The sequence below is a fragment of the Mesorhizobium sp. BHscii genome, from assembly GCF_053848065.1.
This window is the reverse complement of sequence record NZ_JBSPKW010000001.1, coordinates 224,052-339,070: the sequence shown is the minus strand read 5'-3', so window position 1 is coordinate 339,070 and position 115,019 is coordinate 224,052. Positions and strand designations below refer to the sequence as shown.

Sequence of the window (115,019 nt, the reverse complement as noted above, 5' to 3'; positions counted from 1 at the left end):
AGCCGGCGCGAAGATAGCTTTCCCGCAACGCTTCGCCGAAGGCGAGCACGCCGTCATAATGCTCCAGCCGCAGAGCCGAGATCGCTTGCGTCGCCGAGACGGCGCGATGATGGGTGTCATGGAACAGAAGGGTGAAACCGCCTCCGTTCGCCTTTGCCCTGCCGATGCGCGCGACAAGGTCCGGGTCAGTCCATTCGTGGACGATCACCACATCGGCGCCGGCAATCCAGCCTTCATGGACGAAGGAGGCGTCGTAGGTCACCGGCATCAGCTCCGGAAAATCCTTTCTGAAGCGCTCGACCGCGAAGGGCCCTTTCTCTGCCAGGAGGTTCGAACGGCTCCAGCCGTCTGCGGGCTCCAGCGCGATCGCCTGATGTCCGCGTGCAACGAGTTCCCGCATGATGCCGCGCAGGAAATGTGCGTTGCCGTGGTTCCAGTCGGAAACGACCGAATGGGTATAGAACAGGAACCGCATCGTCAGCGTTCCGCAACGGCCAGGGCGGCCCGATCGTAGATCTCGTGCATGGCCGCCGCTTGCCTTACCGGTGAAAACTTGCGCGCTCGGCGTGCGGCGGCTTCGCCGAGCCGGCACCTATATCGGGCGTCGTCAGAGAGACGATCGACACATCTGGCGAGATCGCGTGGATCATGGACGTCGTAGAACATAGCCGCGCCGTTCCACAATTCGCGATAGGTCGGGATATCGGCAAGCACCAAAGGTGTTGCGGATGTGGCTGCCTCCAGCACGGCAAGGCCAAAGGGTTCGTAGACGGATGGCGACACGAAGATGCCGGCCTGCGCCATCAACCGACGTACTTCATCGTGGCAGACAGAACCCAGAGGAGCGACGTTGCTGAAACTGGTGCGTTGCCCATCGGCGCCCTCGAGCGGCCCGGCAGCGAAGACCGGCCATGTCGTCAGCGATGCTGCCTGGTCCAGCGTAGCTGCGTTCTTTCCTTCGTCCCACCAGCGCGCGGCGGCGAGAACCATTGGTTCGCGCGTCTCTGCCTTTGGACCTGGCCGTGTGCCGTTGCTGACAACGCTCAGGCGGGCGATCGGCCCGTAGCAGGCCTCGAGCATGTCGGCATGGCTGCGGCTGGGCGCGATTACGGCATTTGCCCGATCGAAACCGCGTCTGTTACGGTCCTTCTGCCAGGCCCATTCGCCGTCCACAGCCTGTCCCCTGACGGCGTGGAGCCACGTCACAACGCATGAATGCGAGACCGCCACGACCGGGCAAGGCACATCAAGTCCCACGGCCTGCGTCGGCGCATTGAGATGGACGAGGTCGATCGCGCAATCGCAAACAAGCGCGCGCAGTTCCTGCGGCAATCTTTCCAGATCGCTCTCATTCCGCGTCATCCAGTCCGGCGGTGTCTTGAGCCACGCCAAGGCCGCGAAAGCCTGCACCTCCTTCGCCTGCTCCTCGGACGGTTCCGGGCCTAACCCGGCGAGCACGATGCTGTCGCCGCCGTGAGCCAACTCCCGCGCCAGATCAAGCGCGTAGCGCCAGACGCCGCCGACGGCATCGACGGTCATTAGGATTCGCCGCGGGCGGCGGATCAGTGACTGCAACATGTCGCCTCCAACTCGGCCAACGCGCGCGGACGCTTCTCCTGGATGTCGCTGAACGTCCGGAACGAGGCCAGGTAATGCTCGTGGGCGCGCTCCCAGGCGAGATCGTCGGGCTCGCCCCAAAGCTCGCGATAGCTGGGCGAACTGGGGTAGGGATAGAGCGGCACCGGTTCATTGGCCCACACACCGCGGTCGATGAGGTGCTTGCGCCAATGATCGACCAGAGCGGGATCGTCCTCGATCACGCCGATCAGATTGGCCTGGACGAACGGAACGTGACGTCGTGCATTGACCAGCAGCGCGGCCAGTTCCTCGGTGCCCAGCCGGCAACGCTTTGCCAGCATGGCCCGGCCTTCCACGGTCAGGCTTTCGAGGCCGGCCTCGATGGAAACGCAGCCGGCGGCGCCCAGTAATTCGAGGAGCTCCGGCTTCCAAAGGTCGATGCGGGTCTGCACGCCGAACTTGACGTCGCGGTCGACCAGTGCCTCCAGCAGTGCCTTCTGCGGCAGGAAGATTTCGTCGATAAAATAGACGTAGCCGACGCCTTGCCCGATCAGCCGATCAATTTCCGTCACGATCGCATCGTGGTTCCTGCGGCGATAGGCGTCGCGGAAATCGATCTTGGCACAGAAGCTGCAATTGTAGGGGCAGCCGCGAGACGCTTCGACCTCCGCTCCGAAGCCCACTTGATTGTCGTCGAACCTGTGGTGATGGTGCGAATGGGCAGCAATCCAATCGGACGGCCAGTTGAGGGGCGGATGACCGACAAACGAGCTGGCGTGGACGCCGCCATTGCCGACAGTTTTTCCCTCCTGGACATGAGCGGTGTGGGGCACTGCGTTCCAATTGTCACGGCGGGCGAGTTCGGCGACGACCTCTTCGCATTCGCCGCGCACGACGACATCGACGCCAAGCTTGCGCAGCGTTGGCGCCGGCGTCGCCGAGCCGTGCGGTCCGACAGCAACGGTGCGCCCGCCGCGCCCGGCAAGGCTGTTGAGGAAGTCGGCAGGCACGCGCAGCTCGGGCGGCGCGCAGCGCCAGAACAAATAGGTCGGCGCCGTGCTGACAACGGTCATGGCCGGAGCGAAAGCGGCGACGCGATCGGCAAGTGCTGCGTTGTCCAGCTTCTGGATTTGCCCGTCCAGCATCAGCACCTGATGGCCGTCGGCCTCCAGCAAGGCTTTCGAGTAGCCCAGTTCCAGCGGCAGATGTGGCTGGCGGCAGCCGAAATAGATGCTGTCCTCGTAGGTCCAGGACGGATTGACCAGGGCGACTTTCATGCCACGTACCTCGCTGGTTCAGGCTCGAGGCGATGACGCTGGAGCCAATCGGCCAGATCACGGACGCCGTCGCGCCAGGACACTTTCGCTTTCCAGCCGAGCGTCACTTCTATCTTGCGGGTGTCGGCGACAAAGAATGGCTGGTCGCCGGTGCGTTCCCGGTCGTAGCGGATCGAGAGGTTCCGCCCGGTCAGCTCGCCGATCTGCTTGAGCAGCATGCGCAGGCTGACGGCGTTGCCCGGACCGCCACCGAGGTTGAATGCTTGCCCCTTGATATCCTCGATCCGGGCAAGTACCCCGCGATAGGCCGCAACAGCATCGGAGACATGGAGGATATCGCGCACCTGCTTGCCGTTGCCGTAGATCGTGATCGGCCGGCCGGAAAGCGCGCTAAGGAGAAAATGGGCGACCCAGCCCTGGTCCTCCGTGCCGAACTGGCGCGGGCCGTAGATGCAGCTCATGCGCAGGACCGCGGTCGGCAGATCGTACGACTTGGCATAGTCGAGCACGTATTGATCCGCCGCGCCTTTGGAGCAGCCATAGGGCGTGCAGAAATCCAGACCGCAGGTCTCGTCTATGCCGTTGGCGCGGATGCCGGCGTCGCAGGGTACGCACCGATCGTCCTCTTCGCGGACTGTGACATCCGGCAGGCCGCCATAGACCTTGTTCGTGCTGGCGAAGATCACGGGAATGCGTCTGCCGCTCCGGCGAGCCGCTTCCAGGACGTTGAAGGTACCGCGAAGATTGATGTCGAAATCTTCACTTGGCTGGACGAGGCTCGTGGTGACGGCGGTCTGCGCGGCGAGATGGAATATCGCTTTGGAATGCGCCAAAAGCGGCGCCAGCACGTCTCCGTCCCGGACATCCACAGTCTCCACGGCAAGTTTATTGCCGTGCTTCTGCGCCAGCCAAGCCAGGTTCTGATCGACGCCCGGGCGGCTGAGATTGTCGATGACCAGCACCGGCACCCCATCCGACAACAGGCTGTCGGCGAGGTTCGAGCCGATGAAGCCACTGCCGCCGACGATGGCAACCGGCGCTTCACGAAACCCGTCCGGCCTCATGATACCAGTCCCCGCTCTTCGAGTTCCCGTTTCATGTCGGCGCCGCGGTCGATGGCGACCGTGTTGCGAACCCATGCGACGAACTCGTTGAGTGAATCCTCCAGCCGGTGCTGCGGCTCGAAACCGAGCAGTTCGCGCGCCTTCGAAATATCGGCGAAGCAATTGCGGATATCGCCGGCGCGCGCCTTGCCGAGGATTTCAGGCCGATGTTCCGGCACACCCATAGCGTCGGCGAGCAACCGCGCGACCTCGCTGATCGCATAGGCCCGTCCGCTGCCGATGTTGATGACGTGGCCGCGCGCCTGGCGTTGTTCCAGCGCCAGGCGGAAGGCGCGGGCGACGTCGCGCACATGGACGAAGTCGCGCTTCTGCTCGCCATCTTCGAAAATCATCGGCCGCTGGTCGTTGGCGAGGCGTGAAGCGAAATTTGCCAAAACGCCGGTGTACGGGTTTGACAGCGCCTGTCCGGCGCCGAAGACGTTGAACAGGCGCAGCGCCACCGCGTCGACGCCATAGGCATCCCCGAAGATCAGCACGGCGCGCTCCTGGGCATATTTCGTCAGCGCATAGATAGACGCGAGGTCGACCGGCTTTTCCTCGTCTGTCGGCAGGGGCCACAGACTTTCATCCGCCGCCGACAGCGGATTCCATTGGCCGCTCTTGATGTCGTTAGCCTGCCGCCGTGCATTGTCGACGCGCCGACCGCCTGGCGTGGCATAGAGACCCTCGCCGTAGACGCTCATCGACGAAGCGACGACGATCCGCTCGACTGGACGTTTGATCAATGCTTCAAGCAAAGTGGCGGTGCCGAGGTCGTTCGCGCCGACATAGCGGGCGATCTCATACATGGACTGGCCGACGCCGACCTCGGCCGCCAGATGGATAATGGCGTCGACGCCCTGGAGCGCCTCGGCGATGGCGTCGCGGTTGCGAACGTCGCCCTTGATCAGTTCGGCCCCTGCCGGCAGGCTGGTCGCCTCGCTACCGTGCACCTGTTCCAGCAGCGCATCGAGAATGCAGACAGCATAACCATGTTCAACGAGTTCCTGGACGACGTGGCGGCCGATGAAACCGCACCCTCCTGTAACCAGTATGCGTTTCACGACAACTCCTTGCGCAGATGGCCTTGGCGCCCCGAACTGTTTGGCAAAAGGTTTGTTCCCTCTGCTTCAACAAAGATGGTTTTGGGGAGGCTCGCAAACCGACGTGGCGGCGCGCGACCAGTGCTGGCTATGGGCTGGAACATTGCAGCTTCTTTGGCGTTAGGGCGCACATCCGGCGCGTGGTCGGGAAAGCGGGTATGCGTCTAGCGGTCCGGTTCCGCCGCACAGCAAGCAGACCGGATCGTGAGGATCACGCGCCTGCCAAATCTGGGATCGAAAGGAGATTCCGATGTCTGAGTCGAAGACGACTACCGATCATGACGAGATCCGTCAGTGGGCCGAAGATCGAGGCGGGCGGCCTGCCGCTATACGGACCAAGGGCGAAGGCGGCATCCTGCGGATCGATTTTGGCGAGCCCGAGGAGGAGTTCGAAGCCATCGAATGGGATGAGTTCTTTCGGATCTTCGACGAAAACAACCTGGCCTTCCTCTACCAGGACGAAACCGGCGGCGGGAAAACCAGCCGATTCAACAAGTTCGTCGACCGCAACCAGAAAGGCTGAGGAGGCTGCTATGTCAGCGGTGTCGGGTAGCTCTTAAGGTGCGCCTCGCATTCTGACAGAGAACTTTCCTCCAGCTCGCTGTTTTTGCGTGTTTTTCTGACTATTGGAAAACCAGCCGGTCTTTCCAGACATTCCAGACTTGGAAAAGAATCGCAGCCTCAGTGCAACAGGCTCGCCCCGCTCGATCTAGCGACATTTCGCATGATGCCGTTCAGCCAGTCTTCGGTCGACACGCCGGCCCGCCGCCTGTCGATCTCGCCGATGGCGCGCTCCAGCGTTCGCTCGACCAGACGGTCGGAAGCCTCCACGTCCCTCAGAAGCAGACGCGCCACGAGCCTGAGCTTCGGCAGAAGTGAAAAGACGTTGTCGGACAAGTTGACGGGAGGGCTCCCCGCCAAGGCCGATCGTTCCGGAGGAAACAAGGCATCGAAGACGGCGTAGCTGTCAGACGATTTTCGAAGGTTGCTGGCATGGCGCAGACGTTCGGGAATGACGATGTCCTCGTCACCGCTGAAAAAGACGAAGGGCACGCCGCGGCGCATCAGCTCGTCTGCGATCGGAAACACCCGCCGCCCGTTGAGATTGACGTCGAGGATCGCGGCCTCAGCCGCCTCGGTATGCATGGACGCATGTTCGACTGTCGCCGCAGGGCCGAGGACGACCGCGCCCATATTGCCGAAATATCTTGCAAGATCGCCGGCCAATAACCAATCGTCTTCGACGATCAGGATGTGCACCCCTCGCAGATCACGCACCTCATCGCCCCTCCTTGGAGTGAGATTTCCAATTAGCCGCGCTGGCTTGTTCAGACCGCTGCTGCAAGGCTTGTCTGCAACCGTTTTGCCAAAACGAGCATGCGGGCCGGAATGGATTCGTTTCCCGGCAAACCCATTAAATTCGAGCACTGCAACAACGCTTGTTTTGTCGGCTTTAGGTCAGGTGTGCGTTTTGACATTGAGGTTCCACAAGGCCGACATTAACGCCATCTGCGCCAACTTGTTCCGCCCCCCTCGCGCGGTATATGGTAATATAGCTGGTCCTGGTTTCTGGATCGATTTGACGGTGTCGTCAAGGCTGTTCAACCGAGGGCTTGCGGTGCAGATGAAGAGATTTCCCATTGTGGGCGTCGGCGCGTCAGCCGGCGGCATTCCCGCGATGGAGGGTCTGTTCAAGGGCATGGGCAGCCAGACCGGCATGGCGTTCGTGGTCGTCACGCATCTCAATCCCGGGCGCGAAAGCCTGCTTCACGAGGTCGTCAGGCGTTACACGCAAATGCCGGTCGTGGTCGTCGAGGACGGCATGACGGTCCTGTCCGATCACGTTTATGTCATGCCGCAAAACGTTATTCTCACGATCAAGAAAGGCGCTCTGCACCTGCGGCAGTCGAACCTGGTTAGCCGCGAACGCAAGCCGATCGATATCTTCTTCAGCGCGCTCGCCGAGGATCAGGGCGAATATGCGGTTGGGATCATTTTGTCAGGCGGTGATTCCGACGGCACGCTGGGCGCAAAGGCGATCAAGGAGCGTGGCGGACTGACGGTCGCTCAGACCCCGGACGGCTACGGTCCGCGCAATCCGGACATGCCGCAAAGTGCGATCTCCAGCGGCCTGATCGACATTGCGGCGCCAGCTGAGGATATCGGCGCAAAACTCGAGGGATTCGCCCGCAGCTTCGATATGCTGAACGGAGTGGCCGAAGAAAGCGGCGAGCACGAGACGGCAGAAATGAGTCGGCTCCGCGACGAAATCTACGGCATTCTGCACGCCCATTCCGGCCACGACTTTTCCGGCTACAAGACCAAGACATTCCTGCGTCGAATAAGGCGGCGCATGCAGGTCGGACAGCTTCAGTCGATCACAGTGTATGTCGAACGGCTGAAGAAAGATCCTCGCGAGGTGATGGACCTCTTCCGTGATCTGCTGATCAACGTCACCGATTTCTTTCGTGACCCCGATGCGTTCAAGCTGCTCGAGGAGAAGGTGATACCGCGCCTTTTCGAAGGCAAGACTCCCAGCGATGCGATCAGGGTCTGGGTGCCCGGCTGCGCTACCGGCGAGGAGGTGTTCTCCATCGGCATGCTTATGCGCGAACACCTGGAGCAGCTTCCAGTCAAACCCCGCGTCCAGATATTTGCAACGGATATCGATGAGCCGGCGCTCGCGGTGGCGCGCGCGGCGCGCTATCCCGAGGCGCTGCTGCAAGGGCTTTCGCCCGAACGCAAGCAGCGGTTCTTCAGCCGCGACGGTGAGAGCTATGTGCTGAGCAACGAGGTACGGGAACTGTGCATCTTTTCTCCCCACAGCCTCGTCCGCGACCCGCCCTTTTCTCGCATGGACCTGGTTTCGTGCCGCAACCTGCTGATCTATTTCAGCTCGAACATTCAGAACCGGGTCATTCCGATCTTCCACTACGCACTGAAGCCGGGCGGTTATCTTTTCCTCGGCACGTCCGAAAGCGTCGGCCAGCATGACAACCTTTTCGCCGCGGTCGACAAGAAGCTGCGCATTTTTCAGGCGCGCGAACATGCCTCGCCGCATATCAGGCTGCCGGTCCTGGTCGGCGATGGGCGGTCGGGTGCCTTCCCGTCCGAAAGTGAGAGGTCGAAGCGAGTAACCGCCGCCTATCCGCTGCGGCAGGCGGTCGAGGCGCAGGTGCTGGAGCGTTTCGCGCCGCCGCATGTGCTGGTCAATGGCGAGGGTGACGTCGTCTACTATTCGGCGCGGACCGGCAGATATCTTGAAGCGGCGCAAGGCATTCCGAGCCGGCAAGTGCTGACCATGGCGCGCCGCGGGCTGAGGCTCGACCTTCGTGCCGCATTGCGGGAAGCGGCCTCGACGCGCCGCACCGTCGTGCGGGAAAATGTCGTCGTCGACGAGGACGACGAACGGGTCCAGTTCATCAAACTCACCGTCGAACCCTTGGCGGAACGCGGCAATGGCGAACCGCTTTACCTAGTGCTGTTCGAGCCGTCAGGACCAGTGCAGGCCCGGTCCGACACGGTGCGCAAAAATGGTGACAGCGAAGGCACTGCCGATCTCGAACGGGAGTTGCGTGACACGCGGGAGAGGCTGCAGTCGACCATCGAGGAATACGAGACCGCGCTGGAGGAGGTGAAGTCGTCGAACGAGGAGCTCGTCTCCGTCAACGAGGAGGCGCAATCGACCAATGAGGAACTCGAGGCCTCGAAGGAGGAGATGCAGTCGCTCAACGAGGAGCTCAACACCATAAATTCGGAACTGACCAGCAAGATAGAAGAGCTCGATCGCGCCAACAGCGATCTGCGGAATCTGTTCGAGAGCACGCAGATCGCAACCATCTTCCTCGACCGCGATCTTGTGGTGCGGACCTTTACTCCGGCCGCCTCGTCTTTCTTCAGCCTGCGTCCGGCAGATGTTGGTCGCCCGCTGACCGAGCTGTCGAGCCAGATCGATTATCCCGAGCTGAAGCAGCATATCGACCGGGTATTCGAAACCGGAGAGACCCTGAACCATCACCTGGCGCGCGATGACCAGCGCCGGTTTCACATGGTTCGTATAAATCCCTATCGCGACAAGGACAACAGGATCCAGGGCGTCGTGGTCACACTGGTCGACGTCACCACCTTGGCCGAGGCGGAAGAGCAAAACCAGGTGCTCATTTCGGAGCTCAACCACCGTGTCAAGAACATGCTGGCGGTGGTCGCCAGCATTGCTAACCGCACCCGAGAAAGGTCGAAATCGAAGGAAGAGTTCGCCGAAGCGCTGATCGGTCGCCTACACGCCATGTCGCGGGCCTACGGTCTGCTGTCGAAGGAACGCTGGAAAGAAGCTTCGATCAACGAACTGCTGCATCAGGAGCTCGAACCTTTCAGCATTGACCGGTTCGAACTTGACGGCGCCGAAGTGAAGCTTAGCCCGCAACAGGGCCTTTCCCTCAGCATGGCCATTCATGAACTGGCGACCAACGCCGCCAAATACGGCGCACTGTCGAAGCGCCGCGGCAGGGTCTTGCTGAAATGGTCAGGCGAGGGCGACGTTTTTACGCTCGCCTGGCACGAGAAAGACGGGCCGCCGGTCCAAAAGCCCGAGGCCAACGGCTTCGGGCTTTCCCTGCTACAGGGTGAGATCGGCTACCGGCTTGGCGGCAATGTCGAGACCACCTTCAATCATAATGGCCTTGAGGTCCAGCTCACGTTCCCATTGATCCGCAGTGAGGCGCCGTGACCGATAGCTTGCGCGTTCTGGTGGTCGAGGATGAATGGCTCATCGCCGAGGACACTGCTGCTTGCCTGCGCGCCTTGGGGTATCAGGTGATCGGCCCGGCTCCGTCGGTGGCGGTGGCTCTTTGGCTGATCGACGAACACAATGTCGATGTCGCGCTGCTGGATATTCAACTTTATGGCGAAACAAGTCTGGCGGTGGCAAGTGCGCTGCAAGCCCGCGATATCCCGTTCGCGTTCCTGAGCGGATTTGGACCGGGCGATGTTCCAGGCGCGTTCGCCGGCTGTAAATTTCTCCGGAAGCCGGCAGATCAGGTTGCCATTCTGAACGCCATGAATGAATTGGTCCGGGCGCCTTAACTCGGTCCCATAGCCTCGTCATGTATCGGAAGGTGGTAAGCGATCCCCGGCATGTTGCTCCGCCCAAGGCAATGCCATGAGCCATTTCTCACGGCGCGGCACCCATAGCTCATACTCCGGAATGAGGTCGCTGGGAGCCATGTCGAGCGAACCGAGCATGATCTCGGCCTCATTGTCCTGCAGCCAGGCGATACGCGACCCGCATTGCGGACAGAAGCTGCGTTTGGCGAACGTCTTCATTTCTCCGCTGCCTTCATAGGCCGAGATCGGCCAGACGCCGAACGGCGTGAAGAAGCTGCCGCTGGCGCGGCGGCAATCCTGACAATGGCAGATTCCGACCCGTAGCGGTGCGCCGCTCACCTTGAAGCGAACAGCGCCGCACAAGCAGCCGCCGTCCCGTACGATCCCGGCCATCGCCTTTCAGTCCAGAGGCTTTTCCGTCGGCCGTGGCGTGGTGCCTGACTGGCGCGGCCGGTCGGCGTTGCGGTTCGCCACCGGATTGTCCAACGGAGCAGTCGATGGCTTCGAGGTCCCAGCGGTCTTTGGCGTCGGCGGTCTCGCTCCCGCATCCGTATCGTTGGCGTCCCGCCTTGGATGTCGCAAGCCGTCGGCATTCGCCTGCCGAATTGCCGGCTTCGATGTGGTATTCTTGTTGGCCATGGTGTCTCCTTCCTGCTGTGACGGAAAGAACGGATGGCGTTCACCGCTCGCAGCGCCTACGTTTCAACCACCGGCACGGCGCGAAGTTCCCATCACCTGCAGCTTTAGGGGTCTCCTGCGCATTCATGGTAGATGGGAACCATTTTCGCTATTGGCTGTTCGGTTGCAGGAAGGAGCCGGACATGGAGCGTCGTAACGCTATACTTTCGCTGCTGATTGCAGCGGTCATTATCGTCGGCTTTCTCATTGGCTTTTTGTATGCCGATATGGGCTGGCGCACCTCGCCATTTAAAAGAGCCGCTGAACAAAACCAAGGTGGAAACGCCCCGGCCGACACCTCGCCTGCCGCGGGCATCAAGAAGAACCCCAAAGAGAATACCGAGATGCCGGATCAGCAATAACAGCGGTCCTTCGGGCAGGAATACAAACCGGGGAGCGCATTGGCGACAAGCTGGATAGCCTCACCCAACGCCGGGGACCGATCGCTGGATCGGTTTTGCTGGTGATGTCGGGCTTACGTAGGCTGCTGGTTCCTGGCTGCCAACGCAGCGGCCTCTTCGTCCGTCACTGAAATCTTCCCTGCGGGTATAAGCCATTTCTGACATTTGCGTATGGAACCACGCCGTGCTCAGGCTCCAGGGATGATACCGGCCGGTCCAATTACTTCTCACCGATGCATCTTGATTGGCTCTCGCTGCGAGCCACTCCGCCCGCTCCCGCGTCAAGCCGATAAGGCAAGCGCCAGCGAAGTCCGCAGGCACATCCACGGTGGTATCGAACACGGCCCATGTGTTGGTCGGTTCCTGAACGGGCAAAAACCTCATAACAGCACCTGCTAATATACAGTACGAACTTACTGACGGAGCATTGTTCCGGCATCAACCAAACGAAGGAGAGTTTTTCGTTTTGAGACGCCGCGGCGCGTTGAGCCTTGAGCGGGCAAATTGATCGATACCTTCTGCATCGCGGCTGCGATCTCGCTGAAAATAGGGTGGCAGATCTCGACGAGCGAACGCATCGGCTGATGTAGTTCACCGGCTTTCTAAAAGCGCAATTCCGAAACCTGCCGGGAGCCCGCCAAGCGGCGGCGCTTTTGTGCGTCAGCTATCCGCCTTCAGTGCTTCATCTTGCGGATAGTCGACCTCAGCGTATCCCCCAAGGAACTGTCAGCTGGCTTGGGAGCGCTGCTCGGAACCAGGAATCCGCCCTTTAGCAACTCCAGGGCGTCGAGTGCCTCGTCATCCCGCAAGTTTGTCAGAGCCACCCCGTCTGCGAAGACAACCCTACCGTCGTCTATGTCGTAGACCTCCCAAAGCCCATCCTTGATTCTTCGAATGGCGTGCCGATGTTCCATAAGAAGACGCTAATTGAGTCTCGGAAACGGTGGCTAGAGAAAATCAGGGGTAGACCGATATTAGTAGTGGAAAACTCGGGCGCCCTCCAGCGCGTGGTGCGTGGACGGAAGGCAAGAGTGCAGGGCGGCATCGGGTCTGGCAGGCGGCAGTGGACGTTCGTCGCTAGGACGAAACATAGGTGCGCCCGCGCGAGCTGTATTTTATCGGGGGCATCGCCGACCACAACCAGCTGCACTTGCCACGATCGGAATGCCAGCAGCGCGTCGTCCGAGAGGGGACCAAATCGACCACGGGTCCAAATAGCCAGGAACCGTTTGACAATCATTGCGGACACTCGGCCTCTGATGTAATTTAGGGCTCGATCAAGTGAGGAATATACCGCTGTCGCGACGGCTTTTCTCTCTTTCCTGTCTCGGCAGATAGCATGCTCTCTAACGGACCTTGGCACTGCAAGCTGTGTTCTTGTGGTCGCCAGGTAACAGCGGTTAAGGGATTTGCCATGCTCCGATGTTGCGGATTCGTTGCGGCATTCATGCTCGCAAGCGTCACGACTTTCGAGGCTTCTGCAGTCGAACGAAGGGTCGCCTTTGTAATCGGCAACTCCGATTACCAAGAAATCTCGGCCCTCAAGAATCCGGCCAAAGATGTGGTGGACGTGTCCAACACGTTTCGATCGGCTGGTTTTGATGTTTTTGTCGCGAGCAATCTTACAAAGCTGCAGTTTGAAGGCCAGTTCCGCAACTATCTTGCCGCCGTGGACGGGGCGGATGTAGCTGTCGTCTACTATTCCGGTCACGGCTTTCAGATCGGCGGCGAAAATTTCCTGATCCCTGTCGATGCCTCGTTGAAAGATGCGGCGGACGTCGAGGTCCAGGCAATCAAGCTGAACGACGTGCTGCAGCAGATGCGTTCGAAATCGAAAATCCAGGTGATCATCCTTGATGCCTGCCGCAACAATCCATTCCCTCGCAAGGACTATTGGCTCAGGGACCAGCTTATTACCGCCAGCGGCACCGGCCTTGCGCAAGTAAGAAGCTCGCTGAACACACTGATCGCTTTCGCCACCGAACCCGGCGCGGTTGCCTATGACGGCGCCGGCGACCTCAGCCCATTTTCATTCGCATTTTCTCGTCGGGCCTTGGCTCCGAACCAGGAGATTCGCACGGTCATGGCGGCCGTGCGCCGGGATGTAGTTGAGGCTACCAAGGGCCTGCAGGTTCCCTGGGAGAACTCTTCGCTGATCGACGAAGTCGTTCTGATGCGTCGCAGCAGCCGCCCCTCTCTACCGCCCGTGTTGGAGAAAGTCGTGTTGTCGGGAGTCGGGCCTGTCGATCTGAACCTCCCGGAACCGGTGGAGGTCGACGGCGGATCAATCACCGTCAGCATCGAAAGACCGCCCGCCTTGGGACGCCTGATGCTGAATGGCAAGGTTGTCGAAGCGGGGGATCTGATCCAGGGCAAGGATCTGCCGCATTTACAGATGGATGTCCCCAAGGGAGTTGGCGAGCCAGAAGAGATGGATATGCTGGCCTACGCCGCACGCGACAATTGGGGTGGCGAAGCCAAGGGCATGCTGGTGTTCCGGGTCAAGAGCGGCGAAGGAGCCCAGGGCGAACAGGTGATGGCCTCGCTCGAAGCCGAGCAGAAGCAGCAGGTGCTACAGCGCGGCATTCATGTCACTGGTGCGGCCGAGGCGATCGACAACCGGGAGATCGACGTTCCGGTCGGCATCGGCGCGGTTGCTCTGAACCTGGACCTCCCGACAGACGATTCGGCGGTCAGCCTGAAGGTTGCCAACTATCCAGCAACGGGAACGCTCTCCCTGCCGGATCGAGCCCTGTCGCCCGAATCGAGCTTGACGGTCGGTGAAGTCGAGGGGCTACGCTATGAACCCCAGATCGGAGCCAGCGCACCGGTCGAGATCGCCTTCGAGATTCGGGCGGACAGCGCAGTATCCAAACCCGCCAAAATGAAAGTGTCGCCAACCGTTGATCCGTGCGACTCGGCTGCCGGCGAACCTCTCGACCTTCAAGGCGTCGTCCCTGGCCTGCTGCCAAATGAAATCGGCGCCGATGCGGTGAAGCTCTGCGAGGCTGCCGTGAAGGCGTATCCCGATGTCGCCCGCTTCCGCTATGAACTGGGTCGCGCGCTGCTTGCAGCCGGCAAGGTGGACCAGGCCAGGAAAGCCATACAACAGGCCGCCGATAGGGGACACGTGCGCGCAGTGTTCGAACTCGGCTACCTCTACGCGACCGGAACAGGCGTGGCTGTCGACCGCAAGCAGGCCAACACCTTCTACGCGGCTGCGGCCGACAAGGGTGATCCCTACGGGATGACGTCGTGGGGCCGTGCCTTGTTCCATGGCTACGGCGTCGAGCGCGACACCGGCAAAGGACTGGACCTGCTGCTCAAGGCGGCGGCGATGGGTCACACCTATGCAATGAACGATCTCGGCGCGATCTTCACCGAAGGCCGCAACGGCGTGCCCGCCGATCAGGCCCGTGCCGTTGCCTTCCTGGAGGCTGGCGTCGAGCGGCAGGATATGTATTCGATGAACCTGCTTGGCCGGAACTATCTGTCCGGCGCGGGCGTCGAAAAAGATCCGAAAACGGCGCTGGCCCTGTTTCAGAAAGCCACCGAACTCGGCCAGCCCTACGCTCCAAGCAACCTGGCGCGCATGTACCGCGACGGCGTGGGCGTGGAGCGCAACCCGGCGGAAGCGCAAAGACTGTTCGAGATGGCGACCATGCGGGGCGATGAGTATGGTGCATTCGATCGCGCGGTCCTCGAAATGGAAAAGGGCGAAAAGGCCGACCAGGCCACCGCGGTCCGCTTTCTTGCATTTGCGGCCGCGCTGGATTTTCGCAACCAACTGCCAGAGGCCCGGACAAACCTCGCAAATTTCGGCACGAAGGTGAAAACGACGGCGTTGAAGCAGCTGCGCCGGGAACTCAAATCGAAGATTCCTGCGTCCGGTTCGCTGGACGACCAACTGGTCGGCGCGGCCAGGCGGGTCTGGGAAGAAGCCAACCCGCGTCGGGACGTGTTTTAATCAGGAGGCAAATGGTGCGCAGGACATTCAAGCACGCAATCGTCGGAACAGCCCTGTCCGGCATCCTGGTGGGGCTCACAGGCTGCACGTCCTTGATGCCACCCGAACCAACGCCGCTGGTGGAGACGTCACCGCCGAAGGTCGTTCGCAGGACACCTGTAGAGCAGAAGGTCGTTCGCAGGACATCTGTGGAGAAAAAGGTCGTCACGGCCGCCCCCAAACGGGTGGTCAAGAAAAAAGTGATCGAGCCGGTTGACGAAGAGCCTGTTGCAGCGCCTGTCGTGATCATTCCTTCTTCGGGCGGCGGGGGCGGCGGGGGCGGCGGGGGCGGCGGGGGCGGTGGGGGCGGCGGGAGCGGCGGGGGCGGCTGGGGCGGTTGACCAGGTGAACATTCAGTAGCAGCCGGGTTCGAACACCGTACCTTGGGCGCATTCAAAGCCAACTCTCGGCTGCAAGTAAGCCAAGCAATTAGGATCCAGACTACGGTCTAATTTGCATCCGCTGATTGGCGCAGCGCCTCGATCTCCGCCATCTGGATGCCCATTTCGACAAACGCGGAAAGAACTGAAAAGCGGTCCTCCAGTGCAACGCGTGCCAGTCCGGCCAGAACCCCCGCACTTACAGCGTGGGCGGCAGGTAGTGGCTGCAAGGCCGTAACCGCTGACGCCTCCATAGCCAAACCGTTGCCATGCCGTTTTGCAGCCAAGGCAATCCAGGCGGCCGGCGTTGTTGGCGGCATTGCCGCAGCCTGGCTCACTTCGGCGCGATGGTAAGCACTATCCGGTTCGCTGACCCAGTTACGAACTAGCGCCAGCAATTCCTGATCTCTATGGTCGAGAAGAACGGTGAGGTGGCTCAGGCACTCATAGGACCACCACACCGCAGCCCGCTCGGGAAGCAGATAGGCACAGAACGTAATCGCCTCCTCGGGCACTCGCCCGGCAAGGAGGGCGCGGCAAAATTCGATTGAAGGCTGTTCGGTCGGGAGTGCCACCATGTCCCTGGAAACAGCGGGGCAGGCCATGAAAAGATCCCGTGCCGTTTTGAATCGAAGCTCATTGGCCATGGCCGCCACGCTTTTACTGGGGAACAATCGACATTGAAGCCTGGACAGGGTGCGGGTCAAGTCTCCAGTCCTCAGCAAGATGCAACTGCCGTCCACTCCTCGTATGCCTGACGTTTATTGACAGACATTCGCCTCGGAATTTGGTATTGTCCGCAGTCGATGAAATCGGATGCTCAGGACAGGAGTAACCGTCATGCAGTTGGGCAGTTTAGCCTTCGTGTTTACGGTCACGCTTTTTTCGACCCACGCTTTTGCTGATCCGCTTCAGAAATCAGAAGACATCGTGAAGTTTTTTGACGCAGCGAGCGAGTTCGGCCCGTCGCGTGGAATTTGCGTCGGCACCGAAGACGAATGCAGCAGCAAGAACAAAGCAGCGCCGGCCGAAAAAACCAGCCTCGACATGCTGATCAACTTCGGCCTGGATTCTGCGGAACTCGATGCGACTGCGCGCGCTGAACTGGACGAGTTCGCCAAGGCACTGAAGGACAGCCGACTGAGCACTCTGAACTTCGTTGTTGAGGGTCATACAGATGCGACCGGCTCGGCTGATTACAATGAGGGACTGTCGGAACGAAGAGCCAGATCGGTAACAACCTTCCTGACCTCTAACGGCATCGATCCTGCCCGCATCAAAGCGACGGGCCTGGGCGAGACGAATCCGCGCGACCCCAACCCATTCGATCCGGTAAACCGCCGGGTGGAAATGCGGATAAGGACTGAGTAGCTGGAGCGGGTGCGCTAGGCTGAGACCAGAGCCGCGCGCCCTTTTCCACGCGCGAACCGGAGGTTAGCGCAGCAAAACCGATTCCGATTTCCCGGTTATGCGCTGGTTCAAAGGGTATTCTGCATCGGGCTTATGAGGGCCGTGATCGCCTGCTTGTATTTTTCGAACTCCGGCGATGTCTGCCGGACTTGCGTTGTTGTCGTTGTCTGTTGAGCCACCTCAGTCGTCGTCGGGCTCAGCTTCCTGCCCATTTTCCTTTCGGCCCAGCTCACGACATAGCTGGCGGACTTGCCGGTGAGAAACGGGTTGGCTTGAATGACGGCCGACCCGAGCACGGCGCTCAATTGCGCCGAACCCGGCGATGACAACACTTGATGGGCGCCTTCCATTCCCAGGAAATGACAGAGATAAAGCCGGCCGGCTGTGATCTGGTGGCCGCGCGCCCGAAGATAGGCTTCGCCTTCGCGCGCCAGATTGCTGACCATCTCGCGCGAGATGGTGGCGTCGTAACGTAAAGCGAGCAGGTCGGCGGTTGACAGTGTCCGCGCAAGTTCGGGGCGGTAGGTGTTCATCATCCTGATCCAGGTCTTCGTTATGAACTGACCGGCGCCGGTCGCCGAAGAAAGTGGGTTCTTGGCGCGGGCGCTGCCGCCACTTTCGACTTGAACGATACGGTCGGTCAGCGTTTCGACAGCGGAATCATCCGTTGCGATGGCGGTAACCGTACCAAGGGGATCGATTGCCTCGCCATTGCGATACAGTTCGAAATGCAGGTGCGGCCCAGTCGAAAGTCCGGTAGTGCCAATGTAACCAATGATATCGCCTGCCTTCACCTTCGCGCCGACACCGCCCTTGACCGCGAATTTCTGCATATGCGCATATCGCGTCTCGCGCCCGTTTCCGTGCGAAATCTTCACCAGGTTGCCGTAACCCCCTCCATCACCTTGAAAAACGACTTCGCCGTCGAAGGCGGCTGCAATCGGCGTACCCAGAGGCGCCGCCCAATCCACGCCCTTGTGGATGCGAACAGTCCCGAGGATCGGGTGCTTGCGTGGGCCGAAGGTGGACGTCATGACCCCGTTGACCGGGGTGACCATGCCGTTTGTGACCGTCAGCGAGCGAACCTGATCGTCGCCGCTAACGCATGCAAACTGGCCGTCGGTCTGCTGGAACACGAAACAGTCGAGGCTTTTTTCGGCACCCTGGACACCCACATATAACACGCGCCCGGCCGTTTCTTCCTTGCCACGCGGCCTTTGCGAATAGATCAGGACCAGACGTTGGTCTTCGCTGGCAAACGCATCCAGATCCTGTCCTCGCGAAAGATACATGATTGCTTCTCCGATCACGCCGGTCGGGACTTTGTTGCGTGCTGCTGTCGAGTAGATTGCATCGAGCAGCCGGTATTGCCTTTTGTGCGTGCCCTGTGCCTGTGCGCCCGAGTAGTTGAACAGATCTTCGCGGACCCAGGGATCCACACCAGACACAAACACACCAGCGGCATTGCGCGTCAGCGTACCGACAAATACATTCTTGGCGTAGATCGAAACCTGCATGAGGGACATGGTTGTCGTCTCGCGCGTCGGCCTGAAACCGCGCATGGCGACGACATAACCTGGCTCAAGGCTTTCCCGATTGAAAAGCGCCTTCAGGGCTTCGCCTGCCAGTTTGGCATCCTCGGCGGAGAAATGCGCATCCAGGGCAACGCTGTCCAAGCTGCGGTCGTTGAGAATCTTTACGAATGTGTCCTCGGTAGCCTTGTATCGTTGATACTCGCTGGTGACATTTGCGACGCTTGTGTTGTTTTCGATCTGGGTTCTCCGGAACGTGGGAAGGGCCGCCTCGCCTGAATCGATTGTTTCGCCCCAACCTGCTTCGGCATCATCGGCGTCCACCTGCGGGTCCGAAGCAACCGGAGCGTCGTTTAGAACGGGCGGTGGCTGAACATCGTCTTGCAGATCGTTGGATGACGCCGGCGCGGTCTGTCGCTGTGCCTGGAAGAATGCGAAGTCTTCTTGCGTGGACGGTATCGTTGTCATGAACTTTTCGCTGGCGCTAAGCATCACGTCAGCCAGAATCTCGATCTGGGGAGAAACTCCAGCCTGATCGAGTTCTGCCGGGCGCGGGATCACTTGGCTTTTTGTTGCGGCGCCGGTGTCGGGCGCAAGGGTGATCCACATCGGGTCTCCTGCGAGATCGATGATGGCAGGCACATAGACCGATGCATCGGCTGGCACATCGTCGGTTCCCTCGACGGGGTGCAACTCCTCATCTTCATCGCCAAACGACCAATAGTCCGCGGTGAGATAAAAGCCGGCAGCGATCGACAACAGGACAACCACAGCAAGACCGGCAAGGAGTCGGCGCCAGAGCCTGCGTCTGCGCAGGGCGGCGCGCGCCTGCTTTTTCAACCTGAAGCTTGTGTCGATACTGTGCGTCACGGATTGCTTCCGGTCAGAAAAAAGGTCCACCGCACCTGTTCAAGCGTATCGACTTCGAGAAATCGTGCGGCGATATGGCCGCGCTGCCAGCATTCATCGATGCCGCGTATCGAAAAACGCCGCCGGTCGATGCACATTTCGGTCGACCCGGTCAGGGTCGCGTGGCCAAAGACGTCCGTCGCATAGATGTAAATGTAGCGGTTCGTGAGTTCCTCGCGGATGACGTTCACGCACTGATTTGCGCCGATGGTCCACCAGCCATCGGTCTGGTCCGTATTGTCGACCTTTTGGCCGACAGCGAGATTGACGACGTCGAGCGTCTGATTGCAGACCGTGAATTCGGCGCGCGCTTCGTGGGACGACAGGAGAGCCAGCAATGCCGCGCCCGACATGACCACAAGTTTAATACGGCCTCTCAACGCAAGCAGGCCGCGAAGCCAGTCACGCTGATTTTTGGGCGGGACAGTGGTCGGGAAGGAAAAACGCGAGCGGCGGCGGTCCATCGGCGTCCATGCTACCCGCCGAGCCGGAAGTACTTTGCGGTGGCTGAGAACTCAGATCTGGTGGTCGCAATCTCTTCGAGAATCCTGGGCAACAGCAGCGCGGCTGGTGTCGGCGTGGAGAACGCCGCAGCCTGAATATCCTGTGGACCCGTGATCACCATTATGATCTGCGGCACGACCTTGCCGGCCGCCTTGTCGGCTGCGCCGAGATCGATCGGAAACTTGAAGGTGGCCTTGTCGGCTTGCGCCAAGATACGACCGTCGAGGTTGAATGCCATACCCCTGTGGTCGATCAGCAGCACGCTGGAAATGAGGCCGCCACGCGTCACCAGCGTGCCGCCGATCGGCGAGCCGCTCGGCACCGTCGTTCGATCGAGAACAAGCTGCGGCTTGTCAGTCGCCATCTGGTCTAGAAAACGCAGAAAATTGGTAACTTCGCATTGAGCCGGTTCAATGAGGCGGACGCTGATGTCCGGTTCGACATGGAATCTTGCCTGGAAATCGGACAACATTCGTTCGAATGGCTGGACCTCTGTGCCTAATCCTTCGATCTCGACAGCGGTCTCGGTTGCCGACGTCAACGTCGCATAGAAACAGTCGCCGCCGTTGAAGTCGCGCACCCAAGAGGCCCGTTGAGCAGGGTAGTCGAGGGCATTTTTCGGCGGTTGTTCTAGTTCCGGTTTCGGCACGTTCAAGGCAACGGCGGCTTCGCCCGGCTGTTTGCCTGCCGCAGGCTCGTCCTGCTGCCCCTTTGCGTTCATATCATCCGTCTGGTCTGCAGCGGGGTCGGGCACCCGCGCGGCCTGCTGGCTGGCCGACTGATCGGGCTTCGGGCTCTCCATCACGTCGGGCTGGACCGCTGGGGGCCGCGGGGCCTTGTCGGCCGGCGGCATTGGCGCGACCTGGACGCGCGGCGGAACCGGCTCCGGGGTTTCCTCGGTTGGCGAGAGGACTTCGGCGGGCCGTGTCGGCTCCAACTTTTGATCCGCCGCGGCATCTGCCCGATCTTCAGCTGGCGATGGCACCTCGGCTATCGACGGCCCCGGGGTTTCCTCGGTTGGCGAAAGGACTTCTGCAGGCCGTGCCGGCTCCAACTTTTGATCCGCCGCGGCACCTGCCTGATTTTCAGCTCGCGACAGCGTCTCGGCTGGCGCCGGCTCCGGGGTTTGCTCGGTTGGTGAGAGGACTTCGGCGGGCCGTGTCGGCTCCAACCTTTGATCCGCCGCGACATCTGCCCGATTTTCGGCTGGCGGCTGCGCCTCGGCTGCTGCCGGCTCCGAGGTTTCCTCGGATGCCGCCGGCTCCAGGGCTTCCTCGGTTGGTGAGAGGACGTCGGCGGGCTGGGGTGGAACTGCCTTTGCCGGCTCATCGCCCGGCGAATTTGCAGCACTGTCCGGGGCCGGTTTTGATGCTTTTGGAGACAAAAACGATGTATCGCCAGCGGTCGGCGTGGAAGGCGTCATCAAGCCGCTCAGATAAACGCCCGCACCCGACGCGACAGCTAATGTCGCCAGGGCAGCGACCGCAATAGATTGGGTCTTGGCGGACTTTGTAGGGACATTAGGCAAGACCGCCCGAGCAGGCCCGGCAACTGCCGGAGGCCTTGGTTCGGACAGATGCGCCGGCCGGACATGCGGAACGAAGCGCTGTTCACCGGGAGCCGCCGGAGGCTGACTTGGAAGCTTGGGGCCGGGCGCGAGGGTTCCCCCGGTTCGCGGCAAACCCGTCCGGTCGCGCGGGGTGATCGACGTTGGCGGCGCTGTCCCCTCGTCATCCGTGTCGTCACGTGTCGCCCTGGCGATATCCGCCATGCTGATCGGCCGGTCTTGTGGATCCGGCTGCAGCATGGCTTCAACAATTCCACGAAAATCGGCATCGATGTCGGATAGGTCCGGAACGGATCGGCGTTTTTCCACGATCTCGAACTGGGAGCCGCCCATGTCGATCGGTTTCCCGCGCAGAGCAGCAGCCAGAACCAAGCCCAGGCTGTAGATGTCGGATTGCTCGCTGACATCGCCGCCGTATAGGCCGAGTTGTTCGGGAGAAACGTAGTTGTACTTTCCCGCGAACTTTCCGCCGATCAGGGTCTCGCCGCCGACGGTCGCCGATCGCGCGATGCCAAAATCGACGATCTTTGCGCGTTCGACCCGGCCTCCTGGCAGGATGATGTTATCCGGGGAGAGGTCGCGGTGTATTGCTCCCGCCTGGTGCACGGCGCTCAAGCCGGAAGCCAGGCGATGGCAGAGCTTGCGCACGTCTTCCGTCGGCATCGGCCCATGTCGCATGATGTCGAACAGCGACTGGCCGTCGACGAATTCCATGGCAAGATAGGGGCGACCGATGCCGGGATCGATCGTGAAGACGTGATACCGCACGACCGCGTCGTGCGACAGGTGATTGAGGATCGACGCTTCCTTGCGAAACAGTGACAGGATCGTCTGATCACGGGCGAACTCGGGCAAAACGATCTTGATCGCGACGTGGTCGCCGGTTTGGATGTTGTGGCCACGGTAGACTTCGCCCATGCCACCGAATGCGATCCGCTCGTCCAGTTCATAGATGCCGCTGAGTTGCGTGCCTACGGCTGTGTTGGCCACGTTAGGCGATATCCGCGTCTTGTCGTCGGCGCTCATCAGCCTCAACCTTCCGCTCTGGGAGGGTCGGGATAGGCCTCATTGCGCCCGTTACCGATCTTCACGAGCACGATCGTGACATTGTCTGTTCCCCCGCGGGCCAGCACCGTTTGTAGCAGGTTTTCGCATGCCGCCTGAGGTGTCGCCGACACCGCCGCCGCCTCGATCTCGGCGTCTGTGACATGCGCTGTCAGCCCGTCGGTGCTCAACACAAATATGTCGCCCGGCATGATTTCGCCTTGCTGGAAATCAATGACGATCTCGTCGCTGACGCCGACCGCATGCGTAATAACGTTGCGGCGCGGCCAAGCGAGCGCCTCGGCTGCGCTGATCATGCCCTTGTCGAGAAGTTCCTGAACTTCGGTATGGTCCTTCGAAATCTGGGAGATCGAGGCGTTGCGGATCAGATAGACGCGACTGTCGCCCGCCCACAGGCACGCAAACCGCCCATCCATAGCCAGCAGGGCGGCGACTGTGGAGCCAATGGTTACTCCGCGGGATTCCGATATCCTGCGGATTTCGGCGTTGGCCCGGCTCAGCCGGTCTTCGAAGCGCGCGCGAAGATCCGGTGCAGAGCTTGCAATGCCGATTGTTGCCAGGTGATCGACGATGCTGGCCGAAGCGACTTCCCCAGCATCATGTCCACCCATTCCATCCGCCACCACCCACAGGCCAGCTTCCGGTTCGACCAGATAGCTGTCTTCATTGAGCTCACGGACACAGCCTCTGTGGCTAACGCCGAAGCTTTCAAAGGGAAGGGCGACATTGTTCAATTTGCCACCAAGCGCCTCTCAAGCGTCCTCTGCGCCGCACAGTCAGGCGCTCGCTCGCGCCAGTTTGCCACAGGCTCGAACATTAGAGTATCGAAATTAACGTCCGCGCGTCTGTTGCCGATGGACCGCATGACCGTATTGGAAAATTCAAAGATCATCTCAAAACGCCTTTGGACAGCTGAACCCGGAAAACGCAGGAAGGAAGAGAGGGTTGGGGTCCGAACTGGTCTGGACCGTATATGCGACATCGCGTCCGCCGATCACGAAACGGGCTTCCGTGTTGCCGCCGGTGCTGGTGATATCAGCCTTGTCCAGCAGGCGCTTCAGTGCCCACGGACCTTCGAACCTGATCGCGGACTCCCGGCCCGGCATCTCCGGAATGAGGCTCAGGCTCGCGGACGCGGAAGCCATGCCGCTCGGCCAGCTCACCGTGCTTGGCGCGTTGCCCGCCTGGTTGCTTTGAACAATCTGGCCATCGATTTCGAGTAGCGCCGTATCGGCATCGCCATGCAGTGAAAACGGCGTAAAGGTGACACTGACTGACGGCACCGAACCACCTGAAGGAAAGAAGGCGTTGCGGATTTCCGCGGCCAGCTGGAAGTTTTTCAAGGTCGACTTCGACAGGTCGCGCCCGAAACGCGCATCCTGTTTCCAGCTCCAGTCCTGGCCGGTCATGTCGATTAGCGATGCCAGATTCTGTGCGAAGAACCGGTCCATCAGTCCGCCTGGAGCGAACAGTTTCGCGAAATCCGCCATTGCAATATCCTCCGAGCCATCGCTGGCGAAAGGATAACGGCCCTCGACCATCTCCTCGCAGGCGCGCGTGACCGTCTGGTCGAGCGTCTGGTTCAAATTCGTTAGCGAGGTTTCTGCGACGTTGCCGTCAAGCTCGTCGGCGGTTGCGGTGACCATTCGAGCGAGTTGCTTAGGCAGACGCGAGACATTGGCGCGAAGGGTGGATATCTGCAGCTGCAGATTCATGTTGACGCGTTCTACTTGCGAAGGGACGTCGGCCGCCAGTTGCAGGCTTTGATAGATGTCGCGGAAATTCTGGGTCAACGCATCGATTGGGCGGCGTCCGGCGGGACCGTTCACCAAAGCCTGGAATGATCTGAATTGCGCTTCGATGTTCGCCCCGGGATTCTGCTCGCTAGCGGACGCAATACCGGCCCGGCTTTGCGATTTGGCGCTGGCGATTTGAATGCCGATGCGGGCCAATCCCGTGGCGGTATCTGCAGCGTTCTGCGGCTGGTTTTGAAGCATGTCGGCTTCGGCCTCGGAGCCGAAGTCTTTGCCGGAACCAGCTTCTCGCGTCAGAGCTGTTTCGTCGGCGATCGCCGTAAAAAGCTGGTCGATTGGCGAGGTTGGTGACGCGGCTGCGGACAGCGCGATATAGTGCGGCTTGTCCTTCAGCATCGCCTTGAACTTCAACTTGTCGAGAACCCCGTTCCACGCCGCGGCGAACTCCCTCCCATAGCGCTCGACAAGTTCGGGACCGAGCTTAAGCAACTCCTGGTCGATGCCACCTTGCTCGCCGCCGCCGCCGAGAACCCACTGGTCATCGACAAGCATCTGCGCAATGCGCGAGAGTTGTCCGAGATAAAAATTGTTGAAGCCGCTATAGGTGTAGATACCGGGAACGCGAAGGCCTGACAGATCGCCACCATCGACACGCTCGAACAACAGCTGCGCTTCCGGGCCGCCTTTCACGGAGACGGAAAAATCGCCCAGCGCTGCCGCGTATACCGCCGAATTTACCAAGGCGGAGGCACGATCGGCAAGGCTCATGCGTCCGAGCGAGCGTTGAGCAGCTTCGACAAGTGGCTGATTGAGTTCGAAAACCGGGTCATAGGCGTCGTCCAACTCAAGCATGGCTCGCAGATGCTTTTCGAGTTGCGCCCGTCCCTCGCGGTTGTTTTCGCCCGGATACCGGTTCTGCTCCCAATCCTGCCTCATCCAGGAAACGATCAACTCGTCGTCGACCTTCGGCGCCTTGCCGCCCAGCATCAGGTAAATCTTCAGCGGTTCGTAGAGCGCGGCGGGATCAGCCATCTTGGCCTGGATCGTCCGTTCGGCCTGAAGCAGCAGGCGCGAGCGGAACATGCGCTCCAGCGCTTGCCGGTAAGCTGTTCTTGATGCCGAAAGTAGTCTTTCCCGCTGACCGAGGCCGAACGTCTCCTCGATCGGTGTCGGCAAGTCACTGGTGCCGAACCCGGCCGGCAGATCGCGCAACTGGTCGAGCGGGCCAATGACGTTTTCGAGGTCGACATCGGCGACCGTCGAGATTTTGAGTAGCGGGTCTGCCGTCTCGCGATACTGGCCTATAGCTTGCGTGGTAGAGGCGATCAGCGACCTGTTGGCCGTAAAGCTCAGGGCCAAGGTGCCCAGAGCCGCCGCAGCGATCAATGTTATTGCGCCAAGGCCGCCATATCTGGCGATCGCTTCACGCCTTTCAGCCGATTTGTCGTATGAAACCCACCCGGATTCAGCGAAAATGACGTCGGTCAGAAGATCATGCAAAAAGAAGCTTTTGCCAGTGCCGGAAAGATGGGCGCGAGAAGCGCTGCCGAAACTGCGACCGATTGCGCCCAGGACCTGGTCGATTGGCGTACCCTCCTGCGTGCCTGACGAAAAATAGAGTCCACGCAAGCTGACGTTCACCTGGCTGCGGGCCGGATCGAATATGCTGGCGATGAAACTGGCGATACGGCCCTTCAGCGCGCCAAACTGGGCTGGAAAGCCAAAGATGGATATGCGTGCGACCGGATCGGCCTCTTCCTGCAGGCGGTCGGCGATCTCCTCCGCCAGGCGTTTTGCCAATGCGTCGAATTCGGCCGGTGCCTCACCGACCATGTTTTTGCTGCGATCGGCGGTCTGGAATGTCACGCCCCATACTTTGCGGCGGCGCTGCTCGTCGAAACCGCCAAAATAATCCATGAAACCGGCGACAAGGTCGGCCTTGGTGAAGAGCAGGTACACCGGGAACTGGATTTTCAGTGTTTCGTGGATTTCGCGCAGACGGCTGCGTATTTCAACGACATGGACGTCAAGCTGCCGATCATCGAGGCTCATGAGATCGGCAAGGCTGATGGCCAGGATAACCCCGTTGATCGGTTGCCTGGTGCGGTATTTCTTAAGCAGCGACAAGAAGGCGAGCCAGCTCTTCTTGTCGCTCTGCGCGTTGGAATCCTGCGTCGTGTAGCGTCCGGCGGTGTCGATCAGCACCGCCTGGTCGGTGAACCACCAGTCGCAGGATCGTGTGCCGCCAACGCCGGCCACCGGCTGGGCGTCGCCCGAACCGGCAAGCGGAAAGTTCAGACCCGAATTGACCAACGCCGTTGTCTTGCCGGCACCAGGTGGGCCGATGACGACGTACCAGGGAATCTCGTAGAGGAAATTGCGCTTGCCGCTGGACCGCTTGAGCGCAGCGATGGCCTCACTCATGCGAGCCTCGAGCACCTGCGAGTCGTCATCCCTGTCGTCGTTGCGGGTGACTATCGTCTCGAGCGCTTTTTGTGCCTTTCGCTTTTGCCAGAAACGCAATCCATAGAAGAGCGTCACGATGGCAACGATCACGCCGATGATCGTCACGCGGAGCCAGACGGGTGCCAGCGGGCGGGTATCGGCAAAGCGGATCAATGGTCCGGCAAACCAGACCGCTGCCGCGAAACCGGCCAACGCGATCGCGCTGAATATCCGCAGCAGCCAACGCGTCATAGGCGCTTCCAAATGGCCGTGCTCACAGCGTTTCCTCCTTGGGGATCATCAGGTCGACACGGCGATTCTGGGCGCGGCCTTCCGGCGTCGCATTGTCGGCGATCGGTTCGTCTTCGCCCTTGCCGTCGACCGTGATCCGGGAAGGCTTGCTGAACCGCGGCGCCATCATCGCTTCGACAGCCTTCGCCCGGGCGATGGAAAGGTCGAAGTTGGATTTGAACGCGCTCGATTTTCGCGGCTTCACATTGTCCGTATGGCCGACGATCATGATCGGTCCGGGCTCCGGTTCCAGCGCGGCGGCGATGTCTGCGGCGATCGGTCCAAACTCCGGCTTTATCTCGGCCCCGCCGGACTGGAACAACAGGATATTGTTGATCTCCACGACGATGAACTTGCCCTGCGTGCCGACGGTCAGTCCGCCGCGCGCGATATTCTCGGCCAGTGCGGCATGGATGCGATCGATCTGAGAGGCGGTAGTGGCGACAGGCGGAGCGACTTTCACCGGCGCAGCCGACGGGACCACGCTGGCGCGTTCGATGACGATCGGCGTCGATGGATCGAGCGCCAGCAACCTGCCGGCAAGGGCCTCGCCCTCGTTGGTGATGAAGATCCGCAATGCGAAGAATACCGCCGTCAACAGCGCCGACGCTGCGGCCGCAACCACCCAGAGCGGCAACCGGGGCGATGACTGTGCGCTTGACACCGCCATGCTTTGCCAGTGGGGCGAGATGTCGTCGCCGGCACGCGCCCTGAAGTAGCGAAGCGTCTCGTAGACGTCGCGTCGAACGCGTTCGAGATTGTTGTCCTCGCGCGTAAGGCCGCGATACTGGCCTTCGAACCCCAGCGACAGGCAGGCATGCATCAATTCAAGCAAGTCGTAGTGTGCCTCCGGCGCGGCCAGTACCTTGTTCAGCGCTTCGTAGAAGCCCGAGCCGGTGGGCACGACGTGAAAGAACTGTGACAGCATGCTGTGCTGCGCCCAGGCGTCTTTCTTGGGCCAAGGCAGGTTGCCGATGAGGTCGTCAGCGGTTTCGCAGAGAGCAAATTTTGCGATCCGTGCATCTTCTTCGGGAACACCGGCTTTCTCCATTGTCCGGTCGAATTTTTCGATCGCCTCGGCAACATGTTCCGCCAGTTGTTCCGCCTGTCTTTCGACAGGCATAAGCCTGAGCTGGCCAAACAGCATCAGCAAAGGAGCGGCCGCAGCGAGGATCTGATTTGCTGCGGAATATCTGACGCTGTCCGTGGCATTCAGCAGGATTTCCTGCTCCATGGTTGGCTTCGGCGTCGCCGCAAAGGAGCCGGTTGCCGCCGCTGCGCCGGGGTCTGCACCCTGATAAATCACGGTTCCCGATGCCCAACCCGGCGGTGCATGCCGGCCGACACCCGGATCGAAAACCGTTGAATCCTTAACCTGCGATGGACGGGGATGCCCGCTGTCGGGAACGAGCCGCTGAGGAGCGGGCGCTGATTTTTCAGCGCGGCGCGGTGCGCGAATGACGGTCTTGCCTGCCGGGCCGAAAGGATCGTCCTTCGAGCTCATCGCCAAACGTCCGTCCACTCTTGGTTGCTGCGTGTGCGCCACAGGCGAGCAAAACAGTCCCTGGTCAGGCGCAGGAAATGCAGGCGCTGCTGGCGAGGGCAGTGTCTGGAGGAAGGTCGGCTATAAAATTCTATCCCGCCGTAACATGACATGTGCCGCAGACCCCCAGGTCAATCAGCTTTACCCGCTGGCGAACTGTCGTAAGTGATCGTAAGCTTAGAAACGGTCGATTGGAACCAGATGCAGCGCTGCGAAAGGGTTTTTCTTCGCCAACTACAGCGCCGCATCTTTGGGCTCGCAAAGGACGCTCTAATACTTTCCACCTGGCGCGTGATCCGTACCGCGGCCGAAGGTCAGCGCAGCAAACCGATCCGATTTCCGGGGCATGGGCCAGGTTCAATCTCCCGGCTTATTTTTGCTTGTCGGCTTTGGCATAGGCTTCGCTGAAATAGGCCAGGAATATGTCCAGCATTCCGTTTTCGTGTGCTTCCTCCATGGTCCGCCATTTGGCGACAAAGGCGTCCCAAGCCAGGCTCTTCTTTGATGTGAATGACGTGGGTGGGAGTTTTTTGCCGATCGCCTCGGGCGACAGATCGTCAAGCAGCCGGGAGAGCGCAGCTTGCATGGCTGCATAGGTGGCAAATTCGTGCGTCTTGAGATCGCGGAATGCGTCTTCGACACTGTGCCTGGCATCAAGATAGCCGGCTCTACGCCGTGCGAACATGATCTCGAGAATGTCATCGGTCCCCGGGACGAACTTCAAGGGATTGTTATCGGCAGCGCTGATCATCGTCCGGTGTGCGCTCTTGGCCAGTATTTTCGCAGCCGCACGTGCCTTCAGCAGCAGGGCCAGTTCCTCGACAACCGTTCGAAGCACCGCGCCGATTTCGGCAGCCACTTCATGCGGGTCACGCGATTGAAGCAATTCCGGCGCGATGCCGGCTCCGATCGCGATTTCCCGCAGCACCTCGTCTCTCGTCGAAGGGAGAGGCGCGGGCAGCGAAGACGTCGACACCGGTGCTCTCTGTCCGGACCGTTGCTCCACCGGGTTGAAGAAAGGCTTGCCTCCGAAGTCCAGCGGCCGGCCTGACGTGACCGGCACTTCTCGTTGCGTCGAACCGTGCCTGCTCTCGGGATGACCCTTCGTGGCGCGCTCGTCATCGATCGATACTGAGATGACGTAGCGGCCGATCAGCAGCCGGTCTCCATGGTCAAGCCGATGCGGGCCGGCCATGCGATGGGTCGATCCGTTGATGAAGGTCCCATTGCGCGAGATGTCGTGCAGCCAGAACGCGCCTGCCTCGTATCGAACATCGCAGTGTCGGCCGGAGATGAACTTGTCGGGGTCGGGCAAGGTCCAGTCGCAAGCCTCGCGGCCGATTTCGAAGCTGCGATCACGAGCGGAGTAGCCGGTCGACATACCGGCGGGCAGGGAGACGACATTGTTGATCTGCAGCCTGATGTACATTCAAAATCGCCGTCGATCCTGTCGGGAAACTCACCCAGGACACCCCATTATACCAGCAATTTCTGAGCGCGGCGGCACAGAAGCGTTCAAGTCCATGATTCAACAGGCGACCAGGCTGCAGCCGCCAAGCGTCCCCTTTGGTCGCCGGAAGACATGTGCTAGGCTGAAGCAGAAACGAGCGGCGGGAGGGGGCACGACCCATGCCGAACGAACGTGCTACGGTTGTGCAGACGCCGGTTGGCGCTGACCTGTTGACCTTCACGCATCTTGTCGGGCGCGATGAGATTAGTCGTTGTTTGGCTTATACGGTCGGGTTTGTGAGCAGCAGCCCCGACATCGATCCGCTGAAGATGCTGGGCGGTCCTGTTTCGATCGAGGGTGAATCCGATCCGAAACGCTGGTTCAGCGGCCTTGTCTCCGAGTTTCGGCTGACCCGGATCGAGGACCGTCTGGCTTACTACGAAGCCGTCATCAGGCCATGGCTCTGGTTCCTCGGCAATACCACCGACTGCCGCATTTTCCAGAACATGAGCGTCATCGAAATCGTTGAGGAGGTTTTCTCGAAATACAGCACGGCGAAATTCGAGAAGCGCCTGCAAGGGTCTTATCCGCCGCGCGAATACTGCGTCCAGTATGACGAGACCGATCTCGATTTCGTGCAGCGGCTGCTCGAGCACGAAGGCATCCTGTACTTTTTCGAGCATGACGAGGGCAAGCACACGCTGGTCCTCGCCGATGCCATGAGCAAGCTGAAGCCGGCGCCGGGCTATGAGAAGGTGCCTTATCACTTTGAAGGGCAGGGCTCCCGGCGCGATGTCGAATACATCACCGAATGGATTCCGGGCAGCTCCGTGCGGCCAGGTGCCTACGTCCATACCGACTATGATTTCACGAAGCCGGGCGCTGACCTCATGGCCAAATCCGCCCAGCCGTTCAGTCACAAACTGGCCGCGGGCGAGAATTACCGCCAGCCCGGCGCGCATCTCGACGTCGGCCGCGGCGACAGCCTGGCCGCGATCCGGCGCGAGGAAATCCAGGCGGTGCATCAGCGCATCGCTGCAGTCGGCACGGTGCGCGGCCTGTATTCGGGCTGCACGTTCAAGCTGGACGGCTTCCCGCGCGAAGACCAGAACCAGGAGTATCTGGTGGTCAGCGCCGAATACAGGCTGTTCGATCCGGGCTACAGAGCCCTTGCCGACGTCGAAAGCGAGAACTTCAAGGCGATCCTCGGCGTGGCGCCGACTGCCTTGCCCTATCGTCCGCCGCGGGTCACGACACGGCCGATCATGCGCGGCCCGCAGACGGCGACGGTGGTCGGCCCATCCGGTGAAGAAATATTCACCGACAAATATGCACGGGTGAAGGTCCAGTTCCACTGGGACCGTCTCGGCAAGAAGGACCAGAACAGCTCCTGCTTCGTGCGCGTGTCGCAGACCTGGGCCGGCAGCGGCTGGGGGTTCATCCAGATCCCGCGCATCGGCCAGGAGGTCATAGTCGACTTCATCGAAGGCGACCCGGATCTGCCGATCATCACCGGCCGCGTCTACAACGCCTCCCAGATGCCGCCCTACGGACTGCCGGGCAGCGCCACGCAATCCGGCTGGAAATCCGACTCATCGAAAGGCGGCGGCGGTTACAACGAACTGATGTTCGAGGACAAGGCCGGCTCCGAACTGGTCAATTTCCAGGCGCAGAAGGACCATAATCTTCTGATCAAGAACGACCGCACCAAGCTGGTGCAGCATGACCAATCCGACCGCATCGACCACGACGCCAAGCACTCCGTCGGCCACAACCTCGACGAGGACGTCGGCAACAACAAGACGGTGAAGGTCGGCGTCGACCAGACCACGGATATCGGAAACAACGACACCGAGACGGTGGGCGTGGATCGCTCGCTGACGGTGGGATCGAACGAGACGATCAATGTTGGATCAAACTCTACCGAAACAATCGGCGCCAATCACACCCAGACCGTCGCGCTGATCCAGACGGTGACCGTCGGCGCGGCTCGAGTCGACAGTGTTGGCGCTGCGGAAACCCGAAGCGTTGGAGCCGTCCAGACGAATCAGATCGGCGCATCGAGGTCGATGACGGTGGGGGCCGGACAGACTCACACTATCGGAGCGGCGGACAACTGGACGATCGCCGCCGCCCAGAGCGTGAAGATCGGCGCGGACCAGAGTTTCGCCATCGGCGGCGCGCAGTCGTCGCAGATCGGCAAAGGCAGGTCAGCAAAAATCGGCTCTGACGACGCAACCGATATCGGAGGCGGGCATGCGCTCAAGGTCGGCAAGGGCAGCGGAATCCAAATCGCGGACGATAGCTCGATCAAGGTTGGCAAGAACCTGATCATCGATGCGGGCGATTCGATCACGCTCAAATGCGGCTCGGCGTCGATCACCATGAAAAAGGACGGCACCATTGTTGCCGACGGCAAGGACATTACGCTCAAGGGCAGCGGCAAAATCACAGTCAAGGCCAACGGCGACGTGATCGTCAAGGGAAGCACTATCAACAACAATTGAGGGCGTCATCATGGAAGTGCTGGATCGTATCGACGGCGTCGTGATCGGCCTACTCATCGGTTTCGAAGGCGGAGCGCCGCTGGTGGTCTTTGTCGGCAACCCGCGCGAGACGGCGATTGCGGCGCGCAGCCTGACCGAGCTGGATGTTATGGCGATCGGTTCGGAACTGGCCCTCCTGTTCGAGGAGGGCGACCCGAGGCGACCGCTTGTCGTCGGACGCATCGTCGATCCGGCTCAGAAGGAGAGGAAACTGCCAGTCGTCCGCGAAGGCGACCGTATCGTCATTACCGGGGAGGAACGCATAGAACTGCGTTGCGGCCTAGCATCAATCATTCTGGAGAAAGATGGTCGTGTGACCATTCGCGGTACCCAGCTGACCAGCCAGGCGAGCGGGACCAACCGCATTCGCGGCGGGGCCGTGCATCTCAACTGAGGCGTTGCCGATGCACAGCATCGCGACCATCGCTGCCATCGTGGACCAGCACGCTGAAGACGCGGCTTTCCTCTGGTTTCGCCGCCGCCGGGAGATTGACGGCCCGCTGCTCGACGAGACCGATATCGGTCGCATCGATCAGCGTCTCGAAGCCAACCTCGAAGGGCTCATTGCTGCCGGCAAAGCCGGATGGGAAGCTGCCCAGGCCAGGTTCGCGGACTATGCCGAACCGGGCGAGCTTTTCGTGCTTGGCGCACTGGCATTGCGTTGGGGTGATGCCAAGTTGGTAGCCTCCACAATCGACGCCAGCGCAAACGCGGCTGAGGCCGGTTTATCGAGCCTGTCCGCCGCAGTCGCGCGCACGCCGCGCGAAAAACTGCGGCCGTTCGTGGCGAAATGGCTGGACACTGGCGATGCAGTCCAGCGTTGCCTCGGGCTCTCGGCGCTCTGGCACCATCGCGTGGATCCGGGGCCGCGCCTTCATGATTTTGCTAGCCATTCCGACACCAGGGTGCGCAGCCGCGCCATCAGGCTCGCCGGCGCGCTCAAGCGCCGCGACCTTCTTCCGGCAGTGTTGGCCGGTCTGGATGGCGAGACGTCCAAGGAGCGTTTAACGGCGGCGCTGGCAGCTTGCCTGCTTGGCGAGACCCAGTCCGCCCACCCTGTGGTCGACAAGATCGTGCTGACGGAGACGGACCAGGCGGAGGCGGCGATCGAGATACGCCTCCTGACAACGCCGCCCAAGGCTGCGAAAGCCTGGTTGCAGACGCGCCTCGGCCAGCCCCTGCTGCGCGTGGCGGCAACCGCCTCGATCGGCCTGTTTGGCGATCCGTCGGTGATGCCCTGGCTGATCGAGAAGATGCGCGAGCCGGAACTTGTCTTTGCCGCCGGGCTGGCGATGCGCGATCTGTTCGATGTGGATTTCAACGACACCGACCTGTTCACGATAGACGCGGCCGATTTGGGGAAGGCGTTTGAATCTCTGAACGACAGCCCGTTGCCTGTCGCCGATCGCGTTGCTGCTTGGTGGGACGAGGGACGGGGCGGGCGCGGCCACACGCCTTTCCATTCGATGCGCCGGTTGCGGCTCGACGCGTTGCGCGCGGCCATCGCGGCAACCGATACGCCGCTGGCCGACTGGCGAAGGACGCGCCGGTTTCCGGCATGGCTGTAATCTATCGGCGGTTCACCCGCGCCACGAGGGCGGCGGCGCGCAATCCGTTCTCGGATGCGACTTCGCACATGGCAATCGATCCCGGCGCATAATCCTGGACAAGACTGTCGGCGGCCAGCATCAGCGCCAGCGCGCCGCTGGCCGCGCCGGTATCGCCGACCGTCATCGCCGGATAGGCCGTCGCCATCAGGGTGCGGTGCGTGCGATAGAAGCGCGGTCGGGCAATCAGCATCTCCCAGCCATGGTAGCGCTCGCCATTGCCGTTCGAGACGACGAAGTCGATGTCGGGTTCCGATGGTCCCGATCCCGAAACGGCGTCGCGCAGTGCGCCGAGCATGGCGCGGCCCTGGCTGTAGCGCTCGGAAAGGATGCTGTCCGTCTCCTGGGCCATGCCGATGCCATGGATAGCGGCCACGACAGGCTCGCGGCCGGGTTCCCGCAGCAGCCGCACGAAGACGGCGGCCTCGCCGGGAACCAGTCCTTGGGCGTTGTTCGCGCCCTGTAAACGCCCGGTCCGGCTGAGCCGGCCGAGGTCGGTGTGGTTGACGAGGCTGTCGACGCCGCCGAGCAGCACTTGCGCCACGCCTTGCTCCTCCATCAGCGCAAGCGCCCGTTCGATCAGTCCCACGCTTGCGGCCGCGCCGCCGTCGATGACGCGCGAGGCGTGATGGAACCTCAGGCCTGTCGCATCGACAACCGCGGCCAGGAAATCGCGCGCCGGAATATCCACGAACCCCGGATGGTTGCGAAAGCTCTCCGGCGTGGTGATGAGCAGCGCGGTTGCCGCCGCGACACCCGGCCCGTCCGTGCCGAGTGCCTCGTTGATGGCGCGGGCGGCCATGTTGACCAGCCATTCGCCTTCGTTGCGGCGCAGATGCCGGTGAGTGGGTATGCGCGCGACAATCTGGGGCATCCCGAACGGTTCGGCGAGCGTGATTTCCTCGAAGGCCGAAAGGCTCGCCCGAATGGCCGCGATCGTTTGCCTCGCGTTCAGCCCGGCGGGCGTCACGGCGCCGCCGCCGGCGAGGTAGAGCGGCCGCTTCATGGCTGCCACACGGCGCGGTCGACGGTGCCGTCGCCGCCACGCGGGCTGAGATAGGTCTTGCGCTTGCGCCGGGCCACGAGAAAGGCGGGCGTGACATGGCCGAAGACGATTTCCCGCAGCGCCGGTGTGTTCCGTTTTGTCACGTGTGAAAAGCGCGCTTTCAGTGTGACGCGCCACAGGTCCGGCTCGACAATCACCGTGTCCGCGGCAAACGGACGTTCCTCGACCCGGTTGTCATAGATCAGCCGCACAGGCGCAACGACGCGCGGCAGGCGGAAGTCCCAGCGGCCGTTCGGTGTCATGCCGATGATCGTGACAGTCTCACCGCCATGGATTGCCGGCAGGTGCTGGTCCGCCGGGGCGCACAGATTGTAGCGCGGATCGAAATTCTCGGGAGGCAGAGGCCACTGCGTGTCGATCCAGGCTTGGTCGTAGGTGCCGGCGAGCTGCAGTCTCGGCATCCAACCCCGCCCGAGCGGGCCGAAACCGGCCGGTCTGGGTCGATCGGAGGGGCTGAGATAAGGTTCAGCGGGATAGGTGACATTCGGGGCTTGTGTGCGCACTGCCGGATCGGCGGAGGAGGCATGGTGATAGCCGACGCCGACCGGGTTGCGTCGGTAAAGCCGGCCATCTGGCAGCGTCCCGCCATAGGCGCGCTCGTAAACGATCGGCATGGTTCGGAACAGGGCCGGCGCGCTGTAGCCGCCGGCGTCGTAGATGCGGTCTCCGACGACGTTGAGCACCTTTTGCAAGCCACCGACGCGGAAACCGACCTGCATCTCCGCCACCGGACGGCCGTTCGGCGCGTGCGCCGAACCGTTGACAAGGATTTCGGCGGCCGGCTTATGCGGCGCAATATCGGCTTCGTAGCGATTGGAGGAATTGGCCGGATCGCCGAACGGGATATCCCAGAGCGCGACCGGCATCTGGTCTTCGCAGACGTCCAGTGCCGCTGCGCCGTCGAGCGCATCGAAGCTTGCCGAGAACATGACGACCAGGACTTCCTGGCCGTCGGCGTCGAGTTGCACATGTGTCGCGGTGGCGAAGGGCGTGCGATTCTCGATCCCGACCGCGAACGCCATCGCCATCGTTCAGCACCAATTGCCGTGTTCGTCGAGGCCGATCGGCCAGTAGGGCATGGCGGTCAGCAGCGTCGAATAGTCGTCATGGCCGCCCTGGATCAGCCACTCGAGAAGGAACACTTCGGGAGGTACCGCGCTCGACGCGGAACGCCGGTTTTCCTCGTCGCACGCGAGCCAGTACTTGCGCACTAGCCAGACCACTCTCGGGTGGCCGGCGGGGCCGGCAATCCCGTTGGCCTCGATCGTTTGGAGGATTGCCTCGTCCATCGGTAGGCCGGTCTCCATGCGCTCCTCGACACTCGCGTCCCACGTCTCGGAGGCGACAGCGAACACGTCCACGAATTCGAGCAGATAGGCGGCGAACAGGTCGCGATGGCCGGCCGTGCCGGTCACCGGCGCCGCCTCTTCCGCGCGGCCTCGGACGTCGCCGGGCGCTCGGAGCAGCCGGTAGGTTCCGTTCTTGATGTTGTGGTTGACGAGCAGCGCCATCGCTCAGCACTCCTCGAATTCCGGATCTTCCCCGATAGGAATGAAGTCGAACGTCCTCATGAAGTCCGCCAGCTCGGGCTCGGTATCGTCGAGCCAGGAGAGCAGCAGCGTCACCGGCGGGACCGGCCCAGCCCCTTCGCTTTCCTCGGACAGTTGCTTGGCCTCGGAGCCCCACATCTCGTTCCCGTGTTGCGGCACACCGCGCAAAAGCGAATCGTTCAGCCTCGTCGTTTCGAAGTAGTACTTCCGAAACAGGGCAATGACGCGAGGATGACTCGCGGGCCCTGCCGGCCAGCGAGTGTCGACAAGCTCCTTATTGACTTCATGTGCGTGTAGATCATGCCACCATTCCAGCAAAGGTGGAACGGCAGTCTTCAATTCATCTGTCCAGAGATTGTAGATTTCCTGATGCTTTGCCGAAATCATTTCACACCTCTATATGTTGATACCCCTGATATTCGCGTTCATCGCATCGTATAGCTCGCGGCGATCCAGTGCGCGCATGTCCTTGGACTGCTGGCTGCTGTGGGCATGACAATGCGGCTGGCACGGAAGGTCGCGCATCCGCTGGGCGAAGCTGTCCTCATCATGGCACGCTCCCATCTCCCATGCGACCTTCTGCGGCGGCTGGTGATCGGCGATCATCGTGACCTTGCCGTCGGTCTGCTTCTTGATTTTCGCGTCGATGTCCTTCAGCGCCTTGTCCTTCTTTGGCCCTGGAGCCCGACGAAGGATGTTGGCGCGGTCCTTCTTGCACTGCCAGCAGGCCTGCCCCTGCACGGAAGCGCGCTGGGTCTCGGTCGTGGGGGTATAGTCCTCCGAGTACTTGTAGTCGCGCGGGCAGTCTTCCTTCATCGCGTCCTTGCCGACCACCACCGAGAAGTCCACCATGGCGGACACGTCGACCGTGTTCGGCAGCGGGCTCGCGGTATTCTGCTCCATCGGATCGCCGTGGCGGCAGACCCCCTTGCCCTCGACCTTGACCGTGAACGACCAGAGCTTGAACGAGCCCTTGCCCTTGATGCGATGGGTGACCACGCCGGCGCCCAGTCCCGGTGTGGCCGCTTCGTTGCCCGTACTCAGCGCCACTTCGGAAGAGTTCTCCAGCGCCGTCGGTGTTCCCTGCACCTTGACGCTCTTGCTGCCTTTGATGAGATCGCTGGCCGAAAGCATGTTGACATATGGAACCGGCACCGGTCCCGCCGGCGGCGGCGGCGGGCTGAGGCAGACGTCGCCCGGCGCGACGCCCTTGCCGCCGCTTGCCTGGTGGAAGAAGCCCATCTTTTCGGCGTAGACCGTGTTACCCATGGCTCAGGACTCCGGCGTCTCCGGCCGTGCCGCGCGCATCGCGGGCAGGGCATTTTGAGCAAGGTCGTGGATGTCGGCGAAGCCGAACTCCCTGACCTCCCAGTCGTCGCTCCAGAATGCGATCTTGTCGGTCGCGGCGGCGGCGCCCGGAGGTGGCAAAATCTGAAGGCTTTCGGCCAGCCGGGTCTGCGCCCAGTAGTTGTCGACGCAGTTCTGAAGAAGCGAGGCCACGGCATCGTACCACGGGTCGCCCGGCTCCGGCGGGGGGCCAAGCCGGACGATGGCGAACGGATAACGGCGGCCGACGCGATCCTCGCTCATGCGCCAGGCGCCGGCACAGGGCTGGTCGCCGAAAATGCCGCCCTTGACGATGAAGCGCCAGACACGCGAATCCAATTCCCCCTCGTCGGGCCGTGCGCTCAGTTCCATCGACATCCAGCGGTCCCAGCGGTCGATGAAGGTCCGCGGCAGGTTCGCGGCGACGAAATCTCCGGTCGCCGGAATCTTGCCGAAGAAGCCGGTGTTCATATCTGCGGCGGACATGAGAATTTCTTGAACATCTGCAAATTGTAGGGATTTTCGACGCTTGCCGCCTTGAGCTCGAAATCCGCGTACATGCCTTGCGTCCCCAATCGCAGGCTGTAGACATCGGACAGTGACGTGCCGGTGAAACGGCCGCTGCGCAGCATCCTCAGCCACGCCCAGCTGCCTGTTTCGTTCAGCATGACCTCAGGCGAGCCGTCGATCGGCTGGAAGGCCAGCGAGATGACCCCGGTGCCGTCCTTGCCGGGCCAGGTCATCGGTTGCGGCCGCGTCGCGTTGTTGTAGTAGACGAGGTTCTGGCCATCGAGATTGAGGGTCACGCGCGTGACGTTGGGAGACAGGTCCTTGGGTTCGAGCGTGAAGCTCATCACCGGGCCGGTACCGCCTGGAAAAAGATCATCTCGTATCCGCCTGGCCTGTTCGAATGCCGCCAGGGCCGCCGGGTCCAGCCCAAAATCGGCGCGCCACCTCCATGGCTGGCTGGCGGTGTCGACATAGCTGATCAGGTGATCGTTGATGAAGGCGTCGATCATCCCGGCCGGCCCGAACAGGCGGGCGAAATCGCGGACGTTGACGTCCACCGCGCTCTCGGGACTGAACGGATAGCGGTCGTTGAGCGCCGCCTGGCAGAACGGCAGGATGTCGGCGCGCCAGATGGCGTTAAGCTCCGAGGTGACGGCCTTCTGGGTCAGGCCGCTGGTGTCGCCGGCGATGCCGCCGAGCCAGTCGTCGACCGGATCGGGCAGGATCTGCGCCTGCCTGGCGACCGCTCCCGTCAGTTCGGCGAGGCCGCCCTGTTTCTTGATGGCGTCCTGGGGGTCGGGATTGGCCGTGACCGTCTGCAGCACGTTCGAAAGTGCCGTCAGGGCCACCACCGCGGCGTCGAGTGCCGGCGGCTGGCCGTCGACCTCGGCGATTGCGCCCTTGAGCGGCTTGAAGTGTTCGGCCACCAGATTGCCGGTAAGATCCACCTCGTTGGCGGATCCTGCGCGTGGCAGCAGTTTTGCCCCTGTCTTCACGATCTTTCCCAGCTTCCCCAGCTTGCCGAGCAGTTTCGAGCCGCCCTTGGCTGCTGCCTTGTTGTCGGCCGGCGCTTCATCGGATCGAGTGAGCTCGGTCTCCTGAACGACCGCGGTAAGCAGGCGCTTCAGCGCGGAATCAGCGCTCGAAAGGTCCTTGAGGTTCTCACTGGCGACATTCAGGTCGGCCAATGGCGCGAGCCTGATATCGCGCAGGAAGCTGTCCCATTGTGCGATGTAGTCTTCGTAATAGAGTTTTAGAATATCCTCGGACAGCGCCGAGACAGAGGTTTCGGAATTTTCCGAACAGCCTCCGGCAAAGACGGCCCGATCGAGTGCGGCCTGGGCGGCGACATCCTCGATCCGGTCGAGGATGGCATCGTGGAAGCCGGAATAGGTGAATGCGCCTGAAATGCCGACGCGCAGCGTCTTGGCGGAACGCCGTGCAAAAACCTTGGCGCCGTTGGGGCCGGCGAAATTCGCGGGGATCCATTCCTTGAGGCCGGCCACCGCCGGATCGGCCAGCAACTGTTTGTAGGCACGCGCCGGCAGCGAAATCGTGCAAACTGTCTTCAGAGCCTCGGCAACCAGCGCCTGATCCGGGGCGATGTAGCTGTCGTCGACCGCCATGCGGCGGATCGCGGCAAGCTGGTGCTCCTCCGCGTCGGCGGTCGGAAAGGGCGCCGCCGGCGCGAATTCCGGCAAGTCATTGACCCACCAGTTCTGGACGTAATCGGCGTCCATCTGCGACAGGCCCGTCATCATGCGATAGGTCTTCAGCGCCCCCAGCATGAAATCCGGATCGCGGATCTGCCGCCACATGGTCGCCTCGAGCAGAGCGACCATATGCGGCTCGAGAACGTTGCGCAGAGCGTGGTCGTAAGTATCGGCCTGCGCCCGCAGCAGCTCCGCCGATGCCGATGGCCCCAGCAGATCCTGGGCACTGCTCGGCGGTGCCGTACGGGCATTTGCGACCTCGGCCATCGTAGTGAGCGCGCTATCGATGGCGGGCTGCTCCACCGATGCCGGGCTCGCGGCTGCTGCGGTCAGTGGCGCCTGCAGCGCTTCGAACTGGCTCGCCTGTGCTGCGATCGCATTGCGGTTGTCATAGTAGGACCAGGTGAACATTGCACCGGCCAACAGGGCGGCGGCGGCGCAGGCTGCCGCGGCGCCACGCCAGATCCAGGCGCGGCGGCGCTGCGCCAGCGGATCGAATGTCCCCAGGCCGGCTTCCCTGAAGATGACCTCGGTCAGCAGATTCTTCAGGAAAAAGCTGCGTTTTTCCACGCGCGGCGCTGGCATGGCCCGTCGGGGCGGAAGACCGAAGGATGACGACAGCGCCGCAGTCAGCCGGTCAATGGGCGCCCCTTCCTGGGTCGCTGACGTCAGATAGAGGCCGCGCAGCCAGGCGGCTTCTTCGTACCGGCTTTCGCCAAACATCGCCTCGATCAGCACCTGGATCGGCTCGGACAGGCTCGTGAGCTGGGCGGGAAATCTGAAAATCTCGGCGCGGGCGGCGAGTTTGTCCTCGTCCTCCAAGCGTGGCACCAGCCGCCGCTCGAGTTCCGTCGCAAGGGTGGCGATTTCCCGCTCTATGGTCTTTGCGTCGACACGCGCATCGAGCGCGAAGGTCGTCCCCCACACCTGCTCGCGCGAGGCCGTCGACAAGCCGCCGAAGAAAGCCTCGAAGCCCTTGATCAGATCGGCCTTCGTCAGCATCAGATAAACTGGAAGGCGGATTTCGAGCCGGTCGTTGAGCTCTGCCAGCCGACGGCGGATCTTGCGGCCGTGAGCCTTGATGGCTTCGTCGCCCTCCGAAAGCGCGTCGATCGACAGCGCGACGATAACGCCGTTCAGCGCCCGGCGGCCGCGGTGCTTTTTCAGCAGGTCGAGGAAGCCCAGCCATTCCGCCGCATCGACGTCGGGCTGACTCTCCTGCTGCACATAGCGGCCCGCCGTGTCGATCAGAACCGCGTTCTCCGAGAAAAACCAGTCGCAGTTGCGCGTGCCGCCGACCCCCTGCAGGTCGTCGGTGAGATCGATCGGAAAGTTCAGGCCGGACTGGCGCAAAGCCGTGGTCTTGCCGGTGGCAGGCGGCCCAACGATCACGTACCAGGGCATCTCGCGCAGGAACTTGCGTCCGCCCAGCTTGCGGCGCTTCAGTTCGGCCATCACCTCGGCGAACTTGGCGCCAACGGCTGCGACGTTCTCTTCGCCGGGGCTCAGCGGTTTTTCCACCGCTGGCGCTGCGATTTCGGCGACGAACATGCGGTTGGCTCGGATCGCCCGGCGCTGCGCGACGATCAGCCAGATCAGCCAGAAGATGACCAGCAGCGCAATGATGACAATGCGCACGTTTTCCGAGGCGAAGGGTTCGTAAGCACCGACCCTGACGATCGGGCCGAACACCCAGATAACCAGAGAAAGCAGCGTGATGCCGATCAACGTCCACAGCCAGCGCGATGTCAGAACCGCCCATAGGAAGCGCAGAATGAACATCTCACAGCCTCTTCTCGACCAGCACCTCGACGCGGCGGTTCAAGGCCCGTCCCGCGCGCGTGCTGTCGTCGGCCACTGGATCGGTAGCTGCACGTCCTTCAAAGCGAATGCGGTCCTGCGGCACACCGTTCTGGACCAGCATGTCGGCAATCGTCGCTGCGCGCGCTTCCGACAGCCGCTGGTTGGTGGAAAGCGGATTGGACCGTTGCAAAGGAACACTGTCGGTATGGCCGACCACGGTGATATTTCCGATCAGTTCCTGATTGGCGAGGATCACTTTGGCGATTGAACCGATCAGCGGTTCGAAGCCTTCCGTCAGTGTCGGCCGCGACGACTGGAACAGTTCGGGGTTGGAGGCCTGAATGATCAGCCTGGCCAGCGAAACGCTCTCGGTGCCGCTTAGCGCGGCTCTGAGATTCGCCGGCGCTCCGGCCTGAAACTCCGGCACCAGCGCGAAATCCACCGCCTCTGGCGGCGGCGCGTCGACCGGTGGCGATGTGCGGCTGATTTCGCCGCGCGTGGGTGGCGGCAAGGCACGAACGAGCGTGGAAAGCTCGACCGCCTGGCTGCTCAGTCCCATCGACAGCCCGAGATAGATTGCAGTGGCGATAACCGCCGCACCGAGCCCCATCACCCAGATCGGAACGATGAAGCGCTGCGGCTCGTCGGATGCGATCACGCCTTTCCAGTTTGGCGACAGCGGCGCGCCGTCGGCATCCGCATCGCGCAAAAAGCGCGCCGCAGCAACGCGAACGGCATTGAGCGAGCGGTCGCCCGACCGGCCTGGCACACGATACTTGCCGCGGAAGCCGAGCGCGAGGCAATGATATTGCAGTTCGAGCAGCTCGCGATCCCGGTTCGGATGGCGCTCCAGTTCATCGAGACGCGTGAAGAACTGCGTGCCGGCATCGACATCGCCTCGCAGCATCACCACAAGCGGCTGGCGCGGCCATGCGCTGGCACCACCCCACGGCGTGTTCAAGGCCAGATCGTCAAGCAACGCCGCCACAACCCAGGCTGCCTGGTCGGCGCGCTCCAGAGAGGACCCTGCCGCCATTGCCGCGTCGCGTGCCCGAACCAGCTCATCCAGCAACCGGGTGCGCAACGCTTCCGGGTTTTCCGGCGGCAGCGCGCTTTCAAGCTCGGGCGCGAACTCGAGCAGGGGCGCGAATGCGTTGACAAGCGTGTTCGGATGCGTACGCGACCGTTTGATTGGCACACCCGACAAGAGTGGCGTCATCGGTCGCGGCATCGGCGCGCCGGTCAGTCGTATGCGAGTGCGTTCGCGATCCTCCGACAGTCCGAAAGGATCATCCCGGCTCATCATTTCACCTGTTTACCGAATAGCAGTCCACCTGCGGCTCGCTCGGCAGTACACCGGACACGCCAATGACAAAGCCGGGGGCGTCGAGCAGCGAGGCCCAGTGCTCGCTTTTCTGATCCAGCTCAAGGCACAACCGATCGCCATCGTAGGGGATTTCGCGGGGCTGGGAATGAAGCGGTTTCAGTGGAATGCCGGGCAGACGCGATTTCCACAGGCCCTCGAACTGATCGGCAGAACCGACAGTCGCCTGGTTGACGAAAATCTTGCGCAAGGCGTCTTCCGACAGCTCGGAACCGACCCGGATGACGATTCGGCTGGCCACCAGCAGTTTCGGGTTGTCGATGCGGATTTTCCAGACATTGGTCGAATGCCGCATGACGGGTAGGGCGCGTGATTTAGGCTCGATGTAACGCAGGCTCAGGATGAGTGAGCGCAAGGCGTCCGCCAGCGCCGAATAGGCGGGGCCGGGCGCCATGTGATCGTAGGCGGGCAACTCGCTCAGCCGCCGCGCGCTCGAGCCATAGGTCGCCATTGAACCAGCAAGACCGGCAAGCTCCAGGTAAAGCTCGGCCGGATGGAAAACGTCCTGCGCCAGCATGTGGGCCAGTCGCGGACGCGCCGCATTGGCGAGATTGAGCATCAACAGGTCTTCGACGCTGCGCCCTGGCCCGCCCATGACCATTTTGCCATGCGCCTCGGCGATTTGGTCGAGGCCGGTGACGACTTCCAAAAGCAACTGCCGATACCAGGCCACCGCTCCGGTAACCAATGTCGGCGGCAGGAACGTCTCATCCAGGGAGACGCCGCCATCGGCTCGAACCCCTTTGATGTCCGCTATCGGCAGGGCGGTGTAGCCACCAACCGATTTTCCAGGTGCAAGCAGCATCGCCTGCGGACGGGCGATTTCGATTTCCTCAGGATCTGAACCGCCCTGGACGGCGTCGCGGACGGTAACGATGCGCCCATGATAGCGCGCGCCCGTCGATGCGGCGTGCGCCGGATCGAAGCCGACACCGCCGGCAGGCTCGAGCGGCAGGGCGACCAGCACCGGTCCGGCGCCCGTGTCGGCGGTGACCGGCAGCGGTCGTGGCGCATCCATCATGTCTGGGATGGAGAAGGGGGTCCCATCCGGAAAGATGCCCCGGGCCGACAGGATAGAGACCTGGCCGGCGTCGAGCATTGCCTGGTCCAGCGTCAGCTGCTGAAAGCCGAACGTATGGAGCTGCCCGGCCTGCAACGCGCCGCGCACAGTCGCCTCGAAAAAGCGATCCTGCTGCTGAAAATGCTGGGTCCGGAGAAACAGGCCTTCGGACCACAGCACCCTGTTTGCATCGCTCATGCCGCAACTTTCTGCATCGAGCACCCCTTGCCCTGGCCGCTAGGCGGAAATGCCGCCGCTGCCAAGAGTGACGTTGACGGTTACTTTTGACCCCGGCGACACCGACTTGGTTGTACGCCAGCTCCGGCCGCCAGGCTCGCGGACGAGGGCAACGAAGCCCAGCGCAGCTGCGTCCGGCTCGACCGTGATGGTTTTGGATGCGGTCTTTCCAGGTCCGATGGAGATCTGGTCGGATCCAATGAGATCGCCTCCAAGTGCGGAGCCGGCATCCCCCTGCAACGCGAAATAATCGGCCGAGTTGAATTTACCGGTGCTGCGCAGCCGCATCACGAGGACCGTCACGGGCCGGTCGCCGCCACCTGGTCCCGGGTTCATGCCGGCCGCGCCGGTCAGATTGACAGTGACCGCCGATGGTTTTGGCGGACCACTCTGGCAAGCCGCCAGCAGCCCGGTTGCGCCCAGGGCAACGATAAATTCACGGCGATCGATCATTTTTCACTCCTCCTCGTATGCATCCCGAAAATCAGCGCCGATTTCGCCGAGGAAGCTCGATTCCGCACTCTGGGCGATTTCACGATGGCGTTTCTGGTATAGCTCCCACAGCTTGGCGCTGCGCCCGCCCGAAAGCAGGGTGCCGATCGCGGAACTCGACTTGAGCTCTTCCTCGATCGCTGCCGGGTCAAAACGGTCAATCATTCGCCGCAACGCGGACTGCACGCCTCGCCAGGCGCGCACGTGATGTTGCGCGAGATCGCGGACCGCGTCGGCGATTGCGGCTTCGCCGGCCAGAAATCCGGGGCTGCGCTCCGCGATTATGGTCACGATGGCGTCGTCGACCGTCGGCAGAAACTTGAGCGGATTGACTTCAGAGGCCCCCACCACCGTCTGGGCGACGCGAGCGTTTCCCTTTTCCTCGGCTCGCTTGCGAAGCAGTTGCATCAGGCCTTCCATCATGCGCCGATACTCGCGACCGAACTTCTCCATTTCCGCGACGCTGTCGCGTCCGGGAAAATCGGCTTCTTCAATGCCCATGCCACGCAAGAACGCGGTGCGAAGCGCCGTGTTCGCCTGTTGCGCCGCTGCCGGGGAGGGGGCGGGCGCAACGCCTGCACGGGGCGGAGAAGGGATATCTGCCGCCTGGCCAGGCAAATCCCAGGGATTGGCCGACTGCGGCCTTCCGGCGATGTGTTGGCGTTGACCCGTCGAGCCGGCACCGTTTCTCAAATCGGGCGAGGCTGCCGGCCCGAAACCGAAATCGTTATCGAAATCGGATGACCTTCCTGGAACAGGCTGGCCTGGAATGGACTGGCCCCGAACGGGCTCGCTTGCACCGGAAGGCGTTGGATCGAGGCTAAATGGGTCTGCGGGGCCTGACGCACCACGTGGTTCGGAATAGGCAGCGCCTCTCGGCGCGGGCGTCGCTACCGGGTCGAGGCTGAACGGGTCGTCGAAGGCAGGCGAACTGCGCTGGTTGGCGCGCTCGAACGCTCCTGGAATTGGCTGCTCGAACGGGTTCGGCAGATCGGCGGGGCGCAGTCGGCGCGGCTCTTCTTCGACCGTGGCTGAAAAGAAATCATCGCGGCCGATGCTTACCGGCGCTCGTGATGCCGGCGGCGACCGTTCCGGGAACGATTGGCTGGCTGCTGGTGCTTGAGCGGCCGGCGACTGCAGATCGACGCATACGATGTAGTCGCCCAGCCTCAGCCGCATGCCGTTCTGAAGACGGACCGACGTCCCGGCGCCGAGCGGGCTGTCGGAGTCGTTTATGAACAAGCCGCTGCTTGATGTGTCGGTAACGAAATACCCATCCCGCCCGCCGGTGATCCTGCAATGGGCGCGTGAAACGAACATGTCGGGATCGTCGATCTGCCAGCCCGCGTCCGCGCTACGGCCGATCACCAGTTCACCCTCGTCCAGCCGGGTCTGCCGTACCGCCTGGGTCCGTGGCCCGTGCTCCAGCGTCAGCAGCAGACTCATGCCGCGACCTCCGCCATTTCCGGCCGCCATCCGACGATTGTCCGCAGCCGCATATCGTCAGCATCGCCCCTTTCAGCGGGCCGCGCAAGCCAGCTGGTTCGGCCGAGCTGCACCGCTCCGATACGGGGCTGCGGCACTGCTTCACGCGCGAGCACGATCCGCAGATCGACATCGAGCGATTCCCCAACCATGTCGCGAACGGCCTGTTTGAACATTTTCAGACGTTGACCGCCCGGCAGGAACGTTTTGAACTCCTCATACCCAAGCGGGCCGACGCGGAGTTCGATCCTGCTTTGGCGGCTGAAAACGCGCGGGCCGATCGTCGCCCCGCGACCCAGCACCGCGTAAGCTTTGGCAAGTCGGGTCTGGAGCGACGCCGGTATGGTCATCCAGGTAGCAACGAACTCCTTGATCTGGACCGGGACCTTGAACGCTTCCGCCAGGAACAGCGTCAGCCGCTCCGGACCGTCGACCTGGCTGGCGAGCGACGCGGCCTGGCGAAGCTTCACGGCGTCGAGATCGGGATTGTCGGTGCCGGGGAGTCCGATTCCCGCCATGGCTTCAAGCATGGCCCTTACCCGGCCGCCGACCGCCCGTTCGACCTGTACTGCCGGATGCGCGTCGGCCCAGGCCCGATAGTACAGGGCGATCATGCGGTGCTGGAGAATATTGACGAAGTCCACGAACGTCGTGTCGCTGGTCTGCCGTGCGTCGGCGCCGGTGAACCAGCGCTGCGACAGACGATCGAGCACCCAACGTGTCAAATGAAGCGGCATCGGGCCTTCCGGTCCCATCAGCCCGAGATTTGCAACCGTGACCCGGGCCGGCGTCCCGACCTTCCCCGGCGTCTTGTCCTTCGCTTCGCGGAACGCAACCACGTCCTTAGCGGAAAAGCTAAGACGCACATGCTGCCCGAGCCTTGCCGGCTCGCGATCCGCGGGGCCGGAATAGCCGAATAGCCCGCCCCTGCGTTCGAGCCGGCGCAACAGTTCGAAAAAATCGAATGTATCATCCAGCTCTTCGACCTGGTCCAAGTCGAATTTGTCTAGATCAGGTAGCGATTGCCGGGCGTCATCGGCCATGGCACATCCTCCTGCTTCTGCAGCAGCCGCGTGCGGGTCCGCACAAAGCCGTTTAGTCCGGCGTGACGGGCAAACAGCCGTGCAAGCAAGGCTGAAAGCAGCAATGTGCTTTGCCCTGCCAGGACCGACTGGTCCACATGCAGCGTCACTTCCGTGCCCCGTCCGAAGCACATCGGCCCATCGATCTGCAGCCGCTCGATGACGGACCGCGAGTCGATGCGAACGATCGAGTGCACATTGCGGGCGAGGCTCGGATCTCCCCGGTCGGCATAAAGATCGAGCAGCGCATGCAGCGGATCGACACCGCGGCCTTCCTTGGCAAGGCTGAGAAAGTTGAGCGCCAACTGCGCCACCAGCCGCCAGGCGAGATTGTCGGCGCGGGATTCGCCTTGGGCGCCCGCCGGCAGCGCGGCCGGGATAGCCGGCTGGGGCGGGCGCAACGCACCGATAAGCCGGACCGTTTCGACCGGATCGCCAGTTTCCAGCGTCAAGGTAGGGTTGTCGTCGAGGATCGGCAGGTCCCGGTTGGTGCAAAGCGCCATGATGTCGAGACGCTTCAGCGGCCGGTTCGCCGGGCTTCCGGCCGGCCGTGAAACCGAAAGGAAAACGTCGTCTCCGGTGTATGAAGTACGGGTCAACCCGTCGCGCCGTTCATCTTCGGTGGCCCGCCGAGGCCGCCGTTCGGTGGAGTAGACCCAGCCATTGCTGCGGTTTTGCCCCAGGCTGAAGAGCTCCGGAATTTCGGCGTCGGGACCCTCGGCGTCGGCGTCCTCGACGTGGGTGACCCGATAGATTTCGAAGTCCCGCGCCCGCGTGCGGTCGGCATGCACCACTTGCCGCGTTCTGCGCGGATCAAGCTCGATGACGTTGCAGTCACGCTCGAAGAGGTTGATGATCGGCGTCGCAAAAAGTTCAAAATCCGCCGGCGTCACATCGGCAAGTTCGGGTACTGGACGCCGGAACATGAAGATGATCTCGAGCCCGGCGTCGCATCTGCGCACGACCGATTGCAGTCCTGAAACCCGCACGTAGTGAAAGCGCTCGGGCATCATGAAATATTCGCGCAGCAGACGGTACCCTTCGAATGTCGGACGGGTTCGAGGCATCAACGCCTCGTCGTCGCTGATGCCGACCATTTCGGGCCCTGGCAAAGGCGCCAGCGGATTGGCCTTACCCTCGGCTCGTGCACCAACGGCCGAGCAGGCGCCGAAAATCGCGTCGAACAGCAATGGCGCTTTGGCGCGCCCGGCGAAATAGAAATCAAGCCGCTCAAGCGCCAGTTCGTCGAGCCTGCCTTTTCCGGCCCGACCCAGCGTGATACGCAGCGCCGCCTCGCCGCCAACGCCGCCGATCGGTGTTATGCCGGCCGCTGCCAACCCGCTGCGATCCTGGAAATAGCTTACCGAGGTGATCGTTATCGGCCAAAGCGTCATTTCCTGCGCGGTGGTGAATGTACAGCGCGTCGACAGGCCGGGTTGCAGACTGGACACCAGCCGCGTGTTCCGGTTGACGACATGGCCGGCAATCATCGACTGGACCTGCTGGCCGGGTTTCAGCACTGCCATCGCCGTTGCCGGCGCCGGCGTAACCAGATCGGGATAGAGGACATCCAGGACGCTGCGTGAAAACCGCGAACGCTCGGCATCGACTTTCAACCGGGTGCGCGCAGCGAGGAAAGCGACGCCGTCAAGCAGACGCTCGACGTATGGGTCCGGGCAGGGGACCGTATCAAGCGAAAGATTGCGCGCCACCGCCGGATGCATGTCGGCAAATTCCGCCGCGAGTCCGCGGATATGGGTCAGTTCCTCCTCGTAATATTCTACGAAGACCCGATCCATGTCAGCTGTCCCTGAATTCGGTCCGCGCCAGGCCGTTATCGAGATTGATCGTGGTGCGCAGGCGCATGCGTTCCGGCGTCGGCGTCATGATCAGCACAGCGTCTATCTCGATCTTCAGGCCCACACTTTTGTCACCAAGGGTCACCGTTACCTTGGTTGCGCTTTCCTTGAGACGGGGCTCGAACGTGGCAAGGACCGAGCGGATCTCGCGCGCCAGGGTCTCGCGATCAAAGTCGCGGGACGAACGGCCCGAGAAGGAAGGCACGCCGTAGTTGACCACACTTCGGCGCACCTCCGGAAAATCGGCCAGCGATGGCGGATTGTCTGCGGCCTGTTCGCTTTCGAAATCGGAGAGAAGCGGAACAGCTTCGAAACGCTCGGTGTTGAACAAGGCCTCGATGTCGCGCCGCACGGCCTCCTTGAGGACGCGAGCCGATACGACCACGCCACGGCTTTCGATCTCCGCGCGGTGTTGGGTCTGAAAGGCCAGGCGTTGCAGACGCCGCCTCTGATCGGGTGTCAGCTCCGCGTCGGTATCGATAAGCCGCGCGCTGCCCGCCAGCAGGGTATCCAGCCGGTCCTCGCCAAGCTCGTCCCGTAAGGTCTGGCGCAGCCCGTCTATCTCGGAGGTCACGCCCGGCAGGTCGTTGACGAGGCGGTCCCAAAGAGAGGGCTGGACCGCTTCGCGTTTCGCTCGCGAACTGCCGGTGATTTGTAACTTGTCCGAGCCGGGCCGCCGGGCCTCACTTGCCGACATAGACATCCATTTCGATTTCGTCATCCTTGTCATAGACGAACTTGATCTTCTTGTAGGCGAAGCTGACCTCCTCCTCGATCAGGTCTTCCTCGTCCTCGGCCTGCGACATGTCGTATTCCATGATTGATGCGTCGGTCAGGGTAACGACCAGATAGTCGCTGGTCTCCCCATCGATGGTCCGGCGGGCGGAGAACACAACTTCGTCCAGCGCCTTGTTGTCGAACAGCGCCTTTTTCAGATAGGGCGACGACTTGTCATAGTGCTTGGTGAACTTGATCATCCCCAGGGAAACACGACCGCGGCGTGAGAGCGAATTCGGATCGTACGGCGCGATTATCTTGTAATCGACCCCATGGACTTCGATTTCATCCTCGTGGCCGTCTCGAACGCTTGGACCTTTGATATCCGGAACCTTTAGAAAACCATCAATTTTCACTGGCATTGTCTTTCTCCACCGCTTTCAAACAGAACAAGGTGTGCTTGCTGCGAATCAAGTCTTTACGGACGGGAGTTCCGACACCAGCCGGAGCGAAGCGTTGATGCCCTCCAGCTGGTAATGCGGACGCAGATAGAAGCGAGCATTGTAGTAGCCCGGCCGTCCTTCCACGCTGTCGACCTGGACCTCGGCCGCAGCAAGCGGGCGCTTGGCGCGCGCCTTGTCGTCGGCAAAGGCCGGGTTGGCCAGCACGTATCGGTTGATCCACTCGGTCAACCAGATCTGCATGTCCGACCGCTCCTTGAACGACCCTATCTTGTCGCGCGCAATGGCTTTGAGGTAATGCGCAAAGCGGGAAACCGGGAAAAGATAGGGCAGGTTGGCACTCAGCCGCTCGTTCGACTGCGCGTCGGGATCGACCAGCCGGCCGGCACGTGTCTCGTCATCCTGCAGCGAATGCGCGCCGATGAAAGCCGCCAGATCGGTATTTTTCCTGTGCAGGATGGGCATCAGGCCGAGCTTGGCCAGTTCTGCCTCGCGCCGGTCGTCGATGGCGACTTCCGTAGGACATTTCATCGCGACCGATCCGTCATCGGTGGGGAAGCTGTGCACCGGCAGGTTGATGACGGTGCCGCCATTCTCGACGCCGCGGATCTGTGTGCCCCAGCCATAAAGCTTGTGGCTGCGGTTTATGTTCACGCCCATCGGGAAGGCGGCGTTCATCCAGACATACTTGTTGTGGTCGCCGTGGACCTCTTCCTCGAAGGTGAAACCCTTCACCGGAACAGTTTCCGAGCCATACGGCAGTCGTGCCAGGACACGGGGCATGGTCAAGCCGATATAACGCGCATCCTCGCTCTCGCGCAGCGATTGCCACGAGGCATAGGCCGGGTTGGAGACGATCATCTGCAGGTCCTGCGGGTTCGGCAGTTCCTGCCAGCTGTCCATGCGGAACAGGCGTGGCGACGCGGCCGCGATGAACGGCGTGTGCGCGGAGGCGCAAATGCCCGAGATGTTGCGCAACAAGCCGACGTCACGCGGATGGTTAGAGAATTCGTAGGCGCCGATCAGACAGCCAATCGGCTCGCCGCCCAGCATCGAATACTCGTCCGTATAGACCTTCTTGAAGATCGGGCTCTGATCCCACATCTGGCCTTCATAGTCTTCAAGCGTGTCGGCGAGCTGCTCCTTGGAAATGTTCATCACCCGGATCTTCAGCTTCTGATCCGTTTCGGTGTTGTTGACGAGATACCAGAGCCCGCGCCATGTGCCTTCCATTTCGCGCACTTCCGGCGCGTGCAGGATCTCATTGACCTGTTCCGACAGCATCTTGTCGATGCCTGCGATCAGCGACTTGATCGACTTGATCGCGTTGGACGAGATCGTCGTGGTATCGGAACGGGACTGTGCCGCCAGCGCGAGATTGCGAACGAGTTGCTGCAGTTTTTCGCTGTCGTCCTTCTTGACCTTGAAATCCTTCTCGAGGAGTCCGCTGAATTCTCCGAGATCAATGGCCTCCGCCTCGGCGGCGACGGCTGCGGTTTTTTGCTGTTCGGCCATGATTTACACCTCAACCTTGTCTTCGTCGGACAGTGCCTGGCTGGCGATCTTGCCAAGAAGCGGCTCGTTGTTCAGAAGCTGCGCGATGCGCTTTTCGGCGTCGACACGGCCGTCCATGAAGCCGAGCAGCTCCTCGAGCTGGCGACGCATCTTGAGAATCTCGGCCAGTTGCGGAACTTGCTCGGCGATCTTGTCCGGGGCGAAATCGCCCATTTTGGTGAAGGTAAGATCGAGTGCCAGCTCTTCCTCCCGCTCGGCGCCCTCAGCCTGAGGCAGCGTATTCTTCACGCGGGCTTTGACGCGCGGCCCAAGCGCCTCCATGAAACGGGGGAAGCGGTTGGCATCGGTCTCGACAAAGGAGCGGTCCAGTACCGACTTCATCGCTTCCCTGGTCTGTGAAGCGCCGGAAAGATCGGCCATCACGCCCATGACGAACGGCAATTCGATCGTCGTTGGGCTGCCATAGGTTTCCACGTCATAGGCGATCTGCACGCGCGGCGCGCGATTCCGTTCGATGACTTTCGCTTTGCTTTCAGCTGCCATGGCTCGTTACCTTTCATCCTTCTGGGCCGTCTTCTTGGCATCGGGAACGCCGGCAAGAAGCCGGAATTCCTTCAGCCCCGACGGGGCGAGATCTTCCATCAGTTCAACGAAATCCATATGCACCATCCGGCGCACGCGGCGGGCGAGGTGCGGGATCGGGCTCGACGGTTCGGTGCGGTCATAGAAGGCGACGACGAGGTCGAGGCATTTCACGACGTCGTCGCGCGAGGAAATCCGATCCGGGAGCGCCGTGCTCGGTTCCGCGTAACTCGCCATACTTGCCATAGTATCGGCTCCATGACCGTTTCGAGCAGGCATTTCCGGATCTGCAGTCGTGGGGGCAGGCTCGGCCGCGCCGTTCGTCGCGGTCTCGATTGCCGAATTCCGTTCGAGGGTCGACAGCAAACGCTGCAGAAACCGTTTCAATTCCGGAACAGCGGCGCCACCGCCCTCGAGACGGACGTTGAGAGCCGTCTCGACCGCCTCGAGAGCCGTGATCGTCGCTCGGGCATCGGCGATGAGCGCCATCATCTCGGCATTGGCCTGATCGGCCTGTGCCGCGCATCCGCTATGGACCCGGTTCAGTAGCTGCCCGTGCGCGCTGACCAGCGCTGCCTTTTCGGCCGCATTCAATCCTGAAGCCGATTCCAGAAGCATGAGCCGTTCGTCGAGGGCGCCTTGTTCCAGGTCGCGTCCGCTGATCGGTCCGATAGGGCGCGGCGCGAAGAACGTCATTTTCCGCAAGTCCGCCAACAAACCGTCCTGGCCATTCTGGAGGTCGAGCAGGGCGTTGATGCGACGCAAGGCGGCGTCGCGCGGTGAAGCACTGGGCCGCAGGGCCGGATGCATGGTCTCCCAATGCTGATCGAAGGTCCGCGCGATAAGGGTCAGACCATGCGCGAGTCCGGCGAGCCGCTGCTCATTGGCGAGCGCGCGCGTGACAATGACAAGCAGGCGCAGATCCCGGCCATGCGCACGCAATTCCTCCGCCTTGTCGAGGACGGCAGGCCAGTCGACCGGAATGGTGTTCTCCGAGGAGGGTTTGTTGTGCCCGCCATGGACGACCTTGACCTGGGGCTCGGTGAGACGCTCCAGCTCATGAAAGGCTGGATCGTTGCGCAAATCCTCCCCTGACGGATTTTCACCGTCCAGCGGATTCAGCCAGAGTGCGAGATCAATCACACCATCCCCCAGCGAGCGGCTCCTGGGCCGTGCGTGACCCAACGTTACCACACCGCGACACTTTACCACAATTTAGTTGCTGCTCAATCTTAATGGAAGCTTGCAGAGGGGGGCCTGAGCTCGAAATCGCTGGCGCAATTGTCGAACCCTGTATGTGAAGGCATCAGCAAGAGCTGGGCACTCCACGGCTGTTTGTAGCCGAAGGCGTCGGCTTTGCTGTCAGGGAAGAAGTCGACTGGTTCGAACACCCAGACGCCCCGTCGATAACGCTCTTTGTCAAGTCGCTGCTTATGTGGCAGTTTATTGCCTGGCAGATTGGAGGAGCAAGTTCAATGGAACAGCGCCGGTCGTCGCAGAGCTTCAAACGCAAGGAACTGGTCGGTAAGCTCAACCCCGTCTGTTTGCGCGCCTTCAAGGCTGCGGCCGACACCGCCAAGCTGCGCGGCAACCCTTATGTCGAGCTCGTTCACTTCATCGAACAACTGGTACTTTCCGACCGCTCCGATGTGCAACTGATACTGCTGGACGCCGGGGTGGATGCGAGCCGGCTCACGGCCGATATGACCCGCGCCGTCGACAAGCTGCCCTATGGCGCCACTTCGATCGAGGAGTTTTCCGATCATATCTTCTACGCCATCAAGGAAGCCTGGAACCTGGCAGCGCTGGAATTCAGCGTCGAGGAGGTCCGCAGCGCCCATATCATCCTAGCCTGCCTCAAGACGCCGGTGCTGGACGGCCTGCTGTCGAAGATCAGCGGCGAGTTTGGCAGGATCGATGCCGACGCGGTCATCGCGCGGTTCGCCGAGGTGACGGCGGGTTCACTCGAGGCCGGCTCCCCCGCGGCAGCTCCTGCCGCCGAAACACCGCGGCGGGCTGCGGGCGGGGATTCGGCGCTGGCGAAGTATGCGACCGACCTGACCCAGCGCGCCCGCGACGGCAAGATCGATCCGGTTGTCGGACGCGATCCGGAGATCAGGCAGATCGTCGATATCCTGATGCGACGCCGGCAAAACAACCCGATCCTGACCGGCGAGGCCGGGGTCGGCAAAACCGCGGTCGTCGAGGGCTTTGCCTTGCGGATTGCCGAGGGCGACGTGCCGCCGACGCTGCAGGGCGTCAGTGTGCGTATGCTCGATGTCGGCCTGATGCAGGCGGGCGCAAGCGTAAAGGGCGAATTCGAAAAACGACTGAAGGCGGTCATTGACGAGGTCCAATCCTCCGAAACGCCGGTCATCCTCTTCATTGACGAAGCTCACACCTTGATCGGCGCCGGCGGCGCGGCAGGAACCGGTGATGCGGCCAATCTGCTGAAGCCGGCGCTGGCGCGGGGTGAGCTTCGCACGATCGCGGCAACGACCTGGGCCGAATACAAGCAGCACATCGAGAAGGACCCGGCGCTTACCCGTCGCTTCCAGGTCGTCAAGATAGATGAGCCGTCGGAAGCGGTGGCCGTTCTCATGCTGCGCGGTGTCGCCGTTGTCCTCGAGCAGCACCACAAGGTGCAGATCCTCGATGAGGCGATCGAGGCGGCGGTCAGCCTGTCCCACCGCTACATCCCGGCGCGGCAGCTGCCCGACAAGGCCGTGAGCCTTCTCGACACCGCCTGCGCCCGTGTCGCCATTTCGCAGCATGCCACCCCGGCGGAGGTGGAGGACATTATGCGCCGCCGCCAGGCGCTGGAGGTCGAGCGCGCCATCATCGGCCGCGAGGCAGCGATTGGCATCGACGTGGCCGACCGGCAGGCTCGGGTCGAAACCGGGCTTGCCGAGACCGAACTCACGCTTGCTGCCGCGCAGGAACGTTGGGATCGGGAAAAGGCGCTGGTTGGCGAGATACTCGAATTGCGCGCCAGGCTGCGCGGCGAGGGTGTGCCGCTCGACACTGTGGAGACTCCCGAGGCGGTTGCCGAAACAGCAAGTGCGGATGTGCCCGAGATCGAAACGCCCGAGATCGAAACGCCTGAAGCCGATGCGGATATAAAGGCCACTGCCGATCCTTCTCCACCCGATCCGGCTGCCGATCTCGCGCGGCTGCGGGAGCTGATGGCTGAACTCGCAGAAGAGCAGGGCGAGACGCCGCTGATCCTGCCGTCGGTCGACCGCAACGCGGTGGCTGCCGTGGTGCAGGACTGGACCGGCATCCCGACTGGCCGGATGCTGTCGAGCCAGACCGAAAAGGCGCTGCGGCTCGCCGCTACCCTGTCCGAGCGCGTGGTCGGTCAGGATCACGCCATGGAAATGATTGCCAAGCGCGTGCAGACCAGCCGGGCCGGGCTCGGCGCGCCCGAAAAGCCAGTGGGGGTTTTTCTGCTCTGCGGTCCCTCGGGCGTCGGCAAGACCGAAACCGCGCTGGCCCTGGCCGAGACGCTCTATGGCGGCGAGCAGAACCTCATTTCGATCAATATGTCCGAGTTCCAGGAGGCGCACACGGTTTCTACCTTGAAGGGCGCGCCACCCGGGTATGTCGGCTACGGCAAGGGCGGCATCCTGACCGAGGCGGTCCGGCGCAAGCCCTATTCGGTGATCCTGCTTGACGAGGTCGAGAAAGCGCATCCCGACGTGCATGAAATCTTCTTCCAGGTCTTCGACAAGGGAATGATGGACGACAGCGAAGGCCGGCGGATCGATTTCAAAAACACGCTGATCCTGCTCACCTCGAACGTTGGCTCCGAAGTCATCATGGACCGGACCAGCAGCGGCACGGTACGGGCGGGGCTCGACGATCTCGACACGGCATTGCGCGGCCCGCTGTTGAAGGTTTTCCCCGCGGCCTTCCTTGGCCGGGTGGTAACCATCCCGTACTACCCGCTCTCGGACACGATGATCGAAGCGATCACCCGGCATCAGTTCGCCAAGATCGCCCGCCGGCTGCGTTCAAGCAACGATGCCGAGCTGGTGATCGGTGACGGCGTCATGGATCTGGTCAAGGCCCGCTGCACCGAGATCGAATCCGGCGGGCGGATGATCGACGCCATTTTGACAAACACGCTTCTGCCGGAATTGAGCCGTGGCGTGCTGAACCGGTCGCTCGAGGGCGAAAAGATGACGAAAGTGACTGTCGGAGCCTCCGAAGGAGGATTCACCTATTCCTTCGAATAGCCCAGCAGCAATTCTATAGTTGACGCTTTGTATCGGAGCCGTAGGACCGCTCAGGGCGGACACCGGACCGGCAGCTTCCAGGCCCGGAATGTCAGAAGCGGACCTTCAGGCCGCCGTGTGCATCGGCTTGAACTCACCCAATCTGGACTTGCTAGCCTGATTCCCCTTCCCGAAAGCGGACGCCTGGCTCCTGGGGGTGCGCTATTTGAGCCGACTGCCTCGAGAGAATGAAAGTCAGCAACGCCGACCGGCAAAACATTAGTGAGGCCCTGCTTACCGTTATAATTCACCGGCTCGCTTTAAGCGCACACGGCTGGGAGAAGAGCCATGCCAATTCATCTTGGACACCGCGGTGGCGGCCACACCCGTCGGACGCGTCTCGGACTTCAGGGCCGACTATCAACGTCTCCACGGGCTGTCGGGGTGTGATACCGAGTGTCCGTTTTGCTGAGCTTCGTCTGCTCCCACTTTCACTTGTGGGTTCAACTACGCGTGTAGTTGTAGGATTGTTTGCTTAAATTCTCTCTACGTCTTGCCAAATGTCTTGAGGAAACAACGAAGAATCCAGTGAAAATTGACGCTCCTTTCCTGAATTGTTATGCTAGAGCCTTGCGTGAAGGGGGCCAGCGCTTTGCAAGAGTGCTTTCCTGCCCGGGCTAGCGTCTTTCTCTCGTTGCCATGGGTTTTAGGAGGATACACCATGTGGCCCAACCAGCTGCTGCTCCTGCTCGGGCTGACTACTATGGCCGCGCTGGCTGCTTCGGCGGTTGCTGCCCAGAACGGCTATTACGAACCGACCCGCCTGATGACGGGGGACGTCGAGCCGATGTCCCCGCAGGCCGGGCAGGCCGCGCAGGCGGAGAAGCTGCCGACGCCGTTACCCATGTACAGTTTTCAGCAGGCAATCGACGACGAAACAAAACTTCGCCAAATCCTAAGGAGCATGCGCGACGACTTGATCGAGGAACTCCCGATCGGACAGTTGATCGATCAGATCCGGCAAGGCGATGGGAGGAGCCGAGAGAACATGTCGCGGGGCCTCACCGGTCTCGGCGGCATCTTCGGGCATGCCTTGCTCAAGGCCGCAGAAGCCAAGTCGCCCGCCGGCATGTTCGAGCCTGACCTCAAGATCATCATAGACGCGCGTGGTCACATCGACGGTTATTTCTTCGACCATCAAGACAAGGGCGGTTACCTCAACGTTACGACCCAGATCAACATCGGGATGCCCAACGGCACCGTCGACATCGACCGTTTCAGATACGAAGTTGGGATCGGCGACAACGTGTTCCAAGTGCTCGGAAAGAACACCGCGGATCCAAACAACGTGTTCCCCGGCGGTGACATTCCGGTCAACGCTGAGACGGCGGCTCCTTTCAACTACAAGCTTTGGGCCAAGGGGGTGCTGATCAAGGTGGAAAGGCTGTGGGTAGACCACGATCATGACGGCTTCTTTGAGCCGAACGAGCGCGTCATGATGCGCGATCATGGCGATTGGAGAGACAACTACCGACATCTTCTGCTGCCGGACCCGGAAGCCTGCATCGACATGATGTTCTTGTTCTATCCCCCAGAGACCCTGCCGCCCGGGGCCGCGCCGCCCTACTACTGTCTCGGCCGCTGCAAGAATCCGCCGCTGATCAACACCAAGTAACGCGACCTGCCAAGTTGGCGGCCTCTTCCGTGGTTTCACGCGCCGGCTGCGGGTCGCAGCGCCTCGGCTACCCTCAACCGCTCGGCGTCGAAGAATCGGACCTCGTTGGCCGCGTCCTCTTGCTCAAGCTGTTCGATCACCGCCAGTCCATCCTGGATCCGCCCCGCCTTGAGGAAGGCGTCGGCGAGGAGCGTCCGGCCGTAGGGAAGCATCTGACGGGCGCCGGTGCGGGCGTAGGCCGCAAGTCCGTCGCGCAGCGTGGCCAGTCCCTGATCAACGTCGCCGGTCGCCGTCATCGCCCATCCGCGCACCACGTCAGCCCAGGCCTCCCAGTACGGCACCCGCTCCTCATGCGCCATTTGCCAGGCGGCGGTGGCCAACTCTAGGGCCGCCCGGGCTTCGCCGCGGGTCTGCCGGATAGAGGCGATGATCGTCAGCCCGTAGATTCGGCTGAAGCTCTGCCCTTGCATCCCGATCAGCCGCTCTGCCTCGGCTATGCGCGCAGTTGCACCTGCGTCATCGCCTGAAAGCGTCAGAGCCCACGCCTGCATGACCCGAGCCACGATCGCGGGGTCGGCGATGTAGTGGCGCCGGATCCGGGCGGCGTGCTCAGGATGGAGAGCGGAGAGCTCGCGGTCGAAGCCGTCAACCGCCACCGCAAAGCGGCCGGAGAGGAACGCCAGGAGAGCCCGAGTATGGACGGTGAGAATGTCGTGGGCCGGATCCCCTGTCTCTTTGGAAAGCGCAGCCATGCGATCGGCGTCGGCCTCGGCCGCGCGGATGCGGCCGGCGAGCAAATGCGTGCCGCAGCTGCCGTAGATTACCGAGAACAGTTCATCCCTGTCCCCATGCTCCTCGCGTAGCTCGTAGAGTCGCTGCAGGTTCAGCTCGATATCTTCGGACCCCCAGCCGCAGAGTTCAATCGGCTCGCGCTTCATTTCGCGCAGTGCAATCTCTGCCGCTGTGCGCTCCGGATTCTCAGCCAGTTTCGCATTCTCGGCCAGAGCCTGGTTCAGGTGGGCGCAGGCCTCGATGTGGGCCGAGCGGGCGATCGAAAGTACGGCCGCCTCCCTCCATCGATCGCGTGCCTCGGCGACGCGACCGGCGCGGCTCAGATGCTGAGCAACAACCTCAGGCCGCGCCTCCGCAACCTCGGCAAATTGGGTGTTGAACACATCTGCGATCCGAGCATGCAGTTTTCGCGCCCGGCTCGCCAGCATGGTCTCGTAGGCCGCCTCCTGGATTAGCCCGTGGCGGAAGGTGAAGGTTGCCTCGGGGTACTCGCCCCGACGCAACAGGATCTGCGATTGTATCAGCTGGTCCAAGATCGGCCGGAGCGCCTTCTCCGACAGTTCCGAAACTGCAACCAGAAGCCGATACGAGAAGCTCCTACCAATCGCGGCGCAAAGCGGAACAACCTCCCGGGCGCTCGACAGGCTGTCGAGCTTGGCCATCAGTAACTCCTTGAGCGATGCGGGAAGCATGACTTCCGACGGAGCGCCGTCAACTGAAAGCTGTCTATGCTCGATAACCGACTTGGTCATCTCCTCAAGGAAGAGCGGCACGCCCTCCGTCCTGACGACAATCTGTTCGAGCAGGCCCTTTGGTATTTGCCCGTGCGAGGCGATCCGCATGACGAGCTCCAGCGAGCGCCTCCGGTCGAGCCGCGAGAGCGCCAGGTGCATCACCCCGGCGCGGCCGATCCAGGGCGCCTCATAGCCCGGCCGGAATGTGCACAGGAGCAGGACCGGGCTTCCACCGATCCGTTCGACCAGCACGTCGAGCAGCTCCTCGGTGGAGGGATCGACCCAGTGCAGGTCCTCAAAGCAGATCAAGACGGGTTGACGCGCCGCCAGCCCGAAAAGTTGTTCGAGCAGCGCCATCATCGTACGCTCCTTGATCGCTTCGGGCGGCTCATCAAGGGGCCCATAGCGGTGTTCGAACGGGATCGAAAGCAAGCGTGCGAAAAGAGGCGCCACACTCACGACGTCTTGGGTCCCCTGCGCGAGGAGATGCTCAAGCTGGTCGAGCCGCTCGTCAACGCTGTCGTCTTCGCCAAGCCCAGCGGCTTGAGCAAGTTGCATCATGATCGGAAAGAGGGGGCTGCCGCTATGATTGGGCGAGCATTGATAGCTCAAGCGGTAATGAGCCTCAGGGGCAATAGCGTCGTGCAGCCACTCGCCCAGCCGCGATTTGCCGATCCCGGCCTCGCCGGAGATAAGCACCACCTGTCCTTCGCCCGCGCGCGCCGTGTCCCAGCGGTGCTGCAGGATTTCGCGTTCATCCTCCCGGCCAACCAACGGAGTCATCCGGCCCTGTGACCGCGCGGCAAAACGTGACGTACTCGCCTTCATTCCACGGACGAGCCAGACCTCCTGCGGCTTATCGAATCCCTTGATCCGCTGATTGCCGAGGAAGGAACAATCGAATTGGTTACCAAGCAGGCGCCGGGTGCTTCCAGCAACAATGACTTGGCCCGGCTTCGCCACAACCTGGAGCCGAGCGGCAAGATTGGGCGTGTCGCCTAGAACCGCGTCCTTAATCGTCAGCCGACCCGCGACGAGATCGCTCACCAGCACCTCCCCCGTGGCGATGCCGACATGGGCGGCGAGCGGCACATGATCGGCAAGCTCGAGCCGCGCCACGTCCCGGATTATTTGCAGCCCGGTTGCGACTGCACGCTCGGCGTCATCCTCCTCGGCGGTCGGGTAGCCAAAGTAGGCGAGCACACCATCGCCTCGGAATTGTGCGACGAAGCCGAAATTTGTGCGAACCAGGTCGGAGCAACAGAGATGATAACTGCGGATCGCGTCGCGGTAGCTCTCGAGGTCGAGGTTCTTGGCCAGCTGTGTCGAGCCCACGAGGTCGGCAAACAGCAAGCTCAGCTGACGCAATTCCTCTTTTGGATAGAGTAGGAGTTGTCCCGATCGAGCACATGCAAATTCGCTAGGCTCTGGTGATGCGGCCGTACGCAGAGGTGCAGGCGCTTCGCGCTGACGCAGCGCCCGGATGCCCCGCATCATGCGCTTGCGATCGCCAAGCGGCACGCCGAGGGCAGCGAGGTCTGCTTCGGTCAGGTCTGAGAGCACGTCGAGATCCACACGCTGCTCGACGAGTTTCTCACAATAATTCTCGAGCTGCAGCGAGACCAACCATTCCCTGAGGCCCGTCACATTCTCACACTCCCAAACTTGACAGCCGAGAAGGGTACCACCGATCGTACGGGGACTCTACGCACTGAAAAGCAACAATCGGTCTCTTCGGCCCTTGGAGAGCCGACTACAGGTCTGCGGGAGGTGGGCTTCTCTCAGCGGCGGTCGACAAATCTAGTCGGATATTCCAAGCTTTCATTGATTATTTATACTTCAACGGGTATGGGTACGCAGATGTCCATTCCAAGAAGCATCTCTGATGCTGCAAAGGGAGGCAGCAATAGTCTAGTTGGACGGTCCTGCGTTCGACGATTTTGTCTTGTCTCCGCTATTGGATTGTGGGTTCTGTGTGCCGCGATCGTGGCAGCAATTGCCCCCGCCCATGCGGATTCCCGTCTCGACCGATGCGGATGGAACGCCGTATTCCAGTTCGTTGCCCGCAACCGGCTCGACCCGCCCCTTGCGAGTCGTCTCTATGCGGCATTCGCCATCGGAAGCGACGCGATATATCGGCATGCGGCGTTGAAATTCGGGTCTGAAGAAGCGGCGAGAATAGTGCCCGATCTATTCCTGGGATTGGCGCAAGAGCAGACCAGCCGCACGCTACTCTGGGCGCCTTATCCGGTCTTGGCGGTTTCGTGCGCGACAGGCGGACCAGAAGTTGAGCCGGATATGCTCGTAGTCCTGAAAGACGTCGCACGGCTCCTCGACGGACTGTGGAAGCGGAGCGGCGGGGGCGTCGGCCTCCCGCCGCCTTCAGGGCAGTGGTATCCTGATCGAGGTTCAGACCCCTTGCGGCCCGATTGGGGCAATGTCCGCCCGCTTCTCATCGGAGACCCAGAGAAGTTTCAATCGAAGAAACCCGACGCTTACGGGAGGCTCGACCGCCAGGCCGAGCTGGTGTGGAATGCAGTCTCCAATCTATCGCCGGCAGAAAGAGCGCAAGTACTCTACTGGGCTGACGGCATCGGCACTTTTACGCCGCCAGGACATTGGGCTCAAATCGCGCTGGATGGGTTGGAAGCCAGCGATCTCGACCTCGATCAAAAGCTGTTCATCGTTGGGGCGACGATGATAGCCGTCAATGACGCTGTGATCGCCTGCTGGCGGGATAAATATACGTTCGGAGTGCCGCGACCGTCTCAGGTTTACAGCAAAATAGAGCCAGTAATTCCAAATCCCAACTTCCCATCTTACCCATCGGGTCACTCCGTCATTTCGACTGCAGCATCCCATGTGCTCGCGTCCTACCTGCCCAAGAGGGCAGCCACGCTCGAGTTGATGGCTCAGCAAGCGGGACGATCTCGCTTCCTGGCAGGTATCCATTATTTGGCCGACATTGAGGCGGGGATCGTTCAAGGAAAAGGCGTGGCAATTGAAGTCGTGCGCAAACTTGATCCGGAACGGTCTCTCATTAATCAGCTTGAACTCCCATAGGTCAGGCATTCTCAACCAGTCGTGTTGAGCACTGTTTAATCAATTTGCAAAAAAATCGCTGAAACGCGTATTTAGAATGTTGCCATCGTACATCTGCTTCGCTTCGGATTACTCTAGTACGTGTATTCTGTTTGCTGATGCGGAACGGACCTATGCCCCAATGCCTGCTTTGCAATGTCTCGAACATCTACCTTTGTCGGAGAACCCATTGCAAGAAGTTAAAGGGTCGTATCTGTCCGAAACGTGAACGCCAGGTTTGGAGAGGCTCCTTGAAAGTCAGCAAATGGTGCAACCGCGACCTCCAGCATTGTCACCGCGATGTCCGCTTTCGGGCGGAGGCAAGGCACCCCTCTACGGCCGATATCAGGCGCATTGCTGCCGTCCACAACGCGGACAATGCTCGTGCCGCGACCTCGCTTCCGGATGCGCGTGTCTTAGATCTTCAGGTGCTGAAGAACGCGGGCCGCCGTGCCCGCCGTCACATCGCCGGCATCGTCGATCCGGCCGAGCTTCAGCACTGCCCAGCTGTCCGCGATGCCGAGGGCGAAGGGCAGGTTCTGCTCAACGATCAGGATTGTCGTGCCGTTCGTCCTGCGCTCCTCCCTGAGTGCCGCGGCGATGCGTTCGACGACTGAGGGCTGCAGGCCCTCGGAAATCTCGTCGATCAGCAACAGCTTCGGCCGCAGCATCAGCGCGCGGCCGAGAATGAGCATCTTCTGCTCGCCGCCGGACAGCGTTCCGGCCCGTTGCGACAAGCGCTCCCTGAGGAACGGAAAATGCCCGTAAACCCGTTCCACGGCTTGTGCAAAACCGTGATCCGAGCGCAAGACGAGGCGCAGATTGTCGCGCACGCTGAGATCCTGGAACAGCGCCTGCTCCTGCGGCGCATAGCCGACTCCCGACGCAATCAGCGAGGCCTGCGAAACACCACCGATCGAAGTGCCGTCGAGGCGGATGTCGCCCGAACGCAGCGCCACGAAGCCGAGGATGGTTTTCAGCACGGTGGTCTTGCCCATGCCGTTCTTGCCCATCAGCGCAAAGATCTGTCCGGCCGCGATGGCCAGCGACAGCGCCTCGATGATGGCAACCGGCCCGTAGCCGCTCGACACGTTTGACAGCGACAGTTTCGGCGCGATGGTTTTGGCCTCTGCCTGTCTTGCCTCAAGCATGGGCGCCTCCCGAATAGATCGTCCTGACCATTTCGGAATTGACGACCTGATCGACGCTGCCGTCGAGGACAAGCTTGCCCTGGTGGAGAACGACGATCCTGGTCGAGATGTCACGGACGAAATCGAGGTCGTGCTCCACCAGTATGGCGGCAAAGCCAAGCTCGCCGGTCAGCTTCTGCAGCGTCGCGCCAATGGTGGTGCGCTCGACCTTGGTCAGCCCGGCCGTAGGCTCGTCGAGCAGGATGAGCTTTGGCTCGAGTGCTACGACCATGGCGAGCTCGAGGCTCTGCTTCTGCCCATGTGACAGCAGTGACACCGGCCGGCCGAGCATGCGGTCGAGCCCGGTGGAGCGCAGAATGTCGGCGGCGGCCGCCGGCAGTCCAAGCGTGGCGGAGCGGCGGAGCAGGCTCGGCGCGTTGCGCGAGGCGCGTGCCATGCGCAGGCAGTCGGCGACGGTCAGGCTGTCGAAGACGCTCGCCACCTGGAACTTGCGTCCGACGCCGAGCGCGACGATCTCATCCGGTGTCATGCCGCTGATGTCTTGGCCGGCGATGGTGACGGTTCCGGTCGTGGCTTCGGTGCCGTCGCTCAGGCAGCGCATCAGCGTCGTCTTGCCTGCGCCATTCGGACCGACGAGGCTGACCAACTCGCCGGGGTGAACGTCGAGATCGATCCCTTGCAGCACCTGCAGGCTGCCGAAGGATTTGCCGAGGCCGCTGACGGCGAGCGCGCGGTTGCCGGCCTCCGATCCGTTGCCGGCCGGTTCGGCGGCGAGGGTAGGGCTACCCGATTGGCTGGTCTGCTCTTCATTGCGGCGCGGCAGGACCATCCTGGCCAGTTGCGCCAGCCCGTTCGGCAACAGGATGATCATCACGACGAACAGCGCGCCGACCACCAGGTTCCACAGGAAGGGCAGGTCGCCGGAAAGCTGGGCGCTGAGGTAATCGATGCCGATCGCGCCGATCACCGGCCCGATGATCGTGCCGCGGCCGCCCAGCGCCGTCCAGATGACGATCTCGGTGCCGAAGACGAAGCCGGTGTTCTCAGGTGCCACCACACCCGACGCGTTGGCATAGAGGAAGCCGGCAATGCCGGCGACGCCGGCGAGGATCGTTGTCAGCACGATCTTCAACCGCTGCGGATCGAGGCCAAGATAGGCGCAGCGCGCTTCATTGTCGCGAATGGCGACGAGCAGCTTGCCTGCATCCGAGCGGGTGAAGACCAGGGCGACAACGGTGGTGACGATGAGGCAGATGCCGGTAAGCCGGAAATAGCCCGGCAAGCCGAGCGGCAGGCCGGAATAGCCGACCAGCCCGCTGCTCGATCCGGTCCAGACGCCACCCGAAAACACCAGCTGCGTGACCACGATCGGCACGACGAGCGAAATCACCGTCGCATAGAGCGGAGTCGAGCCGTGGCCGAATGACAACCAGCCGACGAAGGCACCGAGCAACACCGGCACGATGATCGCCAGCGCGAGCGCCAGTGCCAACAGCGCCGGGGTTGCGCCGAGATGGCTGAGCACCATGGCGCTGGCATAGGCGCCGGTCCCGAAGAAGGCCGCCTGGCCGAAGGTCAGAATGCCGGTATAGCCCCACAAAATGTCGACAGTCACCGCCAGCATGGCGTAAATCATCGAGCGGGTCAGCACATTGAGCGTGAACCGGTCGAACAGCGCTGGCCCGATAATGACGACGACCGCCACCGCAAGCGCAAGCGCCGCAAGCAGCCAAACCCTTGGCGGAATGGAACGGCTCTCAGGCACGGGCAAATCCCTTCGGGCTGATGCGCAGCACCAGGGCGCAGAGGACCGCCACCGTGATGCCGCCGAAAATGGGGCTGACGAAAGTGCTGACCAGAACCTGTGCGCCGCCGAAGACGAGGCAGGCTATGGCTAAAGTCGAGAAGGACGAACCGGCGACCATGACCAGCATGAACGAGCCGATCAGCCAGGCCACGCCCATATTCGGGTCTACGCTGGTCAGCGGCGTGAGCAGCACGCCGGCAAGTGCCGCCAGCCCGGTTCCGACCATGAAGGTGACCAGCCGCACGCGCGCGGTGTCGATGCCGAGCGCGCGCGCCAGCGTCTCGTTCATGATCACCGCCTGCGCCGACAGGCCTAGCCGCGTGCCTTCGAGAAGGAAGGTGAAGGCAATCCCGATGACCAGCGCCGCGGCGACCGCGAACAGCCGGTAGAGCGAATAGCCGAGGCCGAACACATCGACAGTGCCGTACAGCAGATTGGGGGTGAACTGCACGTCACGCCCGAACCACAGCGTGATCAGCTGGCCGATGACAATGCCGAGACCCCAGGTCGCCAGTATGGCGTCGAGCGGCCGGCGATAGAGCGGCCGTACGATGACCAGCTCGGTGATGCCGCCGAGGATCGCTCCCACGGCAAAGGCGATCGGCAGCGCCGCCCAGGGATTGAGCCCAAGGCCGGCGGTTGCCACCGCGCAATAGGCGCCGATCGTCAGCCAGGCGCCATGGGCGAAATTGATGATCTTCAGCACGCCGAAGATCGCCAGCAGGCCGGCGGCGACGATGAACAGGATCGCCGCCGTCGTCACCATGTCCAGGAGAAGCGTCATGGCAGGTTCCCGATAGTGTGGAACGGGGCGGCGCAGGGCCGCCGCCCCGTTGCGATGACAGGTGCGACTACAGGTCCGGGCACTGTTCGCCGGGGTCGACGCCTTCGAATTTGTCGACCACGCTGACCGAACCGTCCGCCTTCACCTGGCCGAGATACATGGTCAGCGGAGCGTGGTGCTGCTTGCTCATCGAGACTGTGCCGCGCGGGCCGGTGAAGGATACCTCGGCGAGTGCTGCAAGCACAGCGGCGGTGTCGGTCGTCCCGGCTTTCTCGACCGCGGCCTTGTAGAGATAGATGCCTTCATATTCCGGCACCGAGAGGTCGTTCGGGGTGCGCAGTTCGGCGCCGAACTTCTTCTGCATGGCGGCAAGGAAGCTCTTGTTGGTGTCGCTGTCGATGCTGGTGACATAGGAAGCGGAAATGAAGATTCCGGCCGCGTCTGCGCCCATGCTCTTGGCAGTTCCTTCATCGACGGCCAGATTGCCGTAGGGGATGGTGACACCGGCCCCGCGCAACTGCTTGGTCAAGGTGACATTGGGCGCGCCGCCCGCCGTCGAGGTGATCACGGCATCGGCGCCGGAGCTTTTCAGATTGGAGATGATCGCCGTCCAGTCGCTGCCTTCCATCGGCAAATATTCTTCACCGACGACGCTGGCGCCTGACTTCTCGATATAGGCCTTGGCGAACTCCAGCATGCCGCGGCCGAAGGCGTAGTCGGAGCCGATCAGGAAGAACTTCTTGGCGCCCTGCGTCTTGATGAAATTGTCGACGATCGGCGGCACCTGCTGTTCGGGTACCCAGGCGTTGACGAACAAATTGGCATTGCAGGATTTGCCCTCGTAAAACGAGGTGTAGATGTAGGGGATGTCGCCCTTGGTGATGATCGGCAGGCCGGCATTGCGCGCCGCACTCGTCTCCATGGTGATGACGGCGTTGACCTCCTTCTGGAAGACCAGCGAATCGAAGGCCTTCTGCGCGCCTGCGGCACCGGAGGCGTCGTCGGCGATCTCCAGCGCAAGCTCGCGTCCGAGTACGCCGCCGGCGGCGTTGATCTCGGCGACCGCCAGCTCCGCCGACTGCACGACCGAGGGCGCGACGACGCTGTTGGCGCCAGAAAGGCCGACCGGGATGCCGATCTTGATCGGACCGTCCGCCGCGAAGGCGGAAGTGGCCAGGGCGGCGCTGGCGAATGCAACGATCAGTGCTTTGTTCTTCAAGGTATTCCCCTTTCTTTGCGTTGATCGTACCGGGTGGTGCCGGCTTCTTCTTGGCTATCCGTAGACGTCGCTGCGGCGGTCGCCGATGGCGTCGTTGCGCTCGCTCAGCGCCCGGGCCTGGGCGATGTCGCCAAGGTTGATCGTGGCGATGAGGATCTCCTCGCCGGCTTCGCTGGCAGGGCCAGCGATCGGCCAGCCGGTCGGGCCGACGATCAGGCTCCTGCCGACAAAAGGCTGGCCACGTTCGGTGCCGACGCGGTCGGCGCAGGCGATGTAGATGCCATTGCTGTGCGCGGCCGCCTTGTGCAGGATGTTGGCCATCGGCTCGGGATGCTGACCCTGGGCCGGCATCGGCACCCAGTTGGTCGGCACGCAGACCAGCTCCGCGCCCCTCAGCGCCAGCTGCCTGTAGGTCTCGGGGAACCAGCCGTCATAGCAGATCGCAACGCCGATCCGGCCGATCGCGGTATCGAACACCGGCAGGCCGAGATTGCCCGGCTGGAAATAGAGCTTTTCGCGGTTCCACAGATGCAGCTTGCGGTAGGTGCCGATAGGACCGGATGGTCCGCACAGCATGGCCGCGTTGAAGAACTGGTCGTTGTCGCGCTCGGCAAGGCCGCTGACGATGTGCAGGTTAAGTTCGTTTGCCAGGCTGCACAGCAGCATGGCACTGCGGCCATCCGGAATGGGGGCGGCGAGCGCGGCCAACTCGTCCTGGCTGTCGAAGACATAGCCGCTGTCGGCAAGCTCGGGCAGCACCACCACCGATGCGCCGCGACCGGCAGCCTGGCGGATCAATCGCTCCATCGACTTCAGATTATCGTCCAGCCGGCCGATCGCCGGCTGGAACTGGATGCAGGCCAGACGCAGGTCCGCCGTCGCATTCGCATGTATCGTCAAAGCCTGTCTCCAAACGCAAAAAACCCCTGGCGCGGAAGTCATCCGCGAACCAAGGGCTGCATAGCCATCAATGTGAAACGGCATTCCTGCCGATGAGCAAACCTGCTCGTGCTTTAAGAAGTTGCACAGCCGGGAGGCCGCGTCAAGAGCCAAAGTGTCCGGCGGTCTGCCGCACCGGAAATTGCTGTTTAGACTAATAAAATCAGTTAGTTGCAAGAAATTTCTGATGCGGTAATCTTGTCGGGCTGTCGGCTGTCCGGCTATTTCTGATTGCCTGGCGCGGAAATCCCGAAGCCGAAAGCCCGCATCGCTTCCTGTGCGGCGAGGATGCCTTCGGCCACCGAAACCAGGGCGACCCGCTTCGATGTCGCCTGGTCGCGGATCAGCTTGTAGGCGGTTTCCTCATCGACGCCGTTCATCTCGACCAGCACCTTGACCGCCTTCTCGATCGTCCGGCGTCCCTTCAGCGTATCCTCCAGCTTGCGCACCTTGTTGGCCAGCCGCCCTTCATAGCCGTAGCGGTAACGGGCCAGTGCAAACTGCGTCAGCACGCCCAACTGCCTGAGCGGCTTGGTGATGACGCCGTGCGCGTTGAGGTCGATGATCGCCTTGATCGAGGTCGGGCTTTCATAGGTTACGATGGCGACCACGGCGGCGTTGGCGCCCTCGATGAGCGACACCATCGCGTCGGTCGGCGCTTCGCCGACCTGCACGAACACCGTGTCGATGTCGCCCGGGATCGAGGCCGGCGGCGGCCACGCCGCCCTGACTTCGCAACCTAGGCGCCGGAGGTGATCGACCAGCGCGGCGCCATCCTCGTCCTTCGGATGGATGACCAGGATCTTCGCCTGCCGCAGGTCGTTGAGAATGCGTTTGAGCGTTGCCGTCATTTAAAGCCAAGGCTCTTCGAAACGAGAGGAGGCGAGATAGGGGTCGGGCCGGATCGGCGCCTGCGACTGCCAGGCGATATCAAACTGCCCGGTGGCGTTGGCGATACCGATGCGCGGCGTCGACCAGACGTGGCGGTTTTCCTGGTCGAACATCATGCGTCCCTCCGGCGACGCATAGTCGACCTCGAGCGCTGCCTGTCCGAGGCGAAAGGTGTCGAGGGTTCCGGCCTTTTCCAGCGCGCGGGCGAACAGGTGGACCTGCGTATAAGCCGTCTGCGACCACATGGTCGCAGTCGTCCGGTCGCCGAACCGGCGGGCGAGCTCGCCGACGAAGCGCTGGTTCTCGCCGCTGTCGACCGTCGCCAGGTAAGGAGCCGCCAGCACATGGCCGGTGCAGTGCTCGGCGCCGATCACGCGGATCTCGCCTTCGGCCAAGGTCAGGCTGGCTATCGGCCGCCGTGTCCGATCGATGCCTGCCTCGGCATAGAGCCTGTAGAGGATTTGCGCGCTGCGCCCAATCACCGTCGAGAAGACGGCGTCCGGCGCGGCCTTCTCGATATCGGCCATCAGGCGGCGCATCCGGCGTTCGTCGGCATCAAGCGGCACATACTGTTCTTCGACGATCGTGCCCCCCTTGCATTCCAGGAGATCGCGCATGACCCGGTTGGATTCATGCGGATAGATGTAGTCGGACCCGGCCATGAACACGCGCGGTCCGTAGCGCTGCAGGATGAAGTCGGCCAGCGCGAAGGTATTCTGGTTGAGCGTGGCGCCGGTATAGAGGACATTCTCCGAATATTCGAAGCCCTCGTAGATCGAAGGATACCAGAGCAGGCCGTTGTAGCGCTCGACAATCGGCAGCACGGCCTTGCGGCTGCCAGACATCGAGCAGCCGAAGATGACGTTGACGTCGTCCTCGGTCAGAAGCCTGCGGGCCAGCGAACGAAACGCCTCGGGGTCGCTGGCCGGATCGTAGGTGATCGGCTCGATCTGCCGCCCCAGCACGCCGCCGCCGGCATTGATCTCCTCGATGGCCAAGGCGGTTCCGTAGAAATGCTCGCTTTCGGTGACCGAAGTGATGCCGCTGCGCGAAAAGAGGATTCCGACGCGCCATGTCCTGGCTGTACCTGTCACGGCAATCCTCCCTGAGCTTTTCCGGCAAAGGCCTATTGCACGCGAGGCGTCATGGCAATCGCCAGCGTGGTCGCTGGCTGTCTCTGCTTTCAGGAAGCGGCAAAGGTGATCTCTCCGGCAGAGATAGAGGCATTGCCGCCCGGCAGTCTGGGCCGGAACCTGACCGTCCGTGATTGGGAGCCATATGGCTAAAGGGGCCGATCCGCTACCGCCCGAATACCGGAACCGCTCAGTTGTCCGGTTACGTCGCGTTTAGCTCTGCCATATAAGGAATTCGGAAGCTGGAGGCCGCACGCTAATGTTGGACAACTACGAGGTCGACGGGTTTGGCGTGATCCACCAGATCGACTTCACACCGATCAAGTACGACAAGCAATACATTTCCTATTACGAGGACCTGAGTGACCGGACCATCAAGCTCGGATATCAGCGACTTGGCTGGGTGCTGGGAATCACCGGCCAAATTCCTCGGTCCGTCCTGGAGATTGGATATGGCACGGGCACATTCGTCGAAGCCGCGAAAATAACCGGGGTCGCCGACTGCGCCGGCTGCGACATCGCCAGGTTTCCGCTGCCCAATGGCGTCCGCTTTGTCGATTGGGATGAGGCTCTCGCCAGCTCGTGGGATCTCGTCGCCATGTTCGACGTGCTTGAGCACATCCCGGACCTGGGTTTCCTCGCCCGCCTTCAGGCCCGCTACCTGGCCGTCGCCGTCCCTTATTGCCGCTGGCGCGAGCTCGGCACCGCCGGCGACGCGTGGTTCCGAACGTGGCGTATGCGTCTCCCCAACGAGCACCTGCACCATTTCGACCGTGACTCGCTGGTGGCACTCCTCGCACACAGCGGCTTCCAGTGCGTGACGCTGAACTGCTTCGAGGACGGGATTAGAATGCGGCCCGGCGAAGTGGGTCCGAATATTCTGTCCGGCTTCTTTAGAAAGCCATAGGCCAGTTTCCCCGTGGCTCGACCAAAGCGATAACGCTCGCGCTGTTTTCCCGCCCCAAGCCGACTTGGTCCTTTCTCGTCCGGATTTGATCCTGACTGTGAGAAAACGGGCGAGTCAGGTAAGGTTTTGACGGATCGCTTTCACTAAACTGCCGACGCTCAGCGCCAAACAATGAGCGTAGTTGGGGTCGGAACAGGTAATCCGCATCACGTCAAAAGCTACCACTAGAGCTGGACTAGCCCGCGTTCGGCCGGAGAAGCAGCTGTTGTGATCGATCATCCGGGGAACATTTTCGTCAGCATTCAATTTAAGCAGAGAAGCTGGCTTGGAGCAGATCAATGGGCATTTTTTCCGACCTCGACAAAAAACTGACGGAAAATCTCTACGCGCACGGTAACGACCTCATCGATCCTGCTGCGGATCTTCCCGAGACCGTCGAGGAACGGGTCGAACTGTTGATGCCATTCGTTCAGGCCGAGGCTCGCGAACTGGTCCGATCGCAAATCCTCGGCCTCATTCACGAGTACAGGAATGAGGAGTCCGCCCCGTCGAGTTAGGCCAGGATCGCCTCAACTTCGAACTTTGCCGGTCCTGCCCGGAATCGAGGTCAACCGCCGTCGTCACCCGTCCTGGTCTATTGCATGGGGCGCAGGCTGAGTCCCGTCGCTGGTCCGGCCGGTCTGGTCGAACGACAGCCAAATGATGAAGAGTACCGCCAGTAGAATCACGACCCAGGCGATGATACGAGGCATGGCATATTCCTTTCCGTGCCGAACAGCCGGTCAAGAGATCGGCTTGCCGTTAGCTCGGGCGCCGCCCGTATCGGGTTCGGAGTCGGCGCCAACGGTCGGGTCAAGGACGACCGGTCCACGTTCTGCCTCGGAACCCTCTGCCTCGATTTCTTGCACGGCCTGATCCCAACGCTCGCGCTCCCGCCCTTCCGGACGGCCTTCACGCTCCCAGATTTCATGGGCTCGCCGCCTGATACGCGCTTCCCTGTCCATAATAGGTCTCCTGGTGCTTTCCTAATCCCGTCCTCGATGGTTTGTTCCGCGTTGCCGGACAGTGGCCGCGACCGTCTCTCGCACATTCATACAGGCTAGTGCCCCACCTGGACTGCCCAAATGATCGCGCAGGTCCGTCAGCGGTTCAGTTGACGCAACCATGATGTGCTCTATTTCAAGTTGCACACCAGTCTTGTGGTCCGTTCGGCGCTGGGAGGACAATGTGTGGAAGCAACGCTACAAGCGCGCACTGTAAATACCAGTAAACGTCGCGGTCTTCGACTTGACTGCCTGTGGTCACCATCACCCTTGAACAACTGCCTGGGAGACGTGTGTTTTCGCAGCGCCGGAACAACATCGACGCCATCGAGGATACACGCGCCGAATAGGACGGCGATGGTCTCGTGGTTGCCGCTACCGGAGACCGGGGTCCGATGAGAATTCTCGTTGTTGGCGCCACCGGCCTGATCGGCGCTTCGGTCTGTTCCCGCCTCGGTTCCGAAGGACATGAGGTGGTCGGCATCGTCCGTAGCCCTCGGGCAAATGCAGCCCGCGACTACCAATTGCTGGTGCTGGACATGGCGACCGCGCTACGCCCTGAAGATTGGCTGCCGCATCTGGCCGGCATCGATGCCGTCGTGAACTGTGCCGGCGTTCTGCAGGACAGCCCTCGCGAAAAGACCGGGCAAGTTCATCGCGATGCTGCGGCGGCTCTTTTTCTCGCCTGCGCGCGGGCCGGCGTTGCCAAGGTGATCCACTTCTCGGCAATGGGTGTCGATCGGGCACAGCCTTCGTCGTTCTCGGCGACGAAATATGCTGGCGATCAGGCCCTCATGGCACTTGATCTGGACTGGATAATCCTTCGCCCTTCCGTGGTGCTCGGCCGGCCTGTGTTTGGGGCCAGTGCATTGTTTCGCGGTCTGGCCTCGCTGCCGGTGCTGCCGTCAATGCCAGATACCGGCCGGCTACAGGTCGTGCAGCTCGAGGATGTGGTCTCGACGGCGCTCTTCTTTCTCAATCCCGGCAGTCCGTCTCGTATGGCGCTGGAACTTGCAGGTCCCGAACAGCTGACCATGGACGAGATTGTCGGCACTTTGCGCCGCTGGCTCGGCTGGCGTTCCGCAGCCAGGCTTGTCTTGCCGGGATGGGTTGCCCGATTTCTCTACCGCCTCGGCGATCTTGCCGCGATGCTCGGCTGGCGACCTCCAATGCGCACCAATGCCGCCAGGGAGATCACGCGAGGGGCGGTCGGAGATCCATCGAACTGGATTTCCCTGACCGGCATACACCCACAAAGCTTGGCGCAGTTCCTCGCGCTCAATCCGGCAACGGTGCAGGAGAAATGGTTCGCCGGGCTTTATTTCGCCAAGGCTGCAATCTTCGTCGTCCTGCCGTTCTTCTGGATCATGACGGGGATTGTTTCGCTGACCACTGGCTACGGCAACGGCATCGGCCTCATGCAAAGCACGGGGGCTGGCATGTTGTCGGCGCCTGCCGTGATCGCCGGCGCTCTTGCCGACGTCGTCGTCGGCGCACTCATAGCCTGGCGGCCAACGGCGCGAAAAGGCGTCTACGCCGGCATCGCGCTCTCGCTCTTCTATATAATCGTGGGCACTTTCCTGCGCCCGGACCTGTGGAACGAACCGCTTGGGCCGTTTCTGAAGGTCTTGCCGATCATCGTCCTTCACTTCGTTGCCTTGGCAATCCTGGAGGAGCGCTGATGCTCTATTTCGTGCTGAAGTACCTGCATGTCATCGGTGCCAGCGTGCTGCTTGGCACCGGCGCCGGCATTGCCTTCTTCATGCTTCTCGCCCACAGGACCGGCAATGCAGCAACAATTGCGGCAGTGGCGCGCATCGTAGTGGTCGCCGACTTTCTCTTCACGGCAACTGCCGTCGTGGCGCAGCCGATAACCGGCGTCGCGCTCGCCTGGCTGGCGGGTTACTCGCTCTCCGAAGGCTGGATCGTGCTTTCCATCGCGCTTTATATCGTCACCGGTGTGTTCTGGCTGCCGGTGGTATGGATGCAGATGGAGATGCGCAATCTGGCGTCCGAAGCCGCCAAGGCGGGAGCCCCGCTGCCGGCCCGGTATATCAGGCTTTTCTGGCTGTGGTTCGCCTTTGGCTTTCCCGCCTTTGCTGCCGTCCTCGGGATTTTCTGGCTGATGATCGCGCGGCCGGCGATCGAGTGGTAACGCCTTGCCGCGGCAGATGTCGCGCCTTTCGATTTCGGCGCTGGAACATCTTTCCCATGAGTGCGTTCGGCGCGGATGGATCAATCCGTGCGCAAACGCCGACATTCAGCCTCATCCGCGACTGAAGCGGATGTTCTCATTGTTGGCGGCGGACCTGCGGGGCTGGCCGCCGCTATCTATCTCGGCAGGTTTCGTCATCGGGTCGTCGTGGTCGACGCGGGTGAATCGCGCGCGATGCTGATTGCACAAAGCCGTAATTGCCCCGGATTTCCGGAAGGGATCAGCGGCCCCGATCTTCTGCAACGCCTTCGCGCGCAGGCCGCCGAATACGGAGCGACACTGGTGCAGGATCAGGCGTCATCGATCGAGCCGACCTTAGGCGGATTTGGTGCCGAGACAAACGCGGGGCGGATCGTCGCCCGCAAGATATTCCTGGCGACAGGTATCGTCGACGTCGTGCCTGCAATTCCGCGTCTGGGCGAGGCCATCGCCAGAGGCAGCGTACGCCTTTGCCCGGTTTGCGACGGCTATGAAGTCATAGATCGTCGGGTTGCGGTTATCGGACACGAGGCGAAGGCACTGCGAGAGGCCTTGTTCCTCAAGCAGTACACGCAGCACGTCACACTGCTCGCACGCTATCTTCCCGATTTTTCCGCCAGCACACGGCGCGTGGCCATGGAAGAGAACATTGCCATTTGCGACACGTTCAAAAAGTTTGTTCCGTCCGAAAATGGTTACGAGGCCATCCTTAAGGACGGCGAGGTGCGACATTTCGACGTCATCTATCCGGCGATGGGATGCCGGGTGCGTTCCGAACTCGCCCTGGCAATGGGCATCGAATGCTGCGACGAGGGCTATGTTGTCGTCGACAAGCATCAGCGGACTTCGGTCGATGGAGTGTATGCCATCGGCGACCTGGTCAAAGCGCTGAACCAGATCGCAGTCGCTTTTGGCCAGGCTGCGATAGCCGCGACAGATGCTCACAATGACCTTGCCCTCGGGTACGAATAGCTCTCGAAACGTACCTCGCTAGCGCAGTATGGCTGCAATCACGAAGACCGCGGCCGCTACGAGAACAACTGCGGCAATCACCAGAACCGGCCAGTTGCTGCGAGGCTGAAGATCAGGCTCGCTTCCTACCGGCCGCCGCATCGCATCGCCGAAGCTTGCTTCATTCGTGAACTCTGGCTGTCGGCGTGGGCGAGCCTCGGCGACAGGGCTCGGCACATCTGCCGCTTCGGCGTCGGTCGCTTCAGGTGCGGCGGCAGGGTCGAACCCCGGGGTCTTGTCCTGCGTCGCCCCGGCCTGAATACCGCCTCTCGCTTTGGCAGTCGTCCGATCTCGTCGTGCGGCCATCATCGTCTCCCTGACAACCAAACTTCAATCTGCCTCAACCGGTTCCAGTCTGCGCCCGATTTGCTGAACACACCCGATTTTCTGAACACACCCCATTTGCTGGACACATTTGGCAGTGGTCCGGGCTTCTCCGGAACAGAGGACGCCTTTCGCAGTTGTGTTGGATCATTGCCTGGTGAGTTGGCCATGCCGTCTGCACTCGAGCAACTGGCTCAGTCCGTGAAAGAGAGACGAGCGATCTTGTTCGTTGGGGCGGGGGTGTCGATGAGCGTCGGCCTGCCATCCTGGCAGAAGCTGATCGAGCATATGGAGGATGAACTCGGCCTCGACCGCGACATGGTCGACATACCTGAACCCAGCTACCAGGCTCTTGCCGAATATTACCGGCTGAAGAATGGGGGTCTCGGTCCCTTGCGCAGCTGGATGGATCGCGAATGGAGCGTCTCGCGGGAAAAAGTCAAGGGATCGGCGATCCACAAGCTGATCGTGTCATTGAATTTCCCGATCATCTACACCACCAACTATGATCGGAACCTTGAGGTTGCATTCGAAGTCCACGACCGCCCGTTCGTAAAAGTGGCCAATGCCAAGGATATCGCCAAGGTGAACGGCGAAGTTACCCAGATCATCAAATACCACGGCGATTTCGACGACGATGCATCTCTGGTCCTGGCGGAGTCCGACTATTTCGAGCGGCTCTCGTTCGAGTCGCCGCTGGATGTGAAGTTTCGTGCCGACGCACTGGGGCGCACCATCCTGTTCATCGGCTACAGCATGTCCGACATGAACATCCGTCTGTTGCTGTATCGGCTTTGGGAAACCTGGCGCCGGTCCGGCTACGAAAAGAACCGTCCGAAATCGTTCGTCTTCATGCCGCAACCGAGCGTCGTCCAGGAAGCGGTCCTCGGACGCTGGGGTATCGACATGCTGACCGAGGAGGCCGATCGCCCGGAGGATGCTCTGGTGGCATTCCTGAGCAAGCTTAAGGAAGGGATAGACAATACCGGAAAGGCGATGTGATGCACCGCGCTTGAAGCCGAACGGGCGACGGCCAATTCGGAACGCTATTCGACCAGGCCGGGAACATTGTCGACCGCTGCGGCGTTCATAGCCGGGAAGGGACCCCTTTTGCGGAGGCGTATAATGGGCCACTTCGATATGATCGATCTCGTTTCCGTCATCGATGCCTGCACGACCGGCCGCGCCGCCGGGCGACTGGTGTCGATGGCCAAAGCTGTGGAAGAGTTGCGGGTGCTGACCGGGGATTTCATCTCGCCGGACGAAATCGTGGCCAACGCCTTGTCGCCGGTGGCGTGGGAGCGCGGCTGCGCGGTACTGTTCGACGAGCAGCCGGGCGCCGATATCCTGCACACGCCATGGCAAGAGGCCTGACTGGCGCAGGACGCCTGAGCGTTGCCGAATATCGGCAGCCGCGCCGGCGGGCGCCGCGTCCGTTTGCAGATGTCGCATATGCCGGCAGTGGGGAGCACGGGCGGCAGTTGGACCCCGGCCGTCACAGGGCTGTTTAACCGCTATGCATGAGGCAATCGGAGACACGCCATGACTGAAAACGAGACCCGCTACGAACATGGTGCTACCAAGTACCCGGCCAAGAAAGATGCGGACGAGTCGGATCAATTCTCCCAAGAGGCGGCTGGCAACAAGAAGCCTGCCGGCGGGATGGGCCTGACACGGTCTAAGGACGAGGTGGAGGACAAAACCCATCAGTCCGAAGGGCAAAACCCGCCCAGTCAGTCCACGCCCAGTGCCGCAACCGAAAAGACATCCGGCGCCGGACCGTCGATCGCCGAGCGTTCCAAGGACGCCAAGGCTCCGAAGAGCGGGCGCCAGCCAGGCGCCTACGTCAAGGAGTGACCGGCCAGGGGACCTGCAGTCAGCCCATCATTGTCTTCAGCGGCTCCCGAGCGAGGTTTGCTTCGATCTCCTTACGGCCTGGCGTTTCCCGCAGCGCTGCGCGCATGTTCTTGCGATATTCGTCCGGCATGCGCGGCGGCAGCATAGGTTCATACGCGTCGACGACCGCCTCTATGATCACCGGGCCTTCCGCGGCAAACGCGGCATCAAGGACCCCATCGACGTCCTCAGGCCGGGTGACGCTGTAGCCGATGCCTCCCATGGCCTCAGCAGCCAAAGCGAAATCGATCGGCTGGAGTTCGCAGGCAAATTGCGGGTTGCCGAGGAACATCATCTGCTCCCAGGCGATCTGGTTGAGCATGTTGTTCTTGATCACCAGAAGCTTGAGCGGAATCTTGTAACGCACGGCCGTCGAGAATTCGCCAAGCTGCATCGCCAGCCCGCCATCGCCCACCACCGCAAAAACCGGCCGGCCCGGAAAAGCGATCCCGCCGGCAATCGCATAGGGCAGCCCGCAGGCCATCGATGCCAGCGAGCCGGAGACGGCGAAATCCTGGCCTGCCTTGATATCGATATGACGGGCGGCAAGTTCGGTGTTCTGACCGGAATCGCTAGCCAGGATCGCGTTGGCCGGCATTCGGTCGCCGAATGCCTTGACGACGCGTTGCGGGTTGAGCGGCACGTCGTCCCTGCTTTCCGCCTCGGCCATCATCTTGCGCCAGCGCTGTAAGCTCTGCTGCGCGTTCTCGAGAAATGATCTGTCCTGCTTAGGCTTCAGCCTTTCATTCAGCAATTGCAGCGTGATGGCCGCATCGCCGACGAGACCGGCCTCGACAGGATGGCGAAGGCCGATCCGCTGCGCGTTGCGGTCGATCTGCACGCCGCGCGCCTTGCCGGGCTTGGGATAGTATTCGATGTAGGGGAAGGTCGAGCCGACGATCAGCAGCGCCTCGCATTCCTCCATGATCTCCTGAGAGGTCAGCGAGCCCAATATTCCGATTCCGCCCATGACGTGCGGGTGATCGTCCGGCAAGACGGCTTTGCCGAGCAAAGCCTTGGCAACGGGTGCGGCGAGGAGTTCCGCCGTCCTCTCGAGTTCGGCCTGGGCATGCAGCGCACCGCGCCCGGCGAGTATCGCCACCTTTGAGGCTGTGTTGAGGATATCGGCCGCAAGAGCAAGCTGGGCTTCGTCGGGTCGCTTGTCCCCTTCGAACCACCGTTCGGGCGTGTGTCTTGGAAGGTTGCGGGGCGAGCGCTTTGCCGACGTCTGTTCCTGCACGTCGCTGGCTATCGAGAGATGGGAGACGCCGCGTCCCGCAAGCGCGGAACGACAGGCCAGGCCGGCAACGTTTTCCATATGCGCTGCGTCGGTCACTTGCGTGTTGAAGATGGCGACGTCGTTGAAAACACGGGTGAGATCGACATCCTGCTGCGTGAACGTCTCGATCAGGTCGTGAAATTGCATGCCGGTTATGGCAAGGACCGGCGCCTGGTCGAGCTTTGCGTCGTAGAGGCCGGTGAGCAAGTGAGTGCCTCCTGGCCCTGAGGTGGCGAGGCAGACGCCGAGTTTGCCCGTCCATTTGGCATAGGCCGTCGCCATGAAAGCCGCGGATTCCTCATGCCGCACTTGCACGAAGCGGATCTTGTCCTGCCTTGTGCGCAGCGCCTCCATGATGCCGTTTATGCCGTCTCCCGGCAGGCCGAAGATCACGCGAACGTCCCAGGCGATCAATGTGTCGACAAGAATCTCGGCAGTGTTGGGCATGGTTGCCTCCTCTGTATCTGGTATCTGCAGCTTTACGCTCTCGCTGCGGCGATAGGCGTCAGACGTGGACATCGGCGATCAGTCGCCGAACGACGGAGATGCCGGGATGTTCCATCGGAACGGCAGGCGGGCAGCGCCGCCTGAGAGGCGGGCCTCGGTCTTTGCCTGGCAAAACCGCAGGAGACCGCGTTTGGACTTCAGCCAGGTCTCGGTTTCTCGGAAATGGTTCGGCGAGGGCAAGTCGCGCCTTAAGCGTGACATGCAGCTCTGAGGGATGGCCGAAACTCAAACAAAAAACCCGCCTCGGCGGCGGGTCGTCGGCGCAAATCAGCACCACAGCCAAATCAGTAGCATAATTGCCCGTCATAAAGCAACGGATCGCGAGCTCGCAGACAGGCAATCGCTTCGGGTCGAGCGCCGTCCGCAGCGAACAGGGTTCCATTACGCAGAGCCCAGGAACTGTTACGACGCCTTCTCGGTTGTGAGGGAAAGGAGATGGTCCATGTTTGAGAACAGCATGTGGTTGCTCGTCGTTGCAGGCGGTCCCCTGATACTGGCAATCCTGATCGCCTACGCACTCCTTACGCGACGCCGTCGCGGTCCCGCAGAACGCAGGGAGAGCGCGCGGGCGACCGAGCGCTTGTATCGCGAGGAGAAAGACTGACGGATCGTGGCAGATGCGGATGGGCAGTCCGGAGTCGATGAGCGATGGACGGTATATTCGACCGCCATTTCGGAACGATCCCGCCGCCCTGCCATTATCGCCATAAGGACAGGCTCAGATCGTGGTGCCCACGATTCCCGCTTCGGCAAGGACCGTGGCCCCTGCAATCACCGGGAAGTCGACGATGCCGCCAGCAATCTGGGCCTCAAATCGAACGCAAGGAGGAACCAATGGCTGGACGCAGGACCCATGAGCAGCAATTGCGCATCATTGAAAAGCGGGAGAACACGAAGGGCGCCAGCAAGGATTTCGACGCAGAGGCAGACCTGAAGCGATCCGCAGCGGAACGTGAAGCGCTGCGCAAGGGATCGGAAATCAGGTCCAAGACACCCGACCTTGTTGATCCTGACGATCGCAACATCCTTCGCGGAGAAAATCAGGAGAGCGTTCACCACAAGAATCGTCCTGACGACTAAGAATTGGAGCAAGCCCATGGCAAAAGGTAGCAAGAAGCATGTCGGAGCGGGTGCACGGGGAAAGGGTTCTGGTACAGGTGCCATGACCACGACCCCAAAGGATAAGCTCGAAGAAAACCAAATCCTGTCCAACCGCGACAAGGCTCAGCATACGAAGGAACGCGGTCTGGATTCCAAGCAGGTCGCGAGCGAGCAGCGCCAGGATCACGCTGCCAATCGTTTGCGGGACTGACGGCTTGCCCGCCGTGGGGGCGCGGTCTGGCTGGTAGAGAAAGAAATCGCCCGCTCGACGATCTGCTTCCGTCGGTCCTTAGCGATAGCTTGCTCCTTCGGCTGTAGGCGATGAGTTAACGGGCAGATCGCATCGACGATTTGCTCTCGAACTGTTCTGCCTCACGCAGCAGCCGGATCACCTCCGCGTCCGTGGTCTGCGCGAAGTCCCCATAATACCGGCCCACCGCAACAAACGGCTCGGGCGTGGCGAGACATACCACTTCGTCCACATCGGCTTTTATCAGGTCGAGCGTATCCCTGGGTGCTACCGGAACGGCCAAGACAACATGCGCGGCCCGATCCTTCCTTAACGCCTTGAGCGCCACTCTGACCGTGCCTCCGGTCGCTATGCCGTCGTCGACGACGATAACGGTGCGGCCAAGGACTGAAGCTGCAGGCCTGCTGCCGAGATAGAGGTTTCTGCGCCGTTCGATTTCGAGCAGTTGCCGCCGTTTCTCTGCCTCGACGTAATCGTCTGACGGTTGGACCAAAGCCATCGCCTCCTCGTTGAGGACGAGCTGCGGGTTCTCCCCGTCGACGACCGCGCCGATGCCATATTCGGAATGGCCGGGCGCGCCGATCTTGCGTACAAGCAGCACGTCGAGCCGGGCACGGAGTGCCTTCGCCACTTCGAAGCCAACCGGCACTCCGCCGCGTGGCAGCGCCAGCACCAGTGGATCGGTTGCCGCGAACCCGGTCAAAGCGGCGGCAAGCTGGCGCCCCGCCTCCGTTCTATCCCTGAATTTCGGCGCGTCAAAAATCATTGGCTTCACCTTTGCAAGGGCGAGACCTGGCATCCCTGGGTCGCTACTCGTGCCAAGATGTTCGCGGTCTGCAGCGTCTTGCCGAAAACCTCCGGGCCGGTTGCACTCATCGTCGCCTCCTCGCCCAAAATTCACCTTGCTGGCGAAACGGCGATCGGAGGCAATTGTTTCGTTTCACCTTGATAAAAATTGCCGCGGTCGTCGCGAGGCCGTAGCTATCAGGCCCCCTTGCGTCCGCGGGATTTCCGCAACCTGTCGGAATCGGCCATTTTCCACGACATTGAGCGCCGTGACGACGGCCAGGTTGTCGCCTTTTTCGTCCCACTGCACGGGATCTCTATAGGCAATGCCTTTGAAGCGGAGCTTCCGCATCGCAGTCAGAACGTCGCGCCGGCTCGGATTTCCCTTGGTTTCAGTGATCGCGTCCCTGATTGCGGCGATCAGCACGCGGACTGAATCGTAGGAATTCACCGCATAGTTGCCGATTGGTCCGAACAGCGCCGCATAGCGCGCAGCGAAATCGCTTGAACCAGCGACTCTACCCACTTCGGGCGTGGCGGACAGCACGAGAACGCCTTCGCCCAATGTTGCGGTTTCTCCCGCAGGCTCAAGGAAATTCACCGCGTCCCAACAGCCGTCACCGCTGGCAAAGAGCTGGTGGAGACCTGCACGGCGCATCGCCCGCAGGATGAAAGCACCCTCGAAACTGCCGCCGTAGAACAGCAGATCGAAATCGGCCCGCAGAGATGCGACCAGCGGGTCAAAATCGCGGCTCCCTTCGCGAACCGTTCGCCGCTCCGCGATGCGTCCTCCGAGCGACAGAAAGGCCCGCGAGAACGCGATGCCTATGCTGTGGCCGTACATCGTTTCGGTTTCGACCAGGACGGCGCGGCGCTTGCCCATGGTGTCGTAGAGATGACGGGAAATGGCTGCTCCGGTCTGATCATCCCGGTTGGTGAAGCGAAAGACATTCGGCAGAGAGCGCTCGGTGAGCGCTGTGTCGGAAGCGATCGGCGTGATCATCGGGAGGTCGTGGGCGGCGTAGATTTCCGCCGCAGCGATGGTGACATTGCTGTTGTAGTGGCCAACGACGCCAAGCAGATCCGGCCGGTTGCAAAAGTCGTCCGCGACTTGCCGTCCGGTCTCGACCTTTCCCTGATCGTCCGCACCCTCAACCATGATGGGAAAGCCCGCAATGCCACCGTCCGCGTTCTGCTCCTCGACCGCGAGTTCGATCGCCTGCTTCATCTCGGCGCCAAGCGCCGCCGCATTTCCCGACAATGGAGCGCCGATTGCGATCCGGATCGCTTCCGACATTGAAATGGTCCTTGCTGCCGAGCTGTTTGTCTGCCCCGAACTGCGCTTGCGCGCATCGGTTCCTTCTCGAACCGGAAAAATGATGGATTCTTGCTGGCGAGCCTTGGGAGCGCGACGAAACGATGCTGGAACAATCGATCACCTTGATGCGTTCGACTGTTTTACACCTGCCGAGGATCCTCGATGGCGCCGCGTCCTTTCTGGAAAGGCTATCTGAAGCTTTCGCTCGTGACCTGTCCGGTCGCGATGACGCCCGCTACCACCGAGAGCGAAAAGGTCCGGTTCCATACGATCAATCGCAAGAGCGGGCATCGCGTCGTCAGCCAATATGTCGACGCCGTCAGCGGCAAACCAGTTGCTGAAGACGACGAGGTCAAGGGCTATCAGCGCGGCGAGGACGAATACGTCCTGCTCGAGGACGATGAGATCGACGCAGTCGCGCTGGAGAGCACGCGCACCATCGACATCGACATGTTTGTCGATGCCGACAGCATCGGCTGGATCTGGTACGACAAGCCCCACTATCTCACCCCTGACGATCCGGTCGGGGAGGAAGCATTCTCGGTCATTCGCGACGCGATGCGGTCGACAGGGACAGTCGGAATATCGCGACTGGTCATGTACCGCCGCGAGCGCGCCGTCATGCTTGAACCACGAGGCAAGGGCATCGTCCTGTGGACACTGCGCTATGGCGACGAGGTTCGCGATCCCGAGGATTATTTCGGCAAGATCGAAGACGCCAAACCCGACCCGAAACTAATGGATATGGTCTCGACCTTGATCGATGAGCGAACCAGGCAGTGGGATCCCGCCATGACCGGAGATCCCGTCCAGGCGCGGCTGCTGGAGATCATTGCCTCGAAGAAGAAGGGCAAGAAGCATCCAGCCAAGGCGAAGGACAAGGCCGAGCAACCGCCCAGCAACGTGATCAACATCATGGATGCGCTGCGCAAGAGCATCGGCTCGGAGGCCGGAAAGCGAAAATAGGCGCACGGAGTTGCTCGGGAGAACAAAGGCAGCACAATGAAGGTGAGCCCCCGCGACGGCGGCTTCGCCCTGCCGCTCGATACGCCTCCGATGGAGGCCAAGGCGGCCGATGCGATTCCCGAGGAAGATGGATGGCAATACGAGCGCAAATGGGATGGTTTTCGCTGCCTGGCGTTCCGGCAGGATGATGCGGTGGAGTTGCGCGCAAAGTCAGGCAAGCCGCTCGGACGCTATTTTCCCGAACTCGTCGCGACATTGAAGGAACTGCCGTCGCGCCGTTTTGTCGTCGACGGTGAAATCGTCATCTCGGTCGACGGCAAACCGTCGTTCGACGCCCTCCAGATGCGGCTTCATCCCGCCGAGAGCAGGATCCGCAAGCTGTCCGACGAAACCCCGGCGCACATCGTCCTCTTCGACATGCTCTGCGACCAGTATGGAACCGTCCTGTTGGCCCGGACACTGGAAAAACGGCGAGCGAATCTTGAGGCTTTCGTTGCTTCGGCGAACCGCAGGAACATCCTGCTTTCGCACTGCACGCGCGATGTGAAGGAAGCCCGCTCCTGGCTATCTGATGCCGGACATGGGGAGACGGACGGCGTGGTCGCCAAGCGGCTGGACGATCCATACCAACCGGGGGTGCGCGCGATGGTGAAGGTAAAGCGGTTGCGGTCGGCCGATTGCGTGGTCGGCGGCTTTCGCTATCTCAGCAACAGTCCGCAGGTCGGTTCATTGTTGCTGGGTCTCTACAATGAGGCCGGCAAGCTCGATCACGTCGGTTTCACCTCGACCCTTGCCAAGGACGACAGGGCCGAGCTTACTCGCAAACTCGAAGCCATGCGCTCGCCCCCCGGCTTTACCGGAAAGGCGCCGGGCGGGCCGAGCCGCTGGAGCACCGAGCGCAGCGGTGAATGGGAGCCGGTTCGGCCCGAACTGGTGGTCGAAGTACGCTTCGATCACGTCACCGGCGACCGTTTCCGGCATGGCACCAAGTTCCTGCGCTGGCGGCCGGACAAGGCTCCGGAACAATGCACGTTTGAGCAGATCGCCTGATTTGTTCGGATGCATGCACCTTCGCAATGCCCTCCTCAAGCCGCTTTCTTGCGTCGGTTTGCACGATCTTCGATCGGCGCTGCGGCAGCTCGGAAATCCTGCCAGGGATCCGACGATAGCGAGGCAAGCCGGGTCGGTGTGTTCTCGACGGTAAAATAGGCCGGTCCGATGCCGGGTCCGAGCTCGTCCCAGGCAAGCGGCATAGACACCGCCGCACCCGGTCGTGCTCTTGTCGAATAGGGTGCGACTGCGGTCGCACCGCGCTGGTTTCGCAGATAGTCGACGAGGATTTTTCCGCGCCGTTTGGATTTTGTGATGGTCGAGACGTAGCGGTTGGGACTGTCGGCGGCCATGGAGTCGGCAATCGCCTTGGTGAAGGCTTTCACAGCTGGCCATTCCGCTTTCGGTTTCAACGGCACCACAACGTGCAGACCCTTGCCGCCGGAGGTCTTGATGAAGGGGACAAGCCCTGTATTCTTCAGCCGGTCGCGGGTCTCGACGGCGGCTTCGATCACCGCCTCCCAGCTCACGTCCTCGCCGGGGTCGAGATCCATGATGATCGTGTCCGGACGCTCCCAATCGCTTACCATCGAACCCCAGGGGTGGATCTCCAGCGCCGCCGATTGGACGAGACCGATCAGCCCATCGAGATCATTGATGCTGATCAGCCGCTCGTCGGGCGGATCCTTGGGGTCGTGAACCAGGACAATGTTGGGGTTGAGCCCCTTCCAGGCATGCTTCTGGAAGAACTGCTCGCCCGAAATCCCATTGGGACATCGTACCAGCGCTAACGCGCGGCCGACGATGTAGGGCGACGCATAGCGCCACGCCTCGGCATAATAATCGGCGAGACCTTCCTTGGTCACGCCCTGGTCCGGCCAGTAGAGGCGATCGGGATGGGTGAGCTCGACGCTCCGACGCTGAGGTTTGGGTGCTGCCTTGCTCGTCTTCGGCGTTTCGCGGACGATCTCCTTCGCCGGCTTGTCTTCGCGTAATCCGCGGAATGAGGCGTGGCGCAGATTGCCGTCGGCGGTCCACGCCCGGAACTCGATTTCGGCGACGAGTTCCGGCCTGACATAGCGGACTTGCCGAGCCTCCTCGGCGGTCAGCCGTTCGTCGAACGGGGTTGACGGAATGCGTATTCGCTCGAGCTTCTTGAAGAGGCTCTCGGCAACCGCCGCCGTGTAGCCGGTGCCGACGCGTCCGACATAATGAAGCTTGCCGTCATCATAGACACCCAGGATGAGCGAACCGATCGCATTGCGCGAGGTTGTCGAGGGGACATAGCCGGCCACGACAAATTCCTGCCGCGCAGAGCATTTCGACTTCACCCAGTTCTTGCTGCGGCCAGAGCGGTAAGGCGCATCGCGAAGCTTGGAGACAACTCCTTCCAGGCTCAGCCGGCAGGCGTGTTGCAGGACCAGAGCGCCATTCTCCTCAAAATGTCCGCTGTAGCTGATGATGACGTTATCACCGCCGATGATCTTTTCCAGCAATTCCTTGCGGGTGATCAACGCAACGTCACGCAGATCGTACCCGTCAAGATGAAGCAGGTCGAAGACGTAGAAGCGAAAGCGATCACTGCGGCCCTCGCTGAGATCGGCTTGCAGCGCGGAAAAATCCGATGCGCCGGCGGAGGTCTCGACCACGAGTTCACCATCGATCAGCGCCGTCCCGACAGGGATATCGGCCAGCGCCGAAACGACCGCCTTTCCGAATTTCTTTGTCCAGTCGAGACCGCTCCGCGTCAACAGTTTGACGCGACCGGCTTCGATCCTGGCCTGCAGCCGGTAGCCGTCGAATTTGATCTCGTGCAGCCAGCGTTCGCCGGACGGCGCGGACGAGACCAGGGTCGCCAGCGTCGGTTCGACGAAATCGGGAAGCGCTGCCTTCTTGGCACCCTTGATCTTTGACGGTTGGGGAACGCTTACGGTTGCAGGCCGCTCTTCTGGTTGAGTTGCCCCCGTGCGGCCGCCGCGGCGCTTCCGAATGCGCCCCGTCTTGGACGACCAGCCGGGCTCTTCGCCGGCGACGTCCTCGATCTTGCGGCCGGTCGCGACGGATTCCGGCCGCTCGTCCAGAATGTCGGGATCACCTTCCGTGCGCGCGGCGTCATCGTCGCCTTTGATCAGCAGCCAGTTCTCGCGCTTCTCCCGCGGCTTTCCGGCCATCCGCACAAGATGCCAGCGGCCGCCAAGCTTCTCGCCGTGAAGTTCGAAATCGAGATGGCCTTTCGCATAGCCGCGATGCGCGTCGCCGATCGGCGACCAAGTGCCTCTGTCCCACAAAATAACGGTGCCGCCGCCATATTCGCCTTTAGGGATGGTGCCTTCGAAACCGCCATATTCCAAAGGATGATCCTCGACATGGACGGCAAGGCGCTTCTCGCCGGGGATCAGGCTCGGCCCTTTTGTGACGGCCCAGCTCTTGAGCACGCCGTCCATTTCGAGACGAAAATCGTAATGGAGCCGGGTGGCATCATGCTTCTGTATGACGAAGCTGTTGCCGGTCCCGGGCGCCCTGCGCCCCTGCGGCTCCGGGGTAACGGAAAAATTGCGCTTCTTGCGGTAGGTCTCGAGCGCCATCGGTCAGCCGGCCTTCCGACGCGGTGCTGTCTGCTTCGCCTTTGCGTGGCGCGCCGGCTTTGACTTTGCCGCGGGCTTTCTTGTCGAGGGCTGCTTGCCGCCAACGCCGGCACTCTGGCGCAGCGCATCCATAAGATCGACGACCTTCTCCCGCTTGGCCGGCTTCGGAACGGCGATCTTCTTGCCTTCGAGCTTTGCTTTCACAAGCTCGGCAAGCGCCGCCTCATATCGGTCGTCGAATTTGGTCGGATCGAATTTGCCCTTCTTGGTCTTGATGATGTGTTCGGCCAGTTCGAGCATCTCGCCCTCGATCTTCATATCGGGAATGTTGTCGAAGGCCTCCTCCGCCGAGCGCACCTCGTAGTCGAAGTTCAGCGTCGTTGCGACCAGGCCTTCGTCATAGGCCCGGATGAGCAAGGTCCGGATGCGCCGAAACAGGACGGTCTGGGCGATGGCAGCGACTTTCTTCCTGCGCATGCCCTCGCGGATCAGCCCAAAAGCTTCCTCGGCGTGTTTATCCGGCGGGGCGAGGTAATACGGCTTGTCGAAATACACGTCGTCGACATCGGAACAGCCGATGAAGGCCGAGACCGACAGCGTCTTGTCGCTCTCGGGGACAGCGGCTGCGACCTCATCGGGTTCGAGCACGACGTACTCACCCGAGCCGATCTCAAAGCCTTTGACCTGGTCGTCCTTCTCGACCGGCTTGCCGCTATCGCTGTCGACGAAGGCGCGATGCACCCTATGGCCCGTGGCGCGGTTTATTGTGTGGAAAGCGATCCGCTCTGAGGTTGAGGCAGCCGTATAGAGCGCCACCGGGCAGCTGAGTTCTCCAATTTTCAGAAAACCCTTCCAATTTGCTCTCGGCGCCAAGACGTTAGCCTCTCTGTCACAAGCATTGCACTGGAAATGCAACGTGGCGGCGCGGAGATTTGTTCCTTTGGCGCCTACGCGGCGACGATCAGAAGGGTCCTGGGCCAGCAGACAAGCCATTCCGCTGCAACCAAATTCACGACTCACCGTTGTCGAGCAGGAAGGGAGCGGTTGGCCATGACGAGACTGTCGTTGACGAGCCTATCATTTTTGGCGGCGCTGGCTCTAGCGGGTTGCAGCAACGAGACCGAACCGACACAGGGCAGCACCAGCATCACTGAACCGACACAAAGCAACACCAACACCGTCGATCAAAATCCCGAAGTCGACAAGGACCCGACGCCGAAGACGACCACGGGCGGTGATCAACCCGGTACGCCGCCGGCGCAATGAGGGATCGGCCGGCCGACCGGATTCTCCCGGATGCATTACGCGCGACAAGGGCAAAAGATCTCACCCCGACTGGCTCTGCTCGACCAAATGGTAGCTATACCGGTCTCGAATGAACGCGTTGAAGAACCGACCTTTTGACGAGGCCTTGCGGAATGCAGCGTAGGTCTGCGGCGGCACGTCGTTGTAATCGTAGCGATTTCCGCTTGGGACGAACCATACGGAGAGGGTCCTCGTCGCCGGATCGTAATTGATGCTTTGAATAGCAGTTGAAGGCATTTCCAAACACTCGACGCGTCTGGGCAATAACCCACCCCGGCAAGCCAGGTTCCGTCTCGCCCAAGATATGGAGGCGGTGATCCGGCCGGCTCGACGCCTCCAAGGTCTTGCCGCCGCCGGCCGGCTTCACCAATTAGGGTTGATGCCATCGCTCAAAACCAAGCAGCCGGAATTCGCTGGCCAAGGCGACCTGTTTCGTGCGCCCAACGATCTGCCGGAAGGATTTCACTATCAGCCGGAGCTGATCACCGCGCAGGAAGATGCCGAGCTGGCGCGGCAGCTCGAAAGTCTCGCCTTCCAGCCTTTCGACTTTCAGGGCCATCTCGCAAACCGGCGCGTCGCCGGTTTTGGCCTGCGCTACGATTTTGACCAACGCAAAGTCGTCGAGGCGCCTCCTATCCCTGCTTTTCTGATGCCGCTCAGGGAAAAGGTGGCGGCATTTGCGCGGCTGCCCGCCGATGCTTTCGTGCAGGTCTTGATCAACGAGTACCGGCCCGGCGCGGGTATCGGCTGGCATCGCGACAAGCCGCATTTCGATGCCGTAGCCGGCGTTTCTCTTCTTGCGCCATGCAGCTTTCGGCTCCGCCGGAAGAACGGCGCTGGATGGGATCGCCAGACCATCATCCTCGAGCCAAGGTCGGCTTACCTGATGACGGGACCGGCGCGCACCGAATGGCAGCACAGCATCCCGCCGCTTTCCGAGCACCGCTACTCCATCACCCTGCGGACGCTGCACCCGCAACGGTCGCCTCGATCAGAAGCGATAGTTCGATGACCAGGATCGAGACCGGCTCCTGTTTTTGCGGTTCGATAACGGCTGAGATGCATGGCGACCCGTTCTGGATTTGCTCCGATCACGACGACGATTGCCGCAAGGCCATAGGGAGCCCGCTGACCGTCTGGGTCGGCTATCGACCGGCCCAGTTCAGATTGCTGACCGGCACGCCGAAGACGTTCTCGAGGACCCGAGGCGTGCTCCGCACCTTCTGCGCCGATTGCGGGACATCCATAGCCTATCTCGACCAGGGGCTTCCCGAAGAACTCTATGTGACGATCGGCTTCTTCGACCACCCCGAACGTTTTCCGCCGCAGGCTCATGCTTATTGGGACATGAAGCTGCCGTGGGTGGAATTTCGTGACGATCTGCCACGTGTGGGAAGATATTCAAGGCGGCGCGATCCGGCGGTCGGAAATCCCGCCGATCGGTAACCCGGCAAACGCCGCCAATGGTCGATCTGGTGATACCCCGCGACCACCACGCTGTGTTGGCGCTCACCTGGAAGGCGGCGGACCATGAAGACCTTGAGACGATCATCGGGCCTTCCGGTTATCGAGCACGCCTGGTTGGAACGGAGCGGCGCCCAGATCCCGGACCCGTGATGTCGTTCGAGATCAATCGGCGGCGACCTGACGAGTCACCGCGGCCGACGGATCTATTGACGGGTGAGCATTGTGACATCGAGAAGTTTGATCTCCTCAGCGAAGCGATAACCGCTACAGTGATCGCCAAGCGGCCGGGCACCAAGGCCGGCAATGGAATTCGGAACGGGCATCGGCAGCTTGAAGCGGGTATCATCGCTTCTTCACGCCGCTTTCGATACCTATCTGTTGAGCGCAAGGCATAGTTCGGCAACAGGCAGCAAGATTTGGCACATCGATCGGGAAGCGCAGACCTGCCACTTCATGGCGGACGCGTGCCGAAATGGCTCGGCGACCGGATGACGCGCCTTGGCGCGGTCATGTGCGAGGCGATCATTCACCACTACGGTCGCGAGGAGCTGCTGCGCCGGTTGGCGCATCCCTTCTGGTTCCAGTCGTTTGGCGCCGTAATGGGAATGGACTGGCATTCATCCGGCATCACGACCAGCGTCATCGGCGCCTTGAAACGCGGGTTGGCTCCGCTCTCCGGTGAACTTGGTATTCACGTGTGCGGCGGCCGCGGCGCGCATTCACGCAGGACCCCGCACGAGCTTGCCGTCATCGGCGAGCGCGTCGGCTTCGACGGAACAGGCCTGGCAACTGCCAGCCGGCTCGTCGCCAAGGTTGACAGCGCCGCCGTTCAGGACGGCTTCGACCTCTATCTGCATGGCTTTATCGTTACCAATGATGGCGACTGGGTCGTGGTGCAGCAGGGCATGAACGGCGACAGCAAGGTGGCGCGCCGCTATCACTGGCTGTCCGAAGGCCTGAAGAGCTTCGTCGACCAGCCGCATGCCGCCATCGAAGGCGCCAACCAGGGCGAAATCGTCAACCTGACCGACCGCCGCGCCGACGCTTCGCGCAAGGGACAGCTGGAGCTCCTGCAGGACCTCGGACCGGATCGCATTCTGAGGGAATTCGCCGCGCTGGAACGTGGCACGGCCCCGGCTCCAGAGCAGACGCCTGAACAGCAGCCGATGCTGCCACACCTGGTCATGCCGGCGCACCACGACGTTCGCGAAAGCGATGTCGTCATGCGCCGCCTTCATGGGAACATGGCGGCGGCTGCCGAGCGTGGCCCCGCCGATTTTTCCGATCTTCTTCTGGTCCCCGGCGTCGGTGCGCGCACGGTGCGGGCGCTGGCGCTGGTTGCCGAGGTTCTGCATGGCGCGCCATGCCGGTTTTCCGATCCGGGGCGCTTCTCGCTGGCGCATGGCGGCAAGGACAGACATCCATTCCCCGTGCCGCTGAAAGTCTATGACGAGACGATCGGCGTGCTGAAGTCCGCGGTCCACAAGGCCAGGCTCGGCCGCGACGAAGAAATCGGTGCCTTGAAGCGGCTCGACGACCAGTCACGGCAGGTCGAACGCTATGCCACAGGCCCCAGCCTGAAGGAAATCGTTGCCGGAGAGTTCGATCAGTCGCATCTGCTCGGCGGTCGCAGTGTGTTCGGCTGGGAGGCGGCACCCGAGGCGCCCGCGGACGTCAAACAAATCAAACAAAAAGGATAAGCGCGCCCGGATCGCCTGATCCGAGTTCGGTTTCAAGTATCCAGATCGATCAAGGCGATGCCGAGTTCCGGGCGCTTCCTGCGGCGCAGATGCCCAGGCGCTTCCACCACTGTGACTTCAAGAGTCGGCCGAACGATGCCTTCGAGCAGATGCCCGCCCCGCGTGCTGCCATCGCGCAACCCGAGCACCGCGTGGACGTGAAGGCTGGGCTTGCCGTCGTCGCCGATCGCAATATCGCCGATCGCGCTGAGCACCTCGCACTGTTCCCGAACCGGGATTTTCCGATAGGTCTTTTCTCCAACGTCGAACCAGCCGACTGTCGCCGTTTCGAAGGCGCCGAGCGCGGTCAGCGAGGCGCCGCCAATGTTCTGCCCGACCGCGAAAGACGTAAGCGCCGCGAACGCTTCCTCGCCAGGATCAAGCACCACCACGAACGTTCTTTGTCCGGCGCTTTCGGCAACGAGCTGCGATTTCATGATTTCACTCCAGACGCTGTGTCGGCTTAGAGTTGTATTTCGATCGAGAGTTCGAACGGAAAGCTGGCTCGCGAGTTCCCAACAGGTTTGGTCTCGGTTTGAACATCGCTGCGCCGTCTGACTATCGAAGATGCAGCGGTCCGGAACAAGATCGCGCAGGAAACATTGTTCCCCGCAGGCTATCTCTGAGGGAGCGGACGTGGCGCCAACTGAAATCATCGTCAGGCGTGTGCCAACGCCGCGTGAGTTCTGGATTGGTCTTGGGCGCGCCTTTGCCGGAGCGTTGATCTTCGCCGTCCCCGTGCTGATGACCATGGAAGCTTGGGCGCTGGGATTTCACCTTCACCCACTGCGGCTCGCCTTGTTCCTCGCTGTCACTTTGCCAATGCTGGTGCTGCTGCACAAGTACGGAGGCTTTCGCCAGACGGTGGCGCTTCGCGACCGCATCGCCGATGCCTTTGTGGCCATACTTGTGGCCGCTGTGGCGGCTGCTGCGGTGTTTTTTATTTTCGGCATCGTGACCGTCGAAATGCCGCTACGGGAGGTGATTGGCAAAATAGCGGTGCAGGTTGTCCCAGGCAGTCTAGGAGCATCTTTGGCACGCGCTCAGCTTGGCCCGAGTCTGTTGGAGGAGGAGGACATTCCCGAGCCCGGCTACACCGGAGAGCTGTTCTTGATGGTGGTCGGAGCTCTGTTTCTATCGGTGAACATCGCACCAACGGAGGAGGTCGTCCTCATCGCTTACAAGATGCACCCCTGGCAGGAAATCGCTCTGGTGGTGGTCACCCTCGCTCTCATGCACGCCTTCGTCTATGAGTTCGAATTCCGCGGCTCGCACAGTCCCGAGCCAGGCGCTGGATTCGTCAGCATCTTCTTTCGCTATGCAATCGTCGGCTATGTCCTGGTGATGCTTGTGAACCTTTATATCCTGTGGACCTTCGGCAGGACCGATGGCGCCGGCTTTTCGGAGACACTCAGTGCAGTCGTGGTTCTGTCGTTTCCTGGCGCGCTCGGGGCGGCGGTTGCGAGGCTCATTCTGTGACAAAGAATCCCGCAAAAGGCGACGAGCAACAGAAGCATCAGTCCGACAACAAAGGAATGACACGCAAACCCGGGACTTCGGTCACGGAGTGGGTTGTGGCGGGGATAAGCTCGGTAGCCCTGGTTGCCGTGCTCAGCTATCTTGTCGTCGATGGCTTGAGCACGCGCGATGGGACCGCCCGGATCGTTGTGCTGCCGCTCGCGGTCGCGGTCACCGAGGGCGGCTATGTGGTCGAGTTCACCGCCGCAAACAGGGCGGGGAAATCAGTTGCTGCTGTCGAAATCAAAGGTGAACTCCGCAATGGCGATGAGGTCGTCGAGGAGAGCAGCGCTACGCTCGACTATGTCCCACAGGAATCCCAACGGAATGGCGCGTTGATCTTTCGTCGAGATCCCGAGGCCTATGACCTGCGCCTCTTTGCTAGTGGATACAGTGAACCCTGACCAGTCGAAAACGCCATGGATGAAATGGCTGTGGAACTCAGCCCCGATCACGAGGTCAACCGGGCCGGCGTCAAGGTCTTTGGCGAACAGTCGCAAGCGCGGTTTATCATGCGACTGGCAGGCGTATCCGCGATCTGCCGATCAGAATAGAGGATTTAATAGTATAATTTGCTCCGGTAACGGATTGAAAATCCAGAGATAACACTGTTTCGTTCCGACCTGTCCCAGTCGATTTGCGACGCTAATTGTGTCGGGTGACCAAATCGGAAATGTAGCGTTGCAGGGAAACCGTGCCACGCTCGGGACTGTCGGGCAGTTCAAGGTCGTCCAGGGTGACGGCGGTCATGCGCGCATACGATTTGGCGGCTGCCTTGGAAAAGCCCATGCCCTCAAAGGTCTCTTGCCACTTTTCACGCGGTGCCGTCACGACCTTAATGTCTTTTCGTAACTCCTCCCTTAGACAAGCCGCGACGTCAGATGCAGAATAGCGCGCCGGCCCTTCGATATAGTGGATACCTGTCTGTTCGATCGGCTCTTTCAGCAGACGGGCAGCGGCGCGCCCAAGGTCGTCCGGTGCCACCATCGGCAATCTGAAGTCCGCCGGAAAATGGGTGTTCACCACACCATCCCGCTCGGCAGTTTCAACACAGAATCCCAGTTGCTCATATAGTACGCCGCCCGGATGATGCTGGCAGGGATCGGCTGGCCGCGCAGTTGCTGCTCCAACTCGTAGAGGATGTTAAGGTCGCCACACCGGTCGCCGGGCCGAGCGCCGTAGGTTGATTGCGCGACGATCTTTCGCAATCCAGATCCTTCAAGAGCTGCAGTGATGGCGGCAACGGTCTTGCGCTCTTCAACGTCAGTGTCGGTCGATGGGTCAGCCGGCGGATTGAGCAGAAAAGGCGCTCGCCTTGACGAAAAACCTGACGAAGGGCCTCGCTGTCGTGGACATCCGCCACCGCGATTTCGGCACCACGCCGCGTCCAGTCAGCGCCTTTGGACGGATCGCGAGTTACGATGGTGACCGCTTCGCCTGTCGTAAAAGCGACATGGCTGCAGCAGAACCAACATGGCCCGTGCCTCCCAGAATGATGTGCATGGCCGATCCCTTCGCTCCCTATTCCTCCGGGGCGGTGGCAGGAGCCGTATAACGGCGACGTACTGCATCCAGAACGTGCTTGCGGCTTTCCTGCGCCGAGAGCATTTCGTCTTTTTCTGCCTCGGCGGTTTCGCGCGCCAGCTCCTTGTCCCTGATCTGATGGCGAAACCATTCGGAATAGTCGCCGGCACGCAGGTGATGCTCCCAGGTCGCGTCGTCGATGCCTTCTGCAATCTGAGCGAAGATCATCAGGTTGTGGGCCCGAAGATTCATGGCGTTGTCGGGACCTCTGAAATAGAAGCTGCCGGCCTCGTCAAGTTGACCTTCCGCATATTTGCGGCTGTGACGCTTGAGCGACTGGCGCGGCTCGATCGCTTTGACCATGGCAATTTTCTTGCGGGCTTGCGGCCGCCAGAACAGCACGCGCTCGCCTTTTGGCGAGGGAATATCCTTTGGCGGCTTGATATCCGTCTCATGACAAAAGGCCTTGATGACATTCTTGGCCTTGGGACCGAGCGCAATGACGGCAGTGACCAGACGCAGGGCATCGGTCGAAATCGCTTCCGGATGAACGGTGATCAGGACAGTGCCAGGTAATTCCAACGACAGGACGGCGCGCGTGTCGTCGCGCTTCTTGGGGAGAAGATGATGCGCCTCGTCGATGACTAGCCAGTGTGGCCTCGCTGTACGGAAGCGGAAACTGCCAAGGCCGGGAAGCAGATCGGCAAAGAAGTCCGGTCGCTCATTGACCCGCAACGCCAGCCCATTGACGACCACACTGGTGTCCGGCTTCTCGATCAGGTCGAGCACTTGTGCCTTTGTCGGTTCGCTCGAGCCATCGCCTATCCGGACGGCGCCTTCGAGGCCATCATAGTCGCCTTCCGGATCGAAAATGCAGAACTGAAAGCCGTTCTCGACGAAGCGTTCCGTCAGCGCGGTGGCCAAGGTGGATTTGCCGATGCCGGAGCTTCCGGCGATCAGAACCGTGTCGGTCGGCGTCAGATAGACTTCGTCGCCGCCGGCCGAGCCGAGAAGGATGCCGTCACGGCGTTTTCGGACAAATTCCCGATCGCGCTTTACCAGTTTTTCGATCAGCTCCTCGACGCCTTTTCCACGCGCGCCGCGCGTTACAAGGTCCGCGGTATCCTTGACCGCCGCAAGTGCATTGTCGACAGCGACGCTGCAGCCGCAGGCCTGCAGGAAGGCATGATCGTTTTCAGCATCGCCAATACCGACCACATTGTGTGGCGACAGCCTGAGGTCCTCAAGGGCGGCGGCCAGCCCGGTTGCTTTGTTGATGCCGCTGGGCAGGATCATCACCGCGCCCTTGTTGAAGATGATTTCCAGCTCCAGCCCGAGTTCCTTGATGACCTCAAGAACTGTTGCCTGGTGTGGTTCCCAGGTCGCAACGATCGACCGTCCGACTGAAAGCGGCTTGACGCCGTGTTTCTTCAGCTTGTCGACGAACTTGGGCGCCGGTGCCGGTGAGATCGCACGTTCTTCCTCGCTGGCAGGCGTGTAGATCAACGCCCCATTTTCGGCAACGACCTTGTCGAACACGCCGAGCTCGGGAAAAACGCGCTTGAGATCGGGCAGCTCCCGGCCCGTGACGAGGATGAGTTTGCGGCCACTTTTCTTGACCCGTTCGAGAGCAGCAAGCGTCTTTTCAGCTACGATCCCGTCGTGCGCCAGCGTGCCGTCATAGTCTGTCGCCAAGGCAATGAAATACATCTATCGACCAATTCATATCTGAGATCGCCGCTATCATCGTCACAGGCGAGAGGTCGCACGACGATCGGGCTGAGCGGGCGACAGGCACTCAGTAGCCGCCGATGATCGGCAATATCTCGCCGGTGATGTAGCTCGAGCAATGCGGTGAGGCGAGGAATACATAGGCCGGCGCGATCTCCTCCGGTTGTGCGGGCCGTTTCATCGGCGTGTCTGCGCCGAACTTCGAAACGTCACCGGCTTGTTTGTCAGACGGGTTGAGCGGCGTCCACACGGGGCCCGGCGCCACGCAGTTCACCCGAATTCCCTTTTCGATAAGGTTGCCCGAGAGCGCGCGCGTGAAGGCATGAATGCCTCCCTTGGTCATTGAATAGTCGACCAGTTGCTTCGAGCCCTCTATGCCGGTTACGGAGCCGCTGTTGATGATCGCCGAACCGGGCTTCATATGCGGCACGGCCTCCTGCGCCATATGGAAATAACCGTAGAGGTTGGTCTTCAGCGTCGTGTCGAAATGCTCTTCGGTCAGCTCGCTGAAGTCGCTGGAATGGATCTGGAAAGCGGCGTTGTTGACCAGCACGTCGATCCGGCCAAATTCCTTTACCACCTCAGCCACCGCGTTGTGGCAGTGGTCGCGTTCGCTGACGTCGGCCTTGACCAGCATGCAGCGCCGGCCTTCGGCTTCGACGGCCCTCTTCGTTTCTTCGGCGTCCTTATCCTCGGACAGATAGACGATCGCCACATCGGCGCCTTCGCGCGCATAGAGCACGGCCACGGCTCGGCCGATGCCTGAATCGCCGCCTGTGATGACGGCTACTTTGCCATCTAGTTTTTTTGATCCGATATAGAATGGCGCATCATAGAGCGGCGCCGGCTCAATGGCCCATTCGTGCCCCGGCTTCGGCTGGTGCTGTTCAGGAAAGGGCGGCTCGGGATACTTGCGTGCTCCGGCCTGCATGGCGCCTTGCTGCTTGCCGGCCTTCGATTTGTCCTTGGCATCGATGCCGCGCTGGATGTGGCGTTGCTTGGCGGCCTCGCCGGCGATTTCCGATTTCATCTGCATGGCTGTCTCCTTAGCTTGGAAAAGGGACAACGCATGTCCGGCGAAAAAGTTTACGCGACGGTGTCATTCCTTCAGCAGCGAATCCAAACTCCAGGAAATCGACGGCGCGTACTGCCCGACTGGCAACGAATTACGCGGCCGGACGTTGGGCACAAGCGGTGTCCGAGAACCTGAAGGCGCGCTAGCCAGGCAGATGGTATTCCGAGCTGGTAACCTGAAGATTTCCCGCCGCTCGGCCGTACAGGCTATTTTGTCACCGGATCGCGCCAGGGGAGAGGAAAATGGCTGAAGGTCATGTCAAACCAAACGGGCCGGATCTGGTCGAGGGCATCGCGCTAACCGACCTTCCCGATGGTGGAAAGATCCTCGGCCATTGCCGCGATGAGCAGGTGCTGCTGGTGCGCCGCGGGGCGGAGGTCTTCGCCATAGGGGCGACATGCACACATTATGGCGGGCCGCTCGCCGACGGTCTTGTGGTGGAAGACACCGTCCGGTGTCCCTGGCATCACGCGTGCTTCGATTTGCGTACAGGCGAGGCCTTGCGCCCCCCTGCTTTTAATCCACTCGCCTGCTGGTCGGTGGAACAACGCGATGATCGGATATTCGTCGGAGAAAAGCGCAAGCGGACGGCACCGAAGCAGCGCAATGGAAGCTCCGGCCAGGTTCCGCAGAGAATCGTCATTGTCGGTGGCGGCGCGGCCGGTTTCGCGGCGGCAGAGAAACTGCGGCGCGAACACTATCAGGGCAGCATTGTCATGCTCAGCAACGACGAAGCGCCGCCCGTTGATCGGCCCAATCTTTCCAAGGACTACCTCGCCGGCAAAGCACCGGAGGATTGGATTCCGCTCCGCGGAGAAAGCTTCTACTCAAGGAACGATATTGACCTGCGCCTCAATGCGAACGTCGCCAGCATCGATGCACGTTCTGGCGAAGTTGTACTCGCGGACGGGGCCCGGACTCCTTACGATAGGCTACTCCTTGCGACCGGAGCCGAACCGGTTCGCCTGACCATACCCGGCGCCAACCTGCCACACGTTCACACGCTGCGCTCGTTCGCAGATTGCAGGGCGATCATCGAGCGAGCCACGACCGCGCGCCGCGCCGTCGTGCTTGGCGCCAGTTTCATTGGCCTAGAAGTTGCCGCGGCCCTGCGCTCGCGCGATATCGAAGTTCATGTCGTGGCGCCGGAAAAACGGCCTATGGAACGCGTCCTGGGTCCGCAAATGGGCGACTTCATCCGCGCCCTCCATGAGGAGAATGGTGTCGTATTCCATCTCGAGGACACCGCAAGTAGCATCGACGGCAACAAGGTGAAACTCAGCAGTGGCGATACGTTGGCGGCGGATTTCGTCGTCGCCGGCATCGGCGTGCGACCGCGGACAGGGCTTGCCGAAACGGCGGGGCTCATCCTTGACCGCGGTGTCGTCGTGAACGCCTTTTTGGAGACGAGCGCACCAGGGATCTTCGCGGCCGGCGACATTGCGCGGTGGCCAGATCCGCACAGTGGCGAGAACATTCTGGTCGAGCATTGGGTGGTCGCAGAGAGGCAGGGGCGAACCGCGGCCCTCAACATGCTCGGCCATCGCGAGAAATTCGTCGCCGTGCCGTTCTTCTGGAGCCAGCATTACGATGTTCCCATCAACTACGTCGGCCATGCCGCGCAATGGGACGAGATCGTGGTCGATGGAGACGTCATTGCCAAGGATTGCCTGCTCCGCTTCAAGCGCAAAGGGCGCACGCTGGCTGTCGCTTCGATCTTCCGCGACATCGAAAGTCTAGGGGCCGAGGTGGAAATGGAGCGCCACATGACCTAGTGGTAAAAGCCTGACACTTGGTACCAGACGCGTGGGGCAGCTCAGGCTGAAAGTCCGCCGATCGGCAACCACGGACAACATGGAAGGTCAGCCCGCAATCGCGCTTAGGGCGTCCTCAATAAGCCCGAGTGAATCCGCCATCGTGTAGAATGTTCAAGCCTGTCATGTGATCAGTGAGGGGCGACAACAAGCCCTCGACGACGACGGCAACTTCAGACGGCGTCCCATACTTTTTGAGAGGAATATTGTCGGTCTCGACCGCAATCCTTTCTTCAAACGTCACGCCGGCGTCCTGTGCTCGCCTGCCTATTGCATCTCGATACCAGGGCGACAGCGTCCCACCGAGTGAAAGGGTGTTCACATGAATACCTCTTTCGCCCAGCGCAAAAGCAAGCGTCTTCGCTTCTCCAAGCCAAGCGGTGCGGATGACGTTGGCGGTGGCGTAGTGGCTAAGAACCTGAGCCGAAGAAATGCCGGAAATGATTACGACCTTGCAGCGACGGCCTGCTTCAGGGGCCGGTTCCATCCGAGCGATTGCCGACTTCAACAGGGACAACGGGCCAACGAAGCTTGTCTGAAACAGCGTTCGCCAGACCTCCGGCTCGGGCATAGGGTCAGCGGACGAATGCGGTTGGGGCGGCATAAGAACGACCCCATCAAGCTTGAGGCCCGACGTGGCGAGGTGTCGATCAAACTCGCCCAACGCGGCATCGGATGCCATATCAACCGGTATAGCTTCATGCGAACCGTCGGCTGGTGCAGGCAGGGTCGAAACCAGCGACTCAAGCCGCACCTGATTGCGGGCCGCCACCATCAGCCGCGCGCCACCGGCCGCAAGCCGTTCGCAAATTGCTTGCCCGATCCCACCCGTTGCCCCAGTCACAAGTATGGTCGACATCACACCACCCCGCCAGTTTCGAGCACTATACCGTTGTAGTCTGGAAAAGCCATTGCACCCGGCTATGGGCGGTTTCTTGCCGTCCACCGGTACCAAGTGTCAGACTTGCACCACTAGCGAAGCGCCTGCTGTTGTCCGCCTTCCCTTGCGATCAGCATTCAATTTGCGCTCGTTCATCCGCGCAGCACAAAGGTCCGGGGTGTGGGCGCTGTACGGCCGGTTCAGCCCGCGCAATCAGTCTCGGTGCGCAATGATCCAATCGGTTGCCGCCGCGAGATCGGCGACGGTTGCGGTCGGGCGCGGATCAAACCGTTTCTCATCGCCCTGCCGGTATTTGCCTGTCCGCACCAGCAATGCAGCCGAAAGTCCGGCGCGCAGGGCGCCAGCTATATCGGCCTCGGCGTCGTCGCCAACCATGATCGCCTGATCCGGCGGACAGTCCATGCTTGCCAGCGCCGACAGAAAGAATGCCGGCGAGGGCTTGCCGAGAACGGTTGCGCGTTTCAGGGAGGCAAATTCCAATGCCGCGACGAATGGCCCTGCATCGAGGCTGAGCCCGCCGTCAGCATCTCGAAACGTCCGGTTGGTAGCAAGGGCCAGCAATTCGGCCCCCGCGCTCAGCTCGCGGAGCGCGTCATTCAACGCCGCATATGTGAAGGCGTCTCCGGCATCGCCGACGATGACGGCGCGCTTGTCGCGATCCGGCAGTTCGTCAAACTCCGGCGCAAGGCCAGGGTGAATCAACAAGTGTGGCGCACAGACATTGCGAAGCAGCCATTCGCGAGCAGCGTGCGCCGGCGTGAAAACATCTGCCTTGGTAACGGTGAGTCCCATTGCCTCCAGACGTTCGAGAACCCCCTGTTTCGACGAGCGCGTGGTATTGCTTACGAAGCGTATGGCCAAACCGGCCTGGCGCAAACGCGCGAGGGCGTCGATCCCGCCTGGTATTGCGGTCTCGCTATCATAGATGACGCCTGCGAGGTCCAGCAGTACACCCCTTGTCATCGTTCCAGCATGACCACGAGTGCGCCATGCGTCAAATCCGGAACAAGGCCATGGTTGTTCCTTTTGGATCAGGGCGGGCAGGCGCATTCGATTAACCGACGGTCACTGCCACCATTCGGGGAAGGCCGTGCGGGCAGCTTCGGCCAGCGTCGCGATCTCCCCGTCGGGAACCGAGCTGTAGGGCCAGAGCAGTCGCGGGCCAAGCGGCGCCCAGCCGCCGGCCGCCGCCATCGCTTTGTCGAGTGCCGCATCGCTGACATTATAGCGAGCGCGAAAAGGCAGTACGTGGGTGGCGAGAAAGGCCTTGATGCGCTTCTCGACCTCGGCAGCGGCTGCCGCGTCGGTGCGGATCATACGCCACCACATCACCGCGCCCTTCGGGCTGAGGCAGGCAATGTTCGAATAGCTGCCGTGGGCGCCATGGGCAAATCCCGTCGCCAGCATATGGCCGGGCACGAAGACCGAAAATCCCGGCAGTTCGCGGTGCATGTCGGCGTACCAACTGGTCTCGCCGCCCGGCAGCTTGGCGCCGACCAGCGACGGCACGGCTGCGCGCAGCCTGGCGATACCTTCGAGCGTCAGGCGCCGCTTCGCGTGCGGCGGATTGTAAAGCACCAGTGGCATGTCAGGCGCAGTCTCGCCAAGACCGCCGACGAAACGCATGACCTCGCCGTCGCTCGGCGGCCACCAGTCGGGCAAGGTGAATTGCACTGCCGCCGGGCGAAGCGCCGACATCCGCATCAGCCGCTCGCGCGCGACGCGCGGATTGGACTGGCTGATGCCGATCTGGAAAGGCAGGCGCGCGCGGCCGGCTATCGTGGCCACCAGGTCGCAAAGCCGGTCGAACTCCGTTTCGGTCTGGCAGTGGAATTCGCAGGCGGTGCCGTTGGAATAGATGCCGTCGACTCCGGTCGCGCAGAGCCGTGCGATCGTCTCTGCCGTGGCGTCCCAGTCGATCGCTCCGCGATCGTCGATGGCCAGCATCACCGCGCCCCAGACACCACGCGGCGCATGTGCAGGCAAGTGGGTCAGGTGGTCGTCCGGTTCAGCGGGCACCGGCGATCTCGTACTCGCGCCGAGTCTCGTTCGAGGCAAAGGCTGCTTCGATGATGCCGATGATCTTGCGCCCATAGGCGCCGGAGATTGGCACCGAACTGTCGTCCGCAATGGCATCGCGCATTGCGCTCCATTCGCGCACCAGCGCGCTGTGCATCCAGTTCGGCTCGAACGAGCCGGGCAGGTCGGTCCAGACCGTATCGCGCCCCAGCATCGTGCCGCGGTCCATATCGATGCGCAGCGTTCCCTGCTCGCAGACCAGGTCCATGGCGTAGGTGGTCGCGCCATTGCGATAGCCGACGCTCTGCACCTGGCCGAGCCCGCCGCCGGCGAAGCGGAGTCCGAGCAGGGCGGTGTCATCGGCTTCCTGTTCATGGAACTTGGCGCCAAGCATGGCGCTCACCGAAACGACATCGTCATCCATCAGCCAGACCAGGCGGTCGAGCGCATGAATACCGGCCGTCAACAGCATGCCGCCGCCGGTTGCTTTGCGCAGATGCCAGTCGCGGCGATTGTGCTCCATCCAGAGCTTGATGATCCAGCTCGATCCGATGAGAGGCCGGCCGAGCGCTCCTTCCTCCAGCATCTGCCTGGCTGCCATGCAGGGCAGGGCGAAATGCATGAGATGGGCGACCATCAGCTTGACGCCACCGGCGGCCACGGCGGCATTGATCGCATCGCAGGCCGCTGCCGTCGGCGCCATCGGCTTTTCGAGCATGATGTGCTTGCCGGCCTCTGCTGCGCCGATCGCCATCTCGGCATGGAGGTGGTGAGGACTGGCGATGAGGACAGCGTCGACATCCTTGTCATCCAGCAGCTTGCGCCAATCGGTGTAGCCGCGACCACCATGTTCGCCGGTGAAGCCGGCCAGGGCATCGTTATTCCCGCGGCACGATGCGACGAGCTGCAGGCCGTGCACTTCTTTGATTGCCCTTGCATGGGCCGCACCGAAATCGCCCGCTCCGATAATGCCTATTCCAGTCATCGTCCTGCCTTTTCATACGCGGCGTCGATAAGCGACATCGCCGCAACATAGTCATCGATTGAAGTCGCCGGCGGCGCCTTTCGGGCCAGCCGGTCGAGCGTGTCGCCCATGCACAGGCGGTAGCGCGTCGCCGGCAATTCGATCGGCAAGTCAACGATAGCGCCATCGTCGCGCGTCGCACAGATGGTGCGGTCGCCATAGTCAATGAGGGTGGCATTCTCACTGACGATGCGCCATTCGAAATCGCCGCCGGGGCGCATCGACGCGAACGTGTATCCTGCCTCGACGACGAACAAGGCTCCGGCAGCATCTTCCAGCATAAGCAGCGCATGGTCCTCGACCGCGGCGCGGTGAATGCGGTTCTCGATCGAAACGGCTTTCAGCTGAAGTCCGCCGGTTGCCAGGCTGAGCGCGGCGTCGACGCCGTGTATGCCGAGGTTCCTCAGCGCGCCACCGCCACCGATCGCCGGATCCACGACCCAGGCGACACCTTCGGCCGCATAGCGCTGCGGCGGGCCATTGACCAGCCGGAACTGGCAATGCGCAACCGCACCGGCACGGCCTTGCCGGCGCAGCCGTTCAAAGGCAGTGACGGCCGGTCCAAAGCGGTTGGGCAGGGGAACGCTGACAAAGGCCTGGTGCTGCCTCGCCAGGTCTCGCAGCGCGGCCAACGCTCCGGTGCTGCTCGCCGCCGGCTTCTCCAGGATCAGCGGTATGCCAGCTTCGATGACAGCCCGCGCCCGCGCCGGTACGGTCGAAGGATGTCCCATCAGCAGGATCACGTCCGGCGGGCTGGAGAGGATTTTCGCAAAATCCGCAATGAACGGCAGATGATGACACGTCGCGAAGGCGCGCGCATGCTCCGCGTCCTCATCCCAAATGCCGGCTATTTCGGCGTCACATGAGTGTGCAGCGTCGAGATGCATTTCGGCGTGCCAATGGCTTGAGCCGGCCAGGACAATCTTCATTTCAGTGGTGTATCCTCCTGCTTGCAGGATATCCTACAAGTCGCTATGCTACAAGCATCGGCCGCTTTGCGGCGCGCCATCGGCGCAATTGCGGCGGCGCTTGGAGCAAAATGTCGGAACCCAAATCGATCTCGGAACCCAAATCCATGTCGGAACCCAAGTCGATCGAACCGCTGACCCGACCGCCGCTGCTTCACGTCAGCGTGCAGGAGAGCCTCAGGAACTATATCCAGAGCAACAAGCTCAAGGCAGGCGATCCCTTGCCTCCGGAGACCTTCCTGGCGCAGCGGCTCGGCGTCGGCCGCAACTCGGTGCGGGAAGCGATCAAAGCGCTGGAGTCGATCGGTATTTTGGAGACGCGTCGCGGCATCGGCGTGTTCGTCAAGGAATTCTCGTTCAAGCCTTTGCTGGATAATTTGGCATATGGCCTGCAGGATTCGTTGCGCGACGTGGAGGAGCTGCGCGAGATCCGCCGCGTCCTTGAAACCGGCCTCATCGCCAAGACCATCGAGATGATCAGCGCCGAAGACATCGCCGCGCTGCGCCAGCTGACCGAAAGCATGCGGCGGCGCGCCGAGCGCCAGGAGAGCTTTGCCGAAGAGGACCAGCAATTCCACCAGCTGCTGTTCCGCTGCCAGAACAATCACATGCTGAGCGCGCTGATCGACATTTTTTGGGTGGCGTTCAACAAGGCCTCGAATTTCACCAGCCTCGACAATCCGACACCGCTGGCGACATGGCGCGACCATCACGAGATCGTCGAGGCCGTCGCCGCCAAGGATGTCGACCGGGCGCGTCAGCGCCTCGACGACCACTACAGGGGGATTCAGGAAGTCATCGCCAAAAACCGAACCACCTGACCCAACGCCGAACTAGCTGACAATGCCAAGGGAGGAAACCATGCGCATCAAGACTATCGCTCGTCATCTGGCCATCACCGGACTGCTGCTCGGCGGCCTGGCCACCAGCGTCCAGGCACAGGGCGCCAAGACCATAACCGGGGGCTTCGACGTCGGCCCCGGCGGCTTTCCCAAGAATTTCAACCCGCTGGCTGCGACCGGCGGCTTTACCTGGCTCAGCACCTATTTTGAACCGCTGGTGATCTACAACGCCGAACTGACCGAACTCGAAGGCGATCTGGCCAAGGACTACACGGTCGGCGACGACCAACTGACCTATACGTTCAACCTTGTCCAAGAGACCTGGCACGACGGCAAGCCGTTCACATCCAAGGATGTCAAGTTTACGCTTGAACTCGCCAGGAACAAAGCCTCCGGCAGCTTGTTTGCCGCGCGTCTCGGCGACATCGCGTCGGTCGACGCGCCGGACGATCGCACCGTGGTCGTCAAATTGTCGAAGCCCAACGGCTCCTTCCTGTCCATTCTCTCGCAGGTGATGATCCTGCCGGAGCATGCTCTGGCCGGGATGCCGCCAGAAACGCTGGCCACAAGCACCTGGTGGTCCACCACGCCGGTCGGCACCGGCCCCTTCAAATTCAATCGCTATGTCAGCGATCAATATGTCGAGCTGGCCGCGGATGACGACTATCGCAGCGGCAAGCCAAAGGTCGATGTGCTCATCAACCGGTATTTCGAGAGCCCGGCGGCGGCCGTTGCCGCGCTGCGCGCCGGCGAAATCCAGTTCACCTATGTCGAGCCCGACGACGCGGTATCCTTCAAGAGCGACAGCAATTTCAAGGTGATCGAGGGCGCTTCTTATGTGGTCAACTACATCGGCCTCAACCAGAAGGTCGAGCTCTTTAGGGATGTTCGCGTCCGCCAGGCGATCATGTACGCGATCGATCGCAATGCCATCATCGAGAGCCTCTATGGCGGCGCGGCCAAACCGGCCAACTGCGGCTACGTCGCGCCGCATCTGCTCCCCGAAGGCCTCGAACCCTATGCGTACGATCCGGCAAAGGCCAAGGCTCTGCTTGCCGAGGCGGGCTGGGAAAAGATCAACGGCGACAAACCCATCACCTTGCTGACCTATTACGGCTCGCCGCAAGCAGCCAATGTGATGGCCGCCATCCAGTCGATGCTGGCCGAGGTCGGGATCAATGTGGTGCCGCGTGTCGTCGATACGCCGACCTATAACGGCATCGTCTACAAGGAAGGCACGCCGGACTGGAACGCATTTGCGATGGTCTATGCCGGCCTGCAGAACGGTCCGAATCCGGCTGGCATCAGCCCTGGTCTCAACAAGTCCCAGATTCCGCCGGCAGGCTTCAACACCATGCGCATCGAGTTCGACGATCTGAGCGCTGCATTGGACGCTGCGCTCGGCCAGACCGATCCGGCCAAGATCGATAAATCGTGGCAGGAAGTCTGCAAGGTGATGAACAAGGATCTGCCCTGGGCGACATTATGGGTGGCCAACCGCTATGGCGTCGCCTCCAACAAGCTGCGTGACTTCGTCTGGACGCCGGCGCCGGCGGGCGGTCCTTATGCGGCTCACCCGGAACGCTGGGATATCCAGTAAAAGCGCTTGGCGGGCCAGGCCCGCCTTTGCAGGGAGCCGGCGTGATGCCGGCTCCTCTCACCATCACCACGGACCGCCAATGCTGAGTTTCATTGCCCGCCGCAGCGCTACAGGACTGTTGATGCTGGTCGCCTTGAGCGTCCTCATCTTCATCCTTCTGCGACTGGCGCCCGGCGATCCGATCGACGCGTATATCAACCCTTCCAGCCCGATGTCTGCTTCCGACCTCGAAGTCCTGCGCGACCGGCTTGGGCTCGACCAGCCGCTTCCCGTGCAATACCTCGCCTGGCTTCGCGCTGCGCTCAGCGGCGACTTCGGCTATTCGATCCAGCGCAGCGGCGTTGCCGTGCTGCCGCTGGTCATGGAGCGCATCGGCCCAACCGCGCTGTTGATGGGTACGGGCCTGGCCATCGCCATCGTGCTCGGCATTTCCGCCGGCATTTTCTCCGCCGTCCGCCGTAACGCGCTGCCCGACATCATCCTGTCGGTGGTTGCTTTCGTCGGCATCTCCAGCCCGGCTTTTCTGACGGCACTTCTCGGGCTGTACTTTTTCTCGGTGTTGCTGCGCTGGGCGCCATCAGGCGGCATGCAGACCGCCGGCGCACCTTTTTCCGTATCGGACGTACTCGCGCACCTCGTCCTGCCCGCCTGCCTGCTGTCCATTGGACACGCCGCGCTGATCATGCGCTACATGCGCGCGTCGCTGCTGGAAGTGCTCAACCAGGATTATGTGCGAACCGCGCGTGCCAAGGGAGTGCGCGAATTCTGGGTGATCATCAAGCACGCGACGCGCAATGCGCTTTTGCCGGTTATCACCCTGATCGGCTCGACGGTCGGCATCGCGATCGGCGGCGCCATTTTCCTCGAAAGCGTGTTCAACTGGCCGGGCATGGGCCTGCTGCTGGTCAACGCGGTCGGCACACGGGATTACCCGGTGATCATGGGCGCCACTCTGGTGATCGGCATCTGCGTCATTTTGGTCAATCTCCTGACCGATATCGTCTATGCCGTCGTCGACCCGCGCATTCAGGTGTCGTGATGACGATCACCGCGCGAGATCCGACCGTCGACCCGACAGCCGCGCCGCAAACCAAAGGACCGCTCCGCCGCGCGCTCGACCGCTTCTTTGAAAATCGTGCGGCGCGCGCCGGTCTGCTTTTCGTCGTTCCCATCCTGCTGGCGGTGTCGACCTATCATTTATGGTGGCCGTTCAGCCCCAATGCCATCGATCTCAGGGCGATCAACAAGGGACCGTCCGCCATTCATTGGCTAGGCAGCGACGGCGTCGGCCGCGACGTCATGGCCCGGCTGATGCAAGGCGGGCGGATATCGCTGCTGGTCGCCGTCTGCTCCGTCGCCATCTCGATCGTCATCGGCTTCCTGGTCGGCGCCGTCGCCAGCTTCGGCGGGCGTCTTGTCGACGGCACGGTGATGCGCTTTGTCGATCTCGCAATGACGCTGCCGCCGGTGATCTTCCTGCTTGTGCTCGCTTCGATCGCCGGCACCGGCATCGCGCCGACCATCCTGGTGATCTCGCTGCTCTCATGGCCGGTGCTGTCGCGCATGGTGCGCGCCCGGCTGCTCGAGCTGCGCGAGCGTGACTTCGTCGTCGCCGCCCGCGGCATGGGGGCGGGGCTGCCGCATCTCCTGTTCCGTCACGGCCTGCCCAACTGCATCGATATTCTTGTCGTCTACGCCACGCTGCAGATCGCCAACGCCATTCTGCTCGAAGCCGGTCTCTCCTTTCTCGGCCTCGGCATCGCGCCGCCCGAAGCCAGCTGGGGCAACATGCTCAATCTCGCCCGCTCCACCGTGGTGCTCGAACAATATCCCTGGCAATGGATGTTTCCCGGCGCCGTGCTTGTGCTCACCGTCCTGGCCATCAACTTCATCGGCGATGGCCTGCGCGATGCATTCGACCCTCGTTCCGATCTCAACTGACCCAAAGGTTTTTCAAAATGCCCCTGTTTACCGGTGTCGTGCCACCTGTCGTCACCCCGCTCAATGCCGATTTCAGCGTCGACTTCCCGTCGTTCACGCGGACGATTGAGAACCTGCTCGACGGCGGGGTACACGGGCTCTTCGTGCTCGGCTCGACCAGCGAGGTGGTCTTCCATAACGAGCCCGGCCGCAGGGCCATCATCGAGCACGCGGTCAAGGTCAACAACGGCCGCGTTCCGATCTTCGCCGGGGTCATCGACCCGACAACCGATCGTGTCATCAACCATGCCAAGATAGCCAGATTGGCCGGTGCCGACGCGGTCGTCGTCACCGCGCCGTTTTATGCCCGCACCAGCCAGCCCGAGATCGGCGACCACTTCCGCTATATCAAGGACGCGGTCGACATTCCCATCATCGCCTACGACATTCCGGTCTGCGTCCATGTCAAGCTGGAGCGTAAGACCACCGTTGCCCTTGCTAGCGAGGGCGCTATCGCCGGCATCAAGGATTCCAGCGGCGATGACGGCAACCTGCGTTATGTGCTCAAGGATATGGCCGACGATCCGAATTTCTTCGGCATGACCGGGTCCGAGATCCTGGTCGACAGCGTGCTAGCCATGGGCGCGCATGGTGTCGTGCCGGGCCTCGCCAATGTCGACCCGCACGGCTACGTCAAGCTGTGGACCCTGATGCAGACGGGTCAGCACGCCGAAGCCCGCGTGGAACAGGAGCGGCTGTTGAAGCTGTTCGAGATCGTCTGGATCTCGCTCGGCAGGACAAGCGCCGGCTCGGCCGGCGTTGGCGCTTTCAAGACCGCGATGAAGAGCCTCGGCATCATCGCCTCCAACACCATGGCGCGGCCGCAACGCAGCTTGAACGACGAGGAAACCGCAAAGGTCGAAATCATTCTTCGCGACGTCGGGTTGCTGCGCTGACCGTGGACGCTCCGATTCTCTCGATTTCCGGTCTGCGGGCGGTGTTCCGTATCGCGGGACGCGACATTGCCGCCGTGCAGGACCTCGATCTGACGATCGGATCGGGTGAAACGGTCGCGCTCGTCGGCGAGTCCGGATCGGGCAAGTCCGTCACCAGCCTGTCGATCATCGGCCTGCTGCCGAAGAAGATCGGACACATCGCCGAGGGATCGATCGCGCTGCGGCGCAGGGATGGCACGGTCACCGAGCTGACCGGCCTCGATCCTGAGTCGCTGCGCAAGGTGCGCGGCAACGACATCGGCATGGTGTTCCAAGAGCCGATGACCAGCCTCAATCCGGTCTACACGATCGGCGAACAGATCGCCGAGCCGATCCGCATCCATCTTGGCAAGTCGCATCGCGATGCGGCCGCCGACGCCGTGCGGCTGCTGGCTCAGGTTGGCATTCCCGATCCCGATCGGCGGGCGCGGCAATACCCGCATGAGCTGTCGGGAGGGATGCGCCAGCGCGCCACCATCGCCATGGCCTTATCCTGCAATCCGACCTTGCTGATCGCCGACGAGCCGACTACCGCGCTCGACGTCACCATCCAGGCCCAGATTCTCGACCTGCTGGCCGAGCTGCAGGCGCAGCGCGGCATGGGCATTCTGTTCGTCACGCACAATCTGGGCGTCGTTGCCGAGATCGCCGACCGGGTCGCGGTGATGTATGCCGGGCGCATCGTGGAATCGGGTCCGGTGAGCGAGGTGTTCACCCGTCCGCGTCATCCCTACACCGCGGGGCTGATGCGTTCGGTGCCACGGCTTGGCCAGGCCACCTCGCTGAAGGCAGCAGGAACGCCGCTTCCGACCATCGCCGGCAATGTTCCGTCGCTGGCCTTGCTGCCTAAGGGCTGCTCCTTCGCGCCGCGTTGCGCCATGGCTGTCGACGCCTGCCGCGCCGCGGTGCCGCCATTGTTCGCGGCGACGTCGACCCAGCACAGCCGTTGTTTGCGTTGGAAGGATCTCTGACAATGGACGCCCCCTTCCTTTCGGTCAGGAATCTGACCAAGCATTTCGCGCCGACGGCGTTCTCGCGCGGTCCCGTCGTCAGGGCGCTGCAAGATATTTCCTTCGATATTGCGCGCGGCCAGGTGGTCGGCCTCGTCGGTGAATCCGGATCGGGCAAGACCACGATCGGCCGCTCGCTGCTGCGTCTCATCGAGCCGACATCCGGCGAAATAAGCTTTGACGGCATCGATATCACCAAGCTGAGCGCCGGGCCGCTAGCTCGCCAGCGCCGAAAGATGCAGTATATTTTCCAGGATCCGTTCGCCAGCCTGTCGCCGCGCATGACCATCGGGCAGATCCTGACCGAAGGCCTGGATATTCAGGGCATCGGCAACAGGCGCGAGCGGCGGGCGAGGGCGGAGAAGGCACTTGCTGCGGTCGAGTTGCCAGTCGATGCCTATGATCGCTACGCCCACGAATTTTCGGGCGGGCAGCGTCAGCGCATCGGCATCGCGCGGGCGATTACGCTCGAACCCGAATTCATCGTCGCCGACGAGGCGGTCTCTGCCCTCGATGTCTCCATTCAGGCGCAAATCATAAATCTTCTGCGCGACCTGCAGGTCCGGCTCGGTCTGACCATGCTGTTCATTTCGCATGACCTGGCCGTCGTCGAATATATCTGCGACACGGTGATCGTTCTCTATCTCGGCCGCATCATGGAAGTTGCGCCGGCGGCCGCGCTCTATGCGCGGCCGCAGCACCCCTACACGCGCGCGCTGCTCTCGGCCATTCCATCGCTCGACCCACTGGTCAAGCAAGGCCGGCAGGTGCTGAGGGGCGACATTCCAAGCCCCGCAAATCCGCCAACCGGGTGTGTTTTCCGAACCCGTTGCCCGGTTGCTCTGGACGATTGTGCTGGCATTGTCCCACCGCTGCGGGCAACGTCCGATGGCCATCTGAAGGCCTGCATTCGCGACGACATCGCCTAGCACTCACTCGTTTGCCGCGCGGGGCAATTGAGCTACTTGTCTTTCCAGAAATCGGCCTGGAGTTGCGCCGCTTCATCGGCAAGCAGCGGGCCGACGACTTCAGTCGGACGCTGCCCAGCTTCGAAAACGACCGTGCAGGGCAGGTCGAGTGTGGGATTCTCGACGTGTGCACCCGTCAGTGCCTTCATGTCATGCTCAGCCAGCCCGAACACGACGCGTCCGATACCCGCCCAATAGATTGTCCCGGAGCACATCGCGCAAGGTTCGGCCGAAGTGTAGAGTGTGCAGGAGGCCAGCTTTTCGAGACTGAAATTCATCCCCGCCCACGAGGCCAGCAGCCTTTCGGCATGAGCGGTGCGGTCGCCCCCTCCGGATTTGTAACCGTTGAGTTGCTCGCGCAACACATTGCCGTCTTTGTCAGCGAGGAGCGAACCAAAGGGATGTTCGCCAGCATCGCGGGCCTTGCGCGCGACTTCGAACGCCTGACGGAGCAGGCGCTCATCATAGGGGCGTTGTGGCATCGGCAGATCCTCCGGCAGTGCCGTTTGATCATAGTGCCGGACAATCCAGCGACTCAAGTCATATGGCTTCTGGGCTCGCTTGCTGATGCGGCCACGGCGATCATCGACAGCGTGCCGACTTTCAGGCCGCGGCCGTCGGCAGGTGATCGCGGATCCACCTGACGATCTGCCCCGCCGTCATGGCGCCGGATGTGCGCGCAACCTCCTGGCCGCTCTGGAAGAGGATCATGGTCGGGATGCTGCGAATGCCGAGCCTGGCTGCAACGGCCTGCTCATTGTCGGAATTGAGCTTGATCAGGCGAACGTGCGGCTCCAGTTCGTTTGCTGCTGCTTCATAGGCCGGCGCCATCATCTTGCAGGGGCCGCACCACGGTGCCCAGATGTCGACGACAACGGGGAGACTGCTTCGTTTGACCTGGCGATCGAAGCTCTGTGCGTCGACGTCTGCCGGGTGACCCGAGAACAGTTTAGAGCCGCACTTTCCGCATTTCGCGTCCCCGGCATCCCGTCCCGGCGGCAGGCGATTGACCCCGCCGCATTTGCCGCAAACCACCAGTTTTTCCTGCGTCATGCCCATTCACCCATCTTTATGCGCGTCGCCGTCACGATGCTGTCTTGACTGCAGTACCCTGCGCAGGAGCGGCCGCGTCCGAAACGCTCGCCAACTCGGCGGCGATGTCGGCGAGCTTTCGATCGGCGTCGACCTTGCGCCAGGTGGACGGGGTGGCCTTTCGTTGCAATTGCCGCGACAAGATATCGACAGTGGCGTCGGAAGGACCGCCGCTGCGCTCGCTCACCCGCTGCCAAAGAACGAGCGGATCCGCCTCCAGCCAGAATCCGGCGAAAGCAACGTCTCTGCCAGTTGCCGCCGTTTCTATCCGGTTGCGATCAGTCGGCCTGTCGAAGACGGCATCGGCGACCACCGAACCGCCTTGGGAAAGGATCAAGTCGGCGCGCCATGCCATTTCGCGGTAGACGCGGTCGGACACCTCCGGTCGATAAGCCCTGTCCGGCAGCTTCGTCTCGGCCGGTACCCCATGCATCGCTTTGCGGATGCGATCGCTCTCGACAATGCGGGCGCCGGGCGGCGCGCCGACATGCGCGGCGAGTGCCTCGGCAACGGCCGTCTTGCCGGAACCACTCAAACCGCCGATAGCGATCAGCCGAGGAGGCCTTGCCTGGAGAAGTGTTCGGGCAAGCTCGAAATAGGATCTCGCCTCGGCAATCAGCCCGCCGGAATCGGCACTGCCTTCCTCGATCTGGGTTGCGGTGACGTGCGCGCGCACTGCGGCCCGCACTGCCATGAAAAACGGCAGGAGAATGAAGCCGTCCTCGTCGTCTGCCTCGTCGAGGTAGCGGTTCATCACCAGGTTGGCGAGTT

Annotated in this window: 104 protein-coding genes (2 of these 104 cut by a window edge); 41 read left to right on the top strand and 63 right to left on the bottom strand. The window is 61.8% G+C overall.

Features of this window, described 5'->3' with window-relative positions:
- The 5 genes in view from ACWTU7_RS01600 to ACWTU7_RS01580 are tightly spaced (at most 23 nt apart) and all read right to left on the bottom strand, a layout consistent with a single transcriptional unit that may run on beyond the window.
- Positions 1-475 carry the start of a CgeB family protein gene (locus ACWTU7_RS01600; RefSeq protein WP_455837457.1) on the bottom strand. Its footprint begins 656 nt before the window's first position, so only the first 475 of its 1,131 coding nucleotides appear in the window; its start codon is at positions 473-475; its stop codon lies off the left edge, out of view.
- Positions 476-477: 2 nt separating this feature from the next.
- Entirely contained in the window at positions 478-1,539 is a 1,062-nt protein-coding gene (locus tag ACWTU7_RS01595) for a glycosyltransferase family 4 protein (protein WP_455837456.1), read from the bottom strand.
- Between the two features lie 23 nt (positions 1,540-1,562).
- The gene (locus tag ACWTU7_RS01590; protein ID WP_455837455.1) at positions 1,563-2,855 is read right to left on the bottom strand and encodes a TIGR04295 family B12-binding domain-containing radical SAM protein; all 1,293 of its coding nucleotides are present in this window, start codon (positions 2,853-2,855) and stop codon (positions 1,563-1,565) included.
- Positions 2,852-3,919, bottom strand: coding sequence for an NAD-dependent epimerase/dehydratase family protein (locus tag ACWTU7_RS01585; protein WP_455837454.1), 1,068 nt, complete (start codon positions 3,917-3,919; stop codon positions 2,852-2,854). Before ACWTU7_RS01585 ends, ACWTU7_RS01590 begins: the two co-directional genes overlap by 4 nt.
- Positions 3,916-5,022, bottom strand: coding sequence for an NAD-dependent epimerase/dehydratase family protein (locus ACWTU7_RS01580; protein WP_455837453.1), 1,107 nt, complete (start codon positions 5,020-5,022; stop codon positions 3,916-3,918). The genes ACWTU7_RS01585 and ACWTU7_RS01580 overlap by 4 nt, the downstream gene beginning before the upstream one ends.
- A 289-nt stretch (positions 5,023-5,311) precedes the next feature.
- On the opposite strand from ACWTU7_RS01580, the gene ACWTU7_RS01575 reads away from it, so the two are divergent.
- Positions 5,312-5,584: a hypothetical protein gene (locus tag ACWTU7_RS01575; protein ID WP_029356200.1), complete on the top strand. Its 273-nt coding sequence runs from the start codon at positions 5,312-5,314 to the stop codon at positions 5,582-5,584.
- Positions 5,585-5,742: 158 nt separating this feature from the next.
- Here the strand turns inward: ACWTU7_RS01575 and ACWTU7_RS01570 are convergent, their stop codons facing one another.
- Positions 5,743-6,339, bottom strand: a complete 597-nt coding sequence (locus ACWTU7_RS01570; protein ID WP_455837452.1) for a response regulator — start codon at positions 6,337-6,339, stop codon at positions 5,743-5,745.
- Positions 6,340-6,685: 346 nt separating this feature from the next.
- Between ACWTU7_RS01570 and ACWTU7_RS01565 the strand changes: the two genes are divergently transcribed.
- Both ACWTU7_RS01565 and ACWTU7_RS01560 read left to right on the top strand, forming a co-directional pair.
- Positions 6,686-9,787, top strand: a complete 3,102-nt coding sequence (locus tag ACWTU7_RS01565) for a CheR family methyltransferase (protein WP_455837451.1) — start codon at positions 6,686-6,688, stop codon at positions 9,785-9,787.
- Positions 9,784-10,143 (top strand): response regulator, encoded by a 360-nt coding sequence (locus tag ACWTU7_RS01560; RefSeq protein ID WP_455837450.1) that lies wholly within the window; start codon positions 9,784-9,786, stop codon positions 10,141-10,143. The genes ACWTU7_RS01565 and ACWTU7_RS01560 overlap by 4 nt, the downstream gene beginning before the upstream one ends.
- An 18-nt stretch (positions 10,144-10,161) precedes the next feature.
- On the opposite strand, the gene ACWTU7_RS01555 is transcribed toward ACWTU7_RS01560, so the two are convergent.
- Complete coding sequence (locus tag ACWTU7_RS01555) at positions 10,162-10,557, bottom strand: GFA family protein (protein WP_455837449.1); 396 nt, start codon at positions 10,555-10,557, stop codon at positions 10,162-10,164.
- A gap of 6 nt (positions 10,558-10,563) precedes the next feature.
- Positions 10,564-10,803 (bottom strand): hypothetical protein, encoded by a 240-nt coding sequence (locus tag ACWTU7_RS01550; RefSeq protein WP_455837448.1) that lies wholly within the window; start codon positions 10,801-10,803, stop codon positions 10,564-10,566.
- A 182-nt stretch (positions 10,804-10,985) separates the two neighbouring features.
- Between ACWTU7_RS01550 and ACWTU7_RS01545 the strand changes: the two genes are divergently transcribed.
- The 3 genes from ACWTU7_RS01545 (at position 10,986) to ACWTU7_RS01535 (ending at position 15,590) form a co-directional block, all read left to right on the top strand.
- Positions 10,986-11,204: a hypothetical protein gene (locus tag ACWTU7_RS01545; RefSeq protein WP_455837447.1), complete on the top strand. Its 219-nt coding sequence runs from the start codon at positions 10,986-10,988 to the stop codon at positions 11,202-11,204.
- 1,486 nt (positions 11,205-12,690) lie between these two features.
- Positions 12,691-15,210 (top strand): caspase family protein, encoded by a 2,520-nt coding sequence (locus ACWTU7_RS01540; RefSeq protein ID WP_287330581.1) that lies wholly within the window; start codon positions 12,691-12,693, stop codon positions 15,208-15,210.
- Between the two features lie 11 nt (positions 15,211-15,221).
- The gene (locus ACWTU7_RS01535) at positions 15,222-15,590 is read left to right on the top strand and encodes a hypothetical protein (RefSeq protein ID WP_455837446.1); all 369 of its coding nucleotides are present in this window, start codon (positions 15,222-15,224) and stop codon (positions 15,588-15,590) included.
- Between the two features lie 107 nt (positions 15,591-15,697).
- On the opposite strand, the gene ACWTU7_RS01530 is transcribed toward ACWTU7_RS01535, so the two are convergent.
- On the bottom strand, positions 15,698-16,336 hold the full coding sequence (locus tag ACWTU7_RS01530) for a DUF6931 family protein (protein ID WP_455837445.1): 639 nt from the start codon (positions 16,334-16,336) through the stop codon (positions 15,698-15,700).
- Between the two features lie 133 nt (positions 16,337-16,469).
- Here ACWTU7_RS01530 and ACWTU7_RS01525 point away from each other — a divergent pair, with 133 nt between their 5' ends.
- On the top strand, positions 16,470-17,000 hold the full coding sequence (locus tag ACWTU7_RS01525) for an OmpA family protein (RefSeq protein WP_065006955.1): 531 nt from the start codon (positions 16,470-16,472) through the stop codon (positions 16,998-17,000).
- A gap of 107 nt (positions 17,001-17,107) precedes the next feature.
- Here ACWTU7_RS01525 and ACWTU7_RS01520 read toward each other — a convergent pair whose 3' ends face one another.
- The 7 genes from ACWTU7_RS01520 to tagH (ACWTU7_RS01490) form a co-directional block, all read right to left on the bottom strand.
- Positions 17,108-19,441, bottom strand: a complete 2,334-nt coding sequence (locus ACWTU7_RS01520) for a M23 family metallopeptidase (RefSeq protein ID WP_455837444.1) — start codon at positions 19,439-19,441, stop codon at positions 17,108-17,110.
- Positions 19,438-19,944: a DUF1036 domain-containing protein gene (locus tag ACWTU7_RS01515; protein WP_029356217.1), complete on the bottom strand. Its 507-nt coding sequence runs from the start codon at positions 19,942-19,944 to the stop codon at positions 19,438-19,440. Before ACWTU7_RS01515 ends, ACWTU7_RS01520 begins: the two co-directional genes overlap by 4 nt.
- Positions 19,945-19,955: 11 nt before the next feature.
- Positions 19,956-22,577, bottom strand: coding sequence for a protein kinase domain-containing protein (locus ACWTU7_RS01510; protein WP_455837443.1), 2,622 nt, complete (start codon positions 22,575-22,577; stop codon positions 19,956-19,958).
- 5 nt (positions 22,578-22,582) lie between these two features.
- Positions 22,583-23,350: a PP2C family protein-serine/threonine phosphatase gene (locus tag ACWTU7_RS01505; protein ID WP_455837442.1), complete on the bottom strand. Its 768-nt coding sequence runs from the start codon at positions 23,348-23,350 to the stop codon at positions 22,583-22,585.
- A 159-nt stretch (positions 23,351-23,509) separates the two neighbouring features.
- Entirely contained in the window at positions 23,510-27,067 is a 3,558-nt protein-coding gene (gene tssM, locus ACWTU7_RS01500; protein ID WP_455837441.1) for a type VI secretion system membrane subunit TssM, read from the bottom strand.
- 22 nt (positions 27,068-27,089) lie between these two features.
- Positions 27,090-28,610 carry a type VI secretion system protein TssL, long form gene (gene tssL / locus ACWTU7_RS01495; RefSeq protein ID WP_455837440.1) on the bottom strand — a complete coding sequence of 507 codons (1,521 nt, stop codon included), beginning with the start codon at positions 28,608-28,610 and terminating at the stop codon, positions 27,090-27,092.
- Positions 28,611-29,019: 409 nt separating this feature from the next.
- On the bottom strand, positions 29,020-30,078 hold the full coding sequence (gene tagH, locus ACWTU7_RS01490; RefSeq protein ID WP_455837439.1) for a type VI secretion system-associated FHA domain protein TagH: 1,059 nt from the start codon (positions 30,076-30,078) through the stop codon (positions 29,020-29,022).
- A 200-nt stretch (positions 30,079-30,278) separates the two neighbouring features.
- On the opposite strand from tagH (ACWTU7_RS01490), the gene ACWTU7_RS01485 reads away from it, so the two are divergent.
- The 3 genes from ACWTU7_RS01485 to ACWTU7_RS01475 are packed head-to-tail and all read left to right on the top strand — an operon-like array spanning position 30,279 to position 34,213.
- On the top strand, positions 30,279-32,606 hold the full coding sequence (locus ACWTU7_RS01485; RefSeq protein ID WP_455837438.1) for a type VI secretion system Vgr family protein: 2,328 nt from the start codon (positions 30,279-30,281) through the stop codon (positions 32,604-32,606).
- Positions 32,607-32,616: 10 nt separating this feature from the next.
- Positions 32,617-33,039: a DUF6484 domain-containing protein gene (locus ACWTU7_RS01480; protein WP_455837437.1), complete on the top strand. Its 423-nt coding sequence runs from the start codon at positions 32,617-32,619 to the stop codon at positions 33,037-33,039.
- Between the two features lie 10 nt (positions 33,040-33,049).
- Complete coding sequence (locus ACWTU7_RS01475) at positions 33,050-34,213, top strand: hypothetical protein (protein ID WP_455837436.1); 1,164 nt, start codon at positions 33,050-33,052, stop codon at positions 34,211-34,213.
- Between the two features lies 1 nt (position 34,214).
- On the opposite strand, the gene ACWTU7_RS01470 is transcribed toward ACWTU7_RS01475, so the two are convergent.
- From ACWTU7_RS01470 to tssA, 18 genes are read right to left on the bottom strand one after another with little or no spacing between them, the layout of a single operon-like run.
- Positions 34,215-35,258 carry a hypothetical protein gene (locus ACWTU7_RS01470; RefSeq protein ID WP_455837435.1) on the bottom strand — a complete coding sequence of 348 codons (1,044 nt, stop codon included), beginning with the start codon at positions 35,256-35,258 and terminating at the stop codon, positions 34,215-34,217.
- Entirely contained in the window at positions 35,255-36,346 is a 1,092-nt protein-coding gene (locus tag ACWTU7_RS01465; RefSeq protein ID WP_455837434.1) for a DUF2169 family type VI secretion system accessory protein, read from the bottom strand. The genes ACWTU7_RS01470 and ACWTU7_RS01465 overlap by 4 nt, the downstream gene beginning before the upstream one ends.
- A gap of 3 nt (positions 36,347-36,349) precedes the next feature.
- Positions 36,350-36,829 carry a hypothetical protein gene (locus ACWTU7_RS01460; protein ID WP_455837433.1) on the bottom strand — a complete coding sequence of 160 codons (480 nt, stop codon included), beginning with the start codon at positions 36,827-36,829 and terminating at the stop codon, positions 36,350-36,352.
- A 3-nt stretch (positions 36,830-36,832) separates the two neighbouring features.
- Complete coding sequence (locus ACWTU7_RS01455; RefSeq protein WP_455837432.1) at positions 36,833-37,255, bottom strand: hypothetical protein; 423 nt, start codon at positions 37,253-37,255, stop codon at positions 36,833-36,835.
- Between the two features lie 9 nt (positions 37,256-37,264).
- Positions 37,265-38,137, bottom strand: coding sequence for a DUF4150 domain-containing protein (locus tag ACWTU7_RS01450; RefSeq protein ID WP_455837431.1), 873 nt, complete (start codon positions 38,135-38,137; stop codon positions 37,265-37,267).
- 3 nt (positions 38,138-38,140) lie between these two features.
- The gene (tagF, locus tag ACWTU7_RS01445) at positions 38,141-38,665 is read right to left on the bottom strand and encodes a type VI secretion system-associated protein TagF (RefSeq protein ID WP_455837430.1); all 525 of its coding nucleotides are present in this window, start codon (positions 38,663-38,665) and stop codon (positions 38,141-38,143) included.
- Entirely contained in the window at positions 38,662-42,198 is a 3,537-nt protein-coding gene (gene tssM, locus ACWTU7_RS01440; RefSeq protein WP_455837429.1) for a type VI secretion system membrane subunit TssM, read from the bottom strand. The genes tagF and tssM (ACWTU7_RS01440) overlap by 4 nt, the downstream gene beginning before the upstream one ends.
- Position 42,199: 1 nt before the next feature.
- Entirely contained in the window at positions 42,200-43,522 is a 1,323-nt protein-coding gene (icmH, locus tag ACWTU7_RS01435) for a type IVB secretion system protein IcmH/DotU (RefSeq protein WP_455837632.1), read from the bottom strand.
- Between the two features lie 4 nt (positions 43,523-43,526).
- Positions 43,527-44,861 (bottom strand): type VI secretion system baseplate subunit TssK, encoded by a 1,335-nt coding sequence (tssK, locus tag ACWTU7_RS01430; protein WP_065006952.1) that lies wholly within the window; start codon positions 44,859-44,861, stop codon positions 43,527-43,529.
- Between the two features lie 39 nt (positions 44,862-44,900).
- Positions 44,901-45,353, bottom strand: a complete 453-nt coding sequence (gene tssJ, locus ACWTU7_RS01425) for a type VI secretion system lipoprotein TssJ (protein ID WP_065006842.1) — start codon at positions 45,351-45,353, stop codon at positions 44,901-44,903.
- A gap of 3 nt (positions 45,354-45,356) precedes the next feature.
- The gene (tagH, locus tag ACWTU7_RS01420) at positions 45,357-46,838 is read right to left on the bottom strand and encodes a type VI secretion system-associated FHA domain protein TagH (protein WP_455837428.1); all 1,482 of its coding nucleotides are present in this window, start codon (positions 46,836-46,838) and stop codon (positions 45,357-45,359) included.
- Complete coding sequence (gene tssG / locus ACWTU7_RS01415) at positions 46,835-47,920, bottom strand: type VI secretion system baseplate subunit TssG (RefSeq protein WP_455837427.1); 1,086 nt, start codon at positions 47,918-47,920, stop codon at positions 46,835-46,837. Before tssG ends, tagH (ACWTU7_RS01420) begins: the two co-directional genes overlap by 4 nt.
- On the bottom strand, positions 47,884-49,758 hold the full coding sequence (tssF, locus tag ACWTU7_RS01410; protein ID WP_455837426.1) for a type VI secretion system baseplate subunit TssF: 1,875 nt from the start codon (positions 49,756-49,758) through the stop codon (positions 47,884-47,886). The genes tssG and tssF overlap by 37 nt, the downstream gene beginning before the upstream one ends.
- Position 49,759: 1 nt before the next feature.
- A complete protein-coding gene (gene tssE, locus ACWTU7_RS01405; RefSeq protein WP_455837631.1) occupies positions 49,760-50,515 on the bottom strand; it encodes a type VI secretion system baseplate subunit TssE in 756 nt (251 codons plus the stop codon).
- The gene (locus ACWTU7_RS01400) at positions 50,502-50,957 is read right to left on the bottom strand and encodes an Hcp family type VI secretion system effector (protein WP_023801311.1); all 456 of its coding nucleotides are present in this window, start codon (positions 50,955-50,957) and stop codon (positions 50,502-50,504) included. The genes tssE and ACWTU7_RS01400 overlap by 14 nt, the downstream gene beginning before the upstream one ends.
- 48 nt (positions 50,958-51,005) lie before the next feature.
- On the bottom strand, positions 51,006-52,511 hold the full coding sequence (gene tssC / locus ACWTU7_RS01395; RefSeq protein WP_095519758.1) for a type VI secretion system contractile sheath large subunit: 1,506 nt from the start codon (positions 52,509-52,511) through the stop codon (positions 51,006-51,008).
- 3 nt (positions 52,512-52,514) lie between these two features.
- Positions 52,515-53,054 carry a type VI secretion system contractile sheath small subunit gene (gene tssB / locus ACWTU7_RS01390; RefSeq protein WP_455837425.1) on the bottom strand — a complete coding sequence of 180 codons (540 nt, stop codon included), beginning with the start codon at positions 53,052-53,054 and terminating at the stop codon, positions 52,515-52,517.
- Positions 53,055-53,060: 6 nt separating this feature from the next.
- On the bottom strand, positions 53,061-54,236 hold the full coding sequence (gene tssA, locus ACWTU7_RS01385) for a type VI secretion system protein TssA (protein WP_455837424.1): 1,176 nt from the start codon (positions 54,234-54,236) through the stop codon (positions 53,061-53,063).
- 332 nt (positions 54,237-54,568) lie between these two features.
- Between tssA and tssH the strand changes: the two genes are divergently transcribed.
- Entirely contained in the window at positions 54,569-57,334 is a 2,766-nt protein-coding gene (gene tssH / locus ACWTU7_RS01380; RefSeq protein WP_455837423.1) for a type VI secretion system ATPase TssH, read from the top strand.
- 700 nt (positions 57,335-58,034) lie between these two features.
- Positions 58,035-58,988 (top strand): hypothetical protein, encoded by a 954-nt coding sequence (locus ACWTU7_RS01375; protein WP_455846483.1) that lies wholly within the window; start codon positions 58,035-58,037, stop codon positions 58,986-58,988.
- Positions 58,989-59,023: 35 nt separating this feature from the next.
- On the opposite strand, the gene ACWTU7_RS01370 is transcribed toward ACWTU7_RS01375, so the two are convergent.
- Positions 59,024-62,161 (bottom strand): ATP-binding protein, encoded by a 3,138-nt coding sequence (locus tag ACWTU7_RS01370; RefSeq protein ID WP_455837421.1) that lies wholly within the window; start codon positions 62,159-62,161, stop codon positions 59,024-59,026.
- Between the two features lie 177 nt (positions 62,162-62,338).
- Here ACWTU7_RS01370 and ACWTU7_RS01365 point away from each other — a divergent pair, with 177 nt between their 5' ends.
- Positions 62,339-63,577: a vanadium-dependent haloperoxidase gene (locus ACWTU7_RS01365; protein WP_455837420.1), complete on the top strand. Its 1,239-nt coding sequence runs from the start codon at positions 62,339-62,341 to the stop codon at positions 63,575-63,577.
- 434 nt (positions 63,578-64,011) lie between these two features.
- Here ACWTU7_RS01365 and ACWTU7_RS01360 read toward each other — a convergent pair whose 3' ends face one another.
- From ACWTU7_RS01360 to ACWTU7_RS01330, 7 genes are all read right to left on the bottom strand, one after another.
- Positions 64,012-64,746: an ABC transporter ATP-binding protein gene (locus ACWTU7_RS01360; RefSeq protein ID WP_455837419.1), complete on the bottom strand. Its 735-nt coding sequence runs from the start codon at positions 64,744-64,746 to the stop codon at positions 64,012-64,014.
- A complete protein-coding gene (locus tag ACWTU7_RS01355; RefSeq protein WP_029356277.1) occupies positions 64,739-66,511 on the bottom strand; it encodes an ABC transporter permease subunit in 1,773 nt (590 codons plus the stop codon). The genes ACWTU7_RS01360 and ACWTU7_RS01355 overlap by 8 nt, the downstream gene beginning before the upstream one ends.
- Positions 66,504-67,337: a branched-chain amino acid ABC transporter permease gene (locus ACWTU7_RS01350; RefSeq protein ID WP_455837418.1), complete on the bottom strand. Its 834-nt coding sequence runs from the start codon at positions 67,335-67,337 to the stop codon at positions 66,504-66,506. Before ACWTU7_RS01350 ends, ACWTU7_RS01355 begins: the two co-directional genes overlap by 8 nt.
- Positions 67,338-67,404: 67 nt before the next feature.
- A complete protein-coding gene (locus ACWTU7_RS01345; RefSeq protein ID WP_455837417.1) occupies positions 67,405-68,556 on the bottom strand; it encodes a substrate-binding protein in 1,152 nt (383 codons plus the stop codon).
- Positions 68,557-68,610: 54 nt separating this feature from the next.
- A complete protein-coding gene (locus ACWTU7_RS01340) occupies positions 68,611-69,456 on the bottom strand; it encodes a nitrilase family protein (protein ID WP_455837416.1) in 846 nt (281 codons plus the stop codon).
- Positions 69,457-69,716: 260 nt separating this feature from the next.
- Positions 69,717-70,346: an ANTAR domain-containing response regulator gene (locus tag ACWTU7_RS01335; protein WP_455837415.1), complete on the bottom strand. Its 630-nt coding sequence runs from the start codon at positions 70,344-70,346 to the stop codon at positions 69,717-69,719.
- Complete coding sequence (locus ACWTU7_RS01330) at positions 70,347-71,480, bottom strand: transporter substrate-binding domain-containing protein (protein WP_455837414.1); 1,134 nt, start codon at positions 71,478-71,480, stop codon at positions 70,347-70,349.
- 298 nt (positions 71,481-71,778) lie between these two features.
- Here ACWTU7_RS01330 and ACWTU7_RS01325 point away from each other — a divergent pair, with 298 nt between their 5' ends.
- Positions 71,779-72,426, top strand: a complete 648-nt coding sequence (locus ACWTU7_RS01325; RefSeq protein ID WP_455837413.1) for a class I SAM-dependent methyltransferase — start codon at positions 71,779-71,781, stop codon at positions 72,424-72,426.
- A gap of 338 nt (positions 72,427-72,764) precedes the next feature.
- Positions 72,765-72,983: a hypothetical protein gene (locus tag ACWTU7_RS01320; RefSeq protein ID WP_455837412.1), complete on the top strand. Its 219-nt coding sequence runs from the start codon at positions 72,765-72,767 to the stop codon at positions 72,981-72,983.
- Between the two features lie 225 nt (positions 72,984-73,208).
- On the opposite strand, the gene ACWTU7_RS01315 is transcribed toward ACWTU7_RS01320, so the two are convergent.
- Complete coding sequence (locus ACWTU7_RS01315; RefSeq protein WP_455837411.1) at positions 73,209-73,430, bottom strand: DUF2934 domain-containing protein; 222 nt, start codon at positions 73,428-73,430, stop codon at positions 73,209-73,211.
- A gap of 434 nt (positions 73,431-73,864) precedes the next feature.
- Here ACWTU7_RS01315 and ACWTU7_RS01310 point away from each other — a divergent pair, with 434 nt between their 5' ends.
- The 3 genes from ACWTU7_RS01310 (at position 73,865) to ACWTU7_RS01300 (ending at position 76,635) form a co-directional block, all read left to right on the top strand.
- Positions 73,865-75,151 carry an SDR family oxidoreductase gene (locus ACWTU7_RS01310; RefSeq protein ID WP_455837410.1) on the top strand — a complete coding sequence of 429 codons (1,287 nt, stop codon included), beginning with the start codon at positions 73,865-73,867 and terminating at the stop codon, positions 75,149-75,151.
- Positions 75,151-75,624 (top strand): DUF2269 family protein, encoded by a 474-nt coding sequence (locus ACWTU7_RS01305; RefSeq protein WP_065010360.1) that lies wholly within the window; start codon positions 75,151-75,153, stop codon positions 75,622-75,624. The genes ACWTU7_RS01310 and ACWTU7_RS01305 overlap by 1 nt, the downstream gene beginning before the upstream one ends.
- Before the next feature lie 87 nt (positions 75,625-75,711).
- On the top strand, positions 75,712-76,635 hold the full coding sequence (locus ACWTU7_RS01300; RefSeq protein WP_455846482.1) for an NAD(P)/FAD-dependent oxidoreductase: 924 nt from the start codon (positions 75,712-75,714) through the stop codon (positions 76,633-76,635).
- A gap of 18 nt (positions 76,636-76,653) precedes the next feature.
- Here ACWTU7_RS01300 and ACWTU7_RS01295 read toward each other — a convergent pair whose 3' ends face one another.
- Complete coding sequence (locus tag ACWTU7_RS01295; RefSeq protein WP_455837408.1) at positions 76,654-76,983, bottom strand: hypothetical protein; 330 nt, start codon at positions 76,981-76,983, stop codon at positions 76,654-76,656.
- Positions 76,984-77,166: 183 nt separating this feature from the next.
- Here ACWTU7_RS01295 and ACWTU7_RS01290 point away from each other — a divergent pair, with 183 nt between their 5' ends.
- From ACWTU7_RS01290 to ACWTU7_RS01280, 3 genes are all read left to right on the top strand, one after another.
- Entirely contained in the window at positions 77,167-78,000 is an 834-nt protein-coding gene (locus ACWTU7_RS01290; RefSeq protein WP_455837630.1) for an SIR2 family NAD-dependent protein deacylase, read from the top strand.
- Positions 78,001-78,123: 123 nt separating this feature from the next.
- Complete coding sequence (locus ACWTU7_RS01285; protein ID WP_455837407.1) at positions 78,124-78,372, top strand: hypothetical protein; 249 nt, start codon at positions 78,124-78,126, stop codon at positions 78,370-78,372.
- A 168-nt stretch (positions 78,373-78,540) separates the two neighbouring features.
- Complete coding sequence (locus ACWTU7_RS01280) at positions 78,541-78,855, top strand: hypothetical protein (protein ID WP_455837406.1); 315 nt, start codon at positions 78,541-78,543, stop codon at positions 78,853-78,855.
- Between the two features lie 19 nt (positions 78,856-78,874).
- On the opposite strand, the gene ACWTU7_RS01275 is transcribed toward ACWTU7_RS01280, so the two are convergent.
- Positions 78,875-80,620 (bottom strand): thiamine pyrophosphate-dependent enzyme, encoded by a 1,746-nt coding sequence (locus tag ACWTU7_RS01275; RefSeq protein WP_455837405.1) that lies wholly within the window; start codon positions 80,618-80,620, stop codon positions 78,875-78,877.
- 502 nt (positions 80,621-81,122) lie between these two features.
- Between ACWTU7_RS01275 and ACWTU7_RS01270 the strand changes: the two genes are divergently transcribed.
- The 3 genes from ACWTU7_RS01270 to ACWTU7_RS01260 all read left to right on the top strand — a co-directional run bounded on the left by ACWTU7_RS01270 (position 81,123) and on the right by ACWTU7_RS01260 (position 81,992).
- A complete protein-coding gene (locus ACWTU7_RS01270) occupies positions 81,123-81,284 on the top strand; it encodes a hypothetical protein (protein ID WP_095519933.1) in 162 nt (53 codons plus the stop codon).
- 230 nt (positions 81,285-81,514) lie between these two features.
- Positions 81,515-81,760 (top strand): hypothetical protein, encoded by a 246-nt coding sequence (locus ACWTU7_RS01265; protein ID WP_455837404.1) that lies wholly within the window; start codon positions 81,515-81,517, stop codon positions 81,758-81,760.
- A 16-nt stretch (positions 81,761-81,776) separates the two neighbouring features.
- The gene (locus tag ACWTU7_RS01260) at positions 81,777-81,992 is read left to right on the top strand and encodes a hypothetical protein (protein WP_455837403.1); all 216 of its coding nucleotides are present in this window, start codon (positions 81,777-81,779) and stop codon (positions 81,990-81,992) included.
- 115 nt (positions 81,993-82,107) lie between these two features.
- On the opposite strand, the gene ACWTU7_RS01255 is transcribed toward ACWTU7_RS01260, so the two are convergent.
- Together ACWTU7_RS01255 and ACWTU7_RS01250 are read right to left on the bottom strand one after the other, a co-directional pair.
- Entirely contained in the window at positions 82,108-82,797 is a 690-nt protein-coding gene (locus ACWTU7_RS01255) for a phosphoribosyltransferase (RefSeq protein WP_455837402.1), read from the bottom strand.
- Between the two features lie 174 nt (positions 82,798-82,971).
- A complete protein-coding gene (locus ACWTU7_RS01250) occupies positions 82,972-84,114 on the bottom strand; it encodes a branched-chain amino acid ABC transporter substrate-binding protein (RefSeq protein WP_455837401.1) in 1,143 nt (380 codons plus the stop codon).
- Positions 84,115-84,297: 183 nt separating this feature from the next.
- Here ACWTU7_RS01250 and ku (ACWTU7_RS01245) point away from each other — a divergent pair, with 183 nt between their 5' ends.
- Positions 84,298-85,101: a non-homologous end joining protein Ku gene (gene ku / locus ACWTU7_RS01245; RefSeq protein WP_455837400.1), complete on the top strand. Its 804-nt coding sequence runs from the start codon at positions 84,298-84,300 to the stop codon at positions 85,099-85,101.
- Between the two features lie 36 nt (positions 85,102-85,137).
- The gene (locus tag ACWTU7_RS01240) at positions 85,138-86,151 is read left to right on the top strand and encodes an ATP-dependent DNA ligase (RefSeq protein ID WP_455837399.1); all 1,014 of its coding nucleotides are present in this window, start codon (positions 85,138-85,140) and stop codon (positions 86,149-86,151) included.
- Positions 86,152-86,186: 35 nt separating this feature from the next.
- On the opposite strand, the gene ligD is transcribed toward ACWTU7_RS01240, so the two are convergent.
- Both ligD and ku (ACWTU7_RS01230) read right to left on the bottom strand, forming a co-directional pair.
- Complete coding sequence (gene ligD, locus ACWTU7_RS01235; RefSeq protein WP_455837398.1) at positions 86,187-88,736, bottom strand: DNA ligase D; 2,550 nt, start codon at positions 88,734-88,736, stop codon at positions 86,187-86,189.
- 3 nt (positions 88,737-88,739) lie between these two features.
- A complete protein-coding gene (ku, locus tag ACWTU7_RS01230) occupies positions 88,740-89,609 on the bottom strand; it encodes a non-homologous end joining protein Ku (RefSeq protein ID WP_029356317.1) in 870 nt (289 codons plus the stop codon).
- Positions 89,610-89,786: 177 nt separating this feature from the next.
- Between ku (ACWTU7_RS01230) and ACWTU7_RS01225 the strand changes: the two genes are divergently transcribed.
- Positions 89,787-90,002: a hypothetical protein gene (locus tag ACWTU7_RS01225; protein ID WP_455837397.1), complete on the top strand. Its 216-nt coding sequence runs from the start codon at positions 89,787-89,789 to the stop codon at positions 90,000-90,002.
- A gap of 60 nt (positions 90,003-90,062) precedes the next feature.
- Here ACWTU7_RS01225 and ACWTU7_RS01220 read toward each other — a convergent pair whose 3' ends face one another.
- Complete coding sequence (locus tag ACWTU7_RS01220) at positions 90,063-90,278, bottom strand: KTSC domain-containing protein (RefSeq protein WP_455837396.1); 216 nt, start codon at positions 90,276-90,278, stop codon at positions 90,063-90,065.
- Between the two features lie 142 nt (positions 90,279-90,420).
- Here ACWTU7_RS01220 and ACWTU7_RS01215 point away from each other — a divergent pair, with 142 nt between their 5' ends.
- Genes ACWTU7_RS01215 through ACWTU7_RS01200 form a run of 4 tightly spaced genes read left to right on the top strand, consistent with a single transcriptional unit; the run spans position 90,421 to position 93,208 of the window.
- Positions 90,421-91,053: an alpha-ketoglutarate-dependent dioxygenase AlkB gene (locus tag ACWTU7_RS01215; RefSeq protein WP_455837395.1), complete on the top strand. Its 633-nt coding sequence runs from the start codon at positions 90,421-90,423 to the stop codon at positions 91,051-91,053.
- Positions 91,050-91,487 carry a GFA family protein gene (locus tag ACWTU7_RS01210; protein WP_095519735.1) on the top strand — a complete coding sequence of 146 codons (438 nt, stop codon included), beginning with the start codon at positions 91,050-91,052 and terminating at the stop codon, positions 91,485-91,487. Before ACWTU7_RS01215 ends, ACWTU7_RS01210 begins: the two co-directional genes overlap by 4 nt.
- 17 nt (positions 91,488-91,504) lie before the next feature.
- A complete protein-coding gene (locus ACWTU7_RS01205) occupies positions 91,505-91,903 on the top strand; it encodes a hypothetical protein (protein ID WP_455837394.1) in 399 nt (132 codons plus the stop codon).
- A 21-nt stretch (positions 91,904-91,924) separates the two neighbouring features.
- Complete coding sequence (locus ACWTU7_RS01200) at positions 91,925-93,208, top strand: DUF763 domain-containing protein (RefSeq protein WP_455837393.1); 1,284 nt, start codon at positions 91,925-91,927, stop codon at positions 93,206-93,208.
- Between the two features lie 32 nt (positions 93,209-93,240).
- On the opposite strand, the gene ACWTU7_RS01195 is transcribed toward ACWTU7_RS01200, so the two are convergent.
- Positions 93,241-93,684 carry a PPC domain-containing DNA-binding protein gene (locus ACWTU7_RS01195; RefSeq protein ID WP_128342819.1) on the bottom strand — a complete coding sequence of 148 codons (444 nt, stop codon included), beginning with the start codon at positions 93,682-93,684 and terminating at the stop codon, positions 93,241-93,243.
- Positions 93,685-93,967: 283 nt separating this feature from the next.
- On the opposite strand from ACWTU7_RS01195, the gene ACWTU7_RS01190 reads away from it, so the two are divergent.
- Both ACWTU7_RS01190 and ACWTU7_RS01185 read left to right on the top strand, forming a co-directional pair.
- Complete coding sequence (locus tag ACWTU7_RS01190; RefSeq protein WP_455837392.1) at positions 93,968-94,726, top strand: TIGR02587 family membrane protein; 759 nt, start codon at positions 93,968-93,970, stop codon at positions 94,724-94,726.
- A complete protein-coding gene (locus ACWTU7_RS01185; protein ID WP_455837391.1) occupies positions 94,723-95,169 on the top strand; it encodes a TIGR02588 family protein in 447 nt (148 codons plus the stop codon). Before ACWTU7_RS01190 ends, ACWTU7_RS01185 begins: the two co-directional genes overlap by 4 nt.
- Before the next feature lie 241 nt (positions 95,170-95,410).
- Here the strand turns inward: ACWTU7_RS01185 and ACWTU7_RS01180 are convergent, their stop codons facing one another.
- The 4 genes from ACWTU7_RS01180 to ACWTU7_RS01165 form a co-directional block, all read right to left on the bottom strand.
- The gene (locus ACWTU7_RS01180) at positions 95,411-95,788 is read right to left on the bottom strand and encodes a hypothetical protein (protein ID WP_455837390.1); all 378 of its coding nucleotides are present in this window, start codon (positions 95,786-95,788) and stop codon (positions 95,411-95,413) included.
- Positions 95,785-95,973 (bottom strand): hypothetical protein, encoded by a 189-nt coding sequence (locus ACWTU7_RS01175; RefSeq protein ID WP_455837389.1) that lies wholly within the window; start codon positions 95,971-95,973, stop codon positions 95,785-95,787. Before ACWTU7_RS01175 ends, ACWTU7_RS01180 begins: the two co-directional genes overlap by 4 nt.
- A gap of 313 nt (positions 95,974-96,286) precedes the next feature.
- Complete coding sequence (locus tag ACWTU7_RS01170; RefSeq protein WP_455837388.1) at positions 96,287-97,999, bottom strand: HAD-IIB family hydrolase; 1,713 nt, start codon at positions 97,997-97,999, stop codon at positions 96,287-96,289.
- Positions 98,000-98,087: 88 nt separating this feature from the next.
- Positions 98,088-99,056 (bottom strand): SDR family oxidoreductase, encoded by a 969-nt coding sequence (locus tag ACWTU7_RS01165; RefSeq protein WP_455837387.1) that lies wholly within the window; start codon positions 99,054-99,056, stop codon positions 98,088-98,090.
- A gap of 281 nt (positions 99,057-99,337) precedes the next feature.
- Between ACWTU7_RS01165 and ACWTU7_RS01160 the strand changes: the two genes are divergently transcribed.
- Positions 99,338-100,870, top strand: coding sequence for an FAD-dependent oxidoreductase (locus ACWTU7_RS01160; RefSeq protein ID WP_455837386.1), 1,533 nt, complete (start codon positions 99,338-99,340; stop codon positions 100,868-100,870).
- Between the two features lie 115 nt (positions 100,871-100,985).
- Here ACWTU7_RS01160 and ACWTU7_RS01155 read toward each other — a convergent pair whose 3' ends face one another.
- The 5 genes from ACWTU7_RS01155 to ACWTU7_RS01135 all read right to left on the bottom strand — a co-directional run bounded on the left by ACWTU7_RS01155 (position 100,986) and on the right by ACWTU7_RS01135 (position 105,782).
- On the bottom strand, positions 100,986-101,768 hold the full coding sequence (locus ACWTU7_RS01155; RefSeq protein ID WP_455837385.1) for an SDR family NAD(P)-dependent oxidoreductase: 783 nt from the start codon (positions 101,766-101,768) through the stop codon (positions 100,986-100,988).
- Positions 101,769-102,002: 234 nt separating this feature from the next.
- Positions 102,003-102,860 (bottom strand): TIGR01458 family HAD-type hydrolase, encoded by an 858-nt coding sequence (locus ACWTU7_RS01150; RefSeq protein WP_455837384.1) that lies wholly within the window; start codon positions 102,858-102,860, stop codon positions 102,003-102,005.
- A 15-nt stretch (positions 102,861-102,875) separates the two neighbouring features.
- Positions 102,876-103,829 carry a dihydrodipicolinate synthase family protein gene (locus ACWTU7_RS01145; protein WP_455837383.1) on the bottom strand — a complete coding sequence of 318 codons (954 nt, stop codon included), beginning with the start codon at positions 103,827-103,829 and terminating at the stop codon, positions 102,876-102,878.
- Positions 103,819-104,814, bottom strand: coding sequence for a Gfo/Idh/MocA family protein (locus tag ACWTU7_RS01140; protein WP_455837382.1), 996 nt, complete (start codon positions 104,812-104,814; stop codon positions 103,819-103,821). The genes ACWTU7_RS01145 and ACWTU7_RS01140 overlap by 11 nt, the downstream gene beginning before the upstream one ends.
- Complete coding sequence (locus ACWTU7_RS01135; protein ID WP_455837381.1) at positions 104,811-105,782, bottom strand: Gfo/Idh/MocA family protein; 972 nt, start codon at positions 105,780-105,782, stop codon at positions 104,811-104,813. The genes ACWTU7_RS01140 and ACWTU7_RS01135 overlap by 4 nt, the downstream gene beginning before the upstream one ends.
- A gap of 146 nt (positions 105,783-105,928) precedes the next feature.
- Between ACWTU7_RS01135 and ACWTU7_RS01130 the strand changes: the two genes are divergently transcribed.
- The 7 genes from ACWTU7_RS01130 (at position 105,929) to ACWTU7_RS01100 (ending at position 113,117) form a co-directional block, all read left to right on the top strand.
- Positions 105,929-106,642: a FadR/GntR family transcriptional regulator gene (locus ACWTU7_RS01130; protein ID WP_455837380.1), complete on the top strand. Its 714-nt coding sequence runs from the start codon at positions 105,929-105,931 to the stop codon at positions 106,640-106,642.
- 40 nt (positions 106,643-106,682) lie between these two features.
- Positions 106,683-108,263 carry an ABC transporter substrate-binding protein gene (locus tag ACWTU7_RS01125; protein ID WP_455837379.1) on the top strand — a complete coding sequence of 527 codons (1,581 nt, stop codon included), beginning with the start codon at positions 106,683-106,685 and terminating at the stop codon, positions 108,261-108,263.
- Positions 108,264-108,342: 79 nt separating this feature from the next.
- Positions 108,343-109,302 carry an ABC transporter permease gene (locus ACWTU7_RS01120; protein ID WP_095519724.1) on the top strand — a complete coding sequence of 320 codons (960 nt, stop codon included), beginning with the start codon at positions 108,343-108,345 and terminating at the stop codon, positions 109,300-109,302.
- A complete protein-coding gene (locus ACWTU7_RS01115; RefSeq protein ID WP_455837378.1) occupies positions 109,302-110,204 on the top strand; it encodes an ABC transporter permease in 903 nt (300 codons plus the stop codon). Before ACWTU7_RS01120 ends, ACWTU7_RS01115 begins: the two co-directional genes overlap by 1 nt.
- A gap of 17 nt (positions 110,205-110,221) precedes the next feature.
- A complete protein-coding gene (locus tag ACWTU7_RS01110) occupies positions 110,222-111,139 on the top strand; it encodes a dihydrodipicolinate synthase family protein (protein WP_455837377.1) in 918 nt (305 codons plus the stop codon).
- A gap of 2 nt (positions 111,140-111,141) precedes the next feature.
- A complete protein-coding gene (locus ACWTU7_RS01105) occupies positions 111,142-112,149 on the top strand; it encodes an ABC transporter ATP-binding protein (protein ID WP_287112985.1) in 1,008 nt (335 codons plus the stop codon).
- A 2-nt stretch (positions 112,150-112,151) separates the two neighbouring features.
- Entirely contained in the window at positions 112,152-113,117 is a 966-nt protein-coding gene (locus ACWTU7_RS01100) for an ABC transporter ATP-binding protein (RefSeq protein WP_455837376.1), read from the top strand.
- A gap of 32 nt (positions 113,118-113,149) precedes the next feature.
- On the opposite strand, the gene ACWTU7_RS01095 is transcribed toward ACWTU7_RS01100, so the two are convergent.
- The 3 genes from ACWTU7_RS01095 to ACWTU7_RS01085 form a co-directional block, all read right to left on the bottom strand.
- Positions 113,150-113,638 carry a nucleoside deaminase gene (locus ACWTU7_RS01095; RefSeq protein WP_095519927.1) on the bottom strand — a complete coding sequence of 163 codons (489 nt, stop codon included), beginning with the start codon at positions 113,636-113,638 and terminating at the stop codon, positions 113,150-113,152.
- A gap of 121 nt (positions 113,639-113,759) precedes the next feature.
- Positions 113,760-114,209 carry a thioredoxin TrxC gene (gene trxC, locus ACWTU7_RS01090; protein WP_455837375.1) on the bottom strand — a complete coding sequence of 150 codons (450 nt, stop codon included), beginning with the start codon at positions 114,207-114,209 and terminating at the stop codon, positions 113,760-113,762.
- A gap of 31 nt (positions 114,210-114,240) precedes the next feature.
- Positions 114,241-115,019, bottom strand: the final stretch of a protein-coding gene (locus ACWTU7_RS01085; protein WP_455837374.1) for a bifunctional aminoglycoside phosphotransferase/ATP-binding protein. The gene runs 784 nt beyond the window's last position; the window shows 779 of its 1,563 coding nt (coding positions 785-1,563); its start codon lies off the right edge, out of view; the stop codon is at positions 114,241-114,243.

Bases quoted from the DNA above. Each gene is read 5' to 3' on its own strand.
- ACWTU7_RS01165 (WP_455837387.1), bottom strand. From the start codon at position 99,056: ATGCAGATGAAATCGGAAATCGCCGGCGAGGCCGCCAAGCAACGCCAC.
- ACWTU7_RS01125 (WP_455837379.1), top strand. From the start codon at position 106,683: ATGCGCATCAAGACTATCGCTCGTCATCTGGCCATCACCGGACTGCTG.
- ACWTU7_RS01565 (WP_455837451.1), top strand. From the start codon at position 6,686: ATGAAGAGATTTCCCATTGTGGGCGTCGGCGCGTCAGCCGGCGGCATT.
- tssC (WP_095519758.1), bottom strand. From the start codon at position 52,511: ATGGCCGAACAGCAAAAAACCGCAGCCGTCGCCGCCGAGGCGGAGGCC.
- ACWTU7_RS01130 (WP_455837380.1), top strand. From the start codon at position 105,929: ATGTCGGAACCCAAGTCGATCGAACCGCTGACCCGACCGCCGCTGCTT.
- ACWTU7_RS01450 (WP_455837431.1), bottom strand. From the start codon at position 38,137: ATGGGTAACACGGTCTACGCCGAAAAGATGGGCTTCTTCCACCAGGCA.
- ACWTU7_RS01525 (WP_065006955.1), top strand. From the start codon at position 16,470: ATGCAGTTGGGCAGTTTAGCCTTCGTGTTTACGGTCACGCTTTTTTCG.
- ACWTU7_RS01475 (WP_455837436.1), top strand. From the start codon at position 33,050: ATGCACAGCATCGCGACCATCGCTGCCATCGTGGACCAGCACGCTGAA.
- tssM (WP_455837441.1), bottom strand. From the start codon at position 27,067: ATGACGCGTTGGCTGCTGCGGATATTCAGCGCGATCGCGTTGGCCGGT.
- ACWTU7_RS01270 (WP_095519933.1), top strand. From the start codon at position 81,123: ATGTTTGAGAACAGCATGTGGTTGCTCGTCGTTGCAGGCGGTCCCCTG.
- ACWTU7_RS01315 (WP_455837411.1), bottom strand. From the start codon at position 73,430: ATGGACAGGGAAGCGCGTATCAGGCGGCGAGCCCATGAAATCTGGGAG.
- ACWTU7_RS01595 (WP_455837456.1), bottom strand. From the start codon at position 1,539: ATGACCGTCGATGCCGTCGGCGGCGTCTGGCGCTACGCGCTTGATCTG.
- ACWTU7_RS01210 (WP_095519735.1), top strand. From the start codon at position 91,050: ATGACCAGGATCGAGACCGGCTCCTGTTTTTGCGGTTCGATAACGGCT.
- ACWTU7_RS01260 (WP_455837403.1), top strand. From the start codon at position 81,777: ATGGCAAAAGGTAGCAAGAAGCATGTCGGAGCGGGTGCACGGGGAAAG.
- ACWTU7_RS01335 (WP_455837415.1), bottom strand. From the start codon at position 70,346: ATGACGGCAACGCTCAAACGCATTCTCAACGACCTGCGGCAGGCGAAG.
- ACWTU7_RS01305 (WP_065010360.1), top strand. From the start codon at position 75,151: ATGCTCTATTTCGTGCTGAAGTACCTGCATGTCATCGGTGCCAGCGTG.
- ACWTU7_RS01555 (WP_455837449.1), bottom strand. From the start codon at position 10,557: ATGGCCGGGATCGTACGGGACGGCGGCTGCTTGTGCGGCGCTGTTCGC.
- tssH (WP_455837423.1), top strand. From the start codon at position 54,569: ATGGAACAGCGCCGGTCGTCGCAGAGCTTCAAACGCAAGGAACTGGTC.
- ACWTU7_RS01195 (WP_128342819.1), bottom strand. From the start codon at position 93,684: ATGAAATCGCAGCTCGTTGCCGAAAGCGCCGGACAAAGAACGTTCGTG.
- ACWTU7_RS01480 (WP_455837437.1), top strand. From the start codon at position 32,617: ATGGAAGTGCTGGATCGTATCGACGGCGTCGTGATCGGCCTACTCATC.
- ACWTU7_RS01160 (WP_455837386.1), top strand. From the start codon at position 99,338: ATGGCTGAAGGTCATGTCAAACCAAACGGGCCGGATCTGGTCGAGGGC.
- ACWTU7_RS01540 (WP_287330581.1), top strand. From the start codon at position 12,691: ATGCTCGCAAGCGTCACGACTTTCGAGGCTTCTGCAGTCGAACGAAGG.
- ACWTU7_RS01455 (WP_455837432.1), bottom strand. From the start codon at position 37,255: ATGATTTCGGCAAAGCATCAGGAAATCTACAATCTCTGGACAGATGAA.
- tssK (WP_065006952.1), bottom strand. From the start codon at position 44,861: ATGAGCGATGCAAACAGGGTGCTGTGGTCCGAAGGCCTGTTTCTCCGG.
- ACWTU7_RS01115 (WP_455837378.1), top strand. From the start codon at position 109,302: ATGACGATCACCGCGCGAGATCCGACCGTCGACCCGACAGCCGCGCCG.
- ACWTU7_RS01170 (WP_455837388.1), bottom strand. From the start codon at position 97,999: ATGTATTTCATTGCCTTGGCGACAGACTATGACGGCACGCTGGCGCAC.
- ACWTU7_RS01205 (WP_455837394.1), top strand. From the start codon at position 91,505: ATGGTCGATCTGGTGATACCCCGCGACCACCACGCTGTGTTGGCGCTC.
- ACWTU7_RS01575 (WP_029356200.1), top strand. From the start codon at position 5,312: ATGTCTGAGTCGAAGACGACTACCGATCATGACGAGATCCGTCAGTGG.
- ACWTU7_RS01350 (WP_455837418.1), bottom strand. From the start codon at position 67,337: ATGACGCTTCTCCTGGACATGGTGACGACGGCGGCGATCCTGTTCATC.
- icmH (WP_455837632.1), bottom strand. From the start codon at position 43,522: ATGAGCCGGGATGATCCTTTCGGACTGTCGGAGGATCGCGAACGCACT.
- ACWTU7_RS01100 (WP_455837376.1), top strand. From the start codon at position 112,152: ATGGACGCCCCCTTCCTTTCGGTCAGGAATCTGACCAAGCATTTCGCG.
- ACWTU7_RS01095 (WP_095519927.1), bottom strand. From the start codon at position 113,638: ATGCCACAACGCCCCTATGATGAGCGCCTGCTCCGTCAGGCGTTCGAA.
- ACWTU7_RS01515 (WP_029356217.1), bottom strand. From the start codon at position 19,944: ATGGACCGCCGCCGCTCGCGTTTTTCCTTCCCGACCACTGTCCCGCCC.
- tssL (WP_455837440.1), bottom strand. From the start codon at position 28,610: ATGAGCTCGAAGGACGATCCTTTCGGCCCGGCAGGCAAGACCGTCATT.
- ACWTU7_RS01140 (WP_455837382.1), bottom strand. From the start codon at position 104,814: ATGACTGGAATAGGCATTATCGGAGCGGGCGATTTCGGTGCGGCCCAT.
- ACWTU7_RS01590 (WP_455837455.1), bottom strand. From the start codon at position 2,855: ATGAAAGTCGCCCTGGTCAATCCGTCCTGGACCTACGAGGACAGCATC.
- ACWTU7_RS01400 (WP_023801311.1), bottom strand. From the start codon at position 50,957: ATGCCAGTGAAAATTGATGGTTTTCTAAAGGTTCCGGATATCAAAGGT.
- ACWTU7_RS01290 (WP_455837630.1), top strand. From the start codon at position 77,167: ATGCCGTCTGCACTCGAGCAACTGGCTCAGTCCGTGAAAGAGAGACGA.
- ku (WP_455837400.1), top strand. From the start codon at position 84,298: ATGGCGCCGCGTCCTTTCTGGAAAGGCTATCTGAAGCTTTCGCTCGTG.
- ACWTU7_RS01310 (WP_455837410.1), top strand. From the start codon at position 73,865: ATGAGAATTCTCGTTGTTGGCGCCACCGGCCTGATCGGCGCTTCGGTC.
- ACWTU7_RS01360 (WP_455837419.1), bottom strand. From the start codon at position 64,746: ATGCTTGAGGCAAGACAGGCAGAGGCCAAAACCATCGCGCCGAAACTG.
- ACWTU7_RS01470 (WP_455837435.1), bottom strand. From the start codon at position 35,258: ATGAAGCGGCCGCTCTACCTCGCCGGCGGCGGCGCCGTGACGCCCGCC.
- ACWTU7_RS01375 (WP_455846483.1), top strand. From the start codon at position 58,035: ATGTGGCCCAACCAGCTGCTGCTCCTGCTCGGGCTGACTACTATGGCC.
- tssB (WP_455837425.1), bottom strand. From the start codon at position 53,054: ATGGCAGCTGAAAGCAAAGCGAAAGTCATCGAACGGAATCGCGCGCCG.
- trxC (WP_455837375.1), bottom strand. From the start codon at position 114,209: ATGACGCAGGAAAAACTGGTGGTTTGCGGCAAATGCGGCGGGGTCAAT.
- ACWTU7_RS01265 (WP_455837404.1), top strand. From the start codon at position 81,515: ATGGCTGGACGCAGGACCCATGAGCAGCAATTGCGCATCATTGAAAAG.
- tagH (WP_455837439.1), bottom strand. From the start codon at position 30,078: ATGTACATCAGGCTGCAGATCAACAATGTCGTCTCCCTGCCCGCCGGT.
- ACWTU7_RS01535 (WP_455837446.1), top strand. From the start codon at position 15,222: ATGGTGCGCAGGACATTCAAGCACGCAATCGTCGGAACAGCCCTGTCC.
- tagH (WP_455837428.1), bottom strand. From the start codon at position 46,838: ATGAGTCTGCTGCTGACGCTGGAGCACGGGCCACGGACCCAGGCGGTA.
- ACWTU7_RS01280 (WP_455837406.1), top strand. From the start codon at position 78,541: ATGACTGAAAACGAGACCCGCTACGAACATGGTGCTACCAAGTACCCG.
- tagF (WP_455837430.1), bottom strand. From the start codon at position 38,665: ATGAACACCGGCTTCTTCGGCAAGATTCCGGCGACCGGAGATTTCGTC.
- ACWTU7_RS01545 (WP_455837447.1), top strand. From the start codon at position 10,986: ATGGAGCGTCGTAACGCTATACTTTCGCTGCTGATTGCAGCGGTCATT.
- ACWTU7_RS01250 (WP_455837401.1), bottom strand. From the start codon at position 84,114: ATGTCGGAAGCGATCCGGATCGCAATCGGCGCTCCATTGTCGGGAAAT.
- ACWTU7_RS01465 (WP_455837434.1), bottom strand. From the start codon at position 36,346: ATGGCGATGGCGTTCGCGGTCGGGATCGAGAATCGCACGCCCTTCGCC.
- ACWTU7_RS01585 (WP_455837454.1), bottom strand. From the start codon at position 3,919: ATGAGGCCGGACGGGTTTCGTGAAGCGCCGGTTGCCATCGTCGGCGGC.
- ACWTU7_RS01150 (WP_455837384.1), bottom strand. From the start codon at position 102,860: ATGCGCCTGCCCGCCCTGATCCAAAAGGAACAACCATGGCCTTGTTCC.
- ACWTU7_RS01325 (WP_455837413.1), top strand. From the start codon at position 71,779: ATGTTGGACAACTACGAGGTCGACGGGTTTGGCGTGATCCACCAGATC.
- ACWTU7_RS01120 (WP_095519724.1), top strand. From the start codon at position 108,343: ATGCTGAGTTTCATTGCCCGCCGCAGCGCTACAGGACTGTTGATGCTG.
- ACWTU7_RS01255 (WP_455837402.1), bottom strand. From the start codon at position 82,797: ATGATTTTTGACGCGCCGAAATTCAGGGATAGAACGGAGGCGGGGCGC.
- ACWTU7_RS01275 (WP_455837405.1), bottom strand. From the start codon at position 80,620: ATGCCCAACACTGCCGAGATTCTTGTCGACACATTGATCGCCTGGGAC.
- ACWTU7_RS01240 (WP_455837399.1), top strand. From the start codon at position 85,138: ATGAAGGTGAGCCCCCGCGACGGCGGCTTCGCCCTGCCGCTCGATACG.
- ACWTU7_RS01550 (WP_455837448.1), bottom strand. From the start codon at position 10,803: ATGGCCAACAAGAATACCACATCGAAGCCGGCAATTCGGCAGGCGAAT.
- ACWTU7_RS01285 (WP_455837407.1), top strand. From the start codon at position 78,124: ATGGGCCACTTCGATATGATCGATCTCGTTTCCGTCATCGATGCCTGC.
- ACWTU7_RS01220 (WP_455837396.1), bottom strand. From the start codon at position 90,278: ATGCCTTCAACTGCTATTCAAAGCATCAATTACGATCCGGCGACGAGG.
- ACWTU7_RS01135 (WP_455837381.1), bottom strand. From the start codon at position 105,782: ATGAAGATTGTCCTGGCCGGCTCAAGCCATTGGCACGCCGAAATGCAT.
- ACWTU7_RS01225 (WP_455837397.1), top strand. From the start codon at position 89,787: ATGACGAGACTGTCGTTGACGAGCCTATCATTTTTGGCGGCGCTGGCT.
- ACWTU7_RS01485 (WP_455837438.1), top strand. From the start codon at position 30,279: ATGCCGAACGAACGTGCTACGGTTGTGCAGACGCCGGTTGGCGCTGAC.
- ACWTU7_RS01110 (WP_455837377.1), top strand. From the start codon at position 110,222: ATGCCCCTGTTTACCGGTGTCGTGCCACCTGTCGTCACCCCGCTCAAT.
- ACWTU7_RS01215 (WP_455837395.1), top strand. From the start codon at position 90,421: ATGCCATCGCTCAAAACCAAGCAGCCGGAATTCGCTGGCCAAGGCGAC.
- tssG (WP_455837427.1), bottom strand. From the start codon at position 47,920: ATGGCCGATGACGCCCGGCAATCGCTACCTGATCTAGACAAATTCGAC.
- tssF (WP_455837426.1), bottom strand. From the start codon at position 49,758: ATGGATCGGGTCTTCGTAGAATATTACGAGGAGGAACTGACCCATATC.
- ACWTU7_RS01320 (WP_455837412.1), top strand. From the start codon at position 72,765: ATGGGCATTTTTTCCGACCTCGACAAAAAACTGACGGAAAATCTCTAC.
- tssJ (WP_065006842.1), bottom strand. From the start codon at position 45,353: ATGATCGATCGCCGTGAATTTATCGTTGCCCTGGGCGCAACCGGGCTG.
- ACWTU7_RS01155 (WP_455837385.1), bottom strand. From the start codon at position 101,768: ATGTCGACCATACTTGTGACTGGGGCAACGGGTGGGATCGGGCAAGCA.
- tssM (WP_455837429.1), bottom strand. From the start codon at position 42,198: ATGTTCATTCTGCGCTTCCTATGGGCGGTTCTGACATCGCGCTGGCTG.
- ACWTU7_RS01510 (WP_455837443.1), bottom strand. From the start codon at position 22,577: ATGAGCGCCGACGACAAGACGCGGATATCGCCTAACGTGGCCAACACA.
- tssE (WP_455837631.1), bottom strand. From the start codon at position 50,515: ATGTCGGCAAGTGAGGCCCGGCGGCCCGGCTCGGACAAGTTACAAATC.
- ACWTU7_RS01460 (WP_455837433.1), bottom strand. From the start codon at position 36,829: ATGGCGCTGCTCGTCAACCACAACATCAAGAACGGAACCTACCGGCTG.
- ACWTU7_RS01295 (WP_455837408.1), bottom strand. From the start codon at position 76,983: ATGATGGCCGCACGACGAGATCGGACGACTGCCAAAGCGAGAGGCGGT.
- ligD (WP_455837398.1), bottom strand. From the start codon at position 88,736: ATGGCGCTCGAGACCTACCGCAAGAAGCGCAATTTTTCCGTTACCCCG.